General features: G+C 33.5%; 110 protein-coding genes (2 of these 110 running past the window's edge). 57 read left to right on the plus strand and 53 right to left on the minus strand.

All coding sequences use genetic code 11. The features are described 5' to 3' along the window. A protein-coding gene (locus NU08_RS00775) for an SDR family oxidoreductase (RefSeq protein ID WP_129745212.1) crosses the window boundary here: on the plus strand, positions 1–623 show its 3' portion. The gene continues 130 nt to the left of window position 1, outside the view; 623 of the gene's 753 nt are visible here — the last part of the coding sequence; its start codon lies beyond the left edge, outside the window; the stop codon is at positions 621–623. A 70-nt stretch (positions 624–693) separates the two neighbouring features. After that, positions 694–1,275, plus strand: a complete 582-nt coding sequence (locus tag NU08_RS00780) for a TetR/AcrR family transcriptional regulator (protein WP_129745214.1) — start codon at positions 694–696, stop codon at positions 1,273–1,275. A gap of 91 nt (positions 1,276–1,366) precedes the next feature. On the opposite strand, the gene NU08_RS00785 is transcribed toward NU08_RS00780, so the two are convergent. From NU08_RS00785 to NU08_RS00825, 9 genes are all read right to left on the minus strand, one after another. After that, positions 1,367–2,425: a nucleoid-associated protein gene (locus NU08_RS00785; RefSeq protein ID WP_129745216.1), complete on the minus strand. Its 1,059-nt coding sequence runs from the start codon at positions 2,423–2,425 to the stop codon at positions 1,367–1,369. 45 nt (positions 2,426–2,470) lie between these two features. After that, entirely contained in the window at positions 2,471–2,830 is a 360-nt protein-coding gene (locus NU08_RS00790) for a four helix bundle protein (RefSeq protein ID WP_129745218.1), read from the minus strand. A 94-nt stretch (positions 2,831–2,924) separates the two neighbouring features. Continuing rightward, on the minus strand, positions 2,925–3,467 hold the full coding sequence (locus tag NU08_RS00795; protein ID WP_129745220.1) for an IS1096 element passenger TnpR family protein: 543 nt from the start codon (positions 3,465–3,467) through the stop codon (positions 2,925–2,927). A gap of 192 nt (positions 3,468–3,659) precedes the next feature. After that, on the minus strand, positions 3,660–4,259 hold the full coding sequence (locus NU08_RS00800) for an HPP family protein (RefSeq protein ID WP_129745222.1): 600 nt from the start codon (positions 4,257–4,259) through the stop codon (positions 3,660–3,662). 97 nt (positions 4,260–4,356) lie between these two features. Continuing rightward, on the minus strand, positions 4,357–5,634 hold the full coding sequence (locus NU08_RS00805; RefSeq protein ID WP_129745224.1) for a chloride channel protein: 1,278 nt from the start codon (positions 5,632–5,634) through the stop codon (positions 4,357–4,359). Between the two features lie 342 nt (positions 5,635–5,976). Next, entirely contained in the window at positions 5,977–6,366 is a 390-nt protein-coding gene (locus NU08_RS00810) for a VOC family protein (protein WP_008468209.1), read from the minus strand. Further along, positions 6,366–6,941 carry a sugar O-acetyltransferase gene (locus NU08_RS00815; RefSeq protein ID WP_129745225.1) on the minus strand — a complete coding sequence of 192 codons (576 nt, stop codon included), beginning with the start codon at positions 6,939–6,941 and terminating at the stop codon, positions 6,366–6,368. Before NU08_RS00815 ends, NU08_RS00810 begins: the two co-directional genes overlap by 1 nt. Before the next feature lie 3 nt (positions 6,942–6,944). Then, the gene (locus NU08_RS00820) at positions 6,945–7,403 is read right to left on the minus strand and encodes a YciI family protein (RefSeq protein WP_129745227.1); all 459 of its coding nucleotides are present in this window, start codon (positions 7,401–7,403) and stop codon (positions 6,945–6,947) included. A gap of 4 nt (positions 7,404–7,407) precedes the next feature. Beyond that, positions 7,408–7,872 carry a DinB family protein gene (locus NU08_RS00825; protein ID WP_129745229.1) on the minus strand — a complete coding sequence of 155 codons (465 nt, stop codon included), beginning with the start codon at positions 7,870–7,872 and terminating at the stop codon, positions 7,408–7,410. Positions 7,873–8,013: 141 nt separating this feature from the next. On the opposite strand from NU08_RS00825, the gene NU08_RS00830 reads away from it, so the two are divergent. The 10 genes from NU08_RS00830 (at position 8,014) to NU08_RS00875 (ending at position 16,141) form a co-directional block, all read left to right on the plus strand. Further along, positions 8,014–10,179 (plus strand): TonB-dependent receptor, encoded by a 2,166-nt coding sequence (locus NU08_RS00830; RefSeq protein ID WP_129745231.1) that lies wholly within the window; start codon positions 8,014–8,016, stop codon positions 10,177–10,179. A gap of 429 nt (positions 10,180–10,608) precedes the next feature. Next, on the plus strand, positions 10,609–11,016 hold the full coding sequence (locus NU08_RS00835) for a DUF2141 domain-containing protein (RefSeq protein ID WP_207214052.1): 408 nt from the start codon (positions 10,609–10,611) through the stop codon (positions 11,014–11,016). A gap of 48 nt (positions 11,017–11,064) precedes the next feature. Then, entirely contained in the window at positions 11,065–11,685 is a 621-nt protein-coding gene (locus tag NU08_RS00840) for a hypothetical protein (RefSeq protein WP_129745233.1), read from the plus strand. A gap of 20 nt (positions 11,686–11,705) precedes the next feature. Further along, the gene (locus NU08_RS00845) at positions 11,706–13,043 is read left to right on the plus strand and encodes a 2TM domain-containing protein (protein WP_129745760.1); all 1,338 of its coding nucleotides are present in this window, start codon (positions 11,706–11,708) and stop codon (positions 13,041–13,043) included. Further along, positions 13,043–13,366 (plus strand): 2TM domain-containing protein, encoded by a 324-nt coding sequence (locus NU08_RS00850; RefSeq protein WP_129745235.1) that lies wholly within the window; start codon positions 13,043–13,045, stop codon positions 13,364–13,366. The genes NU08_RS00845 and NU08_RS00850 overlap by 1 nt, the downstream gene beginning before the upstream one ends. Continuing rightward, on the plus strand, positions 13,347–13,676 hold the full coding sequence (locus NU08_RS00855) for a 2TM domain-containing protein (RefSeq protein WP_129745237.1): 330 nt from the start codon (positions 13,347–13,349) through the stop codon (positions 13,674–13,676). The genes NU08_RS00850 and NU08_RS00855 overlap by 20 nt, the downstream gene beginning before the upstream one ends. After that, the gene (locus tag NU08_RS00860; protein ID WP_129745239.1) at positions 13,667–13,984 is read left to right on the plus strand and encodes a 2TM domain-containing protein; all 318 of its coding nucleotides are present in this window, start codon (positions 13,667–13,669) and stop codon (positions 13,982–13,984) included. The genes NU08_RS00855 and NU08_RS00860 overlap by 10 nt, the downstream gene beginning before the upstream one ends. Positions 13,985–13,997: 13 nt before the next feature. Beyond that, entirely contained in the window at positions 13,998–14,384 is a 387-nt protein-coding gene (locus tag NU08_RS00865) for a 2TM domain-containing protein (protein ID WP_129745241.1), read from the plus strand. A 40-nt stretch (positions 14,385–14,424) separates the two neighbouring features. Beyond that, positions 14,425–15,192, plus strand: a complete 768-nt coding sequence (locus NU08_RS00870; RefSeq protein ID WP_129745243.1) for a LytR/AlgR family response regulator transcription factor — start codon at positions 14,425–14,427, stop codon at positions 15,190–15,192. A gap of 34 nt (positions 15,193–15,226) precedes the next feature. Next, positions 15,227–16,141 (plus strand): hypothetical protein, encoded by a 915-nt coding sequence (locus NU08_RS00875; RefSeq protein WP_129745245.1) that lies wholly within the window; start codon positions 15,227–15,229, stop codon positions 16,139–16,141. 129 nt (positions 16,142–16,270) lie between these two features. Here NU08_RS00875 and NU08_RS00880 read toward each other — a convergent pair whose 3' ends face one another. Both NU08_RS00880 and NU08_RS00885 read right to left on the minus strand, forming a co-directional pair. Next, on the minus strand, positions 16,271–17,296 hold the full coding sequence (locus NU08_RS00880) for a COX15/CtaA family protein (RefSeq protein WP_129745247.1): 1,026 nt from the start codon (positions 17,294–17,296) through the stop codon (positions 16,271–16,273). 15 nt (positions 17,297–17,311) lie between these two features. Then, positions 17,312–18,775, minus strand: a complete 1,464-nt coding sequence (locus NU08_RS00885; RefSeq protein WP_129745249.1) for a CCA tRNA nucleotidyltransferase — start codon at positions 18,773–18,775, stop codon at positions 17,312–17,314. A 493-nt stretch (positions 18,776–19,268) separates the two neighbouring features. Here NU08_RS00885 and yaaA point away from each other — a divergent pair, with 493 nt between their 5' ends. Continuing rightward, positions 19,269–20,027 carry a peroxide stress protein YaaA gene (gene yaaA, locus NU08_RS00890; protein ID WP_129745251.1) on the plus strand — a complete coding sequence of 253 codons (759 nt, stop codon included), beginning with the start codon at positions 19,269–19,271 and terminating at the stop codon, positions 20,025–20,027. Positions 20,028–20,294: 267 nt separating this feature from the next. Here the strand turns inward: yaaA and NU08_RS00895 are convergent, their stop codons facing one another. From NU08_RS00895 to NU08_RS00965, 15 genes are all read right to left on the minus strand, one after another. Then, positions 20,295–21,881 carry an MDR family MFS transporter gene (locus NU08_RS00895; protein WP_129745253.1) on the minus strand — a complete coding sequence of 529 codons (1,587 nt, stop codon included), beginning with the start codon at positions 21,879–21,881 and terminating at the stop codon, positions 20,295–20,297. 5 nt (positions 21,882–21,886) lie between these two features. Next, on the minus strand, positions 21,887–22,966 hold the full coding sequence (locus NU08_RS00900) for an HlyD family secretion protein (protein WP_129745255.1): 1,080 nt from the start codon (positions 22,964–22,966) through the stop codon (positions 21,887–21,889). Between the two features lie 12 nt (positions 22,967–22,978). Further along, on the minus strand, positions 22,979–24,298 hold the full coding sequence (locus NU08_RS00905) for a TolC family protein (protein ID WP_129745257.1): 1,320 nt from the start codon (positions 24,296–24,298) through the stop codon (positions 22,979–22,981). Beyond that, complete coding sequence (locus NU08_RS00910; RefSeq protein WP_129745259.1) at positions 24,288–24,917, minus strand: TetR/AcrR family transcriptional regulator; 630 nt, start codon at positions 24,915–24,917, stop codon at positions 24,288–24,290. Before NU08_RS00910 ends, NU08_RS00905 begins: the two co-directional genes overlap by 11 nt. A 300-nt stretch (positions 24,918–25,217) precedes the next feature. Continuing rightward, entirely contained in the window at positions 25,218–25,979 is a 762-nt protein-coding gene (gene trpA, locus NU08_RS00915; protein ID WP_129745261.1) for a tryptophan synthase subunit alpha, read from the minus strand. A gap of 205 nt (positions 25,980–26,184) precedes the next feature. Then, positions 26,185–26,922, minus strand: coding sequence for a carbon-nitrogen hydrolase family protein (locus NU08_RS00920; protein ID WP_129745263.1), 738 nt, complete (start codon positions 26,920–26,922; stop codon positions 26,185–26,187). Between the two features lie 3 nt (positions 26,923–26,925). Next, positions 26,926–27,246, minus strand: a complete 321-nt coding sequence (locus tag NU08_RS00925) for a gamma-glutamylcyclotransferase family protein (RefSeq protein ID WP_129745265.1) — start codon at positions 27,244–27,246, stop codon at positions 26,926–26,928. 84 nt (positions 27,247–27,330) lie between these two features. Beyond that, positions 27,331–28,512: a tryptophan synthase subunit beta gene (gene trpB, locus NU08_RS00930; RefSeq protein ID WP_066033846.1), complete on the minus strand. Its 1,182-nt coding sequence runs from the start codon at positions 28,510–28,512 to the stop codon at positions 27,331–27,333. Positions 28,513–28,525: 13 nt separating this feature from the next. After that, complete coding sequence (locus NU08_RS00935) at positions 28,526–29,158, minus strand: phosphoribosylanthranilate isomerase (protein ID WP_129745267.1); 633 nt, start codon at positions 29,156–29,158, stop codon at positions 28,526–28,528. A gap of 144 nt (positions 29,159–29,302) precedes the next feature. Then, entirely contained in the window at positions 29,303–30,088 is a 786-nt protein-coding gene (gene trpC, locus NU08_RS00940) for an indole-3-glycerol phosphate synthase TrpC (protein ID WP_129745269.1), read from the minus strand. Positions 30,089–30,162: 74 nt separating this feature from the next. After that, complete coding sequence (gene trpD / locus NU08_RS00945) at positions 30,163–31,155, minus strand: anthranilate phosphoribosyltransferase (protein WP_129745271.1); 993 nt, start codon at positions 31,153–31,155, stop codon at positions 30,163–30,165. 96 nt (positions 31,156–31,251) lie between these two features. Beyond that, positions 31,252–31,818, minus strand: coding sequence for an anthranilate synthase component II (locus NU08_RS00950; RefSeq protein ID WP_091133499.1), 567 nt, complete (start codon positions 31,816–31,818; stop codon positions 31,252–31,254). An 87-nt stretch (positions 31,819–31,905) separates the two neighbouring features. Next, complete coding sequence (locus tag NU08_RS00955) at positions 31,906–32,349, minus strand: hypothetical protein (RefSeq protein ID WP_129745273.1); 444 nt, start codon at positions 32,347–32,349, stop codon at positions 31,906–31,908. Positions 32,350–32,448: 99 nt separating this feature from the next. Then, positions 32,449–33,849, minus strand: a complete 1,401-nt coding sequence (locus tag NU08_RS00960; RefSeq protein WP_129745275.1) for an anthranilate synthase component I family protein — start codon at positions 33,847–33,849, stop codon at positions 32,449–32,451. Positions 33,850–34,149: 300 nt separating this feature from the next. Next, positions 34,150–35,430: a hypothetical protein gene (locus NU08_RS00965; protein WP_129745277.1), complete on the minus strand. Its 1,281-nt coding sequence runs from the start codon at positions 35,428–35,430 to the stop codon at positions 34,150–34,152. A gap of 228 nt (positions 35,431–35,658) precedes the next feature. Here NU08_RS00965 and NU08_RS00970 point away from each other — a divergent pair, with 228 nt between their 5' ends. Both NU08_RS00970 and NU08_RS00975 read left to right on the plus strand, forming a co-directional pair. Further along, positions 35,659–35,895 (plus strand): hypothetical protein, encoded by a 237-nt coding sequence (locus tag NU08_RS00970; RefSeq protein WP_129745279.1) that lies wholly within the window; start codon positions 35,659–35,661, stop codon positions 35,893–35,895. Continuing rightward, positions 35,886–36,209: a type II toxin-antitoxin system RelE/ParE family toxin gene (locus NU08_RS00975; RefSeq protein ID WP_129745281.1), complete on the plus strand. Its 324-nt coding sequence runs from the start codon at positions 35,886–35,888 to the stop codon at positions 36,207–36,209. The genes NU08_RS00970 and NU08_RS00975 overlap by 10 nt, the downstream gene beginning before the upstream one ends. A gap of 67 nt (positions 36,210–36,276) precedes the next feature. Here NU08_RS00975 and NU08_RS00980 read toward each other — a convergent pair whose 3' ends face one another. The 8 genes from NU08_RS00980 to NU08_RS01015 form a co-directional block, all read right to left on the minus strand. Then, a complete protein-coding gene (locus NU08_RS00980; protein WP_129745283.1) occupies positions 36,277–36,843 on the minus strand; it encodes a YceI family protein in 567 nt (188 codons plus the stop codon). A gap of 37 nt (positions 36,844–36,880) precedes the next feature. Further along, complete coding sequence (locus NU08_RS00985; protein WP_129745285.1) at positions 36,881–37,513, minus strand: NAD(P)H-dependent oxidoreductase; 633 nt, start codon at positions 37,511–37,513, stop codon at positions 36,881–36,883. A gap of 13 nt (positions 37,514–37,526) precedes the next feature. Continuing rightward, positions 37,527–37,985 carry a MarR family winged helix-turn-helix transcriptional regulator gene (locus NU08_RS00990; protein ID WP_091133484.1) on the minus strand — a complete coding sequence of 153 codons (459 nt, stop codon included), beginning with the start codon at positions 37,983–37,985 and terminating at the stop codon, positions 37,527–37,529. A gap of 289 nt (positions 37,986–38,274) precedes the next feature. After that, complete coding sequence (locus NU08_RS00995) at positions 38,275–39,852, minus strand: glycerol-3-phosphate dehydrogenase/oxidase (protein WP_129745287.1); 1,578 nt, start codon at positions 39,850–39,852, stop codon at positions 38,275–38,277. Positions 39,853–40,403: 551 nt separating this feature from the next. Further along, positions 40,404–40,922: a GNAT family N-acetyltransferase gene (locus tag NU08_RS01000; protein WP_129745289.1), complete on the minus strand. Its 519-nt coding sequence runs from the start codon at positions 40,920–40,922 to the stop codon at positions 40,404–40,406. A 3-nt stretch (positions 40,923–40,925) separates the two neighbouring features. Further along, entirely contained in the window at positions 40,926–41,402 is a 477-nt protein-coding gene (locus NU08_RS01005; RefSeq protein ID WP_111363391.1) for a DUF6691 family protein, read from the minus strand. A gap of 10 nt (positions 41,403–41,412) precedes the next feature. Further along, a complete protein-coding gene (locus NU08_RS01010; protein WP_410501063.1) occupies positions 41,413–41,982 on the minus strand; it encodes a YeeE/YedE family protein in 570 nt (189 codons plus the stop codon). 170 nt (positions 41,983–42,152) lie between these two features. Beyond that, positions 42,153–43,571 (minus strand): MBL fold metallo-hydrolase, encoded by a 1,419-nt coding sequence (locus NU08_RS01015; protein ID WP_129745291.1) that lies wholly within the window; start codon positions 43,569–43,571, stop codon positions 42,153–42,155. Positions 43,572–43,834: 263 nt separating this feature from the next. Here NU08_RS01015 and NU08_RS01020 point away from each other — a divergent pair, with 263 nt between their 5' ends. The 6 genes from NU08_RS01020 (at position 43,835) to NU08_RS01045 (ending at position 49,525) form a co-directional block, all read left to right on the plus strand. Then, positions 43,835–44,425: an HD domain-containing protein gene (locus NU08_RS01020; protein WP_129745293.1), complete on the plus strand. Its 591-nt coding sequence runs from the start codon at positions 43,835–43,837 to the stop codon at positions 44,423–44,425. A gap of 237 nt (positions 44,426–44,662) precedes the next feature. Next, positions 44,663–46,009, plus strand: a complete 1,347-nt coding sequence (locus tag NU08_RS01025; RefSeq protein ID WP_129745762.1) for a cytochrome ubiquinol oxidase subunit I — start codon at positions 44,663–44,665, stop codon at positions 46,007–46,009. Between the two features lie 2 nt (positions 46,010–46,011). Further along, complete coding sequence (cydB, locus tag NU08_RS01030) at positions 46,012–47,088, plus strand: cytochrome d ubiquinol oxidase subunit II (protein WP_129745295.1); 1,077 nt, start codon at positions 46,012–46,014, stop codon at positions 47,086–47,088. 279 nt (positions 47,089–47,367) lie between these two features. Then, positions 47,368–48,156: a DUF1444 family protein gene (locus NU08_RS01035; protein WP_165352382.1), complete on the plus strand. Its 789-nt coding sequence runs from the start codon at positions 47,368–47,370 to the stop codon at positions 48,154–48,156. A gap of 346 nt (positions 48,157–48,502) precedes the next feature. Beyond that, entirely contained in the window at positions 48,503–48,907 is a 405-nt protein-coding gene (locus NU08_RS01040; RefSeq protein WP_091133467.1) for a hypothetical protein, read from the plus strand. 231 nt (positions 48,908–49,138) lie between these two features. Next, a complete protein-coding gene (locus NU08_RS01045) occupies positions 49,139–49,525 on the plus strand; it encodes a helix-turn-helix transcriptional regulator (protein WP_008468283.1) in 387 nt (128 codons plus the stop codon). An 85-nt stretch (positions 49,526–49,610) separates the two neighbouring features. Here NU08_RS01045 and NU08_RS01050 read toward each other — a convergent pair whose 3' ends face one another. Together NU08_RS01050 and NU08_RS01055 are read right to left on the minus strand one after the other, a co-directional pair. Then, positions 49,611–50,396, minus strand: coding sequence for a sulfite exporter TauE/SafE family protein (locus NU08_RS01050; protein WP_129745299.1), 786 nt, complete (start codon positions 50,394–50,396; stop codon positions 49,611–49,613). A gap of 556 nt (positions 50,397–50,952) precedes the next feature. Beyond that, positions 50,953–51,579 (minus strand): Crp/Fnr family transcriptional regulator, encoded by a 627-nt coding sequence (locus tag NU08_RS01055; protein WP_008468285.1) that lies wholly within the window; start codon positions 51,577–51,579, stop codon positions 50,953–50,955. A gap of 375 nt (positions 51,580–51,954) precedes the next feature. Here NU08_RS01055 and NU08_RS01060 point away from each other — a divergent pair, with 375 nt between their 5' ends. The 4 genes from NU08_RS01060 (at position 51,955) to NU08_RS01075 (ending at position 56,857) form a co-directional block, all read left to right on the plus strand. Continuing rightward, positions 51,955–52,266 (plus strand): rhodanese-like domain-containing protein, encoded by a 312-nt coding sequence (locus tag NU08_RS01060; protein WP_129745301.1) that lies wholly within the window; start codon positions 51,955–51,957, stop codon positions 52,264–52,266. Between the two features lie 75 nt (positions 52,267–52,341). Beyond that, positions 52,342–53,922: an NADP-dependent glyceraldehyde-3-phosphate dehydrogenase gene (locus NU08_RS01065; RefSeq protein WP_129745303.1), complete on the plus strand. Its 1,581-nt coding sequence runs from the start codon at positions 52,342–52,344 to the stop codon at positions 53,920–53,922. 277 nt (positions 53,923–54,199) lie between these two features. After that, positions 54,200–56,077: a M1 family metallopeptidase gene (locus tag NU08_RS01070; protein WP_129745305.1), complete on the plus strand. Its 1,878-nt coding sequence runs from the start codon at positions 54,200–54,202 to the stop codon at positions 56,075–56,077. Between the two features lie 165 nt (positions 56,078–56,242). Then, positions 56,243–56,857 (plus strand): tetratricopeptide repeat protein, encoded by a 615-nt coding sequence (locus tag NU08_RS01075; RefSeq protein ID WP_129745307.1) that lies wholly within the window; start codon positions 56,243–56,245, stop codon positions 56,855–56,857. Between the two features lie 39 nt (positions 56,858–56,896). On the opposite strand, the gene NU08_RS01080 is transcribed toward NU08_RS01075, so the two are convergent. After that, positions 56,897–57,460, minus strand: coding sequence for an outer membrane beta-barrel protein (locus NU08_RS01080; RefSeq protein WP_129745309.1), 564 nt, complete (start codon positions 57,458–57,460; stop codon positions 56,897–56,899). A gap of 173 nt (positions 57,461–57,633) precedes the next feature. Here NU08_RS01080 and NU08_RS01085 point away from each other — a divergent pair, with 173 nt between their 5' ends. The 11 genes from NU08_RS01085 to NU08_RS01130 all read left to right on the plus strand — a co-directional run bounded on the left by NU08_RS01085 (position 57,634) and on the right by NU08_RS01130 (position 70,916). Further along, a complete protein-coding gene (locus tag NU08_RS01085) occupies positions 57,634–58,038 on the plus strand; it encodes a GNAT family N-acetyltransferase (protein WP_129745311.1) in 405 nt (134 codons plus the stop codon). A gap of 229 nt (positions 58,039–58,267) precedes the next feature. After that, positions 58,268–58,612: a hypothetical protein gene (locus tag NU08_RS01090; RefSeq protein WP_242502468.1), complete on the plus strand. Its 345-nt coding sequence runs from the start codon at positions 58,268–58,270 to the stop codon at positions 58,610–58,612. Between the two features lie 180 nt (positions 58,613–58,792). After that, on the plus strand, positions 58,793–59,875 hold the full coding sequence (locus tag NU08_RS01095; RefSeq protein WP_129745315.1) for an efflux RND transporter periplasmic adaptor subunit: 1,083 nt from the start codon (positions 58,793–58,795) through the stop codon (positions 59,873–59,875). A gap of 34 nt (positions 59,876–59,909) precedes the next feature. Beyond that, positions 59,910–63,077: an efflux RND transporter permease subunit gene (locus NU08_RS01100; protein ID WP_129745317.1), complete on the plus strand. Its 3,168-nt coding sequence runs from the start codon at positions 59,910–59,912 to the stop codon at positions 63,075–63,077. After that, positions 63,070–64,521 carry a TolC family protein gene (locus tag NU08_RS01105; RefSeq protein WP_129745319.1) on the plus strand — a complete coding sequence of 484 codons (1,452 nt, stop codon included), beginning with the start codon at positions 63,070–63,072 and terminating at the stop codon, positions 64,519–64,521. Before NU08_RS01100 ends, NU08_RS01105 begins: the two co-directional genes overlap by 8 nt. A 332-nt stretch (positions 64,522–64,853) precedes the next feature. Continuing rightward, complete coding sequence (tssD, locus tag NU08_RS01110; protein ID WP_129745321.1) at positions 64,854–65,246, plus strand: type VI secretion system tube protein TssD; 393 nt, start codon at positions 64,854–64,856, stop codon at positions 65,244–65,246. Between the two features lie 22 nt (positions 65,247–65,268). Then, positions 65,269–67,128 (plus strand): phage baseplate assembly protein V, encoded by a 1,860-nt coding sequence (locus tag NU08_RS01115; protein WP_129745323.1) that lies wholly within the window; start codon positions 65,269–65,271, stop codon positions 67,126–67,128. A 10-nt stretch (positions 67,129–67,138) separates the two neighbouring features. After that, on the plus strand, positions 67,139–67,309 hold the full coding sequence (locus tag NU08_RS22185; RefSeq protein ID WP_165352383.1) for a hypothetical protein: 171 nt from the start codon (positions 67,139–67,141) through the stop codon (positions 67,307–67,309). Between the two features lie 6 nt (positions 67,310–67,315). Beyond that, positions 67,316–68,722 carry a T6SS phospholipase effector Tle1-like catalytic domain-containing protein gene (locus NU08_RS01120; RefSeq protein WP_129745325.1) on the plus strand — a complete coding sequence of 469 codons (1,407 nt, stop codon included), beginning with the start codon at positions 67,316–67,318 and terminating at the stop codon, positions 68,720–68,722. Between the two features lie 74 nt (positions 68,723–68,796). Next, the gene (locus NU08_RS01125) at positions 68,797–69,816 is read left to right on the plus strand and encodes a DUF2931 family protein (RefSeq protein WP_242502469.1); all 1,020 of its coding nucleotides are present in this window, start codon (positions 68,797–68,799) and stop codon (positions 69,814–69,816) included. Between the two features lie 29 nt (positions 69,817–69,845). Continuing rightward, positions 69,846–70,916 carry a DUF2931 family protein gene (locus NU08_RS01130; protein WP_129745329.1) on the plus strand — a complete coding sequence of 357 codons (1,071 nt, stop codon included), beginning with the start codon at positions 69,846–69,848 and terminating at the stop codon, positions 70,914–70,916. A gap of 71 nt (positions 70,917–70,987) precedes the next feature. Here the strand turns inward: NU08_RS01130 and NU08_RS01135 are convergent, their stop codons facing one another. The 4 genes from NU08_RS01135 to NU08_RS01150 form a co-directional block, all read right to left on the minus strand. Further along, positions 70,988–71,257, minus strand: coding sequence for a hypothetical protein (locus tag NU08_RS01135; protein WP_129745331.1), 270 nt, complete (start codon positions 71,255–71,257; stop codon positions 70,988–70,990). 299 nt (positions 71,258–71,556) lie between these two features. Next, a complete protein-coding gene (locus NU08_RS01140) occupies positions 71,557–72,039 on the minus strand; it encodes a YybH family protein (protein WP_129745333.1) in 483 nt (160 codons plus the stop codon). 164 nt (positions 72,040–72,203) lie between these two features. Continuing rightward, positions 72,204–73,013 (minus strand): helix-turn-helix transcriptional regulator, encoded by an 810-nt coding sequence (locus NU08_RS01145; RefSeq protein ID WP_129745335.1) that lies wholly within the window; start codon positions 73,011–73,013, stop codon positions 72,204–72,206. A 46-nt stretch (positions 73,014–73,059) separates the two neighbouring features. Beyond that, positions 73,060–73,809, minus strand: a complete 750-nt coding sequence (locus NU08_RS01150) for a DeoR/GlpR family DNA-binding transcription regulator (protein WP_165352384.1) — start codon at positions 73,807–73,809, stop codon at positions 73,060–73,062. 88 nt (positions 73,810–73,897) lie between these two features. Here NU08_RS01150 and NU08_RS01155 point away from each other — a divergent pair, with 88 nt between their 5' ends. Beyond that, positions 73,898–74,431, plus strand: coding sequence for a 5' nucleotidase, NT5C type (locus NU08_RS01155; protein ID WP_129745339.1), 534 nt, complete (start codon positions 73,898–73,900; stop codon positions 74,429–74,431). Positions 74,432–74,503: 72 nt separating this feature from the next. On the opposite strand, the gene NU08_RS01160 is transcribed toward NU08_RS01155, so the two are convergent. Both NU08_RS01160 and NU08_RS22190 read right to left on the minus strand, forming a co-directional pair. Next, the gene (locus tag NU08_RS01160) at positions 74,504–76,171 is read right to left on the minus strand and encodes an ATP-binding protein (RefSeq protein ID WP_317126343.1); all 1,668 of its coding nucleotides are present in this window, start codon (positions 76,169–76,171) and stop codon (positions 74,504–74,506) included. 577 nt (positions 76,172–76,748) lie between these two features. Beyond that, on the minus strand, positions 76,749–76,922 hold the full coding sequence (locus NU08_RS22190) for a hypothetical protein (RefSeq protein WP_165352385.1): 174 nt from the start codon (positions 76,920–76,922) through the stop codon (positions 76,749–76,751). 556 nt (positions 76,923–77,478) lie between these two features. Between NU08_RS22190 and NU08_RS01165 the strand changes: the two genes are divergently transcribed. Together NU08_RS01165 and NU08_RS01170 are read left to right on the plus strand one after the other, a co-directional pair. Next, entirely contained in the window at positions 77,479–78,096 is a 618-nt protein-coding gene (locus NU08_RS01165; protein WP_129745343.1) for a hypothetical protein, read from the plus strand. A 373-nt stretch (positions 78,097–78,469) separates the two neighbouring features. Next, positions 78,470–78,832, plus strand: a complete 363-nt coding sequence (locus tag NU08_RS01170; RefSeq protein ID WP_129745345.1) for a hypothetical protein — start codon at positions 78,470–78,472, stop codon at positions 78,830–78,832. Between the two features lie 137 nt (positions 78,833–78,969). Here NU08_RS01170 and NU08_RS01175 read toward each other — a convergent pair whose 3' ends face one another. The 3 genes from NU08_RS01175 to NU08_RS01185 form a co-directional block, all read right to left on the minus strand. After that, entirely contained in the window at positions 78,970–80,322 is a 1,353-nt protein-coding gene (locus NU08_RS01175; protein WP_129745347.1) for a GH1 family beta-glucosidase, read from the minus strand. Between the two features lie 284 nt (positions 80,323–80,606). Beyond that, positions 80,607–80,792, minus strand: a complete 186-nt coding sequence (locus NU08_RS01180; protein ID WP_129745348.1) for a hypothetical protein — start codon at positions 80,790–80,792, stop codon at positions 80,607–80,609. Positions 80,793–81,112: 320 nt separating this feature from the next. After that, the gene (locus tag NU08_RS01185; protein ID WP_129745350.1) at positions 81,113–81,304 is read right to left on the minus strand and encodes a hypothetical protein; all 192 of its coding nucleotides are present in this window, start codon (positions 81,302–81,304) and stop codon (positions 81,113–81,115) included. Positions 81,305–81,493: 189 nt separating this feature from the next. On the opposite strand from NU08_RS01185, the gene NU08_RS01190 reads away from it, so the two are divergent. Beyond that, positions 81,494–81,910, plus strand: coding sequence for a lipocalin family protein (locus NU08_RS01190; protein ID WP_129745352.1), 417 nt, complete (start codon positions 81,494–81,496; stop codon positions 81,908–81,910). Positions 81,911–82,028: 118 nt separating this feature from the next. On the opposite strand, the gene NU08_RS01195 is transcribed toward NU08_RS01190, so the two are convergent. Beyond that, the gene (locus tag NU08_RS01195; protein ID WP_129745354.1) at positions 82,029–86,048 is read right to left on the minus strand and encodes a PAS domain S-box protein; all 4,020 of its coding nucleotides are present in this window, start codon (positions 86,046–86,048) and stop codon (positions 82,029–82,031) included. A gap of 12 nt (positions 86,049–86,060) precedes the next feature. Continuing rightward, positions 86,061–86,507: a response regulator gene (locus NU08_RS01200; protein ID WP_129745356.1), complete on the minus strand. Its 447-nt coding sequence runs from the start codon at positions 86,505–86,507 to the stop codon at positions 86,061–86,063. A 498-nt stretch (positions 86,508–87,005) separates the two neighbouring features. Here NU08_RS01200 and NU08_RS01205 point away from each other — a divergent pair, with 498 nt between their 5' ends. Then, positions 87,006–88,451, plus strand: coding sequence for a glycosyltransferase (locus tag NU08_RS01205; RefSeq protein WP_129745358.1), 1,446 nt, complete (start codon positions 87,006–87,008; stop codon positions 88,449–88,451). A 368-nt stretch (positions 88,452–88,819) separates the two neighbouring features. Here the strand turns inward: NU08_RS01205 and NU08_RS01210 are convergent, their stop codons facing one another. Continuing rightward, positions 88,820–89,524: an AAA family ATPase gene (locus NU08_RS01210; RefSeq protein ID WP_129745360.1), complete on the minus strand. Its 705-nt coding sequence runs from the start codon at positions 89,522–89,524 to the stop codon at positions 88,820–88,822. Between the two features lie 29 nt (positions 89,525–89,553). Beyond that, a complete protein-coding gene (locus tag NU08_RS01215) occupies positions 89,554–90,285 on the minus strand; it encodes a YggS family pyridoxal phosphate-dependent enzyme (RefSeq protein WP_129745362.1) in 732 nt (243 codons plus the stop codon). A 157-nt stretch (positions 90,286–90,442) separates the two neighbouring features. On the opposite strand from NU08_RS01215, the gene NU08_RS01220 reads away from it, so the two are divergent. Next, positions 90,443–90,706: a DUF2024 family protein gene (locus NU08_RS01220; RefSeq protein ID WP_008468331.1), complete on the plus strand. Its 264-nt coding sequence runs from the start codon at positions 90,443–90,445 to the stop codon at positions 90,704–90,706. Between the two features lie 245 nt (positions 90,707–90,951). Here the strand turns inward: NU08_RS01220 and NU08_RS01225 are convergent, their stop codons facing one another. After that, a complete protein-coding gene (locus NU08_RS01225; protein ID WP_129745364.1) occupies positions 90,952–92,364 on the minus strand; it encodes a PLP-dependent aminotransferase family protein in 1,413 nt (470 codons plus the stop codon). A 165-nt stretch (positions 92,365–92,529) separates the two neighbouring features. Between NU08_RS01225 and NU08_RS01230 the strand changes: the two genes are divergently transcribed. Further along, entirely contained in the window at positions 92,530–93,105 is a 576-nt protein-coding gene (locus tag NU08_RS01230; protein ID WP_129745366.1) for a Crp/Fnr family transcriptional regulator, read from the plus strand. Between the two features lie 41 nt (positions 93,106–93,146). Here NU08_RS01230 and NU08_RS01235 read toward each other — a convergent pair whose 3' ends face one another. After that, a complete protein-coding gene (locus NU08_RS01235) occupies positions 93,147–93,548 on the minus strand; it encodes a DUF4345 domain-containing protein (RefSeq protein ID WP_129745368.1) in 402 nt (133 codons plus the stop codon). A 450-nt stretch (positions 93,549–93,998) separates the two neighbouring features. Here NU08_RS01235 and NU08_RS01240 point away from each other — a divergent pair, with 450 nt between their 5' ends. From NU08_RS01240 to NU08_RS01290, 11 genes are all read left to right on the plus strand, one after another. Beyond that, entirely contained in the window at positions 93,999–94,592 is a 594-nt protein-coding gene (locus tag NU08_RS01240) for an RNA polymerase sigma factor (protein ID WP_165352386.1), read from the plus strand. Between the two features lie 156 nt (positions 94,593–94,748). Further along, entirely contained in the window at positions 94,749–95,897 is a 1,149-nt protein-coding gene (locus tag NU08_RS01245; protein WP_129745372.1) for a FecR family protein, read from the plus strand. 172 nt (positions 95,898–96,069) lie between these two features. Next, positions 96,070–99,387 (plus strand): SusC/RagA family TonB-linked outer membrane protein, encoded by a 3,318-nt coding sequence (locus NU08_RS01250; RefSeq protein WP_165352387.1) that lies wholly within the window; start codon positions 96,070–96,072, stop codon positions 99,385–99,387. Between the two features lie 11 nt (positions 99,388–99,398). Then, positions 99,399–100,844, plus strand: a complete 1,446-nt coding sequence (locus NU08_RS01255; RefSeq protein ID WP_129745376.1) for a RagB/SusD family nutrient uptake outer membrane protein — start codon at positions 99,399–99,401, stop codon at positions 100,842–100,844. Positions 100,845–100,859: 15 nt separating this feature from the next. Continuing rightward, the gene (locus NU08_RS01260; RefSeq protein ID WP_165352388.1) at positions 100,860–101,633 is read left to right on the plus strand and encodes a DUF4843 domain-containing protein; all 774 of its coding nucleotides are present in this window, start codon (positions 100,860–100,862) and stop codon (positions 101,631–101,633) included. 33 nt (positions 101,634–101,666) lie between these two features. Continuing rightward, the gene (locus NU08_RS01265) at positions 101,667–103,163 is read left to right on the plus strand and encodes a PKD-like family lipoprotein (RefSeq protein WP_129745380.1); all 1,497 of its coding nucleotides are present in this window, start codon (positions 101,667–101,669) and stop codon (positions 103,161–103,163) included. Positions 103,164–103,228: 65 nt separating this feature from the next. Next, on the plus strand, positions 103,229–104,098 hold the full coding sequence (locus tag NU08_RS01270; RefSeq protein ID WP_129745382.1) for a thioredoxin family protein: 870 nt from the start codon (positions 103,229–103,231) through the stop codon (positions 104,096–104,098). A 5-nt stretch (positions 104,099–104,103) separates the two neighbouring features. After that, a complete protein-coding gene (locus tag NU08_RS01275) occupies positions 104,104–105,576 on the plus strand; it encodes an aspartyl protease family protein (protein WP_129745384.1) in 1,473 nt (490 codons plus the stop codon). A gap of 27 nt (positions 105,577–105,603) precedes the next feature. Continuing rightward, positions 105,604–106,986 (plus strand): TlpA family protein disulfide reductase, encoded by a 1,383-nt coding sequence (locus tag NU08_RS22470; RefSeq protein ID WP_242502470.1) that lies wholly within the window; start codon positions 105,604–105,606, stop codon positions 106,984–106,986. Positions 106,987–106,997: 11 nt separating this feature from the next. After that, entirely contained in the window at positions 106,998–109,814 is a 2,817-nt protein-coding gene (locus tag NU08_RS01285; RefSeq protein ID WP_129745386.1) for a M16 family metallopeptidase, read from the plus strand. A gap of 146 nt (positions 109,815–109,960) precedes the next feature. Continuing rightward, positions 109,961–112,006, plus strand: coding sequence for a protein-disulfide reductase DsbD family protein (locus NU08_RS01290; protein ID WP_129745388.1), 2,046 nt, complete (start codon positions 109,961–109,963; stop codon positions 112,004–112,006). 275 nt (positions 112,007–112,281) lie between these two features. Here NU08_RS01290 and NU08_RS01295 read toward each other — a convergent pair whose 3' ends face one another. Next, positions 112,282–112,740, minus strand: a complete 459-nt coding sequence (locus tag NU08_RS01295; protein ID WP_129745390.1) for a DUF1810 domain-containing protein — start codon at positions 112,738–112,740, stop codon at positions 112,282–112,284. Positions 112,741–113,091: 351 nt separating this feature from the next. Here NU08_RS01295 and NU08_RS01300 point away from each other — a divergent pair, with 351 nt between their 5' ends. The 3 genes from NU08_RS01300 to NU08_RS01310 all read left to right on the plus strand — a co-directional run. Beyond that, on the plus strand, positions 113,092–113,496 hold the full coding sequence (locus NU08_RS01300) for a hypothetical protein (RefSeq protein WP_111363002.1): 405 nt from the start codon (positions 113,092–113,094) through the stop codon (positions 113,494–113,496). A gap of 101 nt (positions 113,497–113,597) precedes the next feature. After that, positions 113,598–115,253 (plus strand): peptidase domain-containing ABC transporter, encoded by a 1,656-nt coding sequence (locus NU08_RS01305; protein WP_129745392.1) that lies wholly within the window; start codon positions 113,598–113,600, stop codon positions 115,251–115,253. Between the two features lie 2 nt (positions 115,254–115,255). Next, positions 115,256–115,343, plus strand: partial view of an HlyD family secretion protein gene (locus NU08_RS01310; RefSeq protein WP_129745394.1) — the beginning only. The gene runs 1,265 nt beyond the window's last position; only the first 88 of its 1,353 coding nucleotides appear in the window; it begins with the start codon at positions 115,256–115,258; its stop codon lies beyond the right edge, outside the window.

Here is a 115,343-nt window from a genome sequence, read left to right on the forward strand (position 1 = left end):
CAAAAGCCGAAACAGAATTAAACGTTACTGGAATTGTGGCTGATCAATCGGATTTAAAATCAATCGACAATTTAGTTGAAGAAGTAAAAACAAAATTCGGAAAAGTTGATATTTTATTTTTAAATGCGGGAATTGCAGCTTTTGCGCCAGTAGATTCAGCTTCAGAAGATCATTATGACAGTATTATGAATGTGAATGTGAAAGGAGTTTATTTTACAGTTCAAAAAGTGCTTCCAATTTTGAATGACGGTGGCTCAATTATCTTTAATACATCTGTAAATGCTCATGTCGGAATGCCAAATTCTAGCGTTTATGCAGCGAGTAAAGCAGCAGTATTATCCTTAAATAAAGTTTTTGCTGTAGAATTGGCTTCAAGAAAAATTAGAGTAAATGCAGTTTCTCCTGGTCCAATTGAAACACCATTGTATGGAAAAGTTGGTTTAGAAAAAGAAGAAGTAGAAGGTTTAGGATCTGCTTTAGGAGAAAAGATCTTATTGAAACGTTTTGGGCAATCAGCGGAAGTTGCAAAAACAGTTAGTTTCTTAGCTTCAGATGATGCTTCATTTATTACTGGTTCAGAAATTGTCGTTGACGGCGGACTTATCGTAAACACTGTTCTATAATTTTTTTGACTAATTCGGGAACGATTGTTCCGTATTTTCGTATCTTTGTGAAGAATTTAATTTGAATGTCATGGCTAGAACGAAGGAATTTAATGAAGATCAGGCTTTAGATAAAGCAATCGAGATTTTTTGGCACAAAGGTTACAACGGAACTTCTGCGCAAGATTTGGTAAATCATTTAGGATTAAGCCGCTCTAGTTTGTATGATACTTTTGGAGATAAGCAAAAACTATTTGTAAAGTCATTAAAACGATATCAAAAGCAAAATCTAGACAGTCTTACTGAGCTTTTTGAAAATGCTGAAAACATTAAAACTGCATTGACCGAAATATTCAAGCAAGCGGTTATAGAAAGCCTTCAAGATCGAATTACAAAAGGCTGTTTTATGGTAAACTCTGCTGTAGAATTGGCAATGCATGATCCTGAAATTGCAAAAATAGTTCACGATAACCAGAAAGTAGTGGAAGACATTTTCTGCAATGCTGTAAAAAAAGGGCAGGAGTCAGGTCAGATTTCAGATAGACAAGACGCAAGATCACTTGCAAGATTCATCTTTAATAATTATTCTGGAATTAGAGTTTTGGCTCGCGCAGGAGAAAAAGACAAACAAGTTTACGATGATATTTTAAAAGCAATATTTTCTTTGTTTTAGAATATAAAATCTATCAAATAAAAAACGGCGGTTACATTTGTAATCGCCGTTTTTTGTATTAAATAAGTAAGTAATAGAAAATGAAAACTTCTTAGCTTTTTTCTTCTTTGTTGAAGTAAACTAAGTAGTAATACATTTGTTTTTCTTCATCCCAGCCTTTTTCAACAAATTTTTCTGCACTTTCAGGATTGATAAAATCCATTTTAATCTGAATGTGAGTATCTAAATTAATAACGTTTTTAATCGATTTTCTAGCGTCAGAAACTGCTGCGTTGGCAATAGGGAATGAGGTAACATCTTCGATGCTGTATTTTTCTCCTTTATCAACTTTATAGTTTTTAAATTCAGGAATCAAATCAGGATTGTCTAGTACTTCATTCAAGAAATTCTGCTCTTCAAACTGATCATTTTTAGCGAAATAATTCACAGATCGGTTCATAAACATTACTTCCTCTTTCTTGTCTTCTGCTGGCAAAACAACGTCTTTTGCGAAGTTTTGACAGAATTTTAAATATTTTTTAGTGATGAAATTTTCATCTTCAAAAGCATCAACAGATAAAAAGTGCTCTAACCAGTAACGCGCGTCATAACGGTTGCTATCTACTGTCAGAATTTTGTATCCTTCTTCTTTTTTGTAGTTAAAAATCAAACATCCTTTATCTAATTTACTCAAGTTGATTCCTTGTTGTAAAATCATTTCTAGGTTGCTTCCTTTTTCTTCAAACTGCAAAAAGTCGGCTTGTAATTCGCTTTTAAAAATTCCGATTGCATCAACAACATTATTATCAATGCTTAAGTTGGTCAAATAAGTCACATAAACCTCTCCGTTTTTAATGTGCGGGTGATTTGACTGCTCAAATAAATGTTTTGTGATGTTTTTAGAAACTTCATGAACATTTGACGGATTGGCAAAAATCTCAGTTGCATATTTAAACATATCGTTGTAGTCCAAGTCCACTTCGTGTGCAAACTGATAGTAGTTTTCTTCTTTTTCTCTAAAAGGCTTAAAAAAGAATTCTTTTATCAAAGGAACAATCTCGTCATTAAGATTAAAAGGCTGTTCCGATAAAAAAATAGCTTCGTTACGGCTTTTGTTTCCTACGCGGTGTATGGAAAGCGTTTCGATGTGGGTGTTGAATAAGTTGATCATTTTTTTGAGTTGCTGAGATTCTAAGTTTCTAAGATACTAAGTTTTTTAGATAGTGTCCTTTATTTTTTTAATTAACGACGCTAACATTCTCTCGATCTCTCGACTATCCTCATATAAAAGGTTAAATTCTTCTTCGCTTATGTAAATTATATTTTTTGCAATTTCAAGTTGGGTCTGCATTTCAAATAAAGAGCCTAGAGAAATATATAAAAATCGTAAAAAATCTTTATTACTTTCTCTTCCAGATCCTTCTGCAATGTTACTTGGAATTGATATTGAACTTCGACGTATTTGTGAAGTTAATCCAAAAGTCTCTTCTTTTGGGAAAGTTCTCGTTGCTTTATAAACTTTTGTAACTAAGGAAATTGATTTCTGCCAGACCAAGATCTTTCTAAAATGACTCATTAACTTATCTTTTAAATTAAATGTAAAAATAAGAAAAAACTGTCAAAATTTAAAAACTCAGAATCTTAGAGTCTCAGCATCTTAGCAACTTACGTTAGTTCCAATTCTCCTCAAATCCATAATCTTCGAAGCTGTCATCGCCTTCGAACATGTCAAGATCGTCTTCGTCTAGATCGTCTTCAAATTCTCCGTAGATATCGTCGTGCATGTCATCAGCTTCAAAGTTTTTTTCGTGAGCTTCGTCTGGCATTTCACCGTGAGAAAATAAAGTTTCTGGGTAAGTAACTCCAACTTGTTCATCTTCGATAGCAGCCAATTCAACTAAGAAAGTCCACATGCTGATGAAATCATAAACGTAGATAATCTTTGTATTTTCTTTGTCTAAAATACTAGATAACGGATAATCGTTCATGGTTCTCATTTCGCCAGGAACATCTCCTGTATCAAAAAGCGGAATTTCATCTTCTTGATTCCATGTATCATCACAAGTATAAAATGAAGCCACTTCTGATCCGTCAAAGCCAAAAGCATTGAAGATTGCATTGTGTAAATCCTCAAGTGTATCTTCCTCAAGAATTGCAATGTCTCTAAAAATATCTTCTTCGGCGTCTAGAATAACTCTAAATTTATAAACCATAATCTTTGTTTTTATTGAGAGGTCAAAGGTAAAATATAAAAAACGAAATTCGAATCACGAATTGCGATTTGTTGAAAAGATTTTAAAAAATTGATTTTCAATTAGTTTGTCTGGCTGAGCGGAGTCGAAGCCTTTTTCCAATAGGAGTGGCCTTTGACTCCGCTCAGGGTGACAAAGGAGACTCGAAAACTTCTACTTTCTCGCCAGTCTTTTTCTAATTTTATGATAATGTTTATGATAAGTACTATGACTTGGATAACTTCTGCTTGAAGTAATATTATTAAAAATCAAAGCGATTACAAATAAAATTAAAACACCAACAAGAACAGGAGAAATCACATACATATAGCCTAAACCTTTTATTTGTGCTGAACCTGTAACTGCGATTAGCGCTGTCGCACCTCCTGGCGGATGTAATGTTTTTGTAATCTGCATAAAAATAATGGAAAGAGAAACAGCGAGCGGAGCAGAAATCCAGACAATGTCAGGTACAAGTTTATTTACCGTAACGCCTATAAAAGCTGAAATAAGATGTCCGCCAATTAAATTTCGCGGCTGCGAAAACGGACTTTGTATAATTCCATATATCAAAACACTCGACGCACCAAAAGAACCAATTAAAAAGAGTACATCACTTCCTGCAAATTGTGAAGCGTCGAGATAAGAAAGAATCCCAATTCCGACAAAAGAACCTAAAAAAGACCAAAAATGTTCTTTATAGTCAATTAAAGTTTCCTTGTAAAGAATGTAACGTGTTTTGCGATAGCTTCTTTTTATTTTTTCTGTTGGCATTATTGTGGTATTATATTTTGCTCGTTATGTTTTTAAATATACTTTGCTGTATATTAGTTTTTATTGCTTTGTAAATCTATAGATTACTAGTTTGAGATTATTTAATTAAGCTTGGAGAATAACTATAAACGGTATACGGATAAATTGTTTTTGCAGTATATTTTGAAATCAAGCATACGACAAGAATTGGGAAAAACAAAGTATAATCATTTGTTAGACCGCAAACTAAGAAAATTGCTGTGAAAGGTGCATGAATACTGGCACTTAAAACTGCAGCCATTCCGATAACCATAAAATTAACCGGAATTACATTTACATGGAAAAAGCTATTCAAGACAGAAGCTACTAATAATCCTAAAAAAGCACCGATAAATAAACTAGGTGCAAAAACACCACCATCGCCACCGGAAGCGAGCGTAATTGAAGTAACAATTGGTTTTAAAATCAATATAGCTATAAAAGTTAAAGCCAAAGTCATTGTCATGATTTGGTTTGGAGCAATAAAGCTTGTTTTAATAGCGTGATAACCTTCGCCATATAATTGCGGAAAAAAGAATAGCGAAATACTTAATACTGCAGAACCAATTATGATTTTGTAATAATGTTTGTTGATTTTTCCGAATTGTGATTTAATGAATAAAACACATTTAGTTAAATAAACCGAATTCATCCCTGCCAAAATTCCTAAAAGGATGAAATACGGAATCGCTTTTAAATGCCATGTTGTAATTGAAACCGCAAATAATGGTTCTTCTTTTAAAATCGTCAGCAAACCAAAAGCAATAGAAACGGCAATTAAATTTGAAATCACAAATGCTCGCGTTACTTTTCTGGAAATTACTTCGAAGGCAAATAAAACTCCCGCAATCGGACTGCTGAAAAGTGCTGTAACGCCCGCCGCAACACCCGCACAGATTAATTCGGTTTTGTATTGACGGAAAACATTTTCTTTTTCGTGAGCAACAGAACCAATAGTTGCCGTTGCTACAACAGTCGAAACTTCGATTCCTGTTGAACCTCCAAAAATAACCGTCAATAATCCGTTGATAAAGTGCGAGGGAATTTTATAGGAAGGAAGGTTTTTAGATTTTGATGCTGTACTTTCAAAAACTTCTTTAATCCCTTTGTTTTCTTTTTTCTTAAAAAGATATTGCCTTAAAAAATAAATTACTGATAAACCAAAAACGGGAAATACGAGGTAAAATATGGGATGAACAGATACTTCGTGAAAGAAGATTTCTTCGTAATATTCGGTTATTTTTTTGAGTGAAATTCCGAGAAAGGCAGAAAGAAAGCCAATTAAAATAGAAACAATAACTAATTTTCGAAATTTAATGAATTGATGATTTTTTTTGATTTGCGCCGTTTTGTTCATCAGAAGTGAATTTGAAATCGCATTTTTTTCTGCGGATTACAAAATTAAGCATCAAATTCGGTTTTTTATAGGAAATCTTTAATTTAGTGTGTTAAAATGGGTATTAGTAAGAAAAGCTTTCGTGTTAAGGTTTTGCCACAAAGGCGCTAGGGCACAAAGTTTTTTACTTAAGACAACGACTAAACAGGCAGTTTGTCATTTCGACGAAGGAGAAATCTACAAGTAACTCCACAATCAAAATCGCCAATCTTTGTAGAGCTTCTCGCGGAGATTTCTCCTTCGTCGAAATGACAAAAAATGAGAGAAAACTTTGTATCTTAATGCCTTTGCGGAAAAAAAAGCCTATCGCTCATAAAACTCAATAGGTAATAAATCAGGATCTGCAATAAAAGTGAAACGCTTTTCGGTTGTTTCGTCAATTCTTATCGGTTCTGATTCTATATTTTTTGAAGTTAAAAAAGCAATTGTTTCTTCTAGATTAATTACTTCAAAAGCCAAATGGCGCAAACCAACCGCTTCTGGTCTTGAAGGTCTTTGCGGCGGATTTGGAAATGAAAATAATTCGACAACATAAGTGCCATTCAAAGCCAAATCTAATTTATAAGATTGGCGTTCTTCACGATAGATCTCTCTAATAATAGTCAGACCTAAAATCTGGGTATAGAAATATTTCGATTTTTCGTAATCGGAACATAAAATGGCAATATGGTGAACTTTATTAAGGGTAAGCATTATTTTTTGGATTCAGGTTCTTGATTTAATTTTCGAATAACTTTTGCTGGATTTCCAACAGCAAGCGAATTGTCTGGAATATCTTTTGTAACAACAGATCCAGCGCCAATCACACAGCCTTTTCCGATTGTTACGCCTGGGCAGATAACAGAGTTTCCGCCAATCCAGCAATCGTCTCCAATGGTTACTGGATATGCATTTTCTAATGTTTTTCTCAATTCAGCGTCAAGCGGATGAGAAGCGGTGTAAATTTGAACATTTGGTGCAATAAATACATTTGACCCGATTGTTACAGGCGCGCAGTCCAAAACCACACAATTCACATTAAAATAAACATTTTCACCAGCAAAAATATTGTAACCATAATCACAGTGAAAAGGAGGTTCAATATAAAAACCAGCTCCAGCGTTTGGAATTAATTCCTTTAAAATTTCTTTTGCTTTTTTGGTAACTCGGTATTCTTTTACATTTAAGCTGTGCAAAAGGTTTTTTGCTGTGCGACGGCCTTTTACCAATTCTGGATCAAAGGCGTTATAGTATTCGCCAGAGATCATTTTTTCTTTTTCGGTTTTCATATTTTACATTTTCGTCTTGGCAATTTTTTCATGCATTTTCGGAATTTCCTGCAAAGATGCTGTACAATACCAAGGCGTTAATTCGGCTTCGAGTAAATTGGCTTTTATTGCCGGATCGGTGGCAACAAGCGCTTTGGCTTCATCAATCGTTTCGACATTAAAGATGTAAATGCCACGATAATTTCTATCATTTTTCATGAAAGGCCCAGCAACAACCAGTTTTCCTTCTTTGGCCAATTTGCCAATATTTTCCATGTGACCTGCGAAAAGCTTTTTGGTTTCTTCTTTAGAAGCTGTGGTATTACTCCCAGATTTTAAAAGGCAAAAAACATATTTTTTCATTCCATATTCGTCGGCATGAAGCGATTTGGCTAAGGCTTCATCGTATTTGGTTTCAGTTTCCTGAGAAAAAGCAATTGTAGTGAAGAATAAAGAAGCTATAAACAAAACAGCATTTTTCATAATATTATGTGTTTAATAACTTTTTTAAAATAACAATCTGTCCTAAATGATATACATCATGCTGAATAATTCCGTGAATGTGTTCGTAGTAAGTATGACCATTATTCACATAAATTTTTGCTAAATCTTCGTCATCAAAATCTTCAAAGAAAGCATTCCATGAATCTTGAGATTTTGCTAAAGTTTGAAGCGATTGTTCCCAAGCAGCTTCAGAAGGATCTATTACAGGAACAAAATAATTATGGTCTGGAGTTATGATTGTTTCTCCTTGCATGCGTTGTAAAATATTTCTTCTCCATTGAATCAAATGATTTACAATTTCCCAAATTGTATTAAGGTTTGGGTTTACTTTTTTATATGCCTGTTCAGCAGTTACATTTTTTAATGTATTGTCTAAATTGACTTCAAGCCAAGGATTTCCGTTATAAATAGACTGATATAGATTCGAAATTCGTTTACTTTCTGACATAAAATAATGATTTTGGTTTTCCTAGCTAAGATACAAATTAGTATTTTACAACTCATCCTCGAAAATCTACAATTGGGTTATTATATATTTTTTAACATGAATTGTTAAAATACATTTGCTTCATCAAAAACCAAAGATGACATGAAAACCAGATTATTTTTTACAGTTAGTTTTTTATTTTTTACAGCTTTAATTTTTGCTCAAAATACTATTTCGGGAAAAGTAGTAGACCAAAAAGGAAAACCAGTTGCAGGTGCAAATATTTATATTGACGGAACTTACGATGGAGCAACAAGTTCTGAAACTGGAGATTTTTCTTTTGAAACTACAGAAACAGGAAACAAGTTTCTAGTGGTTAGTTTTTTACTTTTTGAAACTTACAAGCAAGAAATTGATGTTGCCAATTATAAAGATCAAACGGTAAAATTAAGAGAAAATGTTAATGCTCTAGATGCTGTTGTCATTACAGCGGGAACTTTAGAATCTGGGGATAAGGCGAGAGTTTCAGTTTTAAAACCTTTAGATATTGTTACCACAGCAGGTTCTGCCGGAAATATTGTGGCGGCATTGCAGACTTTGCCAGGAACGCAGACGGTTGGAGAAGACGGACGTTTGTTTGTGCGTGGAGGTGAGGCGAGCGAAACTCAAACTTTTGTGGACGGAATTCGTGTTGCACAACCTTATGGGGCAACTACAAATAACTTGCCTACAAGAAGCCGTTTTTCTCCTTTTTTGTTTAGCGGAATCGCATTTTCTACTGGAGGATATTCTGCAGAATATGGCGAAGCTTTATCAAGTGTTTTACTTCTAAATACACAAGATGAAGAAGATCACGAAAAAACAGATATCGGGTTAATGACAGTTGGTTTGAGTTTAGGAAATACTCAGAAATTCAAAAAAAGTTCGTTGAGTGTAAATATGATGTACGTGAATTTAGCACCTTATCAAGCGGTTATTCCTCAAAATGTAGATTGGAACAATCCGTATCAGTCACTTGGGGGAGAGACAGTTTACAGATACAATTTTACAAACGGAATATTTAAACTGTACGCTTCATTTGATTCTGAAAAATTTGATTTGAATCAGAAAAACGTCAATTTCGAGAATCCGATTCGAACTGACATGAACAACAATAACTTCTATTTGAATTCATCTTACAAAGGAAGTTTTGGAACAGGATGGCAGATTACTTCTGGAGTTAGTTACGGTTACAGCAAAAACAAACTGAAATACGATATTACAGGAATTGACAGTCAGGAAAATGCAGCACAACTGAAATTGAAGTTCAGTAAGAAATTTTCAAACTATTTTAAGTTGTCTTTCGGATCTGATTATTTCATTACAAAATACGATGAAAACCTAGCTGACAATATCGCTCTTGATGTTACAAATGGTTACGATTCTAACATTTTTGCAGCTTACACTGAAGGCGATATTATGTTTTCTAAAAAATTAGCTTTGAAAGTCGGTTTAAGATATTCAAACAACAGTCTTTTAAACGAAAATAATATTGCGCCAAGAGCTTCATTAGGATACAAAGCCTCAAAAAGCAGCCAGTTCTCTTTTGCTTACGGAGATTATTCTCAAACGCCAGTTGTAGATTATATTAAATTTTCTAAATACCATCAGTTTGAAAGCGAGAAAGCGAGACATTATATTTTAAATTATACGTTTACAAGACCAGGACAAACATTGAGAGCAGAAGCTTACTACAAAGATTACAGCAATTTGGTGCAGTACGATACGAGAGATATTCAGTACAACTCGGTTTTCAATAATAACGGATCGGGTTATGCAAAAGGATTGGATTTATTTTGGAGAGACAGCAATTTGTATAAAAACTTAGAATATTGGATTTCATATTCTTATATCGATTCAGAGAGACAGTATAAAAACTTTCCAAACATGGCAACTCCAAGTTTTATTGCCAACCATAATTTATCTGTAGTTGCAAAATATTTTATTACAGACTGGAAATCTCAGGCGAGTTTAACAAACAGTTTCAGCTCAGGACGTCCATACAATGATCCGAACCAGACGCAATTTATGAACGGAAAAACAAAATCATACAATAGTTTAAGTTTTAGCTGGGCGTATTTATTAACGACGCAAAAAATCCTTTATTTCTCAGTTTCGAATGTTTTAGGAACTCAAAATATTTTCGGATACGATTACGCCAAAACGCCAGACGCAAGCGGAGTGTATCAAAGACAAGCTGTAGTGCCAACAGCAGATAGATTCTTCTTCGTAGGTTTCTTCTGGACGATCAGCCAGAATAAGAATGAGAATCAGTTGAAAAACTTGTAGTTTTTTAGGTGCAGAGGTTCAAAGGGACAGAGGTTCAGAGATTTTCGTTGAATGGAAAAAAAATAATATAAATAAACCGGCCTCTTTCAGCCTTTTTTTCTCTCAATCTCAAGAAAACCTTTGTCCCTTTGTAACTCTGAACCTTTGAACCTCAGGAAAAAAACAATTCAGTAACCAAAATCAACAACTCAGCAGCAATTAATTTTAAAAGAGTGAAAACCGATATACTTTTGAAGTATAAATTAAACGAAACAAAGAAACAAAGTGACAAAGGTTCGAAGTTTTTAAAACATTATTAGTAAGGAAATAAAACCTTTGTCCCTTTGCAACTCTGAACCTTTGAACCTAAAAAAAAGAGTTTTAATCATCAATAAAAAAAACTTAGAATCTCAGAATCTTAGAACCTTAGTAACTTAAAAAAAAGAAATCATGACCAAAATTATTACAATAACGATCTTATTTATCTGCAGCTTAATGTCTGCTCAAAATGTAAAATTAACTGTTGCCGTTTCAGGTTTAAAAAATGATACAGGTGTTGTTAAAGTAGGATTATACAATTCAGACGGAACTTTTCTTAAAACAACTTACAAAAGTTTGGCTTCCGAAATTAAAGACAATAAAGCGGTTGTAACTTTTGATAACCTTCCTGCGGGAGAATATGCAATTTCAACGTATCACGATGAAAACAGCAACGGAAAGCTTGACAGAAATTCAATGGGAATGCCAATGGAAGAATACGCGGCTTCAAACAATGCAAAAGGATTTATGGGACCTCCATTGTATAGTGATGCTAAATTTAATGTCAGTAAAGATTCAAAAGTTGAAATTGCATTCTAATAATCAAATAACTAATCTATATAAACAAACCATTAAATAACTTGTAAAATGAAAAAAATCATCACTTTAGTCGCACTATTTGTAGTAGTAATAGGTTCAGCTCAAACACAATTTGAACAAGGAATGAATAAAGCTTTCGGACTTTGGAAAGAAGGAAAAAATGCCGAAGCTTCTGCATTATTTGAAAGAATTGCTGCGGCTGAAAAAAACAGTTACTTGCCAAATTATTATGTAGCTTTAATCAATGCAACAGCTGTTTTTACTGAAAAAGATAAAACAAAAATCGACTTGCTATTGACAAAAGCACAAGATGCCTTAGATATTGAATTGATAAAAGACCAAGCCAATTCAGAATTGTATGTAATGCAAGCTTTAATTTATACCGGTTATGTTGTGGCCGACCCAATGACAAACGGAATGAAATATTCTAGTAAAGTGATGGAAGCTTACGCTAAGGCTAAAGCATTAGATCCAAATAACCCAAGAGCAGTTTTTGGAGAAGCAGATTATCAATTAGGAGGAGCAAAATGGACAGGAGTTGACACTAAACCTTTGTGCGCACAAGTTGATAAATCTATTGAACTTTTTAATACTTTTAAACCAGCAACGCCTTACGCTCCTAAATGGGGATTGGATAGAGCTTTAGAAATTCAGAAAACTTGTAAATAATCAGTAGTTTATAAAATATGATGATATTAAAACCTAATTTGTTAAAAGCATGCTTAGTTGGAGGAATAGTATTTTTGTTCTCTTTTCTAATTCGGTTTGCTTCTTTAGGAACAGCAGTCTTTAACAAGAATCTTTACATTTATTTCTTGTACTGCATGCTTTACAGTGTGGTTTTGTATATCGTAAACGTCGTTCTTTTTGATTTTTTAGATAGGGTTTTCAGAGAAAATCCATATTCGGTAAAGAGAATTTTAATTGGTTTTGCAAGTTCTTTTTTAGTCTCAATGATCGTAATTGGAGTATTGCGTTTGTTTACAAGTGTAATAATTGAGAATAAGACTATTATCGGTTTTCTTGCCAATGAAAGGGCAGAAAATTATATAGAATCTGCAGTAATGACTTTTATTGTGCTTTTGTTTTTTCATGGACTTAATTTTTACAAACTCTATCAGGAAAACAAAGTAACACAGCAAAAGATTATTGCTGGAACAGCAAATGCGAAATTTGAAAGCTTAAAAAACCAGATCGATCCGCATTTTCTTTTTAACAGCTTAAATGTTCTTAGTTCTTTAATAGAAGAAAATCCAGATAATGCGCAGCGTTTTACTACTTCATTATCTAAAATTTACAGATATGTTTTAGAACAGAAAGACAAAGAATTGGTTTCGGTTGAAGATGAATTGTCATTTGCCAAAACCTACATGAATCTGCTGAAAATGCGTTTCGAGAATAGTTTGTTTTACGAATTGCCAACAGAAAACATCAATCCAGAAGCCAAAGTGGTGCCACTTTCTTTACAGCTTTTATTGGAGAATACCGTAAAGCATAATGTGGTAAGTGAGCAAAAACCGCTTCATATTAGAATTTTTATTGATAAAGATTATCTGGCTATTCAGAATGATCTTCAGAAAAAAGAAGTCTTGCAGGATAGACAAGGTGTAGGACTGCAGAATATTGTAAACAGATACGGAATTATAACAGATAGAAAAGTGAAGATTGAGGAAGATGGAAAGAATTTCACCGTTAGAATTCCAATTTTAACCAAACAAATTGCCGTTATGGAAATGAGTGCAGAATATACAGATGAAGCAAAAGCTTATTATAGAGCCAAAAAACGAGTAGAAGAACTAAAAGGATTTTACGGAAATATAATTTCATATTGTTGTGTAATTCCGTTTTTGATCTTTATTAATTTAAAATTTTCGCCAGGATTTCAATGGTTTTGGTTTTCGGCTCTAGGCTGGGGGTTTGGAGTTGCCATGCATGCTTTTAAAGTTTTTGGATACAGCTCTGATTGGGAAGAAAGAAAAATTCGTGAAATTTTAGAAAAAGATAACAACCAAAAAACGTGGAAATAATGGGAAAAGATTTCACAGAAGCAAATCGTTATTATGATGCTCAGAAAAAAGTAAAAGAAATAAGAGGATTTTACGAACATTTGACTGTTTATGTTTTGTGTAATGTAATTGCGATTGTGGTTAACTTAATAACTTGTCCAGAATATTTATGGTTTATATGGTCTGTAATGGGTTGGAGTGTTGCCATTATTTTACATGGATTGAAAGTTTTTAGTCTGCCGCCTTTCTTCAATAAGAAATGGGAAGAGAAAAAAATTAGAGAAATTCTAGAAAAAGAAAACCAGCAACGTTTAGAAAATAATCATGGAAACAAATTTGAATAATGATCAGGAACAAGTAATGCTGGAAGAATTAGCCAGTAAAAAAGTAATTCAGCTGAAATCTTTTTACAAGCATTTGTTCTTTTACACTATTGCATTGATAGTTTTTCTTTTAAAAGAATACACGAATTTGCCATTGCAATTTTTTCCAATTAAATATATCAATTGGGTGATTGTAATTATTTGGACAGCTGTAATTGTAGGTTCTGCAATAGATTTGTTTGCTTCTTATAAAATTTTTGGACAAGAATGGGAAGAACGAAAACTAAGAAGCATTTTAGAAAAAAAATATAAAAAACAAAAATGGGAATAGTTATGGAAAGGAATTTAAGCGACGAAGAAAAATATATCCAAGCCAAAAAAAAGGTTGAAAACATTAAAGGATTTTACGGAAATCTTATATCATACATTTTAGTAAATGCCATTTTAATCTTTATCAATTTATATACATCGCCTCAATATTTATGGTTTTTCTGGCCATTGTTATGGTGGGGAGTAGGAGTCGTTTTTCACGGATTAAAAGTCTTTGAGGTTTTTCCAGGAATGGGTAAGGAATGGGAAGAAAGAAAAATCAAAGAGTTTATGGAGAAGGAAAAACAAAATAAAAACAAGTGGAAATAATTAAAATATAGCTATGGGACGTTTTAGAAGAGAAATGTACGAAGATTACGCAAGACACCATTTTGGAGAGTATACAGACGATCCAAATTACAATGCAGCTTATAGAAGAGTAAAAAGGCTTAAAAGATTTTACTCGCATTTGAAGATTTTCATTATTGTAAATATTATCATCATTGTATCAAGTTTGACTCGAGATAAATCTGCAGGTCTACTAGTAATGGATTTAAGCGGTTTAACAAAATGGCATACGTATTCTACTGCGTTTTTTTGGGGAATCGGTCTATTAGCGCACGCATTATCTGTTTTTGGTGCTGATTGGATTTTTGGTTCAGATTGGGAGAAAAGAAAAATCCAAAAATACATGGAAAGAGATGCCGCAAATAAAAATAAATGGGAGTAACTTTGAATTTATAATTTTTTCAAATTTCACATTATAGTAAATGATCACATTAATTATAGAAGACGAAAAACCAGCAGCAAGACTGTTGCAGAGAAAACTTGAAAAGCTAGATGTAACTGTAGAAACCATGCTTCATTCTGTTGAAGAATCGGTTCATTGGTTTGAAAATAATCCGCATCCCGATTTGATTTTTCTGGATATCCAATTGTCAGATGGTTTATCGTTTGAAATCTTTGAAAAAATAGACATTAAAAGCGCTATCATTTTTACAACGGCATATGATGAATATGCTTTAAAAGCGTTCAAATTAAACAGTATCGATTATCTTCTAAAACCAATTGACGAAGATGATTTGGAAACTGCGGTTTCAAAATTCAAATCGCGTCTTCCTAAAGCTGCTACTGAATCTTCAAATCTTCAGCTTGATTTTGAGCAGATTCGACAAATGTTATCCAATCCTTTTGAGAAAACGTATAAAAAAAGATTTACAGTTAAAATAGGACAGCATTTAAAGGTAATTACAACTGAGGAAATTGAATGTTTCTTTAGTGAAAACAAAGGAACTTACATTCATACCTACGATAATCGTGATTATTTGATCGACTCGACTTTAGAGATATTAGAACAAGAACTCGATAAAAAGGATTTCTTTCGCGTAAGCAGAAAATTTATTGTTCCGCTAAAAGCAATCAAAGAAATTCAGGTTTATACTAATTCTCGACTTAAAGTGATTCTTCCAACTTATAAAGAAGATGAGGTAATTGTAAGCCGAGAAAAAGTACAGGATTTTAAAAGCTGGCTGGGGTAGTTTTAAATTATTTTTAATTAAAAGTACTTAAAAAGTGAATATCGAGGATTATAGAGATAATGATTATCAGCAACTTGTTTTAGCTGTTTTAAGTCGTTCTGATAAGAGAGATATTGAATTAACATTTAATCAATATGCAAATCATGGTTTTTCAAATACAATGTTTGATTTACAAGATTTGGAAAATGAGGATAATTTTATAAATAATGGGAGAAGAAACACCTTAAGTATTTCAATGTGGTTTTTAGCATTAGAAGCATTTGTTAATGCTCTTTGTAAAGTAACTGGAATTATAAAGAATCATAAAAATATTGATGAAATTATAAGGAAAGAAATATCAGGTAGAATTAGTTTTCTTATAGAAGAATTAGGTTACGATTCAATGAAAATTAAGAAAACAGGTATCTACGGTCGAGTAAATGAATTTAGGATGTTTAGAAATGAAATTTTTCATGATCGTAATTCTGGAGAAAAAATAGTTTTTAAAAAGACTTTGTTTTCATCAACACCTAATAGAAGTAACCAAGTTGATGTTTTTCAATCTCTACAGATATTTATGGAAGTTGCATCTCTTTTTAGACATTCAATTCCTGGACTTGATTTAATGCCTAATATTGCATTAGGAAACCAATCTGTTTTAAAATTTGAAAAACTTGATACTGTCTACAGCAGATTTTTAGCTCCCTTTTTTCTTAGAGTTTTAATCAAAAGAAACTTAACCACTAAATTGAAGCTCGAACTTACTCTTTATCAGTTAAGTTCAAGCACAATTTTTAAAATTGGCGAAATAGTTCCCATACAAAAAATCCTTCAAGATCAAGAATACAAAATTGAAAAATTAAAAAAAACAAATTTAGGAGAAGAGCTTTATAATTTAATTTTAGAGTCTAATGAAAGTACTATTGGAATGAATTTTTTAACCGAGGAATTTTCAAAACTGTCTAAATAAAGAGCCTAAGGCTCGATTTATTTTATAGGGCTGGATTTCAATCCAGTCAAGATTGAATAAATAAAAGAATATGTGAAACAAAAAAATCCTTCATTTTGAAGGATTTTTTTTATGTTTTATAGTTTTAAATTATTTACTCAATCTATGCAATGTATACGTCATAGCACTTAAAAGGAAAAACGCCATAATCTGGTGAATTAATCCTAAAGCCAAAGGAACACTATATAATAAAGTGAAAACGCCAAGCAAGAACTGAATGAAAACAAAAACAACTAAAGTTTTGATTCCGTTTGCTTGCGTATGTGTAAGTGTGTATTTTTTACTTTTGAAGAAAAGGAAAAGAATAATTGCAACTACAACATAAGCAAAAGTTCTGTGTACAAACTGAACCCCACTTTTTCCTTCAATTAAATTTTTTATTAAAGAAGATTGCTCAATAAAAACCGATTCGTGAATAAATTCTCCATCGCTCATTAAAGGCCAGTGATTGTGAATTAATCCTGCATTTAAACCTGCCACAAATCCGCCGTAAATGATTTGGATTAATAAAGCTGCTAAAGCATAACGCGCAATATTTCTTAAAGGTAGAATTTTGTTGATATTTCTTTCGGGATAAATCAAATCCAATGCTACCCAAAGTGTGTAAGCGAAAGTGATAAACGCAAAAGTCAAGTGCAGTGAAAGTCTAAAGTGGCTTACATCTGGATTGTCGATTAATCCGCTTCTTACCATGAACCAACCTAAGAATCCTTGGAAAGCTCCCATTGCCAAAAGAACGATGCATTTTTTAATCGTTGGAGTATCTAATTTCTTTTTAGCTAAAAAGTAAACAAACGGCACAAAGAAAACCAAACCAATAATACGGCCAATGAAACGGTGAAACCATTCCCAGAAATAAATGAATTTATAATCTGCTAGTTGAAAATCATTGTGAATATTGATTTTCTGATATTCAGGAAATTTTTTGTACTCGTCAAAAGCAGCTTGCCATTTGGCTTCTGTTAAAGGTGGAAAGGTATCGGTTACCAAATGCCAGTCGGTCATAGATAAACCTGAATTGGTTAAACGTGTGATACCACCTACAACGACCATTAAAAATAATAAAACACAGCCCGATAGTAACCAAATGATTACTGATTTATTCTCTTTTTTCATTTTATTAAATAATACTTATTTCTCAACTTTTTTTAAGCCTAGTTTTGCAGCTCTTTTAATCACAAAATCATAAGCCGCCTGATATTCATTTGGAATATCACCTTCAAGAATTGCTTCTTTTACCGCTTCTTTCAAAATTCCGATTTCACGTGAAGGTTTTAAATCGAATATTTCCATAATTTCTTCACCTGTAATTGGCGGTTGAAAATTACGTACATGATCGCGTTCTTCGACTTCTACAATCTTCTTGCGTACGAGTTCGAAATTTTTATGATATTTCTTGAATTTTGACGGGTTTTTGGTTGTGATATCCGCTTCGCACAAAGTCATTAAGTTTTCTACATCTTCACCAGCATCAAAAACCAAACGACGAACAGCACTGTCAGTCACGATATCCTGCGCTAAAACAATCGGACGCGAACTCATAATAACCATTTTCTGAACGAATTTCATTTTATGGTTTAAAGGCATGTGCAAACGTTCGAAGATTTTTTTTGCCATTTTTCCGCCCAAGAATTCATGACCGTGAAAAGTCCATCCTTGTTTTTTTGTAAAACGTTTAGTTGGCGCTTTTCCAATATCATGCAATAAAGCCGACCAACGCAACCAAACATCATCGGTGTTTGGACAAATGTTATCGACAACTTCAAGAGTGTGATAAAAATTGTTTTTATGTGTGTGACCTTCAATTTCTTCAACCTGATTCAACGCAGTTAATTCAGGTAAAATAATATCTAAAAGTCCAGTTTTGTATAAAAGTAAAAATCCTGTCGAAGGTTTATCGGTCATGAGAATTTTGTTTAACTCATCAACGATTCTTTCACCAGAAATTATTTTGATGCGATCTGCATTTTTTGTGATGGCATTTAATGAATTTTCTTCAATTTCGAAATTCAATTGAGTAGCAAAACGAATGGCACGCAACATTCGCAAAGGATCATCAGAATACGTAATATCTGGATCCAAAGGCGTTTTTATTGTTTTGTTTTCTAAATCGGTTAATCCATTAAAAGGATCTAAAAGATCTCCGAAATTATTTTCGTTTAATGATAAAGCCAGCGCATTGATTGTAAAATCACGACGATTTTGATCGTCTTGCAAAGTTCCGTTTTCCACAATCGGATTTCGGCTATCGCGAGTGTACGATTCTTTTCGTGCGCCAACAAATTCGATATCGGTATCTTCAAAACGAAGCATAGCAGTTCCATAAGTTTTAAAAACCTGAACTTTTGGTTTGTTCGGGAGTAAATCGGAAACTTTAAGAGCCAATTCGATGCCACTTCCAACAGCAACTACATCAATGTCTTTTTTTGAACCTCGATTTAAAAGCAAATCACGAACAAATCCGCCGATCACATAAGAGTCAACTTTTAATTCCTGAGAAGCTTTCGAAATAACATCGAAGATTTTGTTTTGTAAAGCAGTTTTATAGTTTGTTTGTATCGCCACGAATTCGCTAATTTTTGAGTAAAAAAGCATTTCTGATTTCAATTGAAATAAAATGCATGCAAATTTACAACATAGAAAATGCCTATTATAATCTAGAGCTCACTTTTTTGAACAATTTCACATTTTGTTGCATTGATTTTTATGAATTGAGAAAGGGTTGCCACGAATTTCGCGAATTTTCACGAATTTATTTTTTCTGCCACTCCCGATAGCTATCGGGATAAAGGATTAAAATGATTAAAAAAATCTCTCAATCTTGATCTATATGTAAATAAATATTATTTACCACAAATTACACAAATTTTCACAAATTGATTTTAATTCTGCTCTAGATTCCAGAATTAAAATGGTTGAAAAATCTATGTAAATCTTTTAATCTGTGACAAAGAAAGTGAGAGAATAATTTGTGAAAATTTGTGAAATTTGTGGTGAAAAACATTTATACAACAATAAAACAAATCAATTGCAAATAATAATTTTTAAATTTTCAATTTGTATTTTTGGAACATAGAAAAAAGCACACATGAAAATTGTTATATCTCCTGCGAAATCATTGAATTTTGAAAAAGAATTACCAACATCTCAATATACAGAACCTTCATTTTTAAAAGAAGCAAGAGTGGTTCATAAAGTAGTAAAACAAAAAAAGCCATCTGAATTATCAGAACTAATGTCTATCTCAGACAAACTAGCTGATTTAAATTGGAAAAGAAATCAAGATTGGAAAACACCTTTTACACCTGAAAATGCACGCCCAGCGGTTTATACTTTCGATGGTGATGTGTACACAGGTTTGGATGCTTATACCATTCCGTTAGAAAAATTAGATGTTCTTCAGGATAAACTTAGGATTTTATCTGGCCTTTACGGTCTTTTAAAACCGCTTGATTTAATGCAGGCTTACCGTTTGGAAATGGGAACCAAAATGCCGGTTGGTGAATCTAAAAACTTACATGAATTTTGGAAGCCGACTGTAACAAAAGCTTTAAATAAAGAATTAAAAAAAGATGAATTATTCGTGAATTTAGCGAGTAATGAATATTTTTCTGCTGTTGATGTAAAAGCTTTAAAAGTTCCTGTAATTACGTCAGACTTTAAAGATTATAAAGATGGAAAACTAAAAATGATCAGTTTCTTTGCCAAAAAGGCTAGAGGTATGATGGTGCGTTATATTATTGATACTAATGCAGAAACTATTGACGATTTAAAAGGTTTTAATTACGAAGGATATCAGTTTGATGCGAACCTTTCAAAAGGAAATCATTTGGTTTTTACAAGATGATTTTTTAAAGTTGCTAAGATTCTGATATACTAAGGCTCTGAGTTTTTTTACTGCAAGGGCGCAATCCCGATAGCTATCGGGATATGCAAAGTTCGCAAAGTTTTTATCACAAAGCTTTGCGAACTTTGCGTTTTTACGCTTTTACGCTTCTCTGAAATAAAATTCTTTGCTCCCGATAGCTATCGGGATTGCGGTCAAATAAAAAAAATAAACGCCGAATTCTAAATGATGAATTCGGCGTTTCTGCGTATTATAAAATTATTATTATTAATGCATTGCGTCGGCTGCACTAATTTTGTTCTTCCCTTTTTTGATAAAGAGAATAATCGGTATGCAACATAAAAACATAATTCCTAGATAAAGGAAAATATCCATATAAGCCATTACGGTGCTTTGCTTCATAACTGAAAGTTCTATTGCCTGATATGCTTTTTTCAAAGCAACATCTGCACTATATCCTTTTGCCATAAAGGCGTGCTGCATTCCTGCAATACGCTGCTGCACGTCAAATTTGGCAGGGTCTAGATTATTAATTAAATCTACTCGATGTGATTGGCTGAAACGTGTGATGAAAGTGGTAATAATTGCGATACCAAAAGATCCGCCTAATTGACGCATCATTCCGGTAAATGCTGCTCCTTCACCAATTTGTTTTCCTTTTAATGTTGAAAGCGAAAGTGTTGTAATAGGAACGAAAAGCAATCCTAAACCAATTCCTCGCAGAATTAAAGGCCAATACATATGTTCAACTCCTGTGTCAGGTGTCATACGACTATACATCATGAAAGTAAAGAAGAAGAAAATTAAAAATCCAACTCCAACCATATATCCTTGCGGAACACCTTTCTGAATCATATTACCCACAAATGGCATCATAAGCGCTGTGGTGATAGATCCTGGAATCAATAACAACCCCGCATCAGTAGCGGTCCATCCTAAAATAGATTGCGTGTAAATTGGGATAATTAAGGTAGAACCATATAATCCGAAACCGAGAATAAAACACATTATCGTTCCAATTCTAAGATTTCCGTCTTTTAAAACGCTAAGATTTACAATCGGATATTCGTAAGTAAGCTCTCTCCAAATAAAAAGAACCAATCCTAGAACAGTAACAACACTTAAGGCTACAATTGTTGAATCATTAAACCAGTCATCTTGCTGTCCATGCTCTAATACAAATTGTAAAGAACCAATAAAAGCACTCAGTAAAATGATTCCCCACCAGTCAACCTGATTGGCTTTTAATTTTTCTCCATATTTCGGGCTTCTAACAAAAGTTAAAGCCAAAATCGTAGCAATAATTCCCAACGGAATATTGATATAGAAAATATAAGGCCAAGAATAATTATCTACTAAATATCCTCCCAATGGCGGACCAAGAGTTGGACCTACAATTACACCCATTCCGTAAATAGCCTGTGCCATTCCACGTTTTGCTACGGGATAACTTTCTGTAATAATCGTTTGGGCTGTTACTAGTAATGCTCCACCGCCCATACCTTGTACGAAGCGGAAAGCGACTAGTTCCCAAATATTGGTGGCATTACCACATAAAAAAGAACAGACTGTAAATATTATAATGGAAGCCACAAAATAATTACGTCTTCCAAATTGCTGTGATAGCCAGCTCGTCATCGGAATTACAATAACATTCGCAATTGCGTATGCTGTAATTACCCATGCCACATCGGTCAAGGTAGCACCAAGACTTCCGCGCATGTCTGTAAGCGCTACGTTTACAATCGTCGTATCAACGATTTCCAACAGTGCACAAAGTACTGCTGTAATCGTAATGATAACACGTCTGAAACCGTATTCTACTAAATCGTCGTCTTGTACTGCTGTTGCCATTTATTTTATTTCAAATGTACATCTACGTCAACGTTCATACCTGGTCTTAAAAGTTTTACTTTTTCAGGATCGTTAGATTCGTCTATGGTAATTTTTACTGGTAATCTCTGAATTGTTTTTACGAAGTTTCCGGTTGCGTTATCAGGAGGCAATAATGAAAAACGAGATCCTGTTGCAGGAGAGAAAGAAGATACAGTTCCTTTGAATTCGTAGTTTGGATAAGCATCAACTTTTAAGCTTACTTTTTGTCCTACAACCATTTTGTTCAATTGTGTTTCTTTAAAGTTAGCTACAACCCAAGCTTCATTATTGTTAATGATGTAGAACAAAGATTGTCCTGGCTGAACTAATTGTCCTGGCTGAATATCAACTTTAGAAACTTGACCATCAATTGCAGCAGTCACTACAGTATAAGAAAGGTTTAAGTGAGCAACATCAAGCATTGTTTTTGCTTTTTTGATGTTTGCAGCAGCAACCTCAGTTTGCTTGTCAGAAACTTTAGATTTTGATTGGATAACCGATTTTTGGTAAGAACTAGCTCTTTGTTGTTGTTCTAAAACACGTACTTGGTTTTCAGCTTCTTCTTTTGCCGTTAAAGCCTGTTCATATTGCTGTTTTGTAATAGTATGCGTTTTGTACAAGTTATTGTAACGGTTGTAATCGTTTGTAAGCTGTCTCAATCTAATTTTTGCACTTTCGATAGAACCTGTTGCAGATCTCATTTGAGCATCAGAAACTGAGATGCTTGCATTTGCACTTCCAATATCTGCTTTTGCCGCTTCATATTGTCCTTCTGCGCCTAATAATGCAGCATTAGCTTCATCAATCTTTAATTGATAATCTCTCTTGTCGATAGTAAATAAAGTATCTCCTTTTTTTACATAATCATTATCTTTCACATAAACTTTGCTGATATATCCAGAAACTCTCGGGATAATCGGATTCATTTTTTTCTCGATTTGAGCATCATCTGTTTCTTCGTGAGCTTGTCCGTGTAGGTATTTAGATATTCCGTAAGTTCCGCCTCCTAAAATCAGAACTGCAAGTATGATGATGAATTTTTTATTTGTTTTTTTCTTTTCCATGAGAGCTATCGATTATATTTTAGAAAGATTGAATGATTGTGATAATTGTCCTGATACTGAAAGTAATTCGTAATATTTTTGAATAATTGTTGCTTTAGATAAAGCAGTTTGAATTTTGGCATTTAAATGCTCTACATCTGCTTCTACTAAATCATTAGTGTCAGATAAACCATTGTCAAATTTATCTTTTACTAATCTATAGTTTTCTGCTGCTTGCTGAAGTGCTTCTTCATAAACCACACTTTGATTAATTGCTAGGTCATAATCTTCAATAGATTTTTGAACCTCTACTTTAATGCGGTCTGTCATAATTGCTTCGGTATTTTTTACTTCCAAAGCTTTGCTTTCTGCTTCTTTTACGTGAACATTATTTTTTAGAATTCCCGATAAATCATAAGATAATCCGATTCCAAAGTTCATTGCATATTTTACAGTTACAATGTCTTTAAGGTCAAATGCAGTGTAACCACCTAAAAGTGAAATTGAAGGATAATATCCAGCTTTTGCAATTTTGACATTAGCTTCAGAAGCTTTGCCTTGTAATCTTATTGCTTCTAAATCTTTTCTGCTTTCAAGTGCAACAGCATCAGATGTTATAGAATTGCTTGTTTTTAGATTAAAGAAATCCTCTTCATTTACCTGAATTTTTACATTAGGATCTAATTTCAGCAAAGTAGTAAGATAGAAGTTGATATTATTGATATTATTGTTAGCTTCATCAATAGATAATTGCGTTTTAGAAACTAATAATTGCGCTTTCAATAAATCATTTCTCGGAATAATTCCGTTTTTCTCCAATTCAGTAAAATCAGTAACACGCTGTTTTGCGCTTTTTTGATTTTCGTTTAAAACATCTAAAGTCTTTTGAGCCTTGTATAATGCTGTATAATAAGTGATTGCTTTTAAAGCAACATCTTCTTTCGTTTTTGCGGCATTAGCAGTTTCTGCTTCATACATTCCTTCATAGGCATCTATGCTGTTTTGAATTTTAAATCCAGCAAAAATAGGAAGGCTTAAATTTGCCATTCCAAGCATTGCACGGTCTGGAGAGGCTAATGAAGCACTTTCGCCTTGATTAGGCATATCAATAGATGCTTTTGTAAGGCGCTGATATTGACCAGAAATTTTAAGATCTGGGTACTGATTATTTTTTACGGTTTTTAATTCGTATTTTTTTGTGTTTACCTTAGTGTTGGCAAGCGTAACTTCGTTACTCTTTTCCCAAGCCATTTGCACGGCCTCGCCCAAGGTTAAACTTGTTTTTTCTTGTGCTTCTATTGAAGATATTCCGATGAAGAAAACTCCAAAGAGCATTAATTGACTAATTTTCATAAACAAGTAGCGCTTTTATAGTTTGTTGAATGTGCTTTGTAAGATCGTTTTTAATGTAATTGTTAAACATTTCTTCTGTTTTTAAATCAAATAATTCTTCGAAGAAAGAGCGATTCATGTGAAAGTGAAAAAAGGTTCCGATAATTGTAGGCGTAATAAGTTGGATATTGACATCTTTTCTAAAAACTCCTTGGGCTTGACCTTGTTTGATAATGCTTTCGACTGATTTTAAATTTCCTTTTTTAAGTTCAGTAAAAGCTTGAAGGCTTTTTTCTCTCTTTTTATTGTAAAGTTCAAAATGTAAAACCCTGTAAATCCCTTTGTTAAGGCAAATTCTGTTGATGTAAATTTCGATTAATTTATTGACTTTTTCAAGAGGTTCTATTTCTTCTTGCAATAAATTTTCGAGTTGTAGTTTTAAATCAACAGTTTTGTGAAAAATAAGAGCTTCCAGTAGCCTTTCTTTTGATCCAAAATAATAAGAGACCATGGCAATGTTAATTTTGGCCTCTTTGGAGATATCCCGTATCGATGTACCCTCAAATCCTTTCTCAGAAAAAAGCTTTTCTGCGACATTAAGAATCTGAATTTTTTTATCGTTCAATTCGATGTGTGACATGGTATTGTTTCTAATCGGATGCAAAATTAAACAGTTGTTTAATTTAAACGATTGTTTAATTTTATTTTAACATAATATTAACATAAAGCGTTTTCGATATTTATGTTAATTTGTCCTTTAATTAGTTAAAATAAAAAAGCTGAAACACTTTAGTATTTCAGCTTTAGTACGTTTTTTTGTCATTCTGAGGAACGAAGAATCATACTAGAAATTCCGCAAACTATTTTGTCAATCTTTGTCGAGCTACGAGTGTGATTCTTCGTTCCTCAGAATGACAAACGGTGTGTTTATTTTGCCAAATTATCGAATCTCTCCAACAAATTCTTCAATTTTTCCGCTTCCTTTTTCACTTAAATGTTTAATGAAAGCACTTCCAATAATAGCGCCTTTTGCATATTTAGTCGCCTGATTGAAAGTTTCTTTATTCGAAATTCCAAAACCAACAATTTGAGGATTTTTTAAATTCATTTCAGCAATTCTTTCAAAGTACGTTTCTTGAATGTCTCCAAAACCGCTTTGAGATCCTGTAACACTTGCAGAACTTACCATATAAATAAATCCGTCTGAAACGCTGTCAATAAAACGAATACGCTCTTCTGAAGTTTGTGGCGTAATCAAGAAAACATTAATCAAACCATATTTTTCGAAAATTGCTTTGTATTCATCTGCATAAACATCAACTGGAAGATCAGGAATAATTAAACCGTCAATTCCAATTTCAGCACATTTCTGGCAAAAAGCTTCAACTCCGTATTGTAACATCGGATTAAAATATCCCATAATTATCAACGGAATTTTTACGCTTTCGCGGATGTTCTTCAGTTGATCAAAAAGGATTTGAGTTGTCATTCCGTTATGAAGCGCCTGTGTAGAACTTGCCTGAATGGTCGGGCCGTCTGCCAAAGGATCGCTAAAAGGAAGTCCGATTTCGATTAAATCAACTCCGTTTTTCTCTAAATCCTGAATAATCTGCACAGTATCATTTAAGTTCGGATATCCCGCAGAAAAATAGATCGAAAGGATCTTTTTATCTTCTTGTAATTTTTGAGTTATTCTGTTCATTTTTAATATTTTTTATCCTAACAGGTTTTCAAAACCTGTTAGGTATGTTTATGTTTTGCTTTAGCCAAAGATTAAAAGTTTATTTCACGCAGATTTAAAATGATTTAAGCTGATTCAACAGATTTACAATTTATATCTGCTTTAATCTGCAGAATCTGCGTGAAAAAAAAACTTATACTAATCGGTTAATCTATGGCATTATATTTTAAAATTTTACGATTCGACTTTCCCAATCGTCACCTTGTTTTTTAATAAGTAATAATCCAGAGTCAGAGTCATTCATTTGAGCAACTAATTCGCCTTTAGTATTCCAAAATGCGCTTTGTCCAGCTGAGGGCGATCCCCAAGATTCTCCGCTGAAATTGGACATCAAAACATTCATTTTATGTTTTTCGGCATAATTCTGTAAATCGCGGTACGCATTCGGAATTCCGTTTGGCGAAAAGAAAATGCTCGCGATATAAATGTCTGCGTTATTTTTTGCAGCATTTTCAGGATGTTTCGGATTGTCAATATCAGCACAAATCGCAAATGCAATATTTTGATCTTCAATCGTAACCATCGGATTGTTGTCAAATGAAGATTGGAAAAATTCATCTTCACCTTCGTGCAAAAACTGCTTTGTATAAATAGAAACCGAATCGTTGGGAGCAATTACAAATTCGCCAATAAATAATTGGTTTTCAATTAAAATTGGAGCGCCAGCAATAATGACAATATTATAATCAGTCGCTAAATCTTTCAGATGATCTATTCTGTAATCATCTTCGGCGAAAGCCAATTCCAAAGCATTTTCCCTTTCATATCCAGTAATTGACATTTCAGGAAAAGCGATTAATTGGGCTCCATTTTGTGCCGCCAATTCAATAAGCCTATAATGGTCTAATAAATTTGAAGCAATATTTCCACGTTTTGGTTTAGTCTGTGCGGCTGCTAAAATCATGTTTTATTTATTTTCGGTATAAACCCAGGCAACTGTTCCTGATTTTAGTTTAACCTGAATTCTTCTGTACGAATTAGATTCGAATAAATCTACTTTTGCTAAATCTGCATTGGAAACATTAAAAACAACACCATGAATGGTTTCTGCTGCGTTTTCGCTTGGTATTGCAACCACGTAATCAGCCATTCCAAATTCTTCTTCTATTTGTAGGCTTTTCAGTTTGTAGCCAAGAAGCTGATCTGCAGTTCCTGTTAATACTTTATTGAAAATCTGCATTTGAATTTGTTTAGATCGTAATGTTCCGTATGAAAATAATTTTTCCATAATTATTATTTTTCTCGTTAGTAGTTTTGATTTAGAATAAAATCCTGACCCGCTCACGCGGTAACACCAAAAGTATAACTTTTATTACAATTTAAAATATTCAATATAATTATCTAAATCTTTATCGCCACGGCCAGAAAGACTAATTACAACAATATCGCTTGGTTTGAATTTTTTCTGGTCTAAAACAGCAAATGCGTGCGCACTTTCAATCGCTGGAATAATTCCTTCCAATTTTGTAAGCTGTAAACCTGCATTCATAGCATCATCATCGGTTACAGAGAAAAATTCGCCACGTCCAGTTTGTGCCAAATGTGCGTGCAAAGGTCCAACTCCAGGATAATCTAAACCTGCTGAAATAGAATATGGTTCTGTAATTTGTCCGTCTGGTGTTTGCATTAAAAGTGTTTTACAGCCATGGATAACACCAACTTTTCCTAATTTGCTCGTTGCAGCACTATGACCGCTGTCAACTCCTTTTCCAGCTGCTTCAACCGCAATGATTCCAACTTCTGGTTCGTGTAAAAAGTGGTAATAAGTTCCTGCAGCATTACTTCCGCCACCAATACAAGCTACGACATAATCAGGATTTTCACGTCCTTCCTTTTCTTTCAATTGCCATTTGATTTCCTCAGAAATAATACTCTGAAAACGCGTCACCATATCTGGATATGGATGCGGTCCAATTGCAGACCCAATAATATAATGTGTATCAACAGGATTATTGATCCAATCACGAATCGCCTCGTTCGTTGCATCTTTTAAAGTTCTTGAACCAGAAAGTGCTGGACGAACTTCTGCACCTAACATTTTCATACGCGCAACGTTTGGTGCCTGACGAGCAATATCGATTTCACCCATGTAAACAATGCATTCAATTCCCATTAATGCACAAACCGTTGCAGTTGCCACACCGTGCTGTCCAGCTCCAGTTTCGGCAATAATTCTTTTTTTGCCTAGACGTTTTGCTAATAAAATCTGACCAATCGTATTATTTACTTTATGTGCTCCTGTATGGTTTAAGTCTTCTCTTTTTAGATAAACTTTGGTGTTGTATTTCTCAGACAGACGTTTTGCAAAATACAACGGACTAGGGCGCCCAACATAATCTTTAAGCAATTGGTTGAACTCTGCTTTAAAATCTGGTTCGTCCATAATGCTTAAATATTTCTGGCGTAGTTCTTCTACATTTGGATATAACATTTCTGGAATATAAGCTCCTCCAAATTCTCCGTAATATCCTTTTTCGTTAACGTTAAAACTCATTTTTTTTTAAATTTTAAAAGTTGGCAACATCAAATTTGCGTTTGAAATTGCTAAATAAATTTCTGTTTTTTAGCCCTGGTTCAATTTCAAATTTACTATTTACATCGACAGCGTAGATTGGTAAATTGGTTTTTGAAATTTCTTCAATAGCTTTTAATTCCTTCATTCCGATTCCACCGCTCAAAAAGAAAGGTTTTTTGGAATTGTATTTTTTTAATATGGTCCAATCGAAAGTTGTTCCGTTTCCGCCAGGCAGTTTTCCTTTGGTGTCAAACAGAAAATAATTGCAGACATTTTCAAAAGGCTTAATTGTTTCGAAATCAAAATTTTCATCTGCAGAAAATACTTTTATGATTTCTACTTTTTTAGGCAATTGTTCTTTTAGTTCTGATAAAAATTCAACGGATTCATTTCCGTGTAATTGAACGGCTTGTAAATTGTATTTTGCAACTTTTTCAAGAATTTCTTCCTGACTTTGATCTACAAAAACGCCTACTTTTTTGACTGTTTTTATAAGTTCAGGAATTGTTCCGTTAAAATATCGCGCGGATTTTTCCCAGAAAATAAATCCCATATAGTCAGGCAAAAGTGCGCCTACTTCGAGGATATTTTCAGGATATTTCATACCGCATATTTTGAGTTTCATTTTTTTATTTGTTTTGCCACGAAGGCGCTAAGACACTAAGTTTTTTTTCTTTGTTTTTGTTGCAAAGGCGCTAAGACACTAAGTTTATTATTTTATAAACTCCCACAAATTAAATTTGCGCCTTTGTGACTTTGTGGCAAACCTTTATTGACTTAACTTGCTAATAAATTCTGCTGCAGCCTTACCTGCGTTGTCGGTTTTCATGAAGTTTTCTCCAATTAAGAAACCTTTGTAACCATAAGGTTTTAATTCTTGGATTGCTTCGATTGAAGAAATGCCGCTTTCAGAAACTTTTACAAAATCATTCGGGATTTGTGAAGCTAATTCTTTACTGAAATCTAAACTTACTTCAAATGTTTTTAGGTTTCTATTGTTTACGCCAATCATGTCTAAACTTGGCATAATTGATTTTTCCAATTCTTCTTGATTGTGAACTTCCAATAAAACTTCTAAACCTAAATTTTTAGCAAATTCAGATAATGATTTAATTTCTTCTCGGGTTAAAACCGCTGCGATTAATAAAATTAAATCGGCTCCGTGAGCTTTTGCTTCTAAAATCTGGTATTCGTCTACAATAAATTCTTTTCGCAAAAGCGGAATATTTACTGAAGCTCTTGCTAAAAGTAAATCGTCAAGAGAACCTCCGAAATATTTTCCATCGGTTAAAACTGAAATTCCGCAAGCGCCAGCATTTTCATAACCTTTAACTACTTCTTCAACAGTAAAATTATTGTTGATGATTGATTTTGATGGTGAACGGCGTTTATGTTCTGCAATAATTCCAGAATTGCTTTCTTTTAATTTCTGGCTAAGAGAAATAGTCTGTTTTCCAAAAAAAACTGAAGCTTCCAATTGAGAAACTGGAATAATTGATTTCTTCAGAATGACTTCTCTTTTTTTGTCTATTATTATTTTATCTAAAATGTTCATTGTTGTTGTTTTGCCACGAAGTCACAAAGGCGCAAATTTAATTAGTGCTAATTCGTGAAATTTGTGTTTGTTTTTTATTTACTTAATTCTTGTAGTTTCTGTAAAGCTTTTAATCCTTTTCCTGACAATAGACTTTCTTTTGCGATTTCAAATCCTTCTTTTGGAGAGCATTTTGTAACTGTTGCAATTGCCATTGCTGCATTGGCACAAACTACATTATTTTGAGCTTCGTTTCCTTTTCCTGAAATAATATTAGTAAAGATTTGTGCTGATTCTTCGATGGTTTTTCCACCTTCGATTTCTGTTTGAGATAAAAGATGAACACCAAAATCTTCTGGATTCAACATTCCTTCCATATGGTTCGAAATTGTTTTTGTTGGGCCAGTTAATGAAATTTCGTCATATCCGTCAAGCGAATGTAAAATGGTAAAATTTACATCGGTATTTTGATATAAATAAGCGTACATTCTTGCCAATTCTAAGTTGAAAACCCCAACCAATTGATTTTGCGGGAATGATGGATTTACCATTGGTCCTAACATATTAAAGAATGTTTTTACTGCCAATTCTTTTCTAATTGGGCCAACATTTTTCATAGCTGGGTGAAATAGGGGAGCGTGCAAAACACAGATTCCAGCTTGATCAATACATTTTTCTAAAAACGAAGGGTCGTTGCTGAATTTTATTCCCATTTTTTCCATTACGTTGCTTGATCCAGAAATAGATGAAACTCCATAATTTCCATGTTTTGCCACTTTTATTCCTGCTCCTGCTGATACAAAAGAAGCTAAAGTTGAAATATTGAAAGTATCTTTTCCGTCGCCGCCCGTTCCGCATAAATCGATTGTGTTGTAGGCTGATAAATCAACACGAATACATAAATCTAATAAAGCTTCGCGAAATCCCGAAAGTTCGTCAATTGTAATGCTTCGCATCATAAAAACAGTCAAAAATGCCGAAATCTGACTTGGATTATACTGACCGCTTGAAATATTAATCAATACTTGTTTTGCCTCTTCTTTAGAAAGCACTTCGTGATTGATTAATTTGTTTAGTATAGTTTTCATTTTTTTAAAGTTGCTAAGGTTCTAAGATACTGAGATTCTAAGTTTTTGCTGTGACTGTAAACTGCGACTGAACACTAAAATTCTGTACACTGATTATTAACTCTTTATCCAATTCTCCAAAATCCTTTTTCCGTTTGGCGTTAAAACGCTTTCAGGGTGGAATTGAACGCCTCTTACATCATAATTTTTGTGTCTTAATGACATAATTTGTCCGTTTTCGTCTACCGAAGTCGCTTCTAAATCTTCAGGTAAATTACTGTCTACAACCCATGAATGGTATCTTCCTACTTCAAATTCGTTTCCTAAACCTTCAAATAAAATTTCGTCTGAAACTACTGTTTTTACATTTGTTGCAACTCCGTGATATACTTTGTCAAGATTCGAAAGTGTTCCGCCAAAAACTTCTCCAATTGCCTGCTGTCCTAAACAAACGCCAAGAATACTTTTCGTCGGACTGTATTTTTCGATAACTGCTTTTAATAAACCGGCTTCGTCTGGAATTCCAGGCCCTGGAGAAAGTAAAATTTTCTCAAAAGATGCAATTTCATCGATATCAAATTCATCGTTTCTGTAAACGGTAACTTCGCAGTTTAAATCTTCTAAATAGTGCACTAAATTGTAAGTGAAACTATCGTAATTGTCTATAACTAAAATCTTTTTCATTTTTTTTTAAGTTACTAAGTTGCTAAGGTTCTGAGTAACTAAGTTTTTTGCTGAAAACTGAGACTGAGACTGGCAACTAAATTTTATTTATTTCTCTCGAACGTATTTTTCAATAATAATGTGATCTACGCCTAATTTTTCTACTTTTTCTATTCCTTTTTGAATTAAGGTGTCGTTTTGAACTTTCACCACAAATTCAAATTTGTTGTCTTCCCATTCGCGGTTGTTGAAAAACTCTAAATGTTCTGTGTAAATACTATCTTTTAAAGTATATTTTCCGCCTCCACCAAAGAACAATGCTGCTGTTGTATCTTTTCCGTGTTTTAAATCATGATTAAAAAAGGCAAAATGCGTATCGTTAATAATTTTAATCATTTTTGTTTTTGGATTGAAAGTTGAAAAAGTAGAATCTTTCTCAGTGGTTTCAGCTGATATAAGACGCCAGGTTCCTTCAATCGGATTTTGCTTTTTTTCTGAATTGCAAGAAGTCATGGCAATGATTAAAACTAAAATTGATACTGCTTTTTTCATAGTTTGTGGTTTTTATGGTTTGTTTTTAATTGTTTTAAGTTTAAGGTTTCAAGTTTCAGGTTCCAACCAACTTGAAACCTGAAACCTGAAACAAAAAAATTATATTTGTTCTGCCATTTCTAAGGCTGTATTCAATGCTCTTAATTTATTGTAAACTTCCTGCATTTCGCTTTCTTCGTCAGAACTTGCTACGATTCCAGCCCCTGCTTGACAGTGCAACTGATGGTTTTTAGAAAGGAAAGTTCGAATCATAATGGCGTGATTAAAGTTCCCGTCAAAGTCCATAACACCAATTGCGCCTCCGTAGAAATTACGATTTGTTTTTTCGCATTCTTCAATTAATTGCATGGCTCTGTGTTTTGGAGCACCGCTCAAAGTTCCTGCTGGAAAAGTGTCTGCTACGACTTGCATCGTTGTCGCTTTATCATGTAAATGTCCTGTAACTTTCGAAACCAAGTGAATTACGTGAGAGAAAAACTGAACCTCTCTGTATTTTTCTACATTTACATCGTGTCCGTTTCGGCTTAAATCATTTCTAGCCAAATCTACTAACATTACGTGTTCACTATTTTCTTTTTTGTCTTCTGAAAGCTCTTTTGCTAAAAGTGCATCACGTTCGTCGTTTCCTGTTCTTTTGAAAGTTCCTGCAATTGGGTGAATTTCAGCTTTTCTGTTTTTTACGATAATTTGAGCTTCTGGAGAAGAACCAAATATTTTGAAATCGCCGTAATCAAAAAAGAATAAATATGGAGAAGGGTTGATGCTTCTTAAAGCTCTGTACACATTAAATTCGTCTCCTTTGAAACCTTGTGTAAATCTTCGAGAAAGAACTAGTTGGAAAACATCTCCACGGTAGCAATGTTTTTTGGCTAAAGCCACATTTGCTTTAAATTCTTCATCAGTTAAGTTAGAGAAACCTTCTCCTTCTTTAGAAAATTTATAAGAAGCTATATTTCTTGATTGCAATAATTGTTCGATTTCTGCAATGTTGTTTTTGTTATCTACACTATGGCAGAAGATGTAAGCTTCATTTTTGAAGTGGTTAATTGCAATAATGTTTTGATAAACAGCATAAAAAACATCTGGAATAGAAGTCGCATTGTCTTTTTTTGCAATTGAAACTTTTTCGAAGTAACGAACAGCATCATAAGAAATGTAGCCAAATAAACCATTGTTGATGAATTTAAAATCGTTCTTTTCTGCTTTAAACTGACTTGAAAATTCTTGAATTACTTGCGGAATATTAGTTGAAGCATCAATAGCTGTTTTCTCTGAAGTTCCGTCAGGAAAAGTTTTAGAAATAACTTCGTTTTCGATTTTTATAGTAGCAATAGGATTACAGCAGATGTAAGAGAAACTGTTGTCATTTCCGTGGTAATCACTACTTTCCAGCAATAAGCTGTTTGGGAATTTATCTCTGATTTTGAAATAAATGCTCACTGGCGTAACCGTATCTGCCAGAATTTGTTTGTAATGTGTATTAAGAGTAAAAGGTTTCAAAATATATAGTTTTTATGTGTTGTTAATTTATGTTTCGGTTTTGATCAAAAAAAAAGGGCTTGTCGTGATGACAAGCCCTTTATATTTTTATATTTCTTACAATACCATAGGAAGCTTCGTTCACGACGTCTGACGTAAATTGCTCCACCACCAAGTATTGTTTAAAATTGTTCTCATTTCTTTATTTTGATGTGACAAAGATATAAATGTAATTTTAATTAGAGTACATAAAATTTGAAAAAAAACTTTTCGAATTTGTAAAATTTGTTAAATTTTGATTCAGAATTCTTCTATAACTCCTTAGTTTCCACTTGCTATCGTGTTGTTTACGTTTAATCTAAAATCTGGATTTCCTTTGATGTTTGGAAGCGAAAATAGCTCGTTAAGTTTCATTTTTGTGTATTCTATTCCGTAAGTTGGATTGCCATAATAGCTTTTTATACCTGGAATATTGCTTCCAGATTCACTTTCAATTTCACCTGTACAATTGTTTGCCACAACGTTTTTGAAACTAATTTTAGACAAATTAGCTTCACCGTTTCCGATATTTCCTTCCAATAAAATAAAAGGAGCAAAACCTGAAATCACACTATTCGTTAAGTTGAAAAATGTATTTTCTTTGATGTAAGCAGATTCTCTCACCAAACCTTGGTTGTTTTCTTCTAAATTAACCAATGTAATGTTGCTTGCATTGATTTTAGTCATCTTTTTGGTCATGTCCGTAGAAGCAACTTTTTCATATGAATCTACCTCAAAACATCTCGAACCTGAAATATCTGAAGAAAACGGATGGCGAATTGCAATACTGTTTGAGATATTAATTTGAGCTCCTTGCGTAAAATCAAAATCATCATCAGTTGTTCTGTACGAAATTAAATTGCTTAGATTCAAATCGCCTCCATAACATTCAAAAGAATCATCATTTGAGTAACTGATTTGAACATGGCTGATAGTTGTTTTTCTTCCAACACCAGCAAGAGAAAGACCGTTTAATTCTTTAGAAGCGCTTAATTTTCTTCCTGCATATTCGATTCTCACATATTTCATAATTCCTGAATTATCCTCAGAATCTTGACCTCCGTAATGATTTAAAGTTGGATCTAAATCGAAAGGCAAAGTGTGAATTCCTCCTAAAGAATTTATCGGAGCTTTTCCTAAAATAATAATTCCGCCCCAGTCACCTGGTTTTCTGTTGTTTATTTCGTTTTCGGACGTAAAAACAATTGGGTCAGTTTCTAGTCCTTCTGCCATAATTTTTGCGCCATTAGTGATGACAAGAGTTCCGCAGGTTTTATCATCACCTCTTATGACAGTTCCAGGCTCAATCGTTAGAGTGGCATTGTTAGTAACATATACAACACCAACTAAATGATAAATATTACGCTTTACTAATCGAGTGTCTTTATCAATAGTTCCAGCAATTATATTTGTTGCTTCTCCATAGTCATTGCCAGCAGGTTTAAAGCTCGTCCAGTTAGTCATCCAGTTTGAAGAACCAATAATTCCTTTTGGCTGTTGCTGAGCCTGTACGAAAAAGCTGATAATGAAGATTATGCATGCAAAATGTAATTTTGTTTTCATAACTCTGATTTTAATTTCTAGTTTTTGATTTTTTTGATTGTCCCAAAAATAGAAGCCGTATGTTAATCAAAGTCCTGATGCTTATTACGAAAGAGTTACTATATTATTAAGAATGTTAAGTTTCTGAAAAGAGTTAAGGTCTTTTTTGTACTAAAAGTCTATTTTAAAATTATTTGCAATTAAATTTTCATTTAAGGATAATTTGTAACTTTGATAAAAATAAAAGAAATGGATTTAGATACTCGAAAAGTGATTTTTATTAGAGACTTTCTTAAACTTGAAAGTGAGAAGGCAATTTCTCAGTTTGAAAAATTGCTAAAAAAAGAAATTAAAGAAGATTTAGAATTAAAACCAATGTCTATTGCTGAATTTCATAAAAGAATTGATGGCTCTTTAGACGATTCTAAAAATGAAAGAATAACAGATGTTGATGAGTTAATTTCTGAGATTGAGAAATGGAGTTGAAAATTTATTGGACTGATTTTGCTAAAACTGAATTAAAAAACATTTTTGATTATTATAAGGAAGAGGTAAGCCTAACTGTTGCGAAAAAGATTGTACTTGGGATTACGAAAGAAACTCTAAAATTAAAACCAAAGCCAACAAATGCAATAGGACAAAAAGAGGAACTTTTAGAAAGCTACTCTGAAGAAATACGATATTTGGTTTATAAAAATTATAAAATTATTTATTGGATTAATTTAAAGAGAAATTCAATTGAAATTTTGGATGTTTTTGATACAAGACAAAATCCAATAAAAATTACAAGAAGTACGTAAAAAATAAACCCCAACAGTATAAAACTGTTGGGGTTTATTGTATTTCTGAATTAGTAAGCTTGAAATATTAGAATTTTAAAGCTACAGCTAATTCAAATTCGTCGTTGATAGTTTTATCTCCTAAACCGTCGAAGAAGCTACCTGAACCGTATTTAATATCGTATTTAGTTCTGTCAACTTTGAAAGCAGTTGTAGCAGTGTTTCCTTTTACAGTGATATCAAAAGTTACAGGTTTAGTAATTCCTTTGATAGTTAAGTCTGCAGTTACAGTGTAAACGTCAGCAGATTTTGCACCGATAGTTTTGAAAACTAATTTTGAAGTTGGGAATTTGTCAGTTCCGAAGAAATCGTCAGCTTTTAAGTGACCGTTTAATTTTCCTTGGTATTCTCCAGTTAAATCTGTAGAAGTTAATGAAGTCATGTCAACCGTAAAGTTACCACCAGCTAATTTTTTTCCTTTGAAAACAAGAGCTCCCTCTTTGAAGTTTACAGTTCCAGAGTGCTCTCCAGTTACTTTTTTACCTACCCATTTAATTGTAGATGCTTTTACGTCGATTTTTTTAGTTTGAGCGTTTACTGAGATTCCAGCTGCTGCTACGAATAATGCTATTGCAATAGTTTTTAAATTTTTCATGTTTTTAAAATTAAATTTGAATTTGATTAATAAATAATTATATAGTGATAAATAATTCCTCGTGTGATTTTCTAACTTTTTTGAAGTGCTGAGATTTGTCATCATCATGTCTGTAACCTACAGTTGCAATAACTGAAGCGTTTAAGCCTAATTTATCGAAACCTAAGATTTCATTAAATTGTGCTGCATTGAAACCTTCCATTGGAGTTGCATCAATTTTTAATTCAGCAGCTGCATTTAATAAGTTTCCTAAAGCTAAATAAGTTTGTTTTGCAGTCCAGATGTGTTTTGCGTCTTCAGATAAATTAGCAATTACATTTTTCATCATATCGCTAAATCCGCCTAAAGCCTCAGCTGGAAGACCTCTTACTTCGCTGATGTTGCTGATATATTTGTCAACTGAACCAGCATCAAGGTTTAAGTCATTTGCAAAAATGAATAGGTGAGAAGCGTCGGTAATTTGAGTTTGTCCCCAAGCAGCACCTTTTAATTTTTCTCTTAATTCTGGATTTTCAACAATAACTACTTTATAAGGTTGTAATCCGTATGAAGAAGCACTTAATCTAACGGCTTCTTTTAATGTATTTAAATCTGCATCAGATATCTTTTTTGAAGCATCAAACTGTTTAGTTGCGTATCTCCAATTTTGATTTTCTAAGAAATTGCTCATAGTTTTTATTATTTTATTTGTTGGTTCTATATTTTTCTAATAATTGATTTAGGAAAACTAATTCTTCAGGTTTTAAATTATTTGCAAACATTTGTTCGTGTTCATCAACTTTCGGATCTAACTCTTTTAAAACATCCAATCCTTTTTGTGTAATCGAAACTTCAATTTTTCTTCGATTATCTGGACAGACATTTCGCGTAACAAAATCCTTCAATAATAATTTATCTACCAAACGTGTTGTGTTGCTCGTTTTAGCAAGCATTCGTTCTTGTATCACGCACATATTAGCAGGTTTCCCTTTTTGTCCTCTTAATATACGTAACACATTGTACTGTTCGCCAGATAAATCATACGGTTTCAGCAACTCGTTGAAATGATCCTGAACCACATTCTGCGTGTACATGATATTCAGAATAACTTTTTTCGCATTATCCATCTTAACCGTACTCTTAATAACCTCTTCAATTGTCATAGTCGTAAGTGTATAATTTGTATATACAAATGTATAACTTTTAATAGTTGTATATACAAATGTTGTGTTAATTTTTTGTTAATACGTTTAAAGCAAGTTTTTCAAGGAACTACAGAGAATGTTTTTTAGATGATAAAATTAAAATAATTTTTGTTGTAAAGGCTTGGTATGTTGTGAATTAATGGTTTTTTAATGTCGAATGAAATTTTGCGTATAAAATATTTCTTAACCGATTTTTGTAAGATGCATTTAAGCTGAAAGATTCTCAGAATCAACAAGATTTAGTGATTTATTGAAATTCAGACAAAAGAAAACCCTTCGCAATTTGTCTAAAATTGGCAATTTCGGAGTTTATCCACGCTTCATTGTGTTCCAATTCTTTGGCAAGTACTCTTGCTGTTTTTTCCGAAACTTCAATAGCAGCTCTGGCATCTAAGAATAATAAACGAACTCTTCTTGCTAAAATATCGTCTACAGTTCTTGCCATTTCGTAACGGATTGCCCAAACAACTTCTGCCATTGTAAATTCATGATTGGGATGCAGTTTTTCTTTTAATTCGGGTTCGCTTTCCTGTAATTCAATTATTTTCGAAATATCAGTACCATATATATAAAGGTGATTTTCTCTGTCTGCAGCATTCGTTGGCTGATTTCCATGAATGGAAAGATGTTCTGTACGGCATTCTTTAGGTTGCAATTTGCCAGTCTTAATGGCTTTATCAATAATATCCTCAGCAATTTTTCTGTAAGTTGTCCATTTTCCTCCCGTAATAGTAATAAGACCCGTTTCAGAAACTATAATTTTATGGCTTCTAGAAACTTCTTTGGTACTTTTGCCTTCTTCTTTCGGTGCAGCCAACGGACGCAATCCAGCAAAAACAGATAATACATCTTTTCTTTCTGGCTTTTTTGCCAAGAATCTTTGTGCGGTTTCCAAAACAAATTGGATTTCGCTTTCTAAAGCAATAGGTTCTAAACTTTGTTTCTTTATTAAAGTATCGGTTGTTCCAACTACAATTCGGTTGTGCCACGGAACAGCGAATAAAACTCTTCCGTCTTTTGTTTTTGGAATCATTAAAGCATTTTCGCCTGGAAGAAAAGATTTATCAAGTACCAAATGAATTCCCTGACTTGGAACAATGTACTTTTTATAAACTGTATCATTTAATTTCATGATGGCATTTGTAAAAACTCCAGTTGCATTTATTACAGAAGAACCTTTTATATCATAGTTAATTCCGCTTTCCTGATCTTGAACCGTAACGCCAATAATTTGGTTTTTGTCGTCTTTCAATAAATTGATAACTTTTATATAATTTAAAAGACAAGCTCCATTTTCGACAGCTGTTTGGGCAAGATTAATAGCCAGACGAGAATCATCAAATTGCCCGTCATGATAAATAACGCCATTGACCAAACCTTTTTCCTCAACGTTTGGAAGCATTTCGATAGTTTTCTTTTTTGAAAGATATTTTGAGCTTCCTAAACTTAAAAAACCTGATAAAAGATCATAAATTTTTAATCCGATAGTGTAGAAATAACCGCTAAGCAAATGATAATTCGGAATTACAAACGATTGGTTTTTGACTAAATGAGCGGCGTTTTGTGCTAATAAACCTCGTTCTTTTAATGCTTCTCGAACCAAATGCACATCTCCTTGAGCCAAATAACGCACACCGCCATGAACCAATTTGGTGCTTCGGCTAGAAGTTCCTTTTGCAAAATCTACGGCTTCAAATAAAATAGTTTTGTAACCACGGCTTGCTGCATCAACTGCCGTCCCGAGGCCGCTTGCACCTCCGCCAATAATTATTACGTCCCATTTTCCGGTATTTTGTAGTTTGGTTAATTGCTCGGAGCGGTTCATATATGTATGGGACTTTTTGTTTAAAGCAAACTTAACGAAATGAAATTAAAAATTGATGAAGAAATATTCCGTATGAATATCTGATTTCTAGAAATAAATAATATCATTTAGCACTGTGTTCTGTAAGGATGTTTGTTTTTTTATGGAAATTATTTATTCTAAGATGAATCAAACGTTCCTACGGAACGTATCAATGGAATTTAAATTTAAATTCTACCAATGAGACATTCCTATGGAATGAATAGGTCATTAAAATACAAAAAACGATAGATTTTAAAACCTATAGGGTTTAACTAACTTAGAAATATTCCGTAGGAATATCTGGTTGGTAGAAAAAAAATATTGTTCAGAATTGTGTCCTGTAGGGACATCTGTTTTTTTTGTAAATGATATATAGGTCTATTAATAAAACGTTCCTACGGAACGTATAAATGGAATTTGATTTAAATTCTACCGATGAGACATTCCTACGGAATGAATTGCTTCTTAAAAAAGCAAAACCCGACAGATTCATAGAACCAGTCGGGTTAACAATTTTACGGATTGTATATTTATATCAATCGTTTTTCAAATGCTTTTCTTGCAGAGCCTCTAAAATAGACTTCACCGCAATATGTATATTTTAATCTGTCTAAAATTTTCAACATCGGAGTATTATCGAAGTTTGTGTCTACTTTTATGCTGTAAATTTTATTTTCAACTGATAAGCCTTCAATATTCTCAAATAGTTTGGTTGCAATCCCTTTTCCCTTTGCCAATTTTGAAACCGCTACTCGATGCACAACAGTATAGTCGCCATCAGTAAGCCATTTGCCTTCTATATTTTCGTAAGCAGGTTCTTTGTCAAAAATAATAGCAGCATAAGCCAGAATCGATTCGTCTTCTGTAAAAACATATCCGTAATCATTTTCGATATCGCTTTTAATAGAAAGTTCATTCGGATATCCATCCTGCCATTGTGTACTTCCATCTAAACGTCTTTGTTCGATAGCATCTTGCAGGATTTCCCAGATTTGAGGTATTTCTGAAAGATTTGCTTTTCTTAGAGATAGCTTTTCTGTTGTATTCATTTTTTAATGAGGCAATTTATCTTTAATCAAACCATAAACCCAAGTTCCGGCAATGGCGCTAACCAAAGTAACTACAATTACAGTTGCTCCTGTGCCAATTTGTGCAAAAAGCGGACCTGGACAAGCTCCTGTAATGGCCCATCCAAAACCAAATAATAATCCGCCATAGATTTGACCTTTATTAAAAGTCTTTGGCTGAATTTCGATTTTTTCTCCATCAAGAGTTTTGATATTGAATTTTTTAATCAACTGAACTGATATTAGCCCAACTGCAACAGCGCATCCAATTACGCCATACATGTGAAAAGATTCCAAATTGAACATTTCCTGAATACGGAACCAGCTGATGATTTCCGCTTTTACGAATACAATTCCGAAAAAGATTCCAACTATTAAGTATTTAAGGTTCGCTAATGCCGTTTCTTTTTTCTGGCTAGCATTAATTCCTTCGCCGTCTATATTTTTATTTTCTAAACTCATTTTTGAAATTTTAAAGTGAAAGAATATAAGGTAAAATCAAAAGTGCCATTACAAAACCGCCAATCATAAAACAGATTGTCGCTACCAATGATGGCCATTGCAAGTTTGATAATCCCATAATCGCATGTCCGCTTGTACATCCTCCTGCGTAACGAGTTCCAAAACCTACTAAGAATCCGCCCACTACAATCATGATAAATCCGCGAAGCGTCAATAAACTTTCCCAAGAAAATAATTGTGCAGGAACTAAACCGCTATGATCTGTGATTCCGTAAGTGGCTAATTTCTCTGATAATTCAGGAGCAATTTCTACCGGATTTGGATTCGATAAAAAGTGAGCTGCGATAAAACCACCGAAAAATATTCCAAGAACGAAGAATAAATTCCAGCTTTCTTTTTTCCAGTCGTATTTAAAAAATGAAATATTTGCAGGGATACAAGCCGCACAAATATGACGCAATGAAGAACTAATTCCGAAAGATTTATTTCCGATAATTAATAAAATTGGAACAGTTAATCCAATCAAAGGGCCTGCGATATACCAAGGCCAAGGTTCTCTTATAATTTCAAGTATACTCATAAATAATTTAAAGATTAAGTATTTTTCTACCATATAAGTTATATAAGAAATTATAAGTTGGAGTTCTTATATAACTTAGAAAAGTTAAGAAAATATAAGTAGTGGACTTAAAAACATTCCAACTAAAATGAACTTATATCACTTATATGGTAAAAATTTATGTTCAATGTTTATGCTTTTAAAACCTTACTTTGACAAACAAAATCTGATTTTGGAACATTAGTTTTCGAAATTGCTCCAAAACCTCCTTCAACTTCAGAGAAATTTCTGAAACCTCTTGCTTGAAGGATAGAGGCAGCAATCATACTTCTGTAACCTCCAGCGCAATGCAAATAAAAATGCTCATTCGGATTAATGTCTTTTACCCAGTCATTAATATAAGCCAAAGGTTTGCTGTAAGCGTCATCTATATGTTCTGCAGCGTATTCTGTTTCTTTACGGATATCTACAACTTTATCTTCTCCGAATTTAAATTCACTAGCAAATTGCTCAGCAGTGATTCTGTTTACAGTATCAATTTCAAAACCTGCGTTTTGCCAAGCTTCAAAACCGCCTTCCAAATGTCCGATAATTGTATCAAAACCAACACGGCTTAAACGCGTTACAGTTTCTTCTTCCATACCAGTTGCTGTAACCAATATAATTGGCTGTTTTACGTCTGCAATTAAAGTTCCAACCCAAGGAGCAAAATCACCATTGATTCCGATATTAATAGATTGTGGAATAAATCCTTTGCTGAAATCAGCCGCACTTCTTGTATCTAGAATTAAAGCGCCAGTTTCTTCCGCTACGGCTTCAAATTCTTTTACGTTGATAGCTCTCATTCCGTTGTTTAGAACTGTTTCAAAGCTTTCGTAACCACCTTTGTTCATAGCCACGTTCATGCTGAAATAAGCAGGAGGAGGCAGCAAACCATCGGTAACTTCTTTGATAAATTCTTCTTCGGTCATATTAGCGCGCAAAGCATAATTTGTTGCTTTTTGATTTCCGATTGTCGAAACGGTTTCTTTGCTCATGTTTTTTCCGCAAGCACTTCCAGCTCCATGCGCAGGATATACAATTACATCATCAGCAAGCGTCATGATTTTATCTCTTAACGAATGAAATAAAATTCCAGCCAATTGGTCTTGTGTCATTCCAGCTGCTTTTTGAGCTAAATCTGGACGTCCAACATCTCCAATAAATAAAGTGTCTCCAGAGAAAATGGCGTGATCTTTTCCGTTTTCGTCAATCAATAAAAAAGTAGTGCTTTCCATCGTGTGCCCTGGAGTGTGCAATACTTTAATGGTTACTTTTCCAATTTTAAATTCCTGTCCGTCTTTTGCAGAAATGCAGTCAAATTCGCAAGCAGCATTTGGTCCGTAAACAATTGGAGCTCCTGTTTCTTTGCTTAAGTCAACATGTCCAGAAACGAAATCGGCGTGAAAATGCGTTTCAAAAATGTATTTCAGTTTCACTCCGTCGCGCTCTAAACGATCCAGATAAGGTTGGATTTCTCTAAGCGGATCAATAATGGCCGCTTCGCCATTTGAAGTAATATAATATGCACCTTGAGCAAGGCATCCGGTGTAAATTTGTTCTATTTTCATGATTCAGTAATAAAAATAATGGAAGGCAAAGGTAGTCTTGTTTTTTAAAAAAATAGGTGACTAATGTTACAGAAATTAGGTTTTTGTGAAAAACATTTGGAGGTTTAAAGCATATAAGTGATATAAGTTCATTTTAGATTGAGAGCTACTTATATTTACTTCTATTTTAAGCAATATAATAAACTCCAGCTTATAATTACTTATATTCCTGATATGGTAGAAAAAAATCTTTGTAATTTTACGTTTTTCCTAAGATTAACATAATGAACACACAACATTTATTAGATCAAATTGCTTTTATAAAAGAAATTGATAAAGTAAAATACATTCAGCGTAAGACAAAGTTATTTAATAGCGACCGATGCGAAAATGATGCAGAACACAGCTGGCATTTGGCTTTGATGGCAATTGTTTTAGCAGAACATTCAAATGAACCGATTGATGTTTTGAAAGTGGTGAAAATGGTTTTGATTCATGATATTGTAGAAATTGATGCGGGAGACGTATTTATTTACGATACAGTGAAAAATCATTCGAATACAGATGAAGAACGTTTGGCCGCAAACAGAATCTTTGGTTTATTGCCTAAAAAACAAGCTGAAGAATTAATCGCAATCTGGGAAGAATTTGAAGCTGGTGTAACCAACGAAGCCAAATTTGCAAAATCTATGGACAGACTTGAACCATTATTGCAAAATACATCAAACAATGGCGGAACTTGGAAAGAGTTTGGAGTGAAATATGATAAAGTTTACGAAAAGAAAAGCGTTATAAAAGAAGGCTCAAAATCGATATGGAATTACGCTGAAGGTTTAATTAATGAAAGTGTTGAAAAAGGGATTTTGGAGAAATAATAGTTTTTGTATTTAGAAATTGTAAGAAGCTCAACAAAGAATGGCTTCTCGTTGCGGAGTTACTTGCGAAGATTTCTCCTTCGTCGAAATGACAAACTTTGCTAAAATTGTAAGTGTAATTAATACCTTTAAATTGTTGAAAAGTTTAACAAATATCGAGCGATAAACTTTTTTTAAAGGGCGTTAATTCGGGTTCTAATGGTTAAATTTGTGGAACTTCATAAACAAATTACCATTATGGAAGAAATGCTCTTTTATGATCGAATGCAATTTGCCTTCACGATCACTTTTCATTATCTCTTTCCGCAACTTACAATGGGTCTTTCGCTCATCATTGTGTACTTCAAGTGGAAATATCTAAAAACTCAAGACGAACAATACAATCACGCCACCCATTTTTGGATGAAAATCTTCGCCCTCAATTTTGCAATGGGCGTTGTAACAGGAATCCCAATGGAGTTTCAGTTTGGAACCAACTGGGCTAAATTCTCCGAATTAACCGGGGGAATCATCGGTCAGACCTTGGCAATGGAAGGAATGTTTTCTTTCTTTCTCGAATCTTCTTTTCTAGGTTTATTTTTGTTTGGAGAAAAACTTCTGGGACATAAATGGCATTTTGTAACCGGATTATTAATTATGATTGGTTCTTGGGCCAGCGGTTTTTTAATCATTGCCACACATTCATGGATGCAGAATCCTGTGGGTTACGAAATCTTGGAAAACGGAAAATTTGTGTTGAATAACTTTCAAGCACTATTCTTAAATCCTTGGCTTTGGCCTTCTTTTCTGCACAATCAAGCCGCTTCTCTGGTGACAAGTTCTTTTGTTGTGGCTGGAATTGGAGCTTTCTATATTTTAAGCAATAAAAATGTTTCTTTCGGAAAACTATTTTTAAAAACAGGAGTAATCTTCGGATTGATTTCGAGTATTATCGTAGCTGTTCCCACAGGCGATTTATTGGCTAAAAATGTGGTGAAATATCAGCCTGTGACTTTTGCCGCAATGGAAGGAATTTTTCATACCGAAAAGAAAGGTTCAGAAATTGTCTTAATCGGTCAGCCAGACGTAAAAGATAAAAAACTCGATAATAAAATTGCCGTTCCGAATATTTTAAGTTTCCTGACTTATGGAAATTGGGATCAGGAAATTCAAGGTTTAGATCAATTTGAAGAAGATCTGCATCCAACTAATATTTCGGGATTGTATTATGCCTATCATATTATGGTTGGTCTTGGTACCGTTTTTATTGGATTAATGGTGCTTTCGCTTTTTCAATTAATAAGAGGAAAATTATTTGAAACCAAATGGCTTTTATGGTCTTTGATGTTTATGATGCCATTTCCATATATTGCCAATACTACAGGCTGGTACACGGCAGAATTAGGAAGACAGCCTTGGCTGGTTTATAATTTAATGCGAACAGCATCTGGAGCTTCACCAACAGTTTCGTCAGGAAATACATTGTTTACATTGCTTGGGTTTATTGGTTTATACCTTTTACTGGGAATGCTGTTTTTGCTTTTGATTGGAAAAATTATCAATAAAGGACCGCATCATGTGGAACTTTCAACAGAAAAAATATAAGTATGGAATTTTTTTGGTACGTAGTTTTAATGGGAATTCTGGCTGTTTATTTGGTTTTAGACGGCTATGATTTTGGTGCAGGAATTATTCATTTATTTTTTGCCGAAACAGAAAGAGATAAAAAAGTAATTGTCAATTCGATTGGTCCATTTTGGGATGCCAATGAAGTTTGGCTGATTGCAGCTGGAGGCGTTCTGTTTTTTGCTTTTCCAACTTTATATGCTTCATCTTTTAGCGGATTTTATTTGCCTTTAATTATGATTTTATGGCTGTTGATTTTTCGCGCCATCGGATTGGAAATGCGTGGTCAAGTACATAATCATATGTGGGAAAGCATTTGGGATAAAGCTTTCGGAATTGCAAGTTTACTTTTGGCTCTTTTCTTCGGAATTGCTTTAGGAAATATCGTTCGAGGTGTTAATTTGGGAATGGTTCAAAATGGCGTTTCTACGCAAGAAGCACATTATTTCTTTTTGCCTTTATGGAATCCGACTTTTAGTCCGCAAGCAAATGAATTGGGAATCATTGATTGGTTTACGCTTTTCTTAGGAATTGTAAGTGTTGTAGCATTAACGATTCATGGCGCAAACTGGATTATTTATAAAACAAATTCGGCGCTGAATCCGAAATTGAAAAAAGTGGTTTTTGCCCTGAATATTGTGCTATTGGTTTTAGTTTGTATTTCGCTCCAAATTTGGCATTTTATCGAGCCGAAACCATTTCATAATTTTGTTGAAAACCCGATTCTTTGGTTTTTTCCTTTAATGACTTTTGTTGGAATTGCTGGATTATTCAAAGTTCGTTCATTTAAAAAAGACGGTCACGGATTTTTGTTTTCGACTTTATTTTTATTGGGAGGATTTGCTTCTACAGCGGTTTCGATTTTTCCAAATGTTTTGCCATCGACTAATAAAGTAAATCCATCTTTAACCATTTACAACACTGCCGCTCACGAATACGGATTAAACGCTGGTTTGAGCTGGTTTTTTATCGCTTTGTTTCTGGTGATTGTTTACTTTGTTATTCAATATCGTGTTTTTAGCGGTAAAATGGATGATGTAGGATATGGCGAGCATTGATTTTGTTATAGCCACTCCCGATAACTATCGGGATCACGAATTTTTATTTTGATTTGAATGGAATTCTCAATTTTGTAACTATAAATACACGAGTTTTAATTCCTTCAATATCAAATCAATTACCTCCAGTTTTAACTGGAGGTTTTTTGTTTTAATTTAAATTGGGCTTTAGCCAAACTTTGCGGTTTTTGGCTAAAGCCTTTTTTGTATACATTTGTTTACCTCCAGCTAAAGCTGGAGGCAATTGATTGAAATAAAATGCTCAAATATTTTGTGTCTATGTTTTTTAAAAAGAAATTGCTTACTGAAACAGAGTTTGCTTTAAAATTTGCTCAAAAATTAAGTAAAGAAGTAAAAGAAATAAAAATTATTTCGGTAAATGAGCTAGATGTAAAGAGTGAATATAATGGTGTTGAACATCAATGTTTTTTGAATAATGCTTATTCAGAATACATTAGTGACCCTAAAAATATTAATGAGATAATTAAAAGATACTTGAATAGTATTTTTTCGATTTTTTTGCCAAAAGAACTTTTAAATGTCGATAGAATTTTACCCGTTATTAAGGATAAAAGGTTTTTAAAAAGTTTAGAGGAAATAAATGCTGATTTTGAAAAAAAACATGTTTATGAGTTTTATAATGAAGAGTTAATTATTTTTTATGTTGAAGACAGAGAGAATTCGATTCATTATATTTCAAAAGATGATTTGCAAGAAATAAACTTTCCATTAGAAAGATTGTATGAAAAATCTCTTCATAATTTGCAAGAGCAGCTTCAAATAGAACGTCATGGTGTAAATGGATATTTTATGTTGACAGCTGGAGGAAATTACGAATCGAGTTTGATTTTACTTGATATTTGGAATCATGAAAATTTTTTGGTAGAAGGAGATCTCGTTATTGGAATTCCTTCAAGAGATGTATTATTAATAACTGGAAATAAAGATTCTTTGAATTTACATCGTCTTTATGATTCTGTAAAAGATATAAATGAAACGGGAGATCATATTGTTTCAGATAAAATTTACGAATTGAAGAATGGTAAATTTGAAATTATGGAATTGTGATTTTGACCAGTAAAATTAATCTACCTGAGTCTGCGTTAGGGATAGGGGCGGTATCCTTTTTCTTGCTTCTTTAGCAAGGAAAAGATACAAGCGGATAGCCCGGCCGAAGGAAACGCCCATAATAATATTTTCTATTAATTAGCATATTCAGTAGTAAAAAAAAAAAACATAAGGCAATTTTTACAAAAGATTTAATTACAACCAACAGTTATATTCTATAAGCTGTATTGCGGAAAAAAAAAGCAGTTAATGCTTAATATTGCGTATCTAAGAATTTTTTCCCCCTAAAAGAATTTTTTAGATACGATTTTTACTGAAACTTAAATCTATTTTACCTACTGAATTTATGCCTTTAACAATTTTTTCCGACGAGGTTAGGTTTTGTTATAAATCTAAAAACTGGCAGTATCAATTTGATGAAATCAAAGAGCTCGGACTGCTCAAAAAAAAGAGAAAATATTTTCTAGAAAATGGCGCTTTTATAGCTGTAACAACTGTTGCGTATTATTGCATGCTGTTTTCCAATTTAATGGACTTGTATTACATTATTCCTGCGCTTTTATGCTATGCATTTATTATAATCGCCAGGTTTGGTAATAAAGACGAGTTTGTATATTTTGTTTTTGTTAAAGATATTTACCAGAATGAAATAAGAACTAAAATTGAGCCAGAAGACCGCGTGTTAATTGGCAAGCAGATCGATAGTTATTTAGATCTTCAATTTGAACGCAGTATACAAAGAACTGCTTAAGAAAAATCAGAGATGTTTGTATTTACTATTTCCCATTATGATGTTTTTTTCATAATGGCAGCACTGATATATGGTTATTTTATTATCAAAAAAAGAAAATTAACAAAACGCTAAGTCATAGTGTTCATTATGAAGTAGCTTAACAAATACCCAAAAATAAGTATAGTTAAGTCGTTACAAATTAACGGCTGGCTGTTTTAACTATACATGATCCCAAATCAGAATAAAATTATGGCCACAACAATTAAAAGCAAGATTAAAAACATTAGAGAGTTAAAAAATTACACTCAGGAATATATGGCGGAAAGATTAGGTGTAACCCAAGCGGGCTACAGTAAAATTGAAAAAGGAAAAACTTCTTTGAGTTATGAAAAACTGGTTGAGATAGGGAAGATTTTAGATGTAAGCGTAGAGGATATAATTAGTTTTGATTACGACAAATACTTTAATAGTTTCAATAAAATAAATGGAAATAATAACGGCAGTATTTTAATTAATGCCGACAATACTTCGATTATAAAAGAACTTTATGAAGATAAAATTCAATTGTTAGAAAAGTTGCTTTCTAGAACCGAAATAGAATTGGAACGTTATAAAGATAAATTCGGAGAACTCTAAAAATTTAGTTTCATCTTTGTCAGAGCAAAATGCTTTGACAAAGATTACTCTACAAGTGAAACTAAATAAATTTTTTGAATTGCTGTTAGAATAGGACTTCTTTAGCAATAATATAAAATCCCATTATGAGAACGAACCATCCGAAAAGAGGTTTTAATTTTGTGCCGTCTATTTTTTTAGAAAGTTGGCTCCCAATAAACATGCCGATTAAAGCCATGGCTGAAACGCTGATCAGAAAGGAATAATCTATAGGTGTTCCGATATATAGGTCGCCTGCAAAACCTATTGACGAGTTTATGGTAATGATTAATAATGAAGTTCCAACGGCTTGTTTCATGGGAAGATTAGCGAAAAAAAGAAGGGCAGGAATAATCAGAAATCCGCCGCCAGCGCCTAGAAAACCAGTTACAATTCCGACTAAGAATCCTATTAAGCTTAGCTGCGAATAATTGGTTTCTGCTGATTTTATTTTGGGCTCATTTTTTTTAATCATTGAAATGGCCGCTGTAATCATTAAAATTGAAAAGATAATCATGATCAGAAAATCTTTTGAAACGGTATAGGAAGCAACAGAAAATAAAGTAGCCGCAATTTGCGGAAAGATTACTTCGCGAATTATTAAAATAGAAACAACTGAAGGAACTGCAAAATATAGAGCCGATTTCAGTTTCAGATTTCCCATTTTATAGTGGCTGTAACTTCCAAACAATGCTGTTAATCCGACAATAAATAAGGAATAAGAGGTGGCCTGATCGGGATTGACTTTAAATAAGTAGACCAAAATTGGAATTGTCAGAATAGAACCTCCGCCGCCAATTAAGCCAAGTGTAATTCCGATTATGATTGAGGCGAAAAATCCTAAGTATTCCATTGCATTTGTTTTGATGCAAAATTGCTTCGGAAATTAGAAACCTACAGTAACATTTATCACAGAAGATTTTTTTTCGCCACGAATTCACGAATTTTCGCGAATTATTTTGTCACATTGAGCGAAGTCGAAATGCTTTGCGGGGCTTCGACTTCGCTCAGCCTGACAGCAGGAAATTTTTTTGCCACAGATTATAAGGATTAGATGGATTTTTCTATTCTTAATAAAAAGAAATCATAATAATCTTTTTAATCTGTGGCAAACAAAAAAAAATACTTTAATAATTCAATCTGGTTTCGGTTGAGTTTAACCAAACCGCGCTGTTCCATTTTTTTGAGTAACATTTATCACAGAAGATTTTTTTTTCGCCACGAATTCACGAATTTTCGCGAATTATTTTGTCACATTGAGCGAAGTCGAAATGCTTTGCGGGGCTTCGACTTCGCTCAGCCTGACAGCAGGAATTTTTTTTGCCACAGATTATAGGATTAGATGGATTTTTCTATTCTTAATAAAAAGAAATCATAATAATCTTTTTAATCTGTGGCAAACAAAAAAATTACTTTAATAATTCAATTTGGTTTCGGTTGAGTTTGACTAGACCGCGCTGTTCCATTTTTTTGAGTAATCTGGAAACCACTTCGCGTGACGTATTCAATTCAGTTGCGATTTCCTGATGTGATAAATTCACTTCAGAACAGCCACAGGCATCAGAATGTCTTTTTAAGTAGAATTCTAACCTTTCGTCCATAGAACGGAAAGCGATATTGTCGACAACTTCCAAGACTTCTTCAAAACGGCTTCGGTAAGTTTCAATAACAAATTCGTACCAAGAACGGTGTTCCATCATCCATTTGTCCATCAATTGCAACGGAATCATCATCACGGTAACATCTTCGACTACTTTTGCCATAATCTGGCTCTTTTCGCTTTTTGCGGTGCAGATCATCGAAATCGCGCAGGCTTGTCCTGGCTGCAAGTAATACATTAAAAACTCTCCGCCATCTTCACCCTCTCGATAGATTTTGATTTTACCTTTAATGATCAAAACGGTATTTTTAATATATTGTCCGGTACGCATTAAAATGGTTCCCGCTTTAAAATCCTGAAGGCTTCCGTTTTCTTCAATTGTAGCGATAAGTTCGTTAGAGAAATTAGGGAATATGGTTTTTAATGATTGCTGCATGTTGTATAATAATTTTGTCACATCGGGCCAAGTCGAATTTCCCATTTTTTGGATTTAGTTTAAACCAAAAAATGTAAACCATTGTGACTAAGTTTTTATCAAAATCGAATTAAAAAATGTATTTGATTACAAAGATAATGGTTTGAAATGGGAATAATTGTCAGAAAACTAGATTTATGAGTAATTCTGTGTAAATGAAGAAATCCCATTTTCTATCGATTTTGTAGGCTGAATTTTTAAAAATAGTAACTAAATTTGTAATTCACTGATTATAATACTTTCTCTAAAACGTTTTCTGAGAATAATAATCGAAATCGCATTTGGTACGTTTTTTATATATAGAAACGTCGTAATTTTACAAAAACACATTTTACTATGAATTTATCACAAGAAGATTGGGTTGCTCAGTTACAGGCTGACGAAAATGCAGTTATACTTGATGTAAGAACTGAAGACGAATTTAATGACGGATACATTGAGAATGCTCTAAACATTGATATCAATAAAGGGCAGGCATTTATCTATGAAATAGAAGAATTAGACAAAAATAAAAATTATTACGTATACTGTCGTTCTGGGGCGAGAAGTGCAAAAGCATGTCAGATAATGAACGAATTAGGTATCGAAAATGCCTACAATCTGCTTGGAGGAATCCTAGATTGGGAAGGTGAAACAGTACAACCATAAAAGAAGAAGAGGCAATAAAAAAGCCTCTTTTTTATTTTGAAAATAGAATTACCAGACCATTAAACAAACCAAATTATGAGTTTTATACCAGAAGAATATCAGATTAATGCGCTGATAAATCAAGATACTTATCTTGTAAATGGAGAATTGAAACAATGGACAGGGCAAACCACACCTGTGTTTTCTACTATTTCTTCAACAGAAAAATATACGCCGACTTTATTAGGATCTATTCCTTTTATGGGAGAAAAAGAAGCGGCAGAAGTTGTCGAAGCTGCTACCAATGCGTACGATATGGGGCAAGGTTTATGGCCGACTATGAAAGTAGTGGATCGTATTAAATGTATGGAAAAATTTGTGAAGCAAATGAAAGAAACCCGCGAAGAAGTGGTAAAATACTTAATGTGGGAAATCGGAAAATCATTGGGAGATTCGCAAAAAGAATTCGACAGAACAGTAGAGTATATTTACGATACTATTGCAAGCTACAAGGAATTAAACGGACGAAGTTCGCACTTTGAAAAAGTTCAGGGAGTAAATGCCATGATTCGCCGTGGACCTCTTGGAGTTGTATTATGTCTTGGGCCATATAATTATCCTTTAAACGAAACTTTCTCATTGCTGATTCCAGCTTTGATTATGGGAAATACTGTAATCTTCAAACCTGCTAAGCATGGTGTTTTATGTATTTCGCCATTGTTGGAAGCTTTCAGAAGCAGTTTCCCTAAAGGGGTAATCAATATCGTTTACGGAAGAGGACGTGAAGTAGCTTCTCCGATTATGAAATCTGGAAAAATTGATGTTTTGGCATTAATCGGAAACAGTAAATCGGCGATTGCTTTACAAGATCAGCATCCAAATAAAAATAGATTGCGTCTGATTTTAGGTTTAGAAGCAAAAAATCCAGCGATTATTCTTCCAGATGCCGATTTAGATTTGGCTATTCAAGAATGTATTACAGGAAGTTTGTCTTTTAACGGACAGCGTTGTACAGCGTTGAAAGTTTTATATGTTCACGAATCTATTAGAGAAGAATTCAATAAACGTTTTGCTGCGAGAGTAGACAGTTTGGTTTTTGGAAATCCTTGGGAAAAAGGAGTTTCTTTAACACCGCTTCCAGAAACAGAGAAGCCAAAATATATTCAGGGATTAATTGATGATGCTGTTCATAAAGGAGCTAAAGTGATTAATGAAAAAGGAGGAAAACATACCGATAATTATATTTTCCCTGCAGTTCTTTATCCAGTAAACAAAGAAATGCGTGTGTATCATGAAGAGCAGTTTGGCCCAGTTGTACCTGTGCTTTCTTTCAAAGATATTAAAGAACCATTGAAAGATATGGCAGAATCAAATTACGGTCAGCAAGTAAGTTTGTTTGGTAAAGACATAAAAACATTGGCACCGCTTATTGATGCTTTAGTAAACTTAGTTTGCAGAGTAAACCTCAACAGTTCTTGCCAAAGAGGTCCAGACGCTTTCCCTTTTACAGGAAGAAAAGATTCTGCTGTAGGAACTTTGAGTATTCCAGATGCTTTGCGTTCATTCTCAATCCGTACGTTTGTAGCTTCAAAAGATATCGATTATAATAATGAGATTCTGCAGGAATTGCTTAACAGCAAAGAATCGAATTTTATTAATACAGATTATATTTTGTAGTCATCAAGGTTATATATTAATTGTAGATGCCGTTTGTTGCTTTTGGTGACAGACGGTTTTTTCTTTTTTAAAGATGCTAAGGTTCTGAGATGCTAAGTTTTTTTAATTAAAAATTAAAAATTAAAAATTAAAAATTAAAAATTAAAAAGCACCATTAACCAACAACCATCAACCATCAACTACAAACCATTAACAATTAATAACTAAATTTGTAACATTATTTAAAAAAAGCAGTCTTAGTTATATACCAAACAATTTAAAGACCTAAGAATCATTTATGAAAAAGAGATTTTTGCAATTTGCATTAATAGCATTTGTTCTTTTTGCCCAAGATACTATTGCTCAAGAGCTTTACATGCCACGAAATATTAAAAAAGCCTACGATAACGGAACACGTTCTAAAGACGGGAAACCGGGCGTAAATTATTGGCAGAACCGCGGAAAATATAATATGGAAATTTCTGTTGATCCTAAAACTAGATTGGTTTCAGGCACAGAAACTATTATTTACGAGAACAATAGCAAGGATACGCTAAGAAATTTAGTTATCCGTTTTGTAAATAATCTTCATAAACCCACTTCTTCTCGTGGAAGCGATGTAAGCAATGATTTTTTAAGCGACGGATTGACGATTACTTCGTTAAAAGTTGAAAATGAAGTGTACAAAGAAGACGCTAGAAATTGGGGAACGGTTGGAAATGTAAAACTGCAGAAACCAATTTTACCTCATTCAAAAACAACTATAAATATTGGGTGGAATTATCCTTTGTCTAAAGAGAGCGGAAGAGAAGGACAGATTGACGAAACAACTTTTTTTGTAGCCTATAGTTATCCAAGAGTTTCGGTCTTTGATGATTATAACGGATGGGATAGATTGCCGCATACAGATCGTCAAGAATTTTATAATGATTTTAATGATTATGTTTTTTCTGTAAAAGCACCTAAAAATTATGTGGTTTATGCAACAGGTGATTTGCTAAATCCAGATGAGGTTTTGCAGCCAGAATTTGCATCACGCTTAAAGAAATCTTACACAACAGATGAAATTCTGCATATCGCTAACGCAGAGGAAATGAAAAGCGGAATCGTGACCAAGCAATACGATTGGAACGTTTGGAAATTTGAAGCCAAAAATATCACAGATGTATGTTTCGGATTAAGCGATCATTATTTATGGGATGCTAGTAGTGTGATTGTCGATAAGAAAACAAATCGCCGTGTAAGCGTTCAGGCGGCTTACAATATTACGGGAACAGATTTTGTAAATTCTGTAAAAAACAACCAATATGCTTTGGATTGGTTTTCTAACAATTGGCCAGGAGTTCCATATCCGTTTTCAAAAATGACAGCTTTTCAAGGTTTCGCCGATATGGAATACCCTATGATGTGTAACGATTCGCAAGTGGATGATCCTGTTTTTGCGCAATTAGTCCAAGACCACGAAGTAGCACATACTTATTTCCCTTTTTATATGGGAATTAATGAAACGCGTTATGCTTTTATGGACGAAGGATGGGCAACAACTTTCGAATATTTAATCGGAATTGCTGAGCATGGAAAAGAGGCTGCCGATAATTTTTACAAAGAATTCAGAGTAAAACATTATATAAATGACCGTTCAACAGAAGAAGATCAGCCTATTATCACAATGTCTACACAAGTTTCTGGAGCAGGTTACGGAAATAATTCTTATGGTAAAGCGTCTCTTTCTTATTTGGCTTTGAAAGATTTATTGGGTGACGATGTATTTAAAAAAGCGCTGCACGATTATATGGATATTTGGAATGGCAAACATCCAATTCCGTGGGATTATTTTAATTCATTTAATACCTCAACAGGTAAAAATTTAAATTGGTTTTTTAATAATTGGTTCTTTACCAACAATTATTTAGATATTGCAGTAAAAGGTATTTCTGCAGATAAGAAAATCATAACAGTAGAAAACATTGGAGGTTTTGCAATTCCATTTGATGTTGTAATTACTTACGCTGATAAATCGAAAGTAACGATACATCAAACCCCAGCAGTTTGGGAAAAAAATCAAAAAACGGCTAAAATAACCCTGAAAAGTGTAAAAAAAATAGCCCAAATTCAGCTTGATGGAGGGATTTTTATGGATGCAACACCAGAAAACAATATTTTACTTGTTAAATAGATTAAGATGTTTTAAATAAATTAGTTAATAATGCTGTTTTGTTTTTAATAAAATAACGTTATTTTTTTGGAATAATTAACATTAATCAGAAATACGGAAAACCGTAAAGATATTTCTCAAAAAAAAGAATAGGTTTGTTGAATAATAAAAAACCTACAAATTTTAATGAAAAATACATTTGTACTGATTGTATTGTTTAGTACATTCAAGTTCTTTGGACAAAATGACCAAAAAAAAGCATTTCAAAAAAGCAAATATGAGTTAGCCGTTTCTTATTATAAAAAAGCCGATTTTGAAAAAGCGGTTGATTTATTTTCTTTAGCAGCTAAAATTAAACCCGACAATGAGATTGGAAAAGATGCCCTAAATAAAGTGGATGCTTTACGTAGCCTTTTGAGAAAAGAAATTTTAAGTCAAGCCATTGGAACTTGGAAGCGGACAGGGAATCAGCCAGTCTGGTCTGCAGCTACGGCGGATAATGCCAATCAATCTAGTTTTGACGAATTAATTGAGATCAAAGAAAATGAAATAGCGTTTTATGAAGTAGACAAAAAAACAAAAGTAAAGAAACTTCTAAAAACAGAAAATTTAGTTTATAATGATGCAAACTGCACTGCATCAGTATTCTCAGAAATCATCCTTTCAGACGGGACAATTTGGAACTGCAGTCTTAATGAAAGATCAAACACGTTGCATGTTGTCAATGTAGCTATTAAAACAGAAGAAGGAATACAAAAAATAAACAGTGATAACGAAGAAAGTTATTATGTTAAGATCTAAATAAATAAAAAGGGAATCAATTGATTCCCTTTTTTATATTTATAGAAATTTAAATCCAAGAGAAAGGCTGGTTATTCCAGTTTTAATTTCACTACTAGATGCATCTATATCGGTTAATCCTGCTAAATATCTTACATCAAAAGTAAGTCTCCAGACATCAACTCCAACACCTCCAAGTATACTGTGGTTGTTTCTTTCAAATGCTATAGAATTTAGATTATTGCTTGGTTTTATGTCCGAATAATTCTTCCAATTGTATCCTGCAAAAACTCTTACATTACCAATTTTTCCAAGCGGAATAATTTTGAAACCGGCGATTAAAGTCGCATCAGTGCCAGACAATTTAAATTCGGTTTCTCCAACGCCATCTTGGAAAACGCTGAAATTAGTTTGAGCGTAGCCAAATTCACCTTGCGCATAAAAAACGGTAAGGTTTACTCGAGCAAAAGCGGCAAAACCAACTCCTGTATTCGTATGGTCAGAGCTAAAGCTTTTTGCATCAACAGAAGTAATATTGGTCGAAAACTGCGGTCCAACTTGTATTAATTGCGCAAATCCATTTACACAAAAACATAAAAATGCTGCTAAAAAGAATTTTTTCATAAGGATCTTATTTGATTTTGGTAGCATAAAAATAAACATAATAGATTAGAATTGAGCGATTTGTCTGATTTATTTTTTTGTAAAGTTTTGATAGTTAGCTCTGTTCATTTTTTGCTCAGCTTTTCTAATCATATTAAAAAGAATTATTTTTGAAAAGATTTAATACATTGTTAATGGAAATTAAAACAATAAAAGCATCCGATACTTGGCAGATCCGTCATGAAGTAATGTGGCCCGACCAGCCTTTTGAGTTTGTACAGCTAGAAGAAGACGACTTAGGATTTCATTTTGGAGTTTTTGAGGGAAATAAATTAGTTTCTATCGTTTCTTGTTTTATTGAAGGAAAAGAAATGCAGTTTAGAAAATTAGCCACTTTAGAAGAGTATCAGGGAAAAGGAATTGCTTCTTATCTTTTAAAACACATTTTGGAATTTGCCAAAAATGAAAAAATGGAAAAAGTTTGGTGTAATGCCAGAAGCAATAAAAAGTCTTTTTATGAAAAAATAGGACTTATAGATACTCATAAAACATTTGTAAAAGCTGGTCAGGAGTTTACGATAATGGAAATTGAAATTTAAAAACAAGAAATTTTTTTTCTGTATAAATGTTTGTTTTGTAGTTGGTTATATTGTGTTTTTTGAATCGAATGATGCTTTTCTTCATCTAATCTTCATATAAAAAGTTACCGAAAACGTTTTCATTTTATGTAACTGTTAAAGCTTGTTAAAAAATCTTTTTTTGTTTTAATTCTTTTATTACTTTCGCACCGAAATGAGAAAGTTAATAGTATTTTTAGTATTCATGAATATGCTTCTGTTTGGCGGAGGCCAATATTTGAATGCAAATACTTTTGGTCCTCATAATCACCATCATCTACAAAAACACCGAGTTAAATTCACTAATCAAGATCGTGGAACTTCAACAATTGAAGAAGCTACGGATATTGATTTAGAAGAAGATTTAGTTGGTGGCGAAGATGTTGATTTACTTGCGAACAAATATTTTACTGCTTCGTACAGTTTGGTAGACGCTTTGTATCTGGCACTTTCAGATCAGTCTGCAGCGAATGATTCTAGTCGTTTAAAATTTTCTACGCCTATATTCGGGCATTCAAATCCTATCTATATTACTCAACGAGTATTAAGAATTTGATTTTATAGTATACATCGGTTACCTGAGTTTTGATCTCTGCGTATCTTGCTGTTGTATATTTTTCTACTCCTGCTTATATGAAGGTTAAAGGTCTGGACTAAGGCTGACTGATGCATTTTAACATCCAAAAGGAATTTTTTATTCCAAAAGCATTCAATCGCTTAATTTCCAAACTAAATCATGAAAAAAATCATTGTGTTCACAGGCTTAATGGCCTTGGTGTGCTTAACGAGCTGTACATCTAAAAAAGAAGAAAAAGAAGAAGTTGAAAAATTTACGGTTACTAGTCCGGTTAGAATCGATACTTCGTTTACCAAAGAATACGTTTCACAAATTAAATCGGTTCGAAATATCGAGCTTCGCGCCCAAGAGAAAGGTTTTTTACAAAATATATATGTTGACGAAGGACAGTTTGTAAAAAAAGGACAGCTGTTATTTAAAATTATGCCAAACATGTACCAGGCAGAATTATTAAAAGCACAGTCAGAACAAAAATCTGCAGAAATCGAATTGCAGAATTCTAAATTATTAGCAGATAAAAATATCGTTTCTAAAAACGAATTGAGTGTTGCTCAAGCAAAACTACAATCAGCAAAAGCTGAAGTATCATTAGCAAAACTTCATTTATCATTCACAGAAATCAGAGCTCCGTTTGACGGAACAATCGACCGTATTCCTTTAAAACTTGGAAGTTTAATTGACGAGGGAGAATTATTGACAAGTCTTTCAGACAACAGTCAGATGTTTGCTTATTTCAATGTTTCGGAGCCAGAATATATTAGTTATGAGACTAATATTAAAGACCGTGCAGATAACAAAGTAAACTTAGTTTTGGCTAACGGAGATATTTTTAAAGAAAAAGGAAATGTTGAGGTAATTGAAAGTGAATTCAACAACGAAACAGGAAATATCGCTTTCAGAGCAAGATTCCCTAATTCTGGAAAATTACTTAGAAATGGTGAAACAGGACAAGTTCAAATGAATGTTCCTCTTAAAAATGCCATTGTAATTCCGCAAAAAGCAACTTACGAAATTCAAGATAAAAAATATGTTTTTGTAGTTGGCAAAGACAACAAAGTAAGTTCTAGAGAGATTACAATCACAGGTGAAATTCCTGATTTATATGTAATCAAAAGCGGTATTACAGAAAACGATAGAATCCTACTTGAAGGAGTTCAGAAAGTAAAAGAAAACGACAAGATTAAATTCGATTACGAATCTCCTAAAGAAGTAATCAATCATTTACGCTTAAAAGCAGAATAGGTTTACTGGGTTTTAATCATTAAAAAATACAAAAATGTTTAATAAATTTATTCAAAGACCTGTTCTTTCGATAGTAATATCGTTGATTATTGTCTTTTTAGGTGTATTGTCGGTTTTAAATTTACCAATTACACAATTCCCTACAATTTCACCTCCTATGGTGAACGTTACCGCAGATTATCCTGGATCTAACGGTGAATTGATGGTTAAAGCAGTTGTTATTCCTTTGGAAAGAGCCTTAAATGGTGTTCCTGGGATGAAATATATGGCTTCTGATGCTGGAAACGACGGTGAAGCTACAATTAAAGTTGTTTTTAACTTAGGTACAGATCCAAACCAAGCAGCCATTAACGTGCAGAACCGTGTGGCTTCGGTTACTAATAAATTACCTCCATTGGTAATTCGTGAAGGTATTAAAATTACAAGAGAAGTACCGAGTATGTTGATGTACGTGAACCTTTACAGTACAGACAAAAATACTGATATGAAGTTCTTATATAACTATGCTGATATCAACGTACTTTCTGAATTAAAAAGGGTAAATGGTATTGGTTCTGGAGATATTTTAGGAACACGTGAATATGCGATGCGTATCTGGTTGAAGCCAGACCGTATGTTAGCTTATAAAATTTCTGCTGATGAAGTAATGGAAGCATTATCAAGTCAGAGTTTGGAGGCCTCTCCAGGAAAAACAGGGGAGAGTTCTGGTAAACGTTCTCAGGCATTCGAATATGTATTGAAATATTCAGGTCGTTTTACAACAAAAGAGCAATACGAGAATATTGTAGTTAAAGCCAATCCAAACGGAGAGCTTTTGCGTCTGAAAGATATTGCCAAAGTTGAATTTGGAAGTTCAATGTATGATATCTATTCTAATTTAAATGGAAGACCATCTGCAGCGATTGTATTGAAACAGTCTTTTGGAAGTAACGCGAATCAAGTTATTGAGGAGGTTAAAGCTAAATTGGAAAAAATTAAACAAAGATTTCCAAAAGGAATGGATTATGAAATTTCGTATGATGTTTCTAAATTCCTTGACGCTTCTATCGAAAAAGTAATTCACACGCTTGTTGAAGCGTTTATTCTGGTAGGTTTAGTAGTTTTCCTTTTCTTAGGAGACTGGCGTTCTACCGTTATTCCAGCAATTGCTGTTCCAGTATCGTTAGTGGGAACTTTCGTGTTCATGACTTTCTTTGATATTTCATTGAACTTAATTACATTATTTGCTTTAGTATTAGCAATTGGGGTCGTCGTCGATGACGCGATTGTGGTTATCGAGGCCGTTCACGCCAAGATGGAAGAAGAACATCTCTCGCCATTTAAAGCAACTAAACAAGCTATGCATGAAATTGCGGGGGCAATTATCGCAATTACATTCTTAATGGCTGCGGTATTTATTCCGGTTGCGTTTATGTCTGGTCCTGTTGGAGTTTTCTACAGACAGTTCTCTGTAACTATGGCAACGGCGATTATCCTTTCTGGTATTGTGGCTTTAACATTGACGCCTGCACTTTGTGCGATGATGCTAAAAAATAATCATGGACAGCCTAAAAAGCCAACACCAGCAAATAGATTTATTGATGCTTTCAACGAAAAATTCAATTTAGCACAAGGAAAATACCAAAATTTATTAGGTAAAATTGTTGACAGAAGAGTTGTTACGATCGTAGCACTTCTTGGTTTCTGTATCGGAACATTTTTAATAAGCAGTTCAGTTCCTTCAGGATTTATTCCGAATGAGGATCAGGGAATGTTTTATGCCGTAATTCAGACGCCTCCAGGATCATCTTTAGAAAGAACAAACAATATTGCAGAGAGAGTTCAGAAAATTGCTGAGGAGATTGACGGAGTAAAATCGGTTTCTTCATTGGCAGGTTATGAGATTTTGTCTGAAGGTACAGGAGCTAACTCTGGAACGTGTTTGGTTAACCTGAAAGACTGGAGCGAGAGAAAAGAATCTGTTTTGGAGATTATGCACGAAATGGAGGAAAAATGTAAAGATATTGCAGGAGCAAATATCGAATTTTTCCAACCGCCTGCTGTACCTGGATATGGTGCTGCCGGAGGATTTGAGCTTCGTTTGCTAGATAAAACGGGTTCTGTAGATTATAAGAGAATGGAACAGGTAAACAATGATTTTGTTGCCGAATTGAACAGACAGCCAGAATTATCAAACGTATTTAGTTTTTATAGCTCTAGTTTCCCTCAATACATGATGAAAGTCGACAATGACTTAGCACAGCAAAAAGGTGTTTCTATCGAAAATGCTATGAATACGTTGTCAACTCTTGTGGGAAGTAACTACGAAATCAGTTTTATCAAATTCGGTATCAACTATAAAGTAATTGTTCAAGCTTCGCCAGAATATCGTGCACAGCCAGATGATATCTTGAAATTGTATGTGAAAAACGATCGTGATGAAATGGTTCCTTATTCTGCTTTTATGAAATTAGAAAAAGTGTATGGACTTTCAGAGATTACGCGTCACAATATGTATACCTCAACACAAATCAGCGGTTCGCCAGCTGCGGGTTATAGTTCAGGTACTGCAATTAAAGTAATTCAGAGAGTAGCTGCAGAAAAATTGCCAAGAGGATATGACATTGACTGGGCAGGTATTTCTGCCGATGAGGTGGCTCAAGGTAATCAGGCTATTTGGGTATTCTTAATCTGTTTAGGATTCGTTTACTTGGTCTTAGCAGCACAATATGAAAGTTTCATTCTGCCATTGTCAGTAATTCTTTCCTTGCCAGCGGGTATTTTCGGAGCTTTCCTTTTATTAAAATTAACAGGATTAGAAAACAACATTTACGCTCAAGTTGCAATGGTAATGTTGATTGGTTTGTTAGGTAAAAATGCCGTATTGATCGTGGAGTTTGCGATACAGAGACACGCTGCAGGATTATCGGTTTTACAATCAGCAATGGAAGGAGCAAAAGCAAGGTTCCGTCCAATCTTAATGACATCTTTTGCCTTTATTGCAGGTTTATTGCCACTTGCTTTTGCAACTGGTCCCGGTAAAATTGGTAACAGAACAATTGGTACTGCAGCCGCGGGAGGTATGCTTATTGGAACCATTTGTGGTGTATTTGTAATTCCGGGCTTGTATTTCATTTTTGCCAAAATTGCTGAAAAATACAAATTGGTAAAACATGAATTAGAAAATCCATTAACAGAAGAAATTGATAACAATCATGTATAAAGTTAAATCATATCAATATAGTATTGCATTAGCTGTTTGTCTAGCAGTTGCAGGGTGTAAAACTCCTGCACCTGAGGCAGCAGTTACTACAAGTACTCCAGTTCCTGAATCGTTTGGTGCAACTGCTCAAACGCAAGATGCAAACAATAATACAGCAGCATTAAACTGGAAAGATTATTTTAAAGATCAGAATCTAGTAGATTTAATCGATGCTGCATTAAAAAACAATCAGGAATTAAATATCACTTTGCAGGAAATTGAAATTGCAAAGAATGATATTCGTGTAAAAAAAGGACTTTTATTGCCAACAGCAGGTTTGCGTGCGGGAGCGGGAGTAGAAAAAGTGGGTAGATATACCAGCCAAGGTGCGGGTGATGCTACAACAGAAATTAAACCGGGAGTTGAAACACCAGATCCGTTGGGAGATTTTACCATTGCAGCCTATGCAAACTGGGAAGTAGATATCTGGAAAAAACTGCGCAATTCTAAAAAAGCAGCTTTAAACAGATATTTGGCTACAGTAGAAGGTAAAAACTTTGTGATTACAAACCTCATCGCTGAAGTTGCCGATTCTTATTATGAATTGTTGGCATTAGACAATCAATTGGATATTGTTAAGCAGACCATCAAATTGCAGACTAACGCTTTAGAAATTGTAAAAGTTCAAAAACAAGCGGCAAGAGCAACAGAATTGGGAGTTAAGAAATTTGAAGCAGAGGTTTTAACTTCACAAAGTCTGGAGTTTGATATCTTACAGAAGATAAAAGAAAACGAAAACAAAATCAACTTTTTGCTGGGTAGATATCCTCAGGAAATTAAAAGAACTAGCAGCACTAACTTCTTAAGTCTATTGCCAGCAGTTGTAAGTTCTGGAATTCCATCTCAATTGTTACAGAATCGTCCAGATGTTAAACAGGCAGAATTGGAATTGGTTGCGGCAAAATTAGATGTAAAAGTAGCTCGTGCAGAGTTTTATCCTTCTTTGGATATTACGGCTGCAATTGGAGTAAACGCTTTTAAACCTTCTTATTTGTTCACCATGCCAGAATCGCTTTTATATTCATTGGCAGGAGATCTTGTAGCACCATTGATTAACAGAAATGCAATTAAAGCAGAGTTTGCGAGTGCCAATGCAAGACAGATTCAAGCATTATACAATTATGATCGTACGGTTTTAAACGCTTATTTAGAAGTTTCAAACCAAATGTCTAAGATTGAAAATCTTCAAAAAGGTTACGATCTTAAATCGAAACAAGTTGACGCTTTAAATACTTCTATTGATGTTTCTAATGATTTGTTTAAATCAGCTAGAGTAGATTACTTCGAAGTTTTAATGACGCAGAGAGATGCTTTAGAAGCTAAATTGGAATTAATAGACACTAAAAAAGAACAATTAAATGCTGCAGTTCATGTTTACAGGGACTTGGGCGGCGGATGGAAATAATTTTGCCAATTAAATTGTAGTGGAAGAGCCTTTCGGAAGTAAAATTCTGAAAGGCTTTTTTCTATAAGAAAATCACCTTGTATTTGTAATTCGCGATTTCGAAAAAAGTGACCTTAAACCTCGGGAGCTATTATTAGTCCTTCGAGGTTTTTTTATGCTTTTTAAATTTCTGCTTATTCTTAAATTTAATATTTTTCTTACTTATTCAGAACTAATTATTATATTTACAATACAAATACGTAATATTTTATTTACTTAAATACCACTTCTCATTTATTGATTAAGGTTATAAAATCTACAGAAGCCTGTAAAATAATCAATACCCTTTAAATATGAGCTTTTTAGCAAAATTAGAACTAGACAATGAAGTGTTTAATGTTTTAGAATTTGATGTTCATTTTACGCAGAATGTCGATAACAACGGAAAACCTGCCAATAAGACAAAAGGCGGACAGATAAAACTTGTAATAGAAAGCACGCAGACAGATCTATTTTCGGATTGGATGGTTTCTCAAACCAGTGTAAAAGACGGAAAAGTCATTTTTTATCGCAGGGATGCCATGAGCACCATGAAAAATATAACCTTCAAAAAAGGCTATTGCATATCGTTTCGTAAAAGTTTTAGAAGTGAAGGATCAGTTCCTATGGTCACCGAGATTTTAATTTCATCAAATGAAGTAAAAATCGGGAACACGCTTTTTGAAAATAATTGGAAAAACTCATAGAACTTCTAAATAAGCAAATAGTATGGCGTTACAAACAATCACAAATATTAAAATTGGCGAGATTAGAATTACCAATTTCAACAAATTAGAAGTTTTTCAGACCATTCACGACCACCACACTTTTTCATTCGAAGTAAGACAGGATTTATTGGTAGAAGAGTTTAAAAGCGTTATGCCTTTTTCTCAGAAATTATATGGAGAAAAAATAAGCATAGAAATAAAACCCATAGACGGACTGGAAGATCTTATTATTGGAGCAGATCCTAAAGATTATATTATGCAGTTTTATGGCATTGTGACCGAAGTCAAACTGCAGAAATCACGTATCAAAGATATAGAAGAAACCATTGTGATTAAAGGGAAAAGCACTACAATAGTTCTAGAAAATGGACCTGAATGCAATTCTTTTACTAACATGTCTTTGAGCGACATTGTGAGGAAAGTAAAATCAGGTTGCGATATTGATATGGATGTGCGACCATTTTACTTGGAAAATCTGCCTTATACAGTACAGTACAACGAAAGCAATTTCTCTTTTCTAAACCGTTTGGCAAAAAGAAACGGACACTGGCTATATTACAACGGGCGAACAACTATTTTTGGAAGTCCCGGAGGTGTTGGCGGACAGCCAAAATTAATCTACGGAATAAACATGCAGGATTTTGATTATACCATTAAACTTCTGCCTGCCCAGTTTAAAATAATAGAAAATGACAATAATGACGGTGAATATAGAACCGACGAAACTTTAAGATACAGAAAGGAAGCCGACGGATTTCATCAAAACTTTTTAAATAGGTCTAATGAAGTTTTTAATAAAGAAACCATAATACAGCTTAACCAGACTCCTGTTGGCGGATCTGGAAGACAGTCTTCTGAGGAATATGCCAAAAACAAAATGCGCGCTGTTTTAAGCAGTTTGGTAGAAATGAAAGCATCGAGCGAAGTTCCGGGTATTACCGTAGGAAACGAAGTGCGCGTATTGGGTGTCGACATGCAGTTGGAGAGCTCTTACCGCGTAACACAGATTACACACATCTGCGATGATGGCGGCGGTTACGAAAACCACTTTACAGCTGTAAATTTTAACGGTTCTGTATTTTCTCCCGAAACAGATCCCGATTTAGTGCCTCACTGTAAAAGCCAGACTGCCATTGTAACCGCCAATGCAGATCCTGACGGACTCAGCTGCATACAGGTACAGATGCCGTGGCAAGCAGCAAAAGGCGAAACCACACCTTACATCCCTTTAATTCAAAAATACGGAGGCGATGCCAGAGGCTCTCATATCATACCTGAAATTGGCGATACCGTTTTTGTAGACTTTCAGGGCAATAATGCCGAATTGCCGATTGTATTGGGAACCATGACCAGCAGAAAAGAAAAAAGCGGTTATAGTACGCCGAATAATGATATAAAGGCAATAATGCATAGCCGAAGCGGAAACAGAATTATTAATGATGATGCTACCGGAGATATTACAATTGAAAGCCAAAAAGGAGAAACTATAGCTGTAATTCATGGAGATGGAAACATTAGATTTAAAGCTCCTAAAAATATTGAATTGGAAGCAGGGGATGATATTGTTATGAAAGCAGGGAGAAATATAAAAATTGATGCTAAAGAGGATATTGAGGTTGATGCAGGCAATAATATAAATCAGGATGCAGGAAATAATATTGGAATAATAGCACAGGGTGATATTAATGAATTTGGAGACAATAAAACTGAAAATATAACTGAAAACTATAAACGAAGTTCTCATGAATCAACTCAGTTTGCCGATGAGGTTAAAATTTTTAGTACTCAGGAAAACATGTTGTTAGAAAGTTCTCAAAAAACAGTAGAAATAAATAGTGCCGAAAAATCTAATCTCTTTTAAAAAATAATTTATGGCGATTAATAAAACTGCCCGAAACCTAAATATAAAAATTAAAAACAGCTACACCTCTTTAGCCAAAACCATTCATGAGGAAAGTGGAAAAATTGAGATTGTTGCCACCAAAGAAAATTTGACACTGACATCAAATAAAAAAATAAACATTACAGGTAATAAATCATAAAAAAATATGTCGAATATAATATTTGGAGAACCACGTTTTGTACCTCCTAAAGAAGATAATAAAGAGGTAAATGATGTTTACATGGGTGTTTTTTTCGATGGAACATCAAACAATAGAGAAAATATTGAAGGAAGAAGAAAAGATCCCAGTTTAAAAAACACTTATGCATCAAATAAGGATGGTTCCAATACCAGCTATGGCAATGATAATACCAACGTTGATCGATTAGAAAAAGCTTATCTGAATAAAAAGAAAAGACATTATTATTCAGTGTATATTGAAGGCATTGGCACTAAAAATCCTGATAAAAATCCTGATGGGACAAAGGATTACTACGGCGATTTTACCCGCGGTCAGGGTTATGGCACCGGCGAAACAGGGCTTTTTGAAAAAGTAGAAAAAGCTTGTGATGATGTTGTTAGAAAATTACAAGATAATGATGAGAAAAACATAAGTACTCTATATCTGGATGTTTTTGGTTTTAGTCGTGGAGCTGCGGCCGCCCGTATTTTTGTTAACGAACTGTACAAAAAGAAAGTTAAAAGTGATAAAGAAAGTTATAATTTAGGTTATCTAGGCAAAGCTTTTAAAAAATTGGAGTATGATGTCCTGCCACATCGAATAAAAATTAGGTTTTTAGGGATTTTTGATACTGTATCATCCTATGGCAGTAATGTTTTTGATGATATTAAGGAAGACGAAGTACCATTAAAAATACCTACTGTTGGTTTCACAGTTCATTTAACTGCAGAAGACGAGTTTCGTGAGAATTTCCCATTAACGACCATTGCCAGCGCTGGATCTAATAGTATAGAATTATTACTACCTGGCTGTCACTCAGATATTGGAGGAGGCTATAAAAATGGTGAAACAGAAATTGTTATACTTACAGAATCTGCGCCCATAATTGAAAAAGAGAAAAAGCATGTACTCGAACAAGGATGGTTCAAGCCTGGACAGTTAAAAGAATTACCTCCTTTAGTTCCTTATTATTTAAGAGGAAAACGTGAAAATCTTAGTAATGAATATAGTTTTGTCATTCTTCACTTAATGGCAAAATTTGGAAAACTAAAATTTGAAATTCCATGGAATTATGATACAGAATTAAATCATCATTATAAAATTCCAGATGAATTAAAAAAGGTAAAACAAAGAATAGATGATTATGCATTTAACGATAAGCCTAAATTAAAATTCTACACTAAAGAACAAATAGAATCAAAACGAAAAAAAGAATGGAAAAATCAAAAAGAAATTGATGATTTTAATACCATGGTTGCCGATTACTACATATTGCCAGATTTGCGTAATAAATTTCTGCATTGTTCTGCGAATATGGATGGAGTAGGTATGGAACCCCAAATGGATAATGTAAGTAATATTATTAGAAAAAGAGTAACAATATCTGGATAAATATGAAAAAAAGAACTAAAGACATTATACTTATTATCTTGTTTAATTTCACTTTAATCTCATGTCAAAATACTATGAAAGAAAAACAATATTCTTGGGGTGCGGCAGTATGCACACCAAAAAATTACCCAGCCGAAATTTTTTCAGGTCATTTAATTGTAGGAGATAATCCTAAAAGCGGCTATGTCTACATGCCATTTGATAGAGTAATCAATAGCGAAGATTTAGGTGATAATGACGGTTCTTCTTCTGGAGAAGCTACAGGAATAACACCTAAAACATTAGACATTACTTGGCTATCGTATACTGAAAACAAAAGTTATTCGGGAATTTTTAAACTCGATTCAGATAAAATAGAATCCCTAATGATCAATGGCAGTAAAAGACCATACTGGAACAAAGAAACTAAAAAAAGTGAAATTTTTATCGACAGGCGTTTTGTAATTAATGCTGGCTTGTTTCCTGGAGGTATGGTTGTTTTATATGTATTTAGCCAATCTAATATGACCATTGTAGGGAAATATCAAGCACATGAAGACAAAACTGTAGATTGGGGAATCGCACATGAAATAATGAAAACCCAAGAAGGAATTGATGAAACAATTAGAGTTAACATTAAAGATCTGCCACAAGAAATATTAGACCAGATTAAAAACGGCACAATTCCATTTGGATATTGGGAAACACTCTTTAGAGAATATAATTTGACCCCTCATGTTAAGGCAGAAGATAAAGTAGAAACAATTCTTATAAATTATATAAATGGAGAATTTGAATCTATCTTCTTGAGTTTAAACGGAAATGTGATGCCTATTAAAAAACGTGCTATTCCAAGAAAAGTAAATGTCGTCTGGCATGATATAAATAACAGACGAATGGAAAGTGATATTTTCTTTGATGAAAAAAAATCGAAAGCAATTTTTGAGAATTTAAAAGATGGTGAGGCTATAACTTTTGTAATAGATATTGACCGAAATACTAAACCCCGAGAGACAAAAGGGATTTCAATAAAAATAAAAACGGCATCTAGTGAAGTTGATATGAAAGAAGCAATTTTATCGCAAGAATCGTTTGCGAAATCTAAACCTTTTTAATTAAAAGACAGAAAACATATAAAAAAGTAATGATAAAAAAAATAGTTGCATTATTGTTATTGGCAATTACGGTGAATTCATGTGTAGAAAAAAAACAAGAATGGTCAGTTCGTATTTCTGTTCCAAAAGAATACCCTGTTGCAATACAGCGAGGGTTTGTGGGCAAATCTTTTTTTGGACCATCTTGTATAAATACAAGTTGGGGAATTGGTGTAGAAGTTGCTAAAAAAGAATTTTATGCACTCCCTGAAACTTTTGAAATAACTTGGCTTTCTTTAGTTGAACAAAAATTCTTTAAAGGTAAATGGCAATTACCAGAAAATATTATTGAAAGATATCTCAATCAAGAAGAGAAGAATAATAATTATAAATTTAATTGTAAAACCATTCAACTTGGTCTTGCTCCAAAAGGAGTGGTTGTAGTATGGTTGATAGGAGAGGATGATGCACAAATCGAAATTGGCAGATTCCAAGCTTCTGAAACACCATTAAATAAAGATGATGTATATGACAGTGCAAAATTTATGTTTGAAAAAGGATTCTCAAAGAAAAAACTATCTGATCCAAAATTTCTTTCAAATGAAACAAGAGAAAATATAAAGCAACATGGGTATCCAACTCCTGATGTATATGATTTATATAGACAAAAATATACTTGGAATCAAGATATCTCTATTCCTGAGGGGGGACAAATAATAAGTGTAAAAGCAAGAATGTGTAATGGTGAATGTCAGTCTCTCGTTGGCAAACCAATTTTTAATTCAAGTGAAAAAAAGGCTATTCCCTATCTTTTTATTGTAAAATGGAAAGACAACAAAAATCAAGATTTTATAACAAAAATTGTTTTTTCAGAAGGTAATGAATATTGGCAAAAAGATAATGCTTTCACAAAAGAAGAATTACCATTAAACTTTGATAAAGGTTTTATAACAAATCAGTTTAAAAGTAAAAGCGAAATATCTACAACAGTAGGAATAAAAATTGATAATGATTCAACTGCTTATGCATTTTTAGAGCAAAATGGTATACAATTGAATATTCCTAAAATTAGTCAAGAGACTAAAAAAATAGTAAAAAATGCTCCTTGCATTTGTAAATAATAAAATATACTGTAAAAACTAAAACCCTGCAAATATCAATTCGCAGGGTTTTCAATTTTTATTGAAATAATTTATCTATTACTAGCGCAAGCCTTATAAATCTGCTTTTCTGAAAATAGCGATAAGGTTTCGGCGAGATTTCGGCTGGTTCTTAAACAGCTCAGTATTTTTTGCCTTAAATTAATATCATCGCCAAATTCGGTATGCATGAGGAGCTCGAAGATTTCCTGCAAATACATGGGCTGTTCTTTGTAGTCTCCCTCAAACAATTCGTCTGAAAGGAAATTAATTACGGATGGCATTACATCACGATGTGTTGGTTTTTGATTTTCTTTTGACATTTTCGAAAATATTTAAACGCACGAAGCCCTCATCTTCGGTTGTGTCAAAACACTACAAGGAGTGGAATTAGGGCTATCACTAGCTCCAGCAACGTGAATGAGGGCTCGTTATGTTAACTTAAAATTTAAGTTTCGGATTTCTCCTTGTATAGTATTTTGACTTTACAAAGATATGTTTTTATTTTAAAAAGAAAGAAAAAACCTACTTTTTGTTTTTTTGAATCGTAATGATAAGTTTAGGTTTAAAACAAAGATATAAATTATTATTTGTGATTAAATCGCGCTCTAAACAAGTATTCTTATTTTGCTTCGCGATTACTGCTAAAAGAATCTCTAAACATTTTCCAACCTTTAGGAGTTTTTTTCCAAAGAACAAGAAATTTGCCATCATCCATAAGTTCTCCTTTCGAATTTAAAGACTGCCATAAACCTTCTTCGGTAACATATTCTACGCCATCGCCGTAAACTGCTGTCGTAATAAATTTACCGCCTCTTAAGCCGTATTCATCATAGGCTTTTCTGAAGAATTTAGCAGCGCCTTCTTTTCCATAAATTTGAGGCGCATTCGGAAGCAAAATTGAAGCGTCATCGGCGTAACGCTCTATAAAAATGGATGGATCATTGTTTTTAAATGAATCAAAATAAATAGCATTACTTGCCTTAATTGCTTTTTTTGCTTCGTCTAAATTGGCTGTTTCTTTTTTTGATGTCGAATTACAGCTGTTTAATACTATGGCAAATAAAATTAGTTTTAAGATTGTACCAAGAACATAATTTTTCATAACGTTTGTTTTTAATTAAAAGAATAAATTGATATTATTTTAATCAAAGGTATTGCGCCTGAAAACTTTAAAATTGTACAAATCGGAACAGTTTTTTTTAAGTTACTGAGATTCTGAGTTGCTCAGATTCTGAGAAGTAGTGTTTGTAAATACTATACATTTCCTTAAATAATCAAATTATTTATTGGAGATAGATTTTCTAGGTAAGAAGTAGGCGTGGTTCCTGTAAAAGCTTTAAAATCTCTTATAAAATGCGATTGGTCAAAGTAGCCAGAATCGTAAGCAATTGAAGTTAAGGGAGAATCATTATTGGCAATCAATTTTAAACTGCGCTGAAAACGTACAATCTTATTAAAGGATTTTGGAGCCAGACCCGTATGCTGAAAAACCAGTTTATGAAGATAGCGAGGCGTCATTCCGTATTTGGCTGCAATAGTATTGATGTCGTTACCTGATGGATTTTGTACTAAACTCGAAAGTATATGAGCCACTTTTTGATTTTTTTGCGACTTATTATCGTTCATTATCAATTTCTTGATTAAGAAAGATTCGATAAGTTCAATTCGCTTTTGAATTTCTGGAGTTTCCAAAAGCTGTAAATGAAGTGTTGTTATAGGTTTGCCAATAACATCTTCTAAATCTAAAATCTGATCGTTAAAGATTCCGACCTCATCGTTAAAAAAATAAGCTGCAGAATGGGTATAAAACCGAATACCCAACATAGTGTGTCTGCCTTTTGATTTTATAGCAAGCGGTTTTGTTATTTGTCCCCACAATTCAATTTTGGGTGTTTTATGAAATTTTTCATCAATTAGAGATTCCCAAATACCATCGCCGATGTTAAAAATCATTTCCATTTCGCCACTCGGAAAAACAGTATCCTGAAATTCTATATCAGAATCTGATTCAAAAATATAATAGTGTTTTATATAAGGTTTCAGAATTTCTGATGGTAGAAAATATTGGAATTCCATTGCGTCAGATTAATGTTAATTCATTGTTTAGACCAAAGTTATGAAATTATAGAATAGTCAAACCAGTATTTTTATACGGCTTTAAAATTTCATCTTCGGGAGAAACATTGGTCACCAAAACATCAATGTCTTTTATTGGGCAGACAAAGTAAGATTCGGCAGTTTCAACTTTTTCGATAGAACTTAAAGCAATAACGAAGTTGGAGTTTTTAATCATATTCTTTTTCAGTACAGAATCGTCGTATAAAATTCCCGTAATACCGCGTTCGTGATGAATACTGCAAATTCCTAAAATGAAGACGTCTGCTCTGAAATTCCTAAAGAAATCTATTGTTTCAATACTCGAAGTCGCAAAAGAAGTTTTGCACATTTTTCCGCCAGCAAAAATTAAATCAATATTGGGTAAATCTTCAATCAATGAAGCAACGGGAAAACTATTGGTAATAACCGTTAATTTTAAATCGTAAGGAAAACTGGCAACCAAAGCCAAAGATGTAGTTCCTCCATCAATAAAAACAACTTGTCCGTCTTTTAAAAACGAAATAGCTTTTTGAGCAATAATTTTTTTGTTTTCGATATCGTGTTTTTCTCTTTTTCTATAATGAAGCGGAATTGGAGAAGGAGCGACTGCACCACCGCGAACCGCTTTTAAAAGCCCTTGATCTGAAAGTTCTTTTAAATCGCGTCGGATAGTATCTTCCGAAACGCTCAAATATTCGCTTAATTCTACAGATGAAACACGATGTTCTTTAGATAAATATTCTAAAATTGCCTTTTGTCGTTCTTCCTTTTTCATTTTGTTTGCGGTTTTATATTGCAAAAATAAGTTAAAAATTGCAATATTTTGCAATTTTTGCATAATTTTACCGCAAAATAAAATTATCATGAGAAAGAAAACCATTGCAGTTGATATGGATGGGGTGCTAGCCGATATAGAATCCCAATTGATTGAAGAGTACAATAAAGAATACGGAATGAACCTTACGAAAGAGGGAATTCAAGGATTAAGTGAGGAGGAAGCTTTTAAAGAAAGAGCGCTTTTGCACGGAATTTTAAATAAAGGAAACTTTTTTAGAAACCTGCCAGTAATGCCAGATGCAGTCGAAAGTTTGCAAGAACTCCAAAAGAATTTTGAGATTTTTATTGTTTCGGCAGCAACAGAATTTCCAATTTCGCTTGCTGAAAAAGTAGAATGGCTTGCAGAACATTTTCCTTTTATAAAATGGGAAAATATAGTTTTATGCGGAAGTAAAAGAATCATCAATACCGATTATTTAATTGATGATCATTGTAAAAATTTAGATTATTGCATGGGCAAACCCATTATGTTTACGGCCTTTCATAATATAAACAAAACGCACCATTTACGAGTAAATAACTGGAAAGAAGCTGTGGCTGTTTTGAACGAAACATTATAAGCTGGAAAAGGTTATAATAGTATTGTTTTTGAAGAGAAAAGCTTTTCAGATTAATTCTGAAAGGTTTTTTATTTAATAAGCGAATTTTTCTTTTACCTTAATCTGAGTTTGTTCTGGCATCGATATTTTTACTTTAAATCCTTTGCCAGGCTCTGTGTCAATATCAAATGTTCCGTTAACCGCTACAATGCGATTTGACATGTTTTGAAGGCCATTTTTCACAAGCATAGTTTTTTCGCAGCCTTTACCATTATCCCTATAATTTATTGAAATTGATTTCTGGTCACTTTCAAATCGTATAACCACAATACTTGCTTCGCTGTGCTTTTTCATGTTTACCATTAGTTCCTGTAAAATTCGGCTGATGGTGATTTTTTTTATATCGTCAATGTCTTCCCAATTTATGTCTTCTAAATTGGTAATCATGATATTTCTTTCTCGCGTATTATAGGCAGAGAGCATTTCTTTTATGCTGTGGGTAAAGTTTACTCCAGTATCGATACTATTGTTTTCTCTTGAAATTCCCCTTACGCGACTATAAATGTCATCCAGTTTTTGAAGCAGATTCTCTTTGGTGTTTTCGACAGATAATGGCTGAGATTCCGCAAAAGCAATAACTTGAAAAACGTCGTTTGCCAGTTCGTCGTGTATTTTTTTAGCAATTCGGGTTTCAGTGTTGTACGAAGTTTTAAACTCGATGGCTTTGTTTTTATTTTTATAATAGCGTATTAAAATGAAAATGAGAATAACTAAAAAAGCAAAAACAATTACCGATACGATTTTTAGGTATTTGGCTCTTTGAAGCGATAATTGATTCTCTGCCTTTTCTAAACGGAGTTTTTCGTTTTCGTCTTTTTCCTTTTTGGCATCGTACTTAATTTTTGCAGACTTATTTTTAAAATTATTTCGAACCTTAATAATGCTGTCATTTAATGTAAAGTACTTTTGGGTGTATTTTGCGGTATTAGGACTGTTATCATTTGAGATTAATATTTGCAGGGCTTCTAATCTTTCATCTATACTATTTAGTTTTGTAGAAATGTTATACGCTGTAAGAGCGTTTTCGTCTGATTTTTGAAGATTCTGTTTGGAGTAATAGTCTGCAAGGTGCAGATAACTTTCGATACTGCCATATGTATCTTTAATTTCAATTCTAGTTTGGAGTGCATTGTCCATTAAATGAAATCCTTTTTTATCCATTCCATTTTTAAAATAAGCGTAACCTAAATTGTCTTGATATCTAGATTTTCTGCTTGTCTTAGTTTCATCTGTTAAAATTTTCTTACTGGCAGGTGATTCTAAAAGAAATTCTAAAATAGTGATTGCTTTATTGTATTCTTTTTGCTGTATGTAAACCACAGCAATATTGTTTAAAGGGTCTTGTTTTTTGTCAAGATTTTCGTAATCTTTTATAGCCTCTTTATAATAAAGAATTGCGTCATTGTAAAGCGAGAGTTCTTTGTCAGCAATGCCTATAATGTTATTGATGCAGCTTACATGATTTTTATTTTTAGCATAAGGCAATGCTTCAGTTACTGTTTCTTTACTACCATAATAGTCTCCATTGATTTGCTGAATAGCGGCCATTTGAATGAGGATGTAGCCAATATTAGCACTATCTTTTAAAGTTTCAAAAAGGGTTTTTGATTTGTTGAATTCGTAAAAAGCAGGACTATAATTTCCTTTTCCATAATTTTCATCTGCCTTATCTCGTAAACTAAGTGCTTCTTTTCGAATCAATTCTGCATCGGGATGAGTGGTGTTTTTTTCTTTACAAGAAAAAAGTGCGAGAAGTAGAATAAAATAAAAAAACGGGGACCGTAACATATAAATTTACTTTCCCCGAAAATAGTAATTAATTCAATACTAAAATTATATTTTTAGTTTATGGTTTTGTAGGTGGTATTACATCACCAGGACCATCAGGCTTATCATTACCAGCGTGACCATTTACTTTTTCAATTTTATTTTCTGCTTGCGTGTTGTCCTCGTCGGCAGTACAAGAAAATAGAGTTGATACAACTGCGAAAGCAATAAAAAACAGTAATTTTTTTATTTAATAGGTTTTTGAATGGTTAAACATTTTGTAAAGCTAATTATTTTCAACAATAAATGTATTGGCAGTATAAGGATAATAATGTTTTTGTTTAGATTTTTTTACATAGTCATTTGCTAAGAGTGGCTTTTTATGGTGTTTTTTGATTTCTATAGTTTGTAATCTAAAGTATTTTGATAACCATCAAAAAAAACGGGGAATGTAAATGTATAAATTTACTTCCCCGAAAAATATTAATTAGTGATTAAAATAGATTTTAGTTTATGGTTTTATAGGTGGGGTTATTCCATCACCAGGACCATCAGGTTTATCATTACCAGCGTGACCATCAATTTTTTCAGTTTTCTTAACTGTTTGTGTCTCAGACTCATCAGGAGTGCAAGAAAATATCGTGAATAATAACGCAAAAGCGATAAATAGTATTAGTTTTTTCATTTTGTTTATTTTTAAGAAATTAGACATAGGTATTGCGGTCCGGAATAATCCAGAGGCTTTTGGGACAATACCAACATTGGTTTTGGGAAGTGAAGTGTGTAGAACAGTAAGACGTTATTTATACTTCCCGAATAAACTCGGTCTTACAGTTTTTTTACACTCTTAATTAGAACTGGTTTTCATTATTGTTTTAGTCTGCAGACAAAACCTGAACTAATTTCTTGATGCAAAGTAAAGGAGCTTCCAGGCCTTAACTGGCAAGGGATTCCCGGAATTCCTGCGTTTTCCTGAGATTCCCAGAAATTCCCAGAAAAAAAGCGTAAAAGTCTAGTTTGAATTATTTAATTTTAGACAAATCTCTTATTATAATAGATGCAATAAGTCTGTCAAAAGTTGGTTGCGAACTATTAAAAAAAATATAGAAAAAGTATAGATTTGGAACAGAAATTGAATTGCTTGTAATGATTAAATTTAGAGGTTGAAAATAAAGGCATATAAAAAAAATTAAGTTAGAAATGAAAGTAAAGAGTCAAAAGAAGTTCTTAAAAAAGGCAAGATGAACAATACATTAGAAGAATATAAAAAGGCGATTAAAATTAAATACGAGATCGAAAAAGAGGGAGAGTATTTTGACTTCCTACACCACCCTTCACGCGGAAAACTTCGCGATTTATGTTGGCTTATCTTTGAAGACAACCCGACTCAAGATGATTTAAAAGTTTTTAGAAATTTACTTTGCGTAGATTTTGACTATACTCAGAAGAATAAGTTCAGAAACCAAAAAGATAAGTTTAGGCCCATTGAAACTTTCTTTAAAGGCGAAACAGATCCATCAAATATTGATGCCATAAATCTTGCAGCAGTAATAGTCGATTTTCAGCCGCGCCCTTTTAAAAAATTCAATGAAAAATGTAGAATTGAAGAAGCAAAACAAGTTAAGAATGTAACCGCTGAAATTGATAGTAATGGCATAGAAAAGAATGTTTTGGTAAAAAATGAAAATGAAGAGTCTAGAGAAGTTTCCCAAAAGAGAAATTCTGTACTGAATTTTAAAGATCTATTTTCTAAAACAATGGTTCAGAAAATATATCCTCGCAAAATAATTACGGTTGCTGTTGGAGCAGTTGCTCTAGTTTCTTCTGCATGTTTATATTTGGTGCAGAAAAAAAGTTAAAAGGGATAATTTCGAAATGAAAATTCGATGCATTTTTAAAAATAAAATGCTTGAAGAGAGAAAAAGAATGATTTTTTGAAGGGTAATTGTGGCATTTAAAAAGTTTGTTTTTCGGCATATATTTACTGTTATTTACACAATAAAGATAAGAAAAAAATCCCGATAAACCTAATGAAATTCAGTGAAATAACAGATTTTTTCGCTTTTTTTTCTCTTTTTTTTGAAGAAATTTTTTTGAGCTTTTTCGCTTAATTATTTATTCTAGAAAAATGTAAAAATTGTTTTTTCGGCCGGATTGAAATAAAATTATTTATATTTATCAAACACTAAAAATGGTCTTGATTTTTAATAACAATCAGTTTAAAATACCTTTATGAAAAAGCTCCTAATACTATTAATTGTTTTATGCACTGTCAGCTGTAAAAAATATGTTGTCTCATTTGAACAGCCAACCAATATGAAATTGGACAACTTAAAACTAGAAGTATTTCTAGATAAAGAAAAACTAAAAGAAATTAATTTAAAAGCAACTGAAGCACTCCCTACTTACGAAACGATAAGCTTGTCAACATCTGGCGAAGGAAAACATTTGCTTCAGGTTAAAGCAAAAGATACGACCTTTAGTTTCGAAGTAAAATATCCCGAAGAGAAATATATCAGGATTATAACCAACTTAAAATCTAATGGAAAGATTCATGTTGGAATCTTAAAACAGAATTATAAATACAAGTCTTAATACTATTTGGGTCTAGCTTTTAACCGCAAAGGCACAAAGATAACCGCAAAGTTCGCAAAGCAATTTATACATAGCTTTGCGAACTTTGTTTTTAACTGAAAGTTATTTTAAAATACTTAGCGTACTTCGCGGTAAAATCAGGATAAGAAATCCTTAAACCATAATCCAGAGTTTTTTATAGTTCGTTTTTGGGTTTCAAAATCCACATGGATTAGTCCGAATCGGGCGTTATAACCTTCGGCCCATTCAAAATTATCAGTCAGGCTCCATACGAAATAGCCTTCTACATTTAAGCCTTCTTCTTTGGCACGTAATATCTGTTCTAAATTGTCTTGAATAAAATGCGTTCGTTTTATATCGTGTACTTTTCCGTTTTGAACGGTATCTGGAAAAGCAGCTCCGTTTTCTGTGATGATTATTTTTTTGATTCCGTCATATTCGTTAAACTTTTTAAGAATGTGATACATTGCAGGAGGATAAACTTCCCAACCCATATCAGTCGAAATCACATTTCTTTTTTCGGCACTTATCAGTTCAGCGCCAATGTAGGGAGTTAAAATAGATGATTTTACCACCTCACGAGTATAGCATTGTAATCCGATGAAATCAAAATCGAAAGTGAGATTGTTTAAATCGTCTTCAAGGATATAATTATTCAATTTTTTTAGAACCGGAAGCTCTTTCTGCGGATAACCTAATCCTAAAATGGGTTCTATAAAAGTTCTGTTCAATAAAGTATCAACACGTTTTGCAGCTTCAATATCTTTTGCGTTTTCTGTTGCAGGTTCAATGTGCGTACATGAAAACGTGGTTCCGATGTTGGCATCTGGAATTCGTTCGCGAATTATTTTGGCTCCAGCTGAAGTTGCCAGAGTAACGTGGTGCATCGCTTTAAGATAATTGGTGATTCCTTTTTTTCCAGGTGCATGAATGCCTAAAAAATAACCTGCTCCAGTAAAGACGGAAGGTTCGTTTATCACCATCCAGTTTTTAACGCGATCGCCAAAATATTGTACGCAGACTTCGACATATTCTTTAAACCAAGAAACCGATTCGCGGTTTGTCCAGCCTCCTTTTACTTCAAGTTCGTGAGGTAAATCCCAATGATAAAGCGTTATCCAAGGTTCTATTCCCGAAGCCAGAAGCGAATCTATAATTTTGTTGTAATAATCGATGCCGGCTTGATTGATAGGATGAACGCCAGTCGGCATAATTCTAGGCCAGCTGATAGAAAATCTAAAATTCGGAATATTTAATTCCTTGATTAAATTAATATCGTCCTGATAGCAGTTGTAAAAATCACAAGCAGTTATGGCATGATGTCCGTTTTTGATTTTTCCTTTTTGAGAAGTAAAAACATCCCAAATAGAAGAACCTTTTCCATCAGAATCATGCGCTCCTTCAATTTGGAAAGCGGCGGTTGAGACACCCCACAAGAAATCTTTACCAAATTGGTTTCTATTCAAAAATGAGCTTTCAATTTTATTCATTCAATACTGCTTTCCTTTATTTATAATGGTTTATTAATGTAGGAAAGAAGATTGCATTGCTCTTAAAAAAAGCCATTCTTTGAATGATACTAGGAATTTTAGATTAAAGAATTTCATAACGATTAGTTTTATATCAAATTAAGAAAACTAATGTGAAATTATTGTAAAGTAATTATTATCAAATGATTAAATTGTTTTGTAAGAAGTGAGGAAAAAGGAAAATAATAATTAAAAAGAATAAAAGGGAGCAATCTTTGGATGTTCCCTTTTTTAGCTGATTAAAGTTAATTATCCTCTGGAGGAGGGGGAGGAGGCACTTTGTCATCTGGGCCGTCTGCGCTTGCACCCGTTAGAGGTGTTTCTTTTGCAACTTTTGTTTTCGCTCCAGTAGTTTCCGAATCATCGGCCGTACAAGAATAAGTGGCAAAACTCAATAAGATAAGCATGCCAAATAGTAGTTGTTTTTTCATTTTTTATAAAATTAAATGGTTATGAATATTTTTTTTAAAGCAGTAATAATTATTTAAGATGCAATACTATACTCCAATTTTACAATTCAATTTATCTAAAATCTTTGTACAATCACCAATTTTTGGTAGGACATGCTTTAAATGGAAATACTTAAAAGGGGACTCTCATTTAAATCCAATTACTTTTTAGGAGATGATGGCACAATTATGGGATCATCATCTGGATCAGTTGCTATTAGAATAAGTCGTAAAACTTAAATGCTGAATTAAAGTAATTTTTTAATGTTAAAGTAATTTAGATTAAGCAATTGTTGCTTGAATTATTTTTTTGGTGGCGGAAGATTGATTGGGTCATCACCAGGGCCATCTGGTTCACTTGCTTGTCCTTCAGAGAGTACTCTCTCTTTTTTGGTTTCAGTTTTTAATCCGTTTGTTTCTGTTTCGTCGGAAGTGCAAGAAAAAGCTGTAAAGCTAAACAATGCAAACAGACCGAAGACGATTAGTTTTTTCATTTTCTTATAAAATTAAATAGGTTATTAATATATCTAAAATACACTTAATTTGTTATTTGTGTAAAAAAAAATGATTTTTAATGGTAAAATGAGATTTATGTAAAATATTCGTAAAATCATGAAATTTCTTATAAGTATTTACTTTTAATTTAGCATTATTGAATTAAATTAATAAAAAACAAAGAAATCATGAAAAGTAGAAAAATATTATTCGTATTAGCCTTAAGCGCGGGAATGTTCGTAACCTCTTGTAGTAACGACGATAATGAAGGAGAAACAATAGTTCCAATTCAGGGGAAATATAATCTAAGCAAAACGGGAACAATTGTTAATGGTCAAGAAGTTTTAGTTGATGCTCCACAAAACCAAAGTGGATGTCCTGGAGATTATTTAGACTTAAGATTAAGTAATGCAGCAGTTATTGGTGATTATAATGGCTCTGATTGTGCTTTAACAGAAACTACTGGTACTTATGTAAGATCGCATAATGATTTGACTATTACTGTTGGTAACGTAAGTTCAACTAGTGATATCATGAACCTTACCAACAAAGAACTAAAAATTAAAGACAAAACAACAGGTATAATTACTGTTTATACTAGATAAAATTTGTTTTGAGATAATTTCAATTTCCTTTGAAATGAAAAACGGAAACCGCTTATTTGCAGTTTCCGTTTTTTTATGAATTTGGAGTTTGAAATTTAGAAATTGGAATTTAAAATTCTTATTCTACCGGAATATAAATATCAAAAGAAGCTCCTTTATTCTGAATGCCAGAAGCTGTAATGATTCCGTTATGGTTTTCTACAATTTTTTTCACAATTGCCAATCCAATTCCGGTTCCATTGTAACGGTCTCTCCCGTGAAGACGCTGAAAAACTTCAAATATTTTTTTGTTGTACTGAGCTTCAAAACCGATTCCGTTATCAGAAACTTCTATATGGCAATATTTCTTGGCAGGAATAAGTTTTTCATTTTCTAAATCTTTTCCTAAAGCACATTTACTTTTAATTTTTATTACAATTGGAATGTCAGGATTTGAAAATTTTAAAGAATTACTGATGAGGTTGTATAGCAATTGCTTGAATTGAAACGGAATAATTTCAACTTCACAGGTTTGCTCAATTTCGATTACAGCACTTTTTTGTTCTAATTCTTCGGTTAAATCTTCTTTTACTTCATGTACAATTTGTGCAAGATCTGTTTTAATAAAAATACGTTCTTGGGCATTTGTTCTTGAATAAGCCAATAAATCATTAATTAAAGTTTGCATTCGCTGTGCGGCGTTCTGCATTCTTTTAAATTTATCTTTTCCGTTTTCGGATAAACGTTCAGCTTCTTTCTCAATAATCTGAGAAGCAAAAGTCTGTATTTTTCTAAGTGGTTCCTGCAAATCATGACTCGAAATATAAGCAAATGACTGGAGCTCTTTGTTCATTTCTTCCAACTCATTGTTTTTCTGCTCGAGCTCGAGTGCATTCATTTTTAATTTATCATCAGCCTTTTTTCTTTCGGTTAAGTCATGGGTAACTTTTGAAAAACCAATGACATCGCCTTTTTTATTATGTACAGCCGTAATAACCACACTTGCCCAGAATAAACTTCCGTCTTTACGTGCACGCCAACCTTCATGAATCACTTTTCCTTTTTCTCTTGCTAGCGTTAAAAGTTTCTCTGGCAGTTTGTTTTTCTGATCTTCTTTGGTATAGAAAATAGCAAAATATTTTCCGATAATTTCGTCTGATTTGTAGCCTTTAATCTTTTCAGCTCCTACATTCCAGTTTTCTACAATACCATTAGAATTCAAGTAGAGAATTGAATATTCTTGAACTTCTTCGACCATTAAATGATAACGTTCTTCACTTTTACGAAGTGATTCATTAATCTGAATTAATTCTCTAGTTCTCGCTGTAACCTGTTGTTCAAGTTCGTGCGTAAAAGCTTTTTCGGTATGAATATCGGTAAAGGCACCTACCCATTTTACAATTTTATTATCGAGTCCTAAAACGGGTTCGCCAATAACGGTATGCCATCTGTACGAACCGTCTTTTCTGCGCATTCTTACATCGCAGCGGTACATTTCTCCTGTCGCAAGCGCATGCTGCCAGATTTTGACATTTTCATCAAAATCATCTGGGTGAATCATTTTCTGCCATGATCCTTCAACTCCTGGTTCGATGCCAGTATATTCTAGCCATCTTCCCGAAGTGAAAAGAGCATTTCCATCGGCATCAGTTTCCCAGATTAATTGCGGAATACTCTCGGTAAGAGAACGGAATCTTTTCTCGCTTTCTTCGATTTTTTTTCTAGCTTCGACTTTTTCTGTAACATCAATAAGTGTCATTCTAATTCCAGAAATCGAATTATTGCTTTCGCGAAGCGGTGCAAATTCAAAATCTACATAAAACTGATTGCCGGTTTTTTCATTGTCAATAAAAAGTAAAGATTCAGATTCTGAATAGACATTTCCAGATTCGTAAACTTTTTTGAGTAAATCAGCATATTTCTGTTTTTTGAGCTCCGGAAATATTTCTAATATTTTTTTTCCTTGAACTTGGCTTTCTTCTTTTTTCCAGATATTCTTCAAAAGCACAAAATTGGCCATTTCAATAACAAAATCATTTCCTCGCAAAATGGCTTTCGGAACAGGCGATTGCATGATAAGATTGCGAAGTTTCTTTTCGCTCTCTTCAATTTTCTGCTGATATTTTTTCTCTTCAGTAATATCTCGAATGGTTCCAATTAGTTTTTCGGGCTCATGATTTTCATCATAAAAAACTTTTCCTTTTCCTTCAATCCAATGTATAGATTGGTCTTTCCAAATTACACGGACTTCATAATTTAAAAATCCTGTATTTAAAGCTTCCTTAAAACCTTTATTTCTAATATGTAAATCATCAGGATGAAGATGAGCCAATAATTCTTCGTGGGTTAATGTCACTTCTTCTTTATAACCGCCAAGAATTTCAAGATATCTCTGAGAATAAGTTGGGATTCTAGTTTTAACATTCAATTCCCATGTACCCAATTCGCTGGCTTCAACTACAATTTTGAGGCGTTCCTCATTTAATTCAATTTTTTTTCTAGCTTCTACTTTTTCAGTGACTTCAGTAGCTGTTACTAAAATTCCAGAAATGTTTCCGTTTTCTTCTTTTAATGGGTGGTAAAGAAAATCAAAATAAGAAGTTTCTATTTTTCCATATCGGTTTAAAGGAACAGGAACTTCAATTCCATGAAAAGGAATTCCGGTATTTAAAACATTGTCCAATAAAGCGCTTACGGTTTCTTTAACTTCTGGAAGAGAATCGTACAATGGTCTGCCAACAAAAGTTTGCTCTTCTTTGTCTACCAATTTTAGATAAGTCTCGTTGGCCATTTCTACAATATATTCTGATCCTCGAAGAATCGTAATTCCAACAGGAGCTTGTCTTACAGTGTCGCGGAAACGCTTGTCGCTTTCCTCGATTTTTTGTTTGGCTAAATATAAATCAGTTATTTCAACCCCAGTATTCATTACGCCATATACATTCCCGTAGTTATCATAAAGTGGCGTAAAGCTGTAGTCAAAATAAGAGGTTTTTAGAACGTTGTCTACAATAAGATTAATTTTTGAATTTTTTGAATGAAAGGGTATTCCTGTTTTGTATACCATTTCTACTTGTTCAAAAATCGGTTCATCCTTTAATTCTGGTAGAATTTCGGTGTATGTTTTTCCAATCACATCGGGACCTTTTCCCCAAATTTTAATTATGGAATCGTTTGCCAATTCAATGCGCATTTCCTTTCCGACATAAACCGCAATCGGAAAAGGGGCATTTTCAACCAGCTGTCTTATCTTTTGTTCGCTTTCTTCTACTTTTGAACGCGCCAAAACCTGAGCCGTAACTTCTGTAGCAATTGCTGCAACGCCCGAAATAGTTCCGTCAGGTTCACGCAAAGCTTCGTAAACAAAATTGATATACGTATTTTCAGTTTGCCCATTTCGATTTAGTTGGACAAATAATTCGTCTGTGGTAATTTTTTTTCCGTCTGTAAAAACGTTGTAAAGAATTTCATCAAAGCCTTGTTTTTTTAATCCTGGCAGAACTTCAAAAATAGGCTTATTTATAACATTTTCTTCTTTTGCTTCCCAAAGCTGCAGCATTTGTTCGTTGACAATTTCAACAACATGATTTTTCCCTCTAAAAATGCACATTGCCACCGGAGCTTGCATAATATTATTGGCAAATCGTGCATTGCTTTCCTGTAAAGCATCTGCGACAATTTTCTTTTCGGTAGTTTCGATAACGGTAACCAAAATTCCGCCAATAGAACCGTCTTCTATTTTTATCGGACTATACGAAAAATCAAAAAAGCAATCTTCGGTATAGCCATTTCGGTGAAGAGGCACTTTAAAATCAGGAAAACTTACGGCATGTCCTTTCATAACATCGGCAAACATTGGACCTATAGTATCCCATATTTCGCTAAATGTTTCTCGAGAACTTCTGCCTAATGCTTCAGGATGCTTAGAAACGCCAAGAATTGGACGAAAAGCATCATTATACAATTGCGTATAATTTTCTCCCCACGCTATGTACATTCCAAACGGATTGCCAAGTATCATTGCCGTCATGGTTTTTAAACTTTGCGGCCAATTTTCTGGATTGCCCAAAGAGGTTTTGCTCCAATCTGCAGAACGAATTAAATCTCCCATTTCACCTTCTTGGGAAATAAAATAATGTTCCTTTTTTTTGCGGTTCATTTCCAAAGAAGATTAAGGTTGCAATATGAAATTGGCTCTTTCGGGCTGTTTGAAATTATTTTCTGGTGCAATGGTCAATGCTTTTGCGATCACACTTTTGAGTTTGGTAAAGTCACCAGGTTTTCGAATATAATAAGAAGCACCTTTTTGATATAGTTTGTTTACGATTTCATTATCCAGTGAAGTTGAGAAAATGACAATGGGCAGATTTTCTAACCTTTCGTCATTCTTTATTTCATCCAAACATTCCAAACCATTTTTTAAAGGCATATTCAGATCTAAAAAAAGAACATCAGGTAGATTTAAAACATTATTTTTTAAATAATTCATTACTTGCACTCCATCATTTACAGTTAAAAGATCAGTGCTTATAGCTATTTCATCGAGAGCTTCTTTAAAGAAAAGGCAGTCGTCTTCGTCATCGTCAGCCAGTAAAAGATGGTAATGCTCTTTACTCATTGTAGTCTCCTATATTTTACGGTTTAGTTTATCTGGATAAATTTAACTTTTTTCGCTAAGATTTTCTGTTTTTTTGTAAAGAATGTTTTTTAAAAGTCGAAAAAAAGGCGTTTTTGAATCTATTTTCTTTTTCTCAAACAATTTTATTTTAATAATAGCGTTCTAGTATTTTCTAACGGTTTTTTCGTCAGAAAATTATTTTTGAGATTTCGTTTTTTTTCCAAAAAAGGAAAAGCAAAACACTCTGAATCCTTTTGAAATCTCACTTTTTCAATTCCAAATTCTCTATTTTTATTGTTTACCGTATCCAAAAAGTGTAAAATTATTACACACTCTTTTTTGTGCCTATTTTTCTAAACGGCTCTATACCAGTTTAGAACTGTATTGGCATGCCGCTTGTAAATTGTGTTTATGTCAAAATCTTTGATGTGTCCGTTTTTTGAAAGGAAAAGATTTTACTAAAAGCCAATTTAAGGAAATTAAAAAAGGAGTATAAGCATGAAAAGCGAAACAATTATCTCAGAACAATTTTATGCGAACAGCAGTTCAGCAATCAGCGAAAAAACATTAAACGGTTCTTTTTTCAGAACAAAACAAAAATCACAAAAAGTATTTGTAGAAAGACCAACAAGTCCGTTCGGGTTGGCAGTTCTTATCGGAACTTTTTTATTACTAATCACAGGTGTAATCTCAGTAATTCTATTGCAAGATGATTTTGAACAATTTCATTTTGAAAGAATTGCTTCGACTTGGGGATTACCATTTTTAATCCTTACAACAATTTTATTCTTCTATCAGGCAGGAGTTTTCTTGTATAGCTCTTTCTTGTATTTAAGATACAAAGCAATTCCATCAGTATCAGACGATTTGTTGCCAACTTGTACGATTATCGTTCCAGCATATAATGAAGGAAAATTAGTTTGGGACACTTTATTGAGTCTTGCAGACAGCGATTATCCAGCAGAAAAATTACAGCTTTTGGCAATTGATGATGGAAGTAAAGACGATACTTGGTACTGGATGCAGGAAGCAAAAGCAAAATTGGGAGATCGTGTTACGATTTTTCAGCAGCCAAAAAATCAAGGAAAACGTCAGGCATTATACAGAGGATTTAAATTAGGAACTGGAGAAATCTTTGTAACTGTAGACAGTGATTCTATTGTGAAAAAAGATACTTTGAGAAACTTGGTTAGTCCGTTTGTAGTGAACAAAAAATGTGGTGCAGTTGCAGGAAATGTTCAAGTTTTGAACAACAAAAAAGCCATTTTGCCAAAAATGCTGAATGTAAGTTTTGTAATGAGTTTCGAATTCCAACGTTCTGCAGAAAGCGAGTTAGGTTCTGTATTATGTACGCCAGGCGCTTTGGCAGCTTACAAAAGAGATGCTGTATTTAATTGTCTTCCAGAGTGGATCAACCAGACTTTTATGGGAGAGCCATCAGATATTGGAGAAGATCGTGCTTTGACTAACATGATTTTGAAACAAGGTTTTGAAGTTAAATTTCAAAGAAACGCGGTGGTATTAACAAATGTTCCTGAAGAATACAAAGGTCTGTACAAAATGTTCATCAGATGGGCAAGAAGTAACGTTCGTGAGAATCTTATGATGGCGAAATATGTTTTTACAGATTTCAGAAAAGAATCAAAATTTGGAGCGAGAATGCTATTCTTAAACCAGTTCTTTAAAATTGCAATGACATACCCATTTATCTTATTTATGTTTTATTTTATTGCGGTTCACCCAGTATTATTTTTGAGTTCAACATTAATGGCAATCTTAATCTTTTCAAGTTTTTCAATGTTGTTTTACGCAAAAAGATATACACTTTCAGAATCATTCTGGGCTTATTCTTACAGTGTTTTTTACACTTTCAGTTTATTCTGGATTGCGCCTTATGCTATTGCAACTGCCAACAAAAAAGGTTGGTTGACAAGAGGCTTATAAACAAGTACACTATTCATTCTATATATAAAACTCCACCCAAGAGAATTACCCGTTGCGAACATTTGCAACGGGTTTTTTGATTTAAAGAAAGATAACCAGTACAACCAACGTTCCATAGGAACGTCTCATCGGTAGAAAACAAATGGTGATCATCCAATTACGTTCCGTAGGAACGTTTCGTCGGTAGAATTAAAATGTGGATTGTGGTTACACGTTCCATAGGAACGTTTGATCGGTAAAAAATTCATGACAATCAAACGTTCCTACAGAACGTAAAACAATGATGTCAATCTAAATTTCTACCGATGAAATGTTCCTACGGAACATATAAAATTGCAACGTGAAATTGCTTCTAATTTTATGTGTTTTTATTTTGAATCCAAAGCAGCAATAATCTGTCTTTTCATTGTTGTATTAATATAGTCTAAAGCCTCAGCATAAGAAATTGAATATTTTCTTTCTATATTTTGAAAATGCTCTGGAAAACTGCTTAAAATTTTATCATAGTAAATATTCAGCTGTATTTCTGAAGGCATTTCATATTTCAGACGAAGCTGAAATCTTCTCAATAAAGCACTGTCAATTATTTCGTAATGATTGGTAGCACAAATTAATAAACTATCAGAAGGAAAATAATCAAAAAGTTGGATTATTGTGTTTACCAAACGTCTCATTTCGCCGACATCTTTATCATCGCTGTCTCGGCTTTTTCCGATCTGGTCAAATTCATCCAAAAATAAAACCGCTCTTTCTCTAATTGCTTTATCAAAAATGGCTTTCAAATTCTTGGAAGTTTCACCAATTCTAGAATCGATAACCGTGCTGAGGTTTACAATAATAATATTTTTGCCTAACGTATTAGCAATCGCTTTTGCCGTTGTTGTTTTACCGCAGCCAGAACTTCCGTGCAATAAAATCTTATTGTCGACTTTGAGATTGTATTTTTTTAATTCTTCGATATATTGATGCTCTTTGATAATCTGAAGCAAAGCCGCTTTATTTTCATCGCTAAAAAACAAATCGTCTAAAGCAATTTTTTCAGTATCAATTACAGTAAGATCATTCAGGTTCATCTGCTCATTATTTGCTGCAAAATTAAGTTTTATTCTGCAATGTTTTCGTTCCAGATTTCTTTTCCTAAAAAGCGGTTTCCGAATATCGAAGTGCCAATTCGAACCATATTCGAACCTTCCGCGATAGCAAGTTCCAAATCCTGAGACATTCCCATAGAAAGTTTCAGATCTTGTAAACCTTCAATTCCTTCCGAATAAATTTCATCGCGAATAGTTCTTAAAAGCCGCAGTGACGGAATCATTTTTTCTTTTTCAACATCTAAAAGTCCAATGGTCATTAAACCTTTAATATTTAGGGTCTCGTAAGTTTTTATTTTTTTAATGAAAGATAAAACGTCTTCTGGAGCTAAACCGAATTTGCTTTCTTCATAAGAAGTATTCACCTGTACAAAAACATCTAATTTTCGGTTTTGATTTTGGAGTTGTTTCTGCAGTTCATCAGCCAGATTTATTCGATCTAGAGATTGAATGCAAGTAGCATATTTCAAAACATCTTTTACTTTGTTGGTTTGAAGATGTCCAATAAAATGGCGTTCGATTGGAAGATTTTTCAAAATATCATTTTTATCCCGCAATTCCTGCATTTTGTTTTCGCCCATTAAAGTTTCGCCAGCCTCAATTGCGATTCGAATTTTTTCTGCAGGAACCGTTTTAGTTGCCAATAAAAGCTGAACATCAGAAGAATTTCTTCCAGCCATTTTACAGGCATTTTCGATACGCTGATGCACTTTAATTAAATTAAAAATAATTTCGTTTTTCATACTGCAAAACTATACCTAAACGGCAAAATTCTGCTGGACCAGTATATTTCAAAAAATGAAAAAACTGGATGATTTGACACTACGAAAACCAATATAAATTTGCATAGAAAAAAACTCAGAACCTTAGTAACTTAGAACCTTAGCATCTTAAAAAGAAATGAAAATAGCAGTTTGGGATACCTACGTAACCCGTAAAGACGGAAAAATTATGCACTTTGATATTTTGGTTGATGAAAATGTTAATGATGCAGAACAGGTATATGAATACGGTAAAAAATACCTGAAAAGTGTAGCGCAAGAAGGACAAACTTTATCGTCTAAAGAATGCCGTTTCTGCCACATTGATAAAGCGCCTATTGAAGTTGAAAATCAGATTCGGGCAAATGGATTTTCTATTATTGAAATGGAGAATTGCAATTAAATTAATTGAACGCTGATAAAACGGATTCGCTATCGCGAAAACGCAGATTCACGCAGATTTTTAAAATCAGTTTTTTTCCGCGTCTTTGCGATAGCAAATCCGTAAAATCCGCGTGTAATTTTGGCTTGTTTTTGTATAGCTAATTTTTGCAATTAAATTAATTTGCAAGACTGATAACTAGAAAGGCTTCGACTCCGCTCAGCCAGACAATCTTCATGTCACCCTGAGCGAAGTCGAAGGGCTTTTTATAACAATTTTGAAAGTATTCTTATTCCTTCCTTCATTTGTTTTTCTGAAAGAGAAGCATAACCCAGACGAAAACCTTTAATGGGTTTTTCAAAACTAAATCGGTTTGGACTCATAATCTGAATGCCTTGTAGTTTTAGTTTTTCAAAAACTTCCAAAACATTAATTTCAGCTTTTGGAACAATCCAAAATGCAAGTCCGCCTTCAGGTTTTGTAAAAGTGATTTTATCTTGAAGATATTGGTTTAGCAAACTCTCAAAATAATCTCTTTTGGTTTTGTAGACCAAATTGGCTTTTTTAAGATGACGCTTTATTTTTCCTTCGTTGATGAGGTTCAAAATCGCTTCTTCCATAATATTATCGCCCTGAACATCTATTATTTTTCTATGGTTTCCGATTTTCTGAATGTTTTCATGAGAACTTGCCAGATATCCAATACGAAGCGCAGGAGCAACAATTTTGCTGAAAGTGCCAATGTAAATATAGTTTTTCAAAGCCGAATGACTGGAAATTGGAAGTATTGGGCGCTGTCCAAAATGAAATTCATTATCGTAATCGTCTTCAATGATTGTAAAATTATATTGATTAGAAAGTTCAATTAGTTTTAACCTCTTTTTTAAAGAAAGCGTTACCGTGGTCGGAAATTGATGATGTGGTGTAACGTAAATTGCTTTTATGTTTGAATGTTTCTCAAGATATTTTTCGACTTGATCGATATCCAATCCGTCCGAGTTTACATTTACGGGAAGTAATGTTGCGCCAGCATTTTCAAAAGTTTCCCAAGCAGGTTTGTAACCCGGATTTTCGACCAAAACAAAATCGCCAGATTTTAAAATGCAATGCGAAGCCAAATACATCGCCATCTGGCTTCCGCGCGTAATACAGATTTGATCTTTAGAAATACTCATGCCACGTTTAAAATTCAACATTTGAGCAATCGATTTTCTAAACTCCAAATTTCCCAATTCGGTGCTATAACCCATAATCTGCCAGCGCGATTTTCGGCTGAACAATTCTCGATACGCTCTTGCCAGATCATTCATAGGTGCAAGACGGCTATCGGGAAGTCCGTCATCAAAAACTAAAAAACTTTTAGGTTCTTCTATTTTAATTTTTTGGTCTTTTTTGTTTTCTGCAGCATGATTGATTTGCGGAAGTGACTGTGTTACAAAAGTTCCTTTTCGATCAATTGTTATGAGCCAGCCTTCGGCAATTAAAACATCCAAAGCTTCCACAACCGTATTTCGGTTTACTTTCAATAATTCGGCGAGTTGTCTGCTTCCTGGTAATGCATTGCCACTTACCAATTTTCCAGTTTTTATGGCATCTATTACAGCATCGGCAATTTGCAGGTAAATGGCTTTATCTGATTTTTTATCAAGCTGAATTTCTAATGGCCACGGTCTAAGCATCTGGACTGTTTTTGTTGGGTAAATGAATGTATTTTGCTAGTCCAAAAATACAATAATTATCATTAGAGTATTTTTAATAGTATAGTGGCGAAAAAAATAAGCCTCAAATTCAGTACTTTAAATAGCTTTTGTTATTTTTAAAAATGAAAATTTAAAATCATAACAATGAATGATCTGCTTCGGAAATTTTTAGAACAATTCAATAGATTTAAGCCTTCAGATATTGATCTAATTATTGAAAACACAACAATCGAATTTTTTAAAAAAGGCGATTTTGTAGTTACAGAAGGACAGATTAGCGATAAATGTTATTTGGTTTTAAAAGGCTGTTTAAGAAAATTCAAAATGATTGATGGAGTCGAAAAAACCTCGGGCTTTTTTATAGAAGAAATGCCTTTAGTGATCTATTCGAGCTATCTAGACGGAAAACCTTCTGAATTTAACATCCAATGTCTTGAAGATACTATTTTAGTGAGTGGCACTCGAGAAAAAGAATTAGAAATGCAGTTAAAAAGCTCAATATTGGAGCATATAACTTCGTTGATCATGGTTTCAGATTATCGAAAAGCAGAACGTTATATTGCTTTGCTAAACAATTACAATCCAGAAGAACGTTATCTGAAATTCATGAAATCGAATCCTAATTTTTTAAATCGAATACCGCTCGTTCATATTGCCAGTTACTTAAGTATTACGCCCGAATCATTGAGCAGAATTAGAAAAAGGATAGTTCAGAAATGAGTTTGTTTTTACAGCTAAAACGTAATTATCGCGAATCTGTTTTATCCGCGTTCGCTTTTATATTTAAAATAAAATCCAGTGCAAATAATTCCGATTACAATTTCGGATATTGCCGCATTTAGAATTGTTGGACTTGGAATTCCATCGACAATTATGGCATATAAGCGAGAAAATCCGTAAGCAAAATACAGTAAAATCGCCGTTTGCAGAGAAATTTTTGTAAATGAAGATTTGAATGCTCCCGTAACAATTACAATTCCAAATACAATCAGCGTTCCTCCCGAAGAACGGATTTCGCTCAACAGACTAAAATCATTTTCGTTAAGATAAATACCTGCCGAAGCTTCAAAAGTAATCGGAAAAAATAAAAGCGCGATCCCAATCGAAAAACCAATAAGTCCGACAATAAAAAGTAAAATTTTAAGATAGATTGATGATTTCATAAAAATGTATTTTGAGTTTTAGGTTAATAATTCTCAAATGTAATGGCTATGAAAAAGTTAAGACCTTGACTTAAGATAAGAAAAGAAGAAGAGCAATTTTTTTATTTAAGAAATTTTGAGTTAAAAAAAGAAAGTCTGAAAAACTCAATTTTAGATTTAAAGAAATTGGCTACGCCATTTTTTTGAAATTTAATAAAAATACAATTTTAACGTAACAAGAAGTTGTTTTGGAGATTTTAGAAAATTCACTTTATTTTAATTGTGAATTTTATTTATGTTTAAAAAACAAGCTGATTTTATTGGTGAAATTAGAATTTCTTTAAACTAAATCTGCTGTTAAAATTAAGATTTATCAGAAATGCAAGTCTCTGAGACTAAGAACAAATTAGGATTATTAACGGAATTTATTAAGTTTGTTGCGAATTATTCAATCTCCATAAACTGCCATCATTGCCAAATTCCATCTTAAATCAGGACCAGATTTTAATCGATCGTCTTCGCGGCGGCGATGAATCGGCATTGACAGAATTGTATAATACATTTTGGCAGGCACTTTTTATGTCAGCGTATAATGTCATTAAAGACAAAGAATTGTGCGAAGATATTATTCAGGATATTTTCATGAATATCTGGCACAATCGCGAAAAAATTGAAATTCATATTTCGCTAAAAGGGTATATGTATGCCTGTGCGAGATATCAGGTTTTTAATCACCTGAGAAAAAATAAAGACAAAGTTCATGTCGAACTTTTTGATGATTTAGAAAAACGTTTCTTATCTACAACTCCAGAAACACAGTTAATGCACGACGAATTGGTGCAACAGCTGAATTTAATAATCGAATCGCTTCCAGAAAAATGCCAGGCAGTTTATAAACTAAGCCGTGAAGAACAGCTGAGTCATAAAGAAATTGCCGAACGGCTTAATATTTCTACAAAAACAGTCGAAAACCACATTACAAAAGCATTGCATACCATTCGTTCTTCGATGGGCGAAAGCATGAGTATGGCGATGATTTTATGGCTCTCAAAAAATATCTTTTAGCGAAAATAAAAATGTGGTAGTTGGTTGATGGTGCTTGGTTTTTCTTCTTTTTTAAATCTTTTTCAAAAAAAATCAAAAAAAAATACAATTTGGACTAGGGGGTATATTCCTTTTTGGTTACTTATCTCATATACTCCCGAAATAATACAATAAAAAATGAAAAAAGAGGATTTCTTACTGTTATTAAATAGATATCTTTCCGGTGATACCAATCTCGAGGAGAATAATAAATTATTGAATTATTACGAAAGTTTCCAAACCGATAAGGATTGGGATGAAACTTTAGGGTCTAAGGAAGAACTCGAACTTAAAATGAGAACCCGTCTTCAAAACGCCATTCAATCTGAAGAAACTCCAGTAATACCAATTCAGCCATTTTACACCAAAACAGCTTTTAAACTGACTGCAATGGCGGCGTCCTTATTATTGCTGATTTCAATTTCATTAATAATAAATAAAACAAATCCGCTTAAGATTGAAACTCCGCAAGTGGCGCACAAAGAAATTTTGATCGGAAGTGATAAAGCAACTCTGACTCTTGAAGACGGTTCTGTTATCGAATTAGAAAAAGGAAAATCGTATACAAAAGGAAATGCTTCTAGTAACGGAGAAAAATTAATTTACAATTCAAACGGAAAATCTGCAGCAATTGCCAACAACCTTTTAACGATTCCGAGAGGCGGACAGTTTTTTGTACAGTTGGCAGATAGCACCAAAGTCTGGCTGAATTCTGAATCGCAATTAAAATATCCAGTTGCTTTTGTTGATGGCCAAACGAGACAAGTAGAATTGGTTTATGGTGAAGCTTATTTTGAAGTATCACCAAGCACCAAACATAAAGGTTCAAGATTTAAAGTGAAAACTCAAGAACAGAATGTTGAAGTTATTGGTACCGAATTTAATATTAAGGCTTACAGAGACGAACCTGCCATTTATACGACTTTGGTACAAGGAGTTGTTGCTGTTAGCAATGCTACTAAAAAGCAAATTCTGACTCCAAGCCAGCAATCTAAAATTACAGAGTACAACGGAAATATAAGTGTTTCTGAAGTCGATGTCTACAATGAGATTTCTTGGAGAAAAGGATTGTTTGTATTCAAAGGAATGCCTTTAAAAGATATTGCGAGAGTACTGTCAAGATGGTACGATGTTGATATTGTATTTGCAGATCCAGCGCTTGGCAATGTCAAGTTTAATGGAGTTTTAAATAAGAATCAGAAATTAGAAGACATATTAACCACGATAAAGAATATCAATTTTATTAATGCCTATGAAAAGAAAGACAATAAAATTATAATCAAATAAAAAAGAAAAGGGATTAAAGTTTAGACCTCTCACCGTACTGCGCTTTATCCCTTTCTGTGTATCAACCAGTAAGTCAGTTTTATTAACCAACCACCAATTAACATGTAAATTTATGAAATTTAAATTAACCAGTGCCTATTTCTATTTTAGAAAGCGGCTAATTATTAACATTATGAGAACTTTTATCTTCTTGTTTTGTACTACAATTTTTGGTTTTTCTCCCGTAAATCTATTTTCACAAAACACGAAAGTTGTAATTACAGCTGATAAAACAGTATCTGTTGACGAAGTTTTTGACATTATTAAAAAACAGACCAACTATACCTTTATTTATCAGGAAGATTTATTTAAAAATTTACCTAAAGTACATTTAAAAAAAGGAAAAATTAAAGTAAATGATTTATTAGTGGCTAGTTTTCCTGAGAAAGATTTTGCTTTTAGTTTGTCAAACGGAAACACAATTTTAGTTAGAAAAGTGCCAAAAGATATAGTGGTTTTTCAATCAAAATTAATTGAAATTAAAGGTACTGTAACTAATGATAAAGGAGATCCTATTCCTGGCGTAAATATTAAAGTAAAAGGTACAGGTGCTGCTACTCAAACTGATTTTGACGGAAAGTATACCATCACAGCTCCAGAAGACGAACAGATTTTGTTTACTTATATCGGTCACAAAGCGCAAATTGTGGAGGTTAATAAAAGAAAAGTAATTAACGTTAAACTAGTTGAACAGAGAAATGAATTGGAGGGTGTTATTGTTAATACTGGAGTTACTGTTCGTAAAAAGGAATTGATTACTGGAGCAGTTTCAACTTTTAGAGGCGAAGAATTAAGACAGATTTCAACACAAAATGTCGTTCAGGCTTTAAAGACTTTAGATCCTTCTTTTATTGTTTTGAATAATAATATTGCTGGTTCTAATCCGAACTTACTGCCAGTGATTGAGGTGAGAGGACAGACGAGCCTATCTGTTAATCAGGTAGATGATCAATTTAAAGAAGACCCAAACCAACCACTGTTTATTTTAGACGGATTTCCGACTACTCTACAACAGATTGTGGATTTAGATATCAATAGAATTGCAAGTGTTACTTTGCTTAAAGATGCGGCTTCTACTGCATTATACGGTTCACGTTCAGCAAATGGAGTTGTGGTTGTGGAAACAATAAAACCAGTTCCAGGAAAATTGCAGCTTTCTTATGTATATAATTCTTCTTACGAGTTAGCAGATTTGAGTGTTTATAATCTAATGAATGCCGAACAAAAACTGGAATTCGAAAGAATTTCTGGCGCTTATACTCCAAATATAGGAACTCCTTTGCCAACTGTTTATAAATGGGATGAGGTTTATAACCAGCGTTTGGCTGCGGTACGTCGTGGCGTAAATACATACTGGCTTAACGAACCAATTCAGATGGGATTAACATCTGGACACAGTTTGACCATTGGAGGAGGATCTGAAGAACTTCGATTTAATTTGGCTGGAAATTACAAAGCTGTTTCAGGAACAATGAAAGGTTCTGAGCACAATACTTGGGGCTATAATGTAAATGTAACCTACAAACGAAAAAAAATTAGCATCAATAATAATTTATTTGTTGCAGGAGCTAACAATCAGGAATCTCCATACGGTGATTTTGCTACTTGGGCAAGAGTGAGTCCTTACTACGAAAAGTATAATGAAAATGGAGTGGCAACACGCTATTTAGATGGTTCTTCACTGCCATTGTCACCAAGCGAATTGATTATTAATCAGCCGGCAAATCCTTTGTACAATGTTAAATTAAATAGTTATGACAAAACGGGTGAATTTAATTTTACAAACAACTTTGCAATTAATTATGATTTAAATCCGCATATAAAAACAACTGCCGCCATTTCTGTTTCAAGAAATGACAAACAGAGGACAGCATTTATTTCGCCAGATGATACGCAATATATCAATGATATTCCATCTGAGAAGGGGCGATATAGAAAAAGAGATTATTTAACCAATAAATGGAATGCAAATATTGGAGGTACATATTCAAATATTTTCAATAATGTTCACTCTGTAAACTATACAATGCGAGCTTCGGCATACGAAACCAATTACAATGCTTATGGATCAACTTTAAGAGGATTTCCTTTAGGGGTTCCAGGTGATCCGTCTTTTGCTTTTGGATTTGAAAAAAATTCACAGCCGTTTGTCGATAATGAATTAGTTAGAAGTGTTGATTTGACTAATCAGGTTAATTATGCTTACGACAGAAAATATTTGTTTGATTTTACTCAGACAATTTCTGGGGCAACCAATTTTGGAACCAACAAAAAATATTCTCCATACTGGGGCATAGGTTTTGGATGGAATATCAACAATGAGTTTAAAATGGATCAAGATATTGTCAATATTTTTAAACTTCGTGCCAATTTTGGACAAACAGGAAATCAGAACCTAGTAGGTTATGCATCGCATGATGTTTATGCATACGATCCTAACACGAATATTTTTGGTGCAGGATTAAACATTGTGCAATTATCAAATGCCGATTTGGAGCCTCAAAAAACAGAAGATTTATCTTTAGGATTAGATCTAGCAATGTTTAGAAACAGACTTACCATGACCTTAGGAGCTTATAAGCGTCAGACTTCGCCACAAATTGTTGCCATAGATCTTGCCGCTTCTACTGGAGTAACTGCTTATCCGTTAAACGTAGGCTATATCACGACACGTGGTTTAGAGCTAAAAGCAAATTACAATATCATTAGTAATTTTAAACAGAACATTGTTTGGGGTATTGGTTTAACAGCGACTACAAATGAAAATGAATTGGGAGGTTTTAATAATGCATTGGCTTCTTTAAATGATGCTGCTAAGAAAACAACCAGTTTAACTAGATTTTACGATGGAGCAAGTACAAATGATCTTTGGGCTGTGCCTTCATTAGGAATTGATCCTGCAACAGGAAGAGAAGTTTTCTTAAAGAAAAACGGAGAACGCACTTTTGTTTTAGACAAAAAAGATGAGGTTGTAATGGGGAATTCAAGAGAAATTGCTACCGGTGTTGTTTCAACAACTTTTAATTATAAGAACTTTAATTTTGGAGTTTTCATCCGTTATAGTTTCGGAGCAGATCGATTTAATACTGCACTATATAACAAAGTTGAAAATATTACTTCAGACAATGTTTTTGACAATCAGGATGCGAGAGCATTTTCTGATCGATGGACAACACCAGGACAAATGGCTCAATTCAAGGCTATTAGTATGACGAGTGTAACTCCTATTTCTTCTCGTTTCATTCAAAAAGATGATTATTTAGCAGGAGAATCTCTTCGTATAGGATATAGGGTAACCAACAGAGAATGGCTTAGTAGGTCAGGAATGGCTGGACTAGGAATTAATGCTTATGCTAATGATTTTTTCAAAGTTTCGACTATAAAAGCCGAACGAGGAATTAATTATCCTTTTTCAAGAATCTTTTCTTTAAGTCTAAACGTAACATTTTAATACCACTTATTATGAATCAGTATTTAAATAAAATTGCATTATCAATCCTGATAGCATTTTCGGCGGTAAGCTGCAGTAATTTCTTGGATGTGGTGCCAAAAGATAAAATTTTAGAATCTCAAATATTTGAAAATGAAGCCGGAATGCAGAATGTACATAACGGACTTTACTTAATGCTTGCATCTGACGAACTTTACGGTAGACAGCTTACAATGGATGCTGTAGATATTTTAGGGCAGCAGTACAATATGCCAGCTTCACATACCAAAGCCAAAATGGCTACATACGCTTATGCGGAAGCCAATCCAAAAGATGTTTTTACTGCTATTTGGCAAAAAGCTTTTACTACAGTTTTATCAGCGAATAAATTCTTGGAAAGTTTAGATGAACACAGCGGCATTATCTCTCAGGAAAAGGCCGATCTTTTAAAAGGCGAAACAATTGCAATACGTGCTATGCTGCATTTTGATATGCTAAGATTATTCGGGCCAATTTACAAAGTGGATCCTTCAATGCCTGCAATACCATATTATGATGCGCCTGTGACCGCAAATAATCCAATTTTGTCAGCAAAAGATGCCATGAGCAAGATATTGGCAGACATTGATAGAGCTTTGGTACTTTTAGAAAAAGATCCAATATTAACGTCAGGAAAGTATAGAGCCACTACAGATTATGATTCAAATCCTTATTATTCTCAAAACAGAGGCATGAGAATGAATTTTCTTGCTGTAAAATGTTTAAAAGCGCGTGTACTTTTATATGCGGGAGATAAAACAGGAGCAGCGGTTGCAGCAAATGAAGTGATAGCTTTTACAAAATCGAATGACTTTTTCCCTTGGACTCCATTTTTAGATGCCACCAATGCTGCAAATCCTGATAGAATTTTTTCTTCAGAGAACTTTTTCGCTTTAAGTGATTATACTTTGTACAAAACACAAGAGGATCTGTTTGATTCTAAGTTGTCAGATCCTATGATATATGCTCCACTGCTGAGCAGACTAAATGCTGTTTTTGAGTCAAATGATAATGACTACAGAAGCTTGCCGAGTTGGAAAATCCCTGTGGTGGGAGGAAAAACTCAGAAAACATTTTTTAAATACGCAGACGTGCCAGATACTAAAATGTTTTTTCGTATGCAGATTCCAATGTTCAAGCTCTCTGAAATATATCTAATTGCTGCAGAAACTGCACCAGTACCTGCAGATGGTATTGCTTTATTGAATACACTACGTTATAATAGAGGTTTAACAAATCTAGCCTCTACTGCAGTTTTGGCAACAGAAATAACAAAAGAATATAGGAAAGAATTTATGGGAGAGGGACAATTGTTCTTTTATTACAAAAGAAACAATACTTCTGCAATTCCTAATGGTTCTACAACTTCTGGAAACATTACGATGGGAGCTCTTCAATATGTGGTGCCTTTACCAGATTCCGAAATCAACTTTCAATAATTTAAAAAGATGAACATGAAAAAAATAGTGATTTTAAGCTTTACATTTTTATTCTTTTTAGGATTTACTTCCTGCAATCAAGATGAAATTGATACCTATCAGGATACAGATAATATTTACTTTTCTCCATCTGTCTTTACAATTCCTGTAAACGGAGCATTGATTACGACAGATAGTACAGGATTTAGTTTTGCATTAGACAAGCCAGAAATTGTAGACCGCATTTACAAAATTCCAATTAGAGTCCAAGGAAAAGTAAGTGATGCTGACAGAAAAGTAAAAGTTGTAATCGACTCAAAAAGTACTGCGATAGAGGGTACGCATTTTAAACTTCCAGATAATATTGTCATGCATGCCGGCAGAGCAGTGGATACGATTGATGTAAAGGTGTATAGAACAGCTGATATGAAAATAAATTCTTTTTTACTGATTTTAAATTTGGAAGAAAATGAATCGTTTACCACTAATATGAAAAGCAAGGTGATCAATTCGCTCACAGGAAAAACCATGAGCCATATTTCGTATAAATTGACATTTGATGATAAATTATCGCAGCCTCAAGGATGGTTTGCTGGCTTTTTAGGAGTCTTTACAGAAAAGAAATTTTTCTTAATGTGCGATTTAATGCATTTAGATCCAAGTATGTTTAATCAGAAACTTGGCTCGACAGGATTGTCTATTCCAGATATTCAATATTATCAAAACTTTATGAAACGCTACTTGGCAGATCAAAAAGCACAAGGGAATATTATTTATGAAGATGATGGAAAAGAAATGTTTTTTCCTTAAAACGCATTTATTTAAACTAAAAAATATAACACGATGTTAAAATATATAAAAATTCACTTAGCACTTTCAGCATTGCTTGTTTTGGTTTACAGTTGTGCCGATGATGAAGGAAATTATAACTATAGCGAAATTAACGAAGTTCATGCAACTGGAATACTAGAATCCTATACTGTTTATACAGGAGAGAAACTTACCATTAAGCCAGATTTGAATGTGACTCACGATGACAATACCGATCCTGACCGTTATACCTACGAATGGGCAGCCGTTAATACTGCAAAATTAGTAATGGAGTCTAAAACGGTTATTGGAATAGACAAAAATTTTGATGCAGAATTAAAGCTTCCGCCAGCAAGATATTTAGTTTATTATTTTGTAAAAGATAAAGTTACAGGAGTAACTTGGCAACATGAGCCTTTTACTTTAAATGTGGTTTCTTCCATTTATGAAGGTTGGATGGTTATTGGAGATGTAAATGGAAAGCCTCGTTTAGATATGATATCTATGCTTCCAGGTTTAGAAACTCCGCGCATCATTATAGATGTATTAGATGCTACAGGTTCAAATCTTAAGTTAACAGGAAAAGCTGTAGATGTAGAATGCTTTAACCAGCCTATATCTTCTCCTTTAATTTATGGAGTTTATGTGACCACAACAGAAAACGGAACAGCAAGATTAGATCCAGATTCTTTTGGATGGACACTTAGTCAAAATTTAGCATATGAAACCGTTGGAGGATCGCTGCCTACAAATTTTGGAGTCGATTTTATGAAATCGACTGGATATGGAGAAAATCTAATTTACAGTAAAGGAGATATTTACTATTTCTATAGAGTAATGCAGGTAAAATATGGTTTGCCCCAAAATAAATTAGAATCTGAAACCAAAACCTTTTATGCAGCGCCATTTATAGCAGAGAATGGAGGTTCATTGGGGACACCTGTTTTTTATGATCAGACAGCCAGACGTTTTGTAAGATACTCAACTTCAAAAGGAAGTTGTGCGCCAATGCCACCAATAGCAGCTTCAGATAACTCTTTAGATTGGAATGATACTCACGCTGATTTAGTTTACATGACTACTTCAGGATTCAATCAAAATGAGAATTTTGCGGTTTTGAAGAGTACAATTAGCGGAAAATACTATCTGCTTCGTTTTAGTAAAGCTTTGGCACAAGTATATTACAAAGAAATCCTCAACGCGCCAGATTTTGATAAAGCTAACAAATTTGCCGTAAGTCCGGATTCTGGTTATTTGTTTTATGCTGTTGGAGGAAAACTATATGAATATGATAACGGAACCCAATCTGCAAAATTAATGCTGGATAAAGGCAGTCAAGAAATCACTTACCTCGATTGTAATTTAAGAGCCAATAAATTATACAATAAAAAATTAATTGTTGGAAGTTACAATGGTTCAGTAGGAAAATTAGAATTATTTACTGTTCCTCCTGTAAATGGAAATTTGGTACTTGATTATAGTTATTCAGGTTTGTGCAAAATTGTTGATGTTGCATACCGAGCTAGATAATTAAAAATTGTTAAATCAAAGCCGAATGGACTCGTAAAATTCATTCGGCTAAATAACCACATTTTATGAAACGATTTATTAAAATCGCAAGCGCAGTTTTGCTGCTTGCCTGTCCATCTATTGCCTTAAAAGCACAAGCGCAATCCACTCAAGAAAGTTGGGAACAAGCCCAAAAACAAGCGCAAACAGAGAAAAAATTAATCTTTGTCGATTTGTATTTTACAGGTTGTATGCCATGTGCACAAATGGATAAAGAAGTATTTCCTGATCCAAAAGTTGCTTCAGTTTTAAATGCTGATTTTGTCACTTTCAAATCAGATATTTTGAAAGAAGAAATCGGTAAAAAGCTATGCATGAAATACGGCGTTACTGGTTTTCCAACTTTTTTATTGATGAATGCAGATGGAAAAATAATTGACATTGCAGGCGGTTTTCATAACGTAGAGCAATTTACAGCCTTGCTTCAAAACGCTAAAGAAGCGGCAAAAAAAGGAATATTCAAAAAGTATAGTCCTGAAATCAATGAAAATGATTATCCTGATTTTTACAAACAAGCGTATTTAAACGGAAAAAGAAATGTTCCTTTCGATGTGATAGATACATATTTAAAATCTGCAAATGTTTCTGATGAAATTTCTTTTGTAATTGTTACTGGATTGCGAGTTGGAAAACAATATGATGATGCATTTCTTTTCAATAGTAAAAAATTGGCGAAAGATTACGGAACATGGAATGTGACAACTCATGTGTTTTCCATTCTACAGCGCAAGAAAAAAGAATTCGAAAAAAAGAACGATTTAAAAGGATTTACAGAATTAGTAAATGAATCTAAAGAACTCTATACGCCAGAAGAATTCACAAAATATTCGGGTATTTTACTGAAAGATTTTGGAGTAGAAAAAGTGATAGTTAATCCGTCGGCTTCACACAAGTAATCGAAATGAAAAAGATAGTATTCTTTTTAATATTGATTTCTGGTTGTGCGATTCATGCTCAAAACAACATTCAGAAATCTATTAAAACTTTCGAAAAAGCTTTTCAGAACAAAAGTTTTGCTGAAATTAAAGATCTTCTAGCGCCGCAGTTTACTGTTGGCGTTGGAGATTCTTCTTCAAACGAATTTTATCTGAATGGTATTTTTAAAGCTTTTCCGGCTTTAGATTCTATTCAGGTTGCAAAATCTGTGTCGATTAAAAATGAAACTTTTGTCTTGGTAGATTTTTGTTTTAATGGAAAAGAAAAAAAGCCGTCTCAAATTGTTTTCAGTTCAGAAAATAAAATGCTTTATGTGACTTTTTTCGATTCTTTATATAAAGTTGACCGACACGCGCAAGTAAAAGAAGTGGCGAGCATTCCGTTTGAAATTATCGAAAACGGAATCGCCATTAAAATAAAACTGAACAAAGCTGATCGCGAATTTTTAATGCTTTTTGACACAGGCGCAGACGGAATGGCGCTCAATCCGGACAGCGCGTACAAAGCAGGTGTTGTCGTTACCAAAAGCAAATCGGCTTCTGTAGTTGGCGGAAGTCAGCAAGTGCAGTATTCGGCAGATAACACCATTTATATTGGCGATCAAGTTCTAAAGAATCAAGGTTTGGTTATTTTTCCAAAACATGGAGTTTACGACGGATTGTTTGGTGCAAACTTGTTGAGAAATTTTATCACGTCGGTCAATTTTGACACGATGACGATTGACTTGTACAATTTTGGAAATTTTAATTATTTGGGAAAAGCAAAACCACTGGTTTTTGATTATAAATCGGGACTTCCGGTAGTAAAAATGAATCTGACTTTTGAAGATAAAAAAACAGTCGAAGGCAGTTTCACTTTTGATACTGGGGCTGGTTACGATCTTATAGCTTACGGACCTTTCAATCATAAAAACAATCTAGAAGCAAGTCTAAAAACCGAATACAACTCTGTCAATTTCAGTTTAGGAAAACAAACCAAAATTGTCGGCGGCGCCATTCCAAATGTTGCCATTAACGGAAACAATTTTCCAAACGTAACAATTGCTTTGCAGGAATATGACGAAGCCAATAAAAACTGGGCTTTCGCCGATGGTTCTCTTGGAATTGATCTGATCAAGCGATTCAATTTTACAATCAATTTATTAGATAAAACGGTTTATCTGGAACCTAACAAAAATTTCAAAAAGACGTCTTCTTTCTTTTTAAGCGGACTTGATTTGGATTTTGACGAAAACCAAAACCTTCTGATAAAGAGAATTATAGATCAGGAAAATGAGGATTTGAAAAAAGTCAAAATTGGAGCAAAAGTTACACAGATTAACGATTTTGAAGCTAAAGATTTATTAAGTCCTGAAAATCTTAAAAAGCTGAAAGAAACTAAAGAAAGCAAAGATTTTATTATAGAACAAGGCGATCAATCTATGAGAATTTCAATTTAAAACTATCAACCAAAAAACAAAGAAACAATGAAAAAACACATTTTTTATTTCATTTTGACCTTCATCACGGTTCAAATGAGTTTTGCTGCAAACCTTTCAGAATATGCAGTTATTAGAGGAACAATCGCGATTCCAGATTTAAAAACAAAAGAAATTACGCTTTACAATGTTGAAGATGGAAAGCCAGTCGTTGCTGCTACCGCAAAAGTTAATTCGCTGGGGGAATTCGGCTTTATGACACCAGTTTCAGCTGCTGGCTTTTATTATGTAGATTACGGACAATTTAAAAGCAGAAACCAATTAATTCGTTTGTATTTAGAACCTAAACTAGACTTAAATCTGGTAATCAATAAAACAAATTACGTTTTAAGCGGAAAGAATATCGGACAAAATGCTTTGGTGCAAAAAGCAAACGAAATCTATAACGAGTTTGCGCCATTTGCACGTTTGGGTGAAAATGTATCGTATGTAGAATTTTATCCGTTTATTGATAAAGGTCTTGCTAAAGCAGATGAATTTTCTAAATCTATTAAAACCAAAGATGCTAATTTCAATAAATTATTAAAATTGGCTGTGGCAACAGATGTTGAAGAATTAACATACACTTTTTTCAGAATGCCAAGATCTGTGTTTCCAGACAAAGACGATCGTCCGGCAGTGATTAAAACTTGGATGGCAGACAAGAAGTTTACAGATCCAGATTTGTTAAAATTAGCGAATGGAGTTTCTTTGATGACCAATTATTTTTTCTATGTAAGCATTAATGGCAGTGAAAAACCAAAACGTTTAGATTTAACAGAATCAATTACTCATATTACAGATCCAGCTTTAAAAGACGCGTATCTTCGTGAAGAAGTGGCAACTTCAAGAATGAAAATTGAAGAATACGAAAAAATTGCACCAAGCATTAAACCTTTTATGATTTCTGACGCGAGTAAAGCATTTTTATTAGAATATGAAAAAGTATTGCATAAAAATGTGGGTCAAAAAGGGTTGGATTTTACTTATAAAGACATCAACGATAAACCAGTTTCGTTTTCAGATTTTAAAGGTAAATTTGTGTACATCGATTTGTGGGCAACTTGGTGCGGACCATGTAAAGCAGAGATTCCTCACATGAAAAAAATAGAAGAAGATTATCACGGAAAAAATATCGTTTTTGTAAGTCTTTCGTTAGATAAACCAAAAGACGCTCAAAAGTGGAAAGATTTCGTTACAAAAGAACAATTAAAAGGAATTCAGTTAATGGCTGACAAAGATTTTGGTTCTGATGTAGCTAAAAATTACGATGTAAATGCGATTCCGAGATTTTTATTGTTTGATACAAAAGGAAATATTATCAATGCCGATGCGCTTCGTCCGTCAAATCCAGAGTTGAGAGTGCAACTGGATAAATTATTGAAAGGTTAATTAATAGCTTTATGAAATACAGCAAAAAAATATCAGTTTTACTTCTTTTTATCGGAAGTTTGACTTTCGCGCAAGCGCAAAACTTTAAAGCAACAGATCCAATTGCAGTCAACCAAAAAATAAAAAAAGGAGTTCTGCCAAACGGAATGACGTATTATATTTATCCGACAGAGGTCAATAAAAATACGGCAAGCTATTATATCATTCAGAATGTAGGTTCGATTTTAGAAAACGATCAGCAAAAAGGTCTGGCGCATTTCCTAGAACACATGGCGTTTAACGGAACGAAAAATTTTGAAGGAAAAGGAATCCTGAATACGCTTCAAAAACAAGGTGCAGTTTTCGGGCGAAATATCAATGCCTACACAAGTACAGACGAAACCGTTTACAACTTAGACAACATCCCGTCAAAAGATGGTGGAGTGGCGGATACTTGTTTATTGGTTTTGCACGATTGGTCTAATTTTTTGTCTCTGACGAATGAAGAAATCGATGCTGAACGTGGTGTAATTACCGAAGAATGGCGTACGAGACAAAATGCAAGAGCAAGAATCTACAATCAGTTGGCGCCTTATTATTACAACAATTCGCTTTATGCAGACCGCATGCCAATTGGCGATATGGACATTGTAAAGAACTTTAAATATCAAGTTTTAAGAGATTTTTATAAAGATTGGTATCGTCCAGACTTGCAGGCAATCGCAATTGTTGGAGATATTAATTCAGACGAAATTGAAGCAAAAATCAAAAAACTTTTTGCAGACATTCCGACAACTGTAAATCCTAAAAAACGTTTTGAAATTGCCATTCCAGAAAGAGTAGAACCAACTTTTAAACTGGCTTTAGACAAAGAAATTTCGGCTTCAAACATAAGTTTTATGATTCGCCATACAGCCGAAAAATCGACGAATGATTATGCAGAATTAGAAAAATCGACACAAAGAAGCCTTGCTTTTTCTATCTTAAATAATCGTTTGGCAGAAATGGCGCAGAAACAAGAATGCCCATTTAAAAGCGCATCAATTGGATATCAAAACTATACTCGTTTGAATGATATCTGGATTTTGAGCGTTGCTCCAAAACCAGAAAAACAAGCCGAAGCTTTTGCAATGGTAATGAATGAATGGGTTCGCGCCTATAAATTTGGTTTTTCTAAAGGAGAAATCGAAAGAGCCATTACAGAAACTATTTCGGGCTACGAAAATTATTTAGAAAAGCTAAATGAGATTTCGCATAAGCAAGTTATCGGAATGGTAAAAGATGATTATCTGAACCACGAAGTAATTGCCGATCCAAAAGCTGAATTTGAAATGGTAAAAAGCATTTTGAAAAATGTAGACACCAAAATTCTTCAAGAACAAATCAGTAAATTATATACCGCACAAAATCGTGTGGTAACCGTTACAGGTGTAGAAAACGAAAATAACTTAACGCAAGAAAAAGCTTTTGATATTATTCAGAAAGCCGAAAACGATGCTTCGTTGCAGCCTTATGTGGACACTTTTGAAGGAAAAACACTTTTAGGAAATCTGAAAATCAATTCTGGTAAAATTGTTTCGGAGAAAAAAGAAAAGGCAATAGATGCGACAACTTTTGTATTGAGCAATGGCGTAAAAGTGCATTACAAGTTTGCTGATAAAAACAAAAAAGAAGTAGAGCTTAAAGCTGAAAGTTTTGGTGGAACTTCATTGTACGAGCCGCAAGATCTTCCGTCAATCGGGCGTGCGACAACTTTGGCGATGATGTCTGGAGTTGGCGAACTTTCGAATGTTGATTTGGATAAAGTTTTAAAGGGAAAAATTGCCAATTCTTCTGTGAGCATCACTTCGCTTAAAGAAACCGTTTCAGGTTCTGCAAACGTAAAAGATATTGAAACGATGATGCAATTGGTTCATTTGCGTTTTGTACAGCCAAGATTTGATAATCAGATGTATGCGCTTTTAAAACAAAGATTACAAAATTCGCTTAAAAACAGAGCAAATGATATCAATGCAAAAATGGAAGACAGTTTAACTGCTGTGGTTTTTGGAAAAAATAACCCAAGAGTACAGCCATTCAATCAAAAATATATCGATGAGTTATCTTTTGATAAAATGAAAGCTTTCTATCTGGATCGTTTTGCAGATGTTTCAAACTTTGAATTTTATATTGTTGGAGATGTTACGCCAGAAGTTTTAAAACCATTATTAGAAAAATATATCGCTAGTATAAATGGAATTAAACGTAAAGAAAAATTCAAAACACAAGTTCCGAAATGGACATCAAATAAAATTGATAAAGATGTTTTCATCAAAATGGAAACTCCAAAAAGTTCTGTTCGAATTGCATTTTCTAAAGAGTACGCTTTTAATCAAAAAAATAGGATTCTAACTTCTTATTTGGCTGACATATTAACCTTGCGTTATACTGAAAGTCTGCGTGAAAAAGAAGGAGGAACTTACGGCGCGCATGTAAATGCAAATGTTGATAAACTTCCAATTTCTAAAGTAAATCTTCAGGTTAATTTTGATTGCGATGCGGATAAAGTCGAACATTTGCTGCCAATTGTCTATCAGGAAATTGATAAAATCAAGAAAGGAGAAATTGCTGCTGAAGACATTGAGAAAACAAGAACAAATTATTTAAAATCGAGAGAAGACAGCAAAAACTTCAACAGTTATAGCATGAACTTGATTTATAATTATTTTGAGAATGCTTACGATATGAATGATCCTGCAACTTACATTGACATTGTAAAAAGCATTACTGCAAAAGACATTCAAGAATTTGCCAATTCATTTTTGAACAAAGCAGATTCGTATGAAGTCGTTTTCAAACCATTAAAATAATCTGACCCAATTTTTATTTAATAGAGTTTAATTTGTATTTCCCTATCAAATAGTTATTTTGAATTAGTAAGCAATTTAGTTTGTATAGCGGATTACTTGGAGGGTTGTTTTTTGCTATTCAACCCTCTTTCTAAAGATTTTTACCCATGAAAAAGAATATTTTTTTACTGGGCTTTTTCCTGCTGTTTTCCATATTCGTAAAGGCTCAGATATACAATCCCATAAAATGGAAAACCAGTGTCGAGAAAATTTCTGATACTGAATACGAATTGCAGGCAAAAGCCATTATAGAATCGGGCTGGCATTTATACAGTCAGGAAGTTTCTGACGGAGGACCGATTCCAACTCATTTTAATTTTATAAAAAGCGCAGATTTTCAGTTAACTGATGCTGTAAAAGAAGAAAAAGGAAAAACGGTTAACGATCCTGTTTTCAAGATGCAGATTAAGTTTTTTGAAAAAGAAACCACTTTTAGACAACGCGTTAAAATACTTTCAGCAAAACCTTTCAAAATCAAAGCTGAGGTTGAATTTATGGTTTGCAATGATGAAAATTGTCTTCCGCCAAGTTCAGACGAATTGGAGTTTACTGTTAGCCCTTCCGCGAAAGCGAAAACTTTAATAGAAGCTGCTGTAAAAGAAGAAACAAAAACAGAAACAATAGATTCTTCGGTTACTGAAATAAAAGAAAAAACAGAAGAAATTGTTCCTGCAGAAATTGTAAATACGCCTAAAAAAGAAATTAAAAAAAGTGAGCCGAAAACCGAATCGAGAAGTTTATGGACGATTTTTTTATTGTCGTTTTTCTCTGGATTTGCTGCATTGCTAACGCCTTGTGTTTTCCCGATGATTCCGATGACGGTGAGTTTTTTTACCAAACAAAGTAAAACCAAATCGCAAGGAATTAGAAAAGCCGTTTTTTACGGAATCGCCATTATTGCCATTTATATTTTTTTGGGAGCCGTTGTAACTTGGGCTTTTGGAGCAGATTCGCTTAATGCGCTTTCTACAAACGTTTGGTTTAATCTGATTTTTTTTGTGCTTTTAATGATTTTTGCTTTTTCGTTTTTAGGAGCTTTCGAAATCATGCTTCCAAATGCATGGGCAAACAAAGTCGATTCGCAAGCTGATAGAGGCGGAATTGTCGGAATATTATTTATGGCTTTGGCTTTGGCAATCGTATCATTTTCGTGCACAGGACCAATCGTAGGAACTTTATTGGTAGAAGCGGCTTCGCGAGGCGGAATTGCACCTTTTGTCGGAATGTTTGGTTTTTCTCTGGCTTTGGCTTTGCCATTTACATTATTTGCCGCTTTTCCGGGCTGGCTGAATTCGCTTCCAAAATCAGGCGGATGGTTAAATTCTGTAAAAGTATTTTTAGGATTTTTGGAAATGGCTTTGGCGTTTAAATTTTTATCTAATGCCGATTTGGTTCTGCAATTGCATTGGCTGGAAAGAGAAACTTTTCTAGCAATTTGGATTGCCATTTTCGGAACGCTTGCTTTTTATTTGTTCGGAAAAATTCAGCTGCCGCATGATAGTCCGGTTTCGAATATTAGTGTTGGCAGATTAGGATTGGGCGTTTTAGTTTTGGCTTTTACCATTTATCTAATTCCGGGCATTTGGGGCGCTCCGCTTAAAATGATCAGTGGTTTTCCTCCGCCAATGCATTATAGTGAAATTCCGAACGGATTGAATAATTCCGCTTCAAAAGAAATAACTCAAAATCTTCCAGAAGGAGCAGAGCTTGGACCGCATAACATAATGGCTTTTACCGATTATGATTTAGGAATGCAATATGCCAAAAAAATAGGAAAACCTGTTATGATAGATTTTACAGGTCATGCCTGCGTAAACTGCCGAAAAATGGAAGACAATGTGTGGTCTGATGAAAAGGTTCAGAAAATCTTAAAAGGCGATTTGGTTCTAATTTCACTTTATGTAGATGATAAAAGAGAATTGAATCCGCACGAACAGATTACTTCTCAGATAACGGGTAAAAAATTAAAATATATTGGGCAGAAATGGAGCGAATTCCAAACGCTCACGTACAAAACTAACGCACAACCTTTTTATGTTCTGGTAGATCATAATGGAGAAACGCTTAACGAAACTTCAGCTTATAATCCAGATATCGAAGAATATTTGAATTGGTTGAAAAAAGGCGTTTCAAATTTTGAGAAAAGTTCGTAATCATAATTTCTACCTTTATTTTATATTTATATGTTCCGTAGGAACATTTCATCGGTAGAAAAATATATTATGATCGATATTTAACGTTCCATAGGAACGTTTGAATTTTACGTTATTTTTTTGCAATCCGCTATATCAAACGTTCCTACGGAACGTAAACGTAATTGTTCTTTTTCTACCGACGAGACATTCCTACGGAATGATTACATATGATTTTATAAAAAAAAGCGGTTATTTCAATTTGAAATAACCGCTTTTTTAGAGTTCTAAGAATATTAAGAAAGTACTGTGTCTGGCAGAACACAAGTTTTTTGAGTAAAATTTAAAGTCAATTGATCCAAATGTCCAAAGAAAAAAGTATCTAAAATCTCCTGAAAAACAGGATGCGCGTTTTCTACCTGAACAAATAAACTCATTGACGAATGCAATTTTCGAGCATCTAGTTCGCCCAAAATACCTTCAGCAGATTTCTTTTTAAAAGTTAAAAGAAGCTTCGAGATTTCAATTAAATGCTTAGACAAAATAGGATGATTTAGAAATTCTGTTGCTTCTTTTAAATCGGCAACAGCATAATAATCAGAAATAGCACTTTTTCCTAAACCTTTAATCTGCGGAAAAATAAACCACATCCAATTAGTCTCTTTCTTTCCTTTTTTAATTTCAGATAAAGCAGTCAGATAAAGTTTGTTCTGAGCATCTAAAAATCGGGTCAAATCATCTTTTGCGTAAATCATCTCTAGATTAGGTATTAAAGGGTTTGTAAATTGGGTTTCTTTAATTGGTAACACGATATTATTTCTTTATTTAAACTTCGTCGAATTTTCGATACCCAAAAGTAAAGTGCCTATAAGCATATCAGTTATAGAATTGTAGTTGGTCTTTACATAATTCCGACAGCCTGTAAGAATACCTTGTTAATATAATTTTAAAGTTTTTAATGATTCTAAATTCTAATGTTATTTTAATGTTCTAGAAAAAAATTGGCTCTAACTTGCGCGTTCATAAAAATTACAGTAAACGCCTTAGATCGTTGAGATTTTGATTCAAAACGATTTGATTTAATTAAACTTTCTGCCTTTTAGAGTATGTTGAATAAAATTAAAAATAGCTTTTTATGTAAATGCCTTCAGGCGTTACTAGTCGGCTATTTTCTAATTAGCAGTTTAAACATTTCTAATAGTGTTGGAAGAATCTTAAGCGATAACGCTGAAACTTACACCGTAAAAGGCATTACCTGCAACTTCTTGAAAAAAATCTTCAAATGTGATGGAGTTCCAGAAGAACTGGAAGACTACAAAACAAAGGATACTAAAACAGCCAAATTAGCAAAAGGAATTCCTTTAATGGAATATTTAGTTTCATCAGAATCACTGATGCCTAATTTTTATTTTTTAATAGAATCTGAAGGGAAAAAATATATCGATAATACAATCTTCTCATTTGGGTTTCATGGTAAAATAGATATACCGCCTCCTCGGCTGAATTCATAAATACTTGTTTTTTAAGGATTAGGATGAAATCTTAATCTATTAATGCGGTTTTTGCCGTATATTTATTCTATGTAATAATCTTGTATTTATACTTTAAATTCATGACACCATTTAAACGTTTTTATAACTTATTGCAGCTAGATAAGCGCGATGTGTATCAAATTATCTTCTATGCTGCATTTGCAGGGTTAGTCAATCTTTCTCTGCCTTTGGGAATCCAAGCAATTATTAATTTTATTCAAAGCGGACAGCTGAGCGTTTCGTGGATTGTTCTAGTGATCCTGGTTACGGTTGGAGTAGGTTTCGGAGGAGTTTTGACCATCCTTCAGCTGCGTATTGTGGAGAATCTGCAGCAGCGAATTTTTGTACGCTCTTCATTTGAATTTGCCTACAGAATGCCTTTAATTAAATTTAAAGAAATGTACTCAGAGTATGCTCCAGAAAAAGCCAATCGCTTTTTTGATACGCTGATGGTACAGAAAGGAACTGCAAAATTACTGCTTGATTTCTGTACAGCATTCCTTCAAGTCGGTCTGGGAATCATTTTATTAGTGCTTTACCATTCTTTCTTCATGGTTATCGGACTTCTTTTTATTGTCATATTATATGTCATTTTTAAATTTTCGTACAAAGACGGTTTAGAAACCAGTTTGAACGAATCGAAATTTAAATATAAAGTGGCGGCATGGCTTCAGGAAATTGCTCGCAACAGAGAAAGTTTCCGTAGAAAAGGCGCTTTCGAATATGCTTTGGACAGAAATGATGGCTACGTAACCAACTACGTCAATTACCGCGAAAAGCACTTTCAGGTAATGAAAAAACAATATATTCAGCTTACTATTTTTAAGGTAATTGTTACTGCTGCCTTATTATCTATCGGTGGTTTTCTGGTAATTCACCACCAAATGAACATAGGGCAGTTCGTAGCAGCTGAAATCGTAATTGTATTATTGATCAACTCAGTAGAAAAAATCATTTTCGGACTGGAATCTTTCTATGACGTTTTGACTTCTGTTGAAAAAATCGGTCAAGTGACTGATATGGAGACTTCTTGCATTCCTGAGACTTCTGACAAAACAGAAAAAGGAATCAATATTGAGACAGAAAGCATTAGTTACAATTACCCAGGACACAATAAAAAATCGCTTAAGAATATCAATTTGAAAATTTCTCAAGGCGAAAAAATTATTCTTACCGGAACAAATGGTGCAGGAAAAAGTACTTTACTGAGACTTCTTTCGGGTGTTTTAGAGCCAGAAAGCGGTGCTATGTATGTTACAGATAATTACATGAATCGCCTTAACGAAGATACCTACAGAGCGCAAGCGGGAACATACTTGCAGGGCGATACGCTTTTTGCAGGGACTATTCGTGAAAATATAGTTTTTGGAAACGAGGAACTAAATAGTGATGATTTAAAATGGGCTTTAGATAATGTTGGTCTTACGCCGTACATTAAAACTTTTGAGAACGGACTGGAGAATCAAATTCATCCAGGAGGTCGTGAACTTTCTGCTTCTGATGTTCAAAAAATTCTTTTGGCAAGAAGTATTGTGGGTAAACCAAATATCTTATTCTTAGAAGATCCAGTTGATAAAATGGACGAAATTACTTCGAGTAAAATTGTTGATTTTTTACTTTCTGATGAAAACGATTGGACAGTTATTGTTACTTCTAAAAATGATGTTTGGAAAAGCAAATGCAGTCGTATGATTACGATTGATGACGGAAAAATTATTAACGACATAAAGCTTTAATCATGCTCAACTTATCTAAAGACAATAACGTACTTATAACGCCGGGCAAATACAAATCGATTACAAGTGTTGCTCGCAGACCACATTACG

It is taken from the genome of Flavobacterium anhuiense (assembly GCF_004151235.1).
In the GTDB taxonomy this organism is placed as follows: domain Bacteria; phylum Bacteroidota; class Bacteroidia; order Flavobacteriales; family Flavobacteriaceae; genus Flavobacterium; species Flavobacterium anhuiense_A.

Bases quoted from the DNA above. Each gene is read 5' to 3' on its own strand.
- NU08_RS00780 (WP_129745214.1), top strand. From the start codon at position 694: ATGGCTAGAACGAAGGAATTTAATGAAGATCAGGCTTTAGATAAAGCA.
- NU08_RS00785 (WP_129745216.1), bottom strand. From the start codon at position 2,425: ATGATCAACTTATTCAACACCCACATCGAAACGCTTTCCATACACCGC.
- NU08_RS00790 (WP_129745218.1), bottom strand. From the start codon at position 2,830: ATGAGTCATTTTAGAAAGATCTTGGTCTGGCAGAAATCAATTTCCTTA.
- NU08_RS00795 (WP_129745220.1), bottom strand. From the start codon at position 3,467: ATGGTTTATAAATTTAGAGTTATTCTAGACGCCGAAGAAGATATTTTT.
- NU08_RS00800 (WP_129745222.1), bottom strand. From the start codon at position 4,259: ATGCCAACAGAAAAAATAAAAAGAAGCTATCGCAAAACACGTTACATT.
- NU08_RS00805 (WP_129745224.1), bottom strand. From the start codon at position 5,634: ATGAACAAAACGGCGCAAATCAAAAAAAATCATCAATTCATTAAATTT.
- NU08_RS00810 (WP_008468209.1), bottom strand. From the start codon at position 6,366: ATGCTTACCCTTAATAAAGTTCACCATATTGCCATTTTATGTTCCGAT.
- NU08_RS00815 (WP_129745225.1), bottom strand. From the start codon at position 6,941: ATGAAAACCGAAAAAGAAAAAATGATCTCTGGCGAATACTATAACGCC.
- NU08_RS00820 (WP_129745227.1), bottom strand. From the start codon at position 7,403: ATGAAAAATGCTGTTTTGTTTATAGCTTCTTTATTCTTCACTACAATT.
- NU08_RS00825 (WP_129745229.1), bottom strand. From the start codon at position 7,872: ATGTCAGAAAGTAAACGAATTTCGAATCTATATCAGTCTATTTATAAC.
- NU08_RS00830 (WP_129745231.1), top strand. From the start codon at position 8,014: ATGAAAACCAGATTATTTTTTACAGTTAGTTTTTTATTTTTTACAGCT.
- NU08_RS00835 (WP_207214052.1), top strand. From the start codon at position 10,609: ATGACCAAAATTATTACAATAACGATCTTATTTATCTGCAGCTTAATG.
- NU08_RS00840 (WP_129745233.1), top strand. From the start codon at position 11,065: ATGAAAAAAATCATCACTTTAGTCGCACTATTTGTAGTAGTAATAGGT.
- NU08_RS00845 (WP_129745760.1), top strand. From the start codon at position 11,706: ATGATATTAAAACCTAATTTGTTAAAAGCATGCTTAGTTGGAGGAATA.
- NU08_RS00850 (WP_129745235.1), top strand. From the start codon at position 13,043: ATGGGAAAAGATTTCACAGAAGCAAATCGTTATTATGATGCTCAGAAA.
- NU08_RS00855 (WP_129745237.1), top strand. From the start codon at position 13,347: ATGGAAACAAATTTGAATAATGATCAGGAACAAGTAATGCTGGAAGAA.
- NU08_RS00860 (WP_129745239.1), top strand. From the start codon at position 13,667: ATGGGAATAGTTATGGAAAGGAATTTAAGCGACGAAGAAAAATATATC.
- NU08_RS00865 (WP_129745241.1), top strand. From the start codon at position 13,998: ATGGGACGTTTTAGAAGAGAAATGTACGAAGATTACGCAAGACACCAT.
- NU08_RS00870 (WP_129745243.1), top strand. From the start codon at position 14,425: ATGATCACATTAATTATAGAAGACGAAAAACCAGCAGCAAGACTGTTG.
- NU08_RS00880 (WP_129745247.1), bottom strand. From the start codon at position 17,296: ATGAAAAAAGAGAATAAATCAGTAATCATTTGGTTACTATCGGGCTGT.
- NU08_RS00885 (WP_129745249.1), bottom strand. From the start codon at position 18,775: ATGCTTTTTTACTCAAAAATTAGCGAATTCGTGGCGATACAAACAAAC.
- yaaA (WP_129745251.1), top strand. From the start codon at position 19,269: ATGAAAATTGTTATATCTCCTGCGAAATCATTGAATTTTGAAAAAGAA.
- NU08_RS00895 (WP_129745253.1), bottom strand. From the start codon at position 21,881: ATGGCAACAGCAGTACAAGACGACGATTTAGTAGAATACGGTTTCAGA.
- NU08_RS00900 (WP_129745255.1), bottom strand. From the start codon at position 22,966: ATGGAAAAGAAAAAAACAAATAAAAAATTCATCATCATACTTGCAGTT.
- NU08_RS00905 (WP_129745257.1), bottom strand. From the start codon at position 24,298: ATGAAAATTAGTCAATTAATGCTCTTTGGAGTTTTCTTCATCGGAATA.
- NU08_RS00910 (WP_129745259.1), bottom strand. From the start codon at position 24,917: ATGTCACACATCGAATTGAACGATAAAAAAATTCAGATTCTTAATGTC.
- trpA (WP_129745261.1), bottom strand. From the start codon at position 25,979: ATGAACAGAATAACTCAAAAATTACAAGAAGATAAAAAGATCCTTTCG.
- NU08_RS00920 (WP_129745263.1), bottom strand. From the start codon at position 26,922: ATGATTTTAGCAGCCGCACAGACTAAACCAAAACGTGGAAATATTGCT.
- NU08_RS00925 (WP_129745265.1), bottom strand. From the start codon at position 27,246: ATGGAAAAATTATTTTCATACGGAACATTACGATCTAAACAAATTCAA.
- trpB (WP_066033846.1), bottom strand. From the start codon at position 28,512: ATGAGTTTTAACGTTAACGAAAAAGGATATTACGGAGAATTTGGAGGA.
- NU08_RS00935 (WP_129745267.1), bottom strand. From the start codon at position 29,158: ATGAAACTCAAAATATGCGGTATGAAATATCCTGAAAATATCCTCGAA.
- trpC (WP_129745269.1), bottom strand. From the start codon at position 30,088: ATGAACATTTTAGATAAAATAATAATAGACAAAAAAAGAGAAGTCATT.
- trpD (WP_129745271.1), bottom strand. From the start codon at position 31,155: ATGAAAACTATACTAAACAAATTAATCAATCACGAAGTGCTTTCTAAA.
- NU08_RS00950 (WP_091133499.1), bottom strand. From the start codon at position 31,818: ATGAAAAAGATTTTAGTTATAGACAATTACGATAGTTTCACTTACAAT.
- NU08_RS00955 (WP_129745273.1), bottom strand. From the start codon at position 32,349: ATGAAAAAAGCAGTATCAATTTTAGTTTTAATCATTGCCATGACTTCT.
- NU08_RS00965 (WP_129745277.1), bottom strand. From the start codon at position 35,430: ATGAAAACAAAATTACATTTTGCATGCATAATCTTCATTATCAGCTTT.
- NU08_RS00970 (WP_129745279.1), top strand. From the start codon at position 35,659: ATGGATTTAGATACTCGAAAAGTGATTTTTATTAGAGACTTTCTTAAA.
- NU08_RS00975 (WP_129745281.1), top strand. From the start codon at position 35,886: ATGGAGTTGAAAATTTATTGGACTGATTTTGCTAAAACTGAATTAAAA.
- NU08_RS00980 (WP_129745283.1), bottom strand. From the start codon at position 36,843: ATGAAAAATTTAAAAACTATTGCAATAGCATTATTCGTAGCAGCAGCT.
- NU08_RS00985 (WP_129745285.1), bottom strand. From the start codon at position 37,513: ATGAGCAATTTCTTAGAAAATCAAAATTGGAGATACGCAACTAAACAG.
- NU08_RS00990 (WP_091133484.1), bottom strand. From the start codon at position 37,985: ATGACAATTGAAGAGGTTATTAAGAGTACGGTTAAGATGGATAATGCG.
- NU08_RS00995 (WP_129745287.1), bottom strand. From the start codon at position 39,852: ATGAACCGCTCCGAGCAATTAACCAAACTACAAAATACCGGAAAATGG.
- NU08_RS01000 (WP_129745289.1), bottom strand. From the start codon at position 40,922: ATGAATACAACAGAAAAGCTATCTCTAAGAAAAGCAAATCTTTCAGAA.
- NU08_RS01005 (WP_111363391.1), bottom strand. From the start codon at position 41,402: ATGAGTTTAGAAAATAAAAATATAGACGGCGAAGGAATTAATGCTAGC.
- NU08_RS01010 (WP_410501063.1), bottom strand. From the start codon at position 41,982: ATGAGTATACTTGAAATTATAAGAGAACCTTGGCCTTGGTATATCGCA.
- NU08_RS01015 (WP_129745291.1), bottom strand. From the start codon at position 43,571: ATGAAAATAGAACAAATTTACACCGGATGCCTTGCTCAAGGTGCATAT.
- NU08_RS01020 (WP_129745293.1), top strand. From the start codon at position 43,835: ATGAACACACAACATTTATTAGATCAAATTGCTTTTATAAAAGAAATT.
- NU08_RS01025 (WP_129745762.1), top strand. From the start codon at position 44,663: ATGGAAGAAATGCTCTTTTATGATCGAATGCAATTTGCCTTCACGATC.
- cydB (WP_129745295.1), top strand. From the start codon at position 46,012: ATGGAATTTTTTTGGTACGTAGTTTTAATGGGAATTCTGGCTGTTTAT.
- NU08_RS01035 (WP_165352382.1), top strand. From the start codon at position 47,368: ATGTTTTTTAAAAAGAAATTGCTTACTGAAACAGAGTTTGCTTTAAAA.
- NU08_RS01040 (WP_091133467.1), top strand. From the start codon at position 48,503: ATGCCTTTAACAATTTTTTCCGACGAGGTTAGGTTTTGTTATAAATCT.
- NU08_RS01045 (WP_008468283.1), top strand. From the start codon at position 49,139: ATGGCCACAACAATTAAAAGCAAGATTAAAAACATTAGAGAGTTAAAA.
- NU08_RS01050 (WP_129745299.1), bottom strand. From the start codon at position 50,396: ATGGAATACTTAGGATTTTTCGCCTCAATCATAATCGGAATTACACTT.
- NU08_RS01055 (WP_008468285.1), bottom strand. From the start codon at position 51,579: ATGCAGCAATCATTAAAAACCATATTCCCTAATTTCTCTAACGAACTT.
- NU08_RS01060 (WP_129745301.1), top strand. From the start codon at position 51,955: ATGAATTTATCACAAGAAGATTGGGTTGCTCAGTTACAGGCTGACGAA.
- NU08_RS01065 (WP_129745303.1), top strand. From the start codon at position 52,342: ATGAGTTTTATACCAGAAGAATATCAGATTAATGCGCTGATAAATCAA.
- NU08_RS01070 (WP_129745305.1), top strand. From the start codon at position 54,200: ATGAAAAAGAGATTTTTGCAATTTGCATTAATAGCATTTGTTCTTTTT.
- NU08_RS01075 (WP_129745307.1), top strand. From the start codon at position 56,243: ATGAAAAATACATTTGTACTGATTGTATTGTTTAGTACATTCAAGTTC.
- NU08_RS01080 (WP_129745309.1), bottom strand. From the start codon at position 57,460: ATGAAAAAATTCTTTTTAGCAGCATTTTTATGTTTTTGTGTAAATGGA.
- NU08_RS01085 (WP_129745311.1), top strand. From the start codon at position 57,634: ATGGAAATTAAAACAATAAAAGCATCCGATACTTGGCAGATCCGTCAT.
- NU08_RS01090 (WP_242502468.1), top strand. From the start codon at position 58,268: ATGCTTCTGTTTGGCGGAGGCCAATATTTGAATGCAAATACTTTTGGT.
- NU08_RS01095 (WP_129745315.1), top strand. From the start codon at position 58,793: ATGAAAAAAATCATTGTGTTCACAGGCTTAATGGCCTTGGTGTGCTTA.
- NU08_RS01100 (WP_129745317.1), top strand. From the start codon at position 59,910: ATGTTTAATAAATTTATTCAAAGACCTGTTCTTTCGATAGTAATATCG.
- NU08_RS01105 (WP_129745319.1), top strand. From the start codon at position 63,070: ATGTATAAAGTTAAATCATATCAATATAGTATTGCATTAGCTGTTTGT.
- tssD (WP_129745321.1), top strand. From the start codon at position 64,854: ATGAGCTTTTTAGCAAAATTAGAACTAGACAATGAAGTGTTTAATGTT.
- NU08_RS01115 (WP_129745323.1), top strand. From the start codon at position 65,269: ATGGCGTTACAAACAATCACAAATATTAAAATTGGCGAGATTAGAATT.
- NU08_RS22185 (WP_165352383.1), top strand. From the start codon at position 67,139: ATGGCGATTAATAAAACTGCCCGAAACCTAAATATAAAAATTAAAAAC.
- NU08_RS01120 (WP_129745325.1), top strand. From the start codon at position 67,316: ATGTCGAATATAATATTTGGAGAACCACGTTTTGTACCTCCTAAAGAA.
- NU08_RS01125 (WP_242502469.1), top strand. From the start codon at position 68,797: ATGAAAGAAAAACAATATTCTTGGGGTGCGGCAGTATGCACACCAAAA.
- NU08_RS01130 (WP_129745329.1), top strand. From the start codon at position 69,846: ATGATAAAAAAAATAGTTGCATTATTGTTATTGGCAATTACGGTGAAT.
- NU08_RS01135 (WP_129745331.1), bottom strand. From the start codon at position 71,257: ATGTCAAAAGAAAATCAAAAACCAACACATCGTGATGTAATGCCATCC.
- NU08_RS01140 (WP_129745333.1), bottom strand. From the start codon at position 72,039: ATGAAAAATTATGTTCTTGGTACAATCTTAAAACTAATTTTATTTGCC.
- NU08_RS01145 (WP_129745335.1), bottom strand. From the start codon at position 73,013: ATGGAATTCCAATATTTTCTACCATCAGAAATTCTGAAACCTTATATA.
- NU08_RS01150 (WP_165352384.1), bottom strand. From the start codon at position 73,809: ATGAAAAAGGAAGAACGACAAAAGGCAATTTTAGAATATTTATCTAAA.
- NU08_RS01155 (WP_129745339.1), top strand. From the start codon at position 73,898: ATGAGAAAGAAAACCATTGCAGTTGATATGGATGGGGTGCTAGCCGAT.
- NU08_RS22190 (WP_165352385.1), bottom strand. From the start codon at position 76,922: ATGAAAAAACTAATACTATTTATCGCTTTTGCGTTATTATTCACGATA.
- NU08_RS01165 (WP_129745343.1), top strand. From the start codon at position 77,479: ATGAACAATACATTAGAAGAATATAAAAAGGCGATTAAAATTAAATAC.
- NU08_RS01170 (WP_129745345.1), top strand. From the start codon at position 78,470: ATGAAAAAGCTCCTAATACTATTAATTGTTTTATGCACTGTCAGCTGT.
- NU08_RS01175 (WP_129745347.1), bottom strand. From the start codon at position 80,322: ATGAATAAAATTGAAAGCTCATTTTTGAATAGAAACCAATTTGGTAAA.
- NU08_RS01180 (WP_129745348.1), bottom strand. From the start codon at position 80,792: ATGAAAAAACAACTACTATTTGGCATGCTTATCTTATTGAGTTTTGCC.
- NU08_RS01185 (WP_129745350.1), bottom strand. From the start codon at position 81,304: ATGAAAAAACTAATCGTCTTCGGTCTGTTTGCATTGTTTAGCTTTACA.
- NU08_RS01190 (WP_129745352.1), top strand. From the start codon at position 81,494: ATGAAAAGTAGAAAAATATTATTCGTATTAGCCTTAAGCGCGGGAATG.
- NU08_RS01195 (WP_129745354.1), bottom strand. From the start codon at position 86,048: ATGAACCGCAAAAAAAAGGAACATTATTTTATTTCCCAAGAAGGTGAA.
- NU08_RS01200 (WP_129745356.1), bottom strand. From the start codon at position 86,507: ATGAGTAAAGAGCATTACCATCTTTTACTGGCTGACGATGACGAAGAC.
- NU08_RS01205 (WP_129745358.1), top strand. From the start codon at position 87,006: ATGAAAAGCGAAACAATTATCTCAGAACAATTTTATGCGAACAGCAGT.
- NU08_RS01210 (WP_129745360.1), bottom strand. From the start codon at position 89,524: ATGAACCTGAATGATCTTACTGTAATTGATACTGAAAAAATTGCTTTA.
- NU08_RS01215 (WP_129745362.1), bottom strand. From the start codon at position 90,285: ATGAAAAACGAAATTATTTTTAATTTAATTAAAGTGCATCAGCGTATC.
- NU08_RS01220 (WP_008468331.1), top strand. From the start codon at position 90,443: ATGAAAATAGCAGTTTGGGATACCTACGTAACCCGTAAAGACGGAAAA.
- NU08_RS01225 (WP_129745364.1), bottom strand. From the start codon at position 92,364: ATGCTTAGACCGTGGCCATTAGAAATTCAGCTTGATAAAAAATCAGAT.
- NU08_RS01230 (WP_129745366.1), top strand. From the start codon at position 92,530: ATGAATGATCTGCTTCGGAAATTTTTAGAACAATTCAATAGATTTAAG.
- NU08_RS01235 (WP_129745368.1), bottom strand. From the start codon at position 93,548: ATGAAATCATCAATCTATCTTAAAATTTTACTTTTTATTGTCGGACTT.
- NU08_RS01245 (WP_129745372.1), top strand. From the start codon at position 94,749: ATGAAAAAAGAGGATTTCTTACTGTTATTAAATAGATATCTTTCCGGT.
- NU08_RS01250 (WP_165352387.1), top strand. From the start codon at position 96,070: ATGAGAACTTTTATCTTCTTGTTTTGTACTACAATTTTTGGTTTTTCT.
- NU08_RS01255 (WP_129745376.1), top strand. From the start codon at position 99,399: ATGAATCAGTATTTAAATAAAATTGCATTATCAATCCTGATAGCATTT.
- NU08_RS01260 (WP_165352388.1), top strand. From the start codon at position 100,860: ATGAAAAAAATAGTGATTTTAAGCTTTACATTTTTATTCTTTTTAGGA.
- NU08_RS01265 (WP_129745380.1), top strand. From the start codon at position 101,667: ATGTTAAAATATATAAAAATTCACTTAGCACTTTCAGCATTGCTTGTT.
- NU08_RS01270 (WP_129745382.1), top strand. From the start codon at position 103,229: ATGAAACGATTTATTAAAATCGCAAGCGCAGTTTTGCTGCTTGCCTGT.
- NU08_RS01275 (WP_129745384.1), top strand. From the start codon at position 104,104: ATGAAAAAGATAGTATTCTTTTTAATATTGATTTCTGGTTGTGCGATT.
- NU08_RS22470 (WP_242502470.1), top strand. From the start codon at position 105,604: ATGAAAAAACACATTTTTTATTTCATTTTGACCTTCATCACGGTTCAA.
- NU08_RS01285 (WP_129745386.1), top strand. From the start codon at position 106,998: ATGAAATACAGCAAAAAAATATCAGTTTTACTTCTTTTTATCGGAAGT.
- NU08_RS01290 (WP_129745388.1), top strand. From the start codon at position 109,961: ATGAAAAAGAATATTTTTTTACTGGGCTTTTTCCTGCTGTTTTCCATA.
- NU08_RS01295 (WP_129745390.1), bottom strand. From the start codon at position 112,740: ATGATTTACGCAAAAGATGATTTGACCCGATTTTTAGATGCTCAGAAC.
- NU08_RS01300 (WP_111363002.1), top strand. From the start codon at position 113,092: ATGTTGAATAAAATTAAAAATAGCTTTTTATGTAAATGCCTTCAGGCG.
- NU08_RS01305 (WP_129745392.1), top strand. From the start codon at position 113,598: ATGACACCATTTAAACGTTTTTATAACTTATTGCAGCTAGATAAGCGC.